Origin of the sequence: Nocardia sp. NPDC050408 (assembly GCF_044458905.1) — a bacterium.
Taxonomy (GTDB): Bacteria; Actinomycetota; Actinomycetes; order Mycobacteriales; family Mycobacteriaceae; genus Nocardia.
The window spans coordinates 1-115,343 of sequence record NZ_JBITIL010000008.1 but is presented as its reverse complement, the minus strand read 5'-3'; the positions used below and the strand labels follow the sequence as shown (position 1 = coordinate 115,343).

Below are 115,343 nucleotides of genomic sequence, written 5' to 3'. Positions count from 1 at the left end.
GGTCAGCGGGGTGACGTCGGGCCAGGTATCGAGGGCTGCCAGGGCGGTCAGTTCGCCGGAGGAGTACCCGATGGTCGCATCGGGGTGTATGCCGAGGACCGTCTGTGTGATCTCGGCGTGCAGCTGGCCCAACACGGCCGCACCCCACACCTGGTCGAGGGCGTGCCGCGGCCGCGGATCATCCGCATCGTGGGCCCAACCCACCAGCTCGGCCAGCGATCCACAGCGCCTGCGCACGCTATCCAGCAGCTCCGGGAAGGCGAACATGAGCTCCCTTCCCATCCCGGGGTAAGCCATCGAACCGCCGGAGAAGACGAACGCCGTCTTCCCCACGACTGGCCGCTCGCGCAGGACTACGCCCTCGGGCCGTCTGCCTCCGACCGTGAGCCAATGCCGGGCGGCCTCGACCCGGGCCAGACGTTCTTCGGCGTCCGCGGCGAGCACAACCAATCGAGTCGGACCATCGGCCGACGTATGCCCTGCGCCGAGGTCGGCGGCCACCCCGGCTCGGTCTTTAGCGGAATACACCGTGAACCTTCGCGCCGGGGCGGTGAGAAATGCGGTCGGATCCCCGGCACGCAACCGCACCCGGACCGGCGACCCGCCCAGTGTGCGGACCGCGGCTTCGACAACCGGTGGATCGGGGAACGGTGCGGCCTGCCGATCTACCCGCGGCACGGCTCGGTTCGCCGCCGCCAACGTCGCGACAGCGAACGCCAGCAGCCCGCTGGCAGCATGGGCGCGGCCGAACAACTCTCCCGGGTCCAGGTGCGCGGCACCGGCGGTGACCGCGTCGGCGTCACCGACCGTGAGATCCGGTAGCGGGCCACCAGCGGGCGGGGCAGCCGTGATTTCCATGGCGTTGTCGAGTAGTGCGAGCACCCGCTCTCCGTCGGCTCGGGCATCGGTCAACCGCTTGAGGACGACTACGACCGCAGCGTCACCGGGGATGCCGGGGATGCCGAGATCGGCGAGTGCGGCACGATGGACCGGCTCCCGGCACAGGTCGACCGCTCCGACGATGGCGGCGTCGCTTTCCCTGGTATGCAGGGCCCTTGCGGCGATGCCCAAAGCCACCAGACCCGAGCTCTCTTCGGCGCTCACGGTGAAGCCCGGGCCGGTGAGTCCCAGCTGGGCATTGATCCGGTTCGCCACAAGATTCGGCATGCTGCCGACCACGCTCGCGGGAGTCTGCGCGCCACCGATTCCGTCTGCGGTGGATTCCGCGGTTTCACCACGCAGGCCGGCGATTCGCCGGCGCAGCACCGGCCGGGCGACTTCGGGGTCGCAGCCCATTCCGACCAGCACGGTGGTTCGGTCGGTCGGCAGTCGGATCCCGGATACCGCGTCACGAGCGGCCTGTAGGACAAGCAGCTGCTGGGCTTGGGCCTGTTCGAGGTCGACCGGAGGAAAACAGAGTCCATCAGATGCCACGTCGACCGTCGATCGGGTCTCGATCCGGCTGGTGCCATTCATCACCGCGTGCCAAAGGTCGTCGTCGGCCAGGCCGTCGGCGGCTGTCACGCGCACCGCGACGACCGCCAGCGGCTCGGGCGGCGCCTCACTCATCGCTTCTCGAAGGTGTGATGGTGGTGCGACGGCCCTCGCGTCGTCGCCCGTCCAGGCGTCGATCACGAGATGTGCGTTGGTTCCGCCGAAACCGAAGGCGCTCACTGCGGCCCTACGCGGCCCCGCCCAGTCCGCGGGCTCGGCGAGGAGCCGTAGCGGCGAAGCGGTCAGCTCCGGCAGCGGGTCGTCTGTGCTGGGTGAGGCCGGCCGTACGCCGGCACGCAGGGCGCCCAGCACTTTCAGTAGCCCAGCCCCACCGGCCGCGGTCAGCAGGTGGCCGATGTTCGCCTTCACCGATCCGACCGCGAGGTCGCGGGCGCCGGCGAAGATCCGGCTGGTACTACGTACCTCCGTCAAGTCGCCGATCCTGGTTCCGGTCGCATGGCACTCGAGCAGACCGACAGTCTGCGGCGACACACCGGCCGCCTCGTATGCTGCTTGCATCGCCCGCGCCTGACCGTCTTCCGATGGCGCCAAGAGGCCGCTGGCCCGGCCGTCATTGGTTAGCCCCACCCCGCGGACCACACCGAGGATCGGCGCGTCGGCGGCGATCGCGTCGGCTAGGCGCATCAAAGCGACGAACGCCGCGCCCTCACCGGGAATCAGCCCGTCGGCCTGCCGATGAAATGGTCGGCTCCGCCCGCTGTGACTCAACGCCGACAGTGCGCCGAAGGCGTCGTGCACGAACAGTCCGTCGGCCCGATTGACCCCACCGGCGAGCATCAGATCGGCACGGCGATCTGAGAGTGCATCACACGCCAGCTTCACCGCGTACAGCGCCGACGCGCAGGCGGCGTCCAAGGCGAATCCGCCCAACCCGAGCCCCAGCGCCCGCGCGGTCAGGTGTGCCGGGAGGCCGGACATGAACCTGTCAGCCGCGCACGGTCTTCGCGAGCCGGACAGGGGGCCGAGCCGGTCATGTACCCCACGCTGGTCGGCCAGCCATACGTGCTCGGCGTATGCGACCAATCCGGTGGAGGGGTACGACAGGTTGCCCAGCACAAGTCCGGTCCGCGACCGTTGCCGTGACTGGCCGGACTCGTGCAAGGCGGCTGCGGCCCCGAAGACCGCCCAGCGGAACAGCGGGTCCAGATCGTCCAGTCCGGCTCCACCGAGACCCGCGTCCTGTATCGCGGCAGAATCGATGATCTCCCGGAACGTCGACTGCGCGAGCGCCGACCGGTATGCGTCCTCGAAACCTTCGACAAACCCACCGATTCCGAGGCCGCTGTCCGGGCCGGAGGCGGGCAGCCCCCATCTGCTGGCTGGAACCCGGGTCAGGCTGGTCCGGCAGGCGAGAACATCGTCCCAGAAACTGGTGGGTTCGAGAGCGCCGGGCAGTACGCAACCGCGCCCGACGATGGCGATCGGCTCAACCCACATGGCCGACTCCTGCGACGATGGCCGCGGACTTCTTCCCACGGTGGGCCGACGGATCGTCAGGTCGTCGAACAAGGCACACCCCGACCAATTCGACAACCGGCGCGCCGTCGGCGTCGACCACGATGACATCGCAGGAGGCCGTCATCGAATTCAGCTCCGCACCACGCACTACACACCGTGTGCCCGGGCCGACCGGTCCCGGCGCGATGAATCGCGCCTCCGCGATAGCCATCGGCAGATAGGCGAGTCCGTCGGCGGGTGCGTCCTCGACCCGCGTGCGGCTGCATTCGGCCGCCCAGAGCAGGGCCAGTTGCAAGCCCGCGTCCACCGCTGCCGGATCGGTGTGCCACGGCTCATCCGTCCAGCCCAGCGCCCGCACCCCGACGATTTCGGCATGAGCTTCCCAGGCCGATAGCGATTCGACCGCCTGGATCGTCCGGAACGCGAGGCCGTGGAACAGCACCGGCTGCCGGTACGCGGCCGCCTGATCGATGCCCCCGCCGACCTGGCCGGACTTCGCGATGGAACTTCCGGCACGCGTGCTCCGGTTCGCAGTTGCGGATGCGGTAGTCGCCCTGACGTACGCGACCCCATCCGTGCCGACAAGATCGAGGCCGAGTTCGTCCCGCCCTGCGATGCGACCGCGGATGTGCAGCTGCCGACCACCGCCGTCGAAGCAGTCGAGTTCCACGCGGCGAACGACCTCCAGATCGCGCAGAACGATCGTGCTTTGTCCCGGTTGCCGCATTCGGGTGGCCCGTAGAAACCACTCCGCAGTCATCGCCAAGGGGAGAACGTATCGGCCTGCTACAACGTGGTCGGCCAAATAGGGATGGGATTCACGGCTCACTCGGACGGTGCCAAACACGCCGCCGTCCACGTCGTCGGCGAACGGGTCCGGCCGCTGCCCAGCGGTCAGTGTGACCCGCACCGGTCCGGTCCCGCCCCGAACCTCGCGCACGAACGCCTCCGCCCCGGCCGTCGGTGAGATCAGGGCGATACCCCTACTGTGGAAATGGTCACGCAGCTCGGGGGATACCATCCCGCCATCCCAGGGGCCCCAGGCAAGCGACCGCACCACACACGAAGGTCGGTCCACTTGAACTGTGGATGCGACCTGGGCGACCACTTCGTTGGCCAGCGCGTAGTCGGCCTGTCCGGCATTACCGAATCGCGCGGCCGCCGACGAGAAGACGCATACCAGCTCCAATGGGTCGTCCGCGGTGGCGTCCAGGAGGGCGCGCAGACCTGCCACCTTGGTGTCGACGACGGCCGCGAACTGCGTGTCCGTCTTATCCACCAGATGGCCGTCGGCCAGCACCCCGGCCGCATGAATCAACCCGGTGACCGGGCCGAACTCGGAACGGAGCCCGTTCAGCGACTCGCGCAGCGCCGTCGAGTCGCGCACGTCGACGGGAAGGTACCGGGCGATGGCACCAGCGCGTTCGAGATCAGCCAGAGTGGACCGGATCTCCCGTACGGCCAGGATCCTGCCGGCCAGCGCCGCGATCCGGATCGGGTCGACATGCTCGCCGCGCTCGTGTGCCAGGGCGGCCAACCGGCCGCGCAACTCCCTTTCTGTCCCGGCATCCGCTAGGCCCTCGGGCTCCGGTTCCAGACGGGTGCGTCCGAGCAACGCGAAGACCGAATCGGTGGCGGATGTCTCGATGAACGCCCGCAGCGCGTGGGGAGTCACGCCACGGGCGCCACCGGTGACGACGATCACTCCACCGGACGGTGTGACCGACTGTACCGAGTCCGCGGCAAGGTCAGTCTGCTCTGTCAGCATGCGACGAGTGCCGTCGGCGGCCAACCCCACATCCGGCTGTGATCCGCCACCCAGCAGTTCGTCGGCCAGAGCTCGAGCCAGTGTTGCGGCATCGCGAGATCCGCGCTCACAGTCCACGGCCTTGGCCTGCACACCGGCCCATTCCTTCCGCAGCGTCCGGGCCAGCCCGGCGAGGCCACCGAGCCACGACCGTCGACCATGTCCACCGTTCAGTCCGAAGTCGCCACCGGTGTCCTGGACGGTGATCAGTGCCCCGTCCGGACCGATCCGGCGGGCGGCCGCACGCACAATGCGGAAAGCCTCCTGGTTGACGGCGATGGCATCGTCGATCGACGCGACGGAACGGAGTCCGGACAGCACCACTACACCGCGCACATCCAGATCGAACGAATCGGCGATCTCTCCACCATCCCACTGATCGGGCGGGGCCCACACCCTGGCGGCGATCCCTCGGTCACGCAACAGCTGGGCCAATTGAGTAGCTGTGCCGGCACCGTCGTCGGTGACGAGAACAGCGCCGGACCGCAGTCCAGGCAGTTCGAGCCCCGGCAGGGGCGCCGGGACCAATATCGGCACCGAGCGTGTGAGCGCCGCTTGGTCACCTGCGCGTACCGAATCCGCACCGTCGGTAGTGGACGCGACCGAATCGCCACTCGAGGCGGGCCGGTCGTCCTGGGCGGTGAGAGCCGCGTGGAATGCCGCCGCGATCTGGTCGACCGTCCGCAGCGATCCGAGTTCTGTTACATCAAGTTCAACGCCGGTCAACTCGGGCACCCGTCCCCGCAACGCGGAGAAGATCTCCACCCGCTTGATCGAATCAATCCCCAGATCCGCTTCCAGTTCCAGGTACGGATCGATCACTTCCACGGGGAACCCAGTCTTCTCCGCAACAACCCCCACCAGGGCGTCGGCGATATCCGCCCGCCCTGCCCCAACAGCCACCGGCAGGGCGGGTTTCACTGCGGAGCTGAGGTTTTCGATGCCCGGACCCGCTGGGCCACCGGTTTCCCGATGGCTGTCGGCCGCAGCGCCGACGCCACCCGCTTTCCGAGGGGCCGGGTGCCGTGCGGGGGTGCCGCCCGTGCGGATACCCTCCCGCACGTCGGCACCGAGCGGCGGTTGATTCTCCAGCAGGGCATGCAGCCCGTCGGACAAGAAGCGGGCAGCGTTGAGTCCTTCAGACGCGGACCGATCCGCCTCCGTTCCAGAGGTCGCCGAAGCGGGCTTGCCTCCGAGCGCAGCAAGTGTTGTTCTCTCCAGGGACGTCAAGAACGCGCGATGGCCCTCGACCAGCGCCCGCTGGAAATCTGCATGCGCCTCGGCGGTCTGTTGCTGTGCCTCCCGGAATGCGGACAGCCACTGCCTGTCCACGGAGGCGCCGCTCGGCGACACCTCACTCGGCGCACTCCCGTTCGAATCGGCCGGTACCGGGGTCGGTCCAGTCATCGCTTCGATCGCGGCAGGCGTTGTGTGGATCTGCCCACGAACGGGGTTGGGCGGCGACAGTGCGGCGCTTCCGCCCGGGGGCGGGTATGGGCTAGCGTAGTTCGCGCCGTTGATCGGCACCGACATCCGGCCTTTCGGCGGTGTTCCCGTCCCCGGTTCTCGGAACGGCTGCCATAGAACGTCGAGATCCGCCGGAATTCCTGCCGTTAGAAGTGTGCCGAGTCCCTCTTGGAACACCGTAGCGCCATGCCGGTCGCGGTGGTCCAGGGGTACTGCGAGGTGTGGGCGAGCACCGAGGATCTGACCGACCAACCCGGTGAGCACTGATCCGGCTCCGAATTCGACAAATGTCCGCACGCCCGCCTCGTACATCGCCTCGATCTGAGCGGCGAACAGCACCGGCGTCACCAGATGCTCGGCGAGTCGATCCCGTACCCGGTCGGGATCGGCGGGGTAGGGCCGGGCGTCGGTGTTGCCGTAGACCGCGAGCTGCGGACTGGAAACATCGAGCTGGCCCAGGAAGCGACGGAACGGGTCAAGGGCCTTCGCCATTAGGGGAGTGTGGAACGCAGCCGCGGTGGGCAACCTACGGGCGGTGATGCCTGCCGCGGCGGCTGCCCCCGCCAAATCCGCGATGGCATCCCGATTGCCGGAGACCACGACCTGGCGGGGACCGTTTTCGTTGGCGACCCACACCGTGCGCTCTCCGTCCGACGACCGCTCGGCCAGCAACGCGTCGATTTCTTCCCGGGTGGCGGCAAGGGCGAGCATGGCTCCTGGATCATCGATGCCTGCCGAGTCGCGCATCAGCTCGCCACGCCGACGGGCGGCCCGGACAAGACCGGCCTCGTCCAGCGCGCCCGCCACGTGCAATGCGGCCAGCTCACCGAAGCTGTGTCCGCCGACGCAGTCCGGTGCCATACCGACACCTTGCAGCACTGCGAGTTGGGCCAATATCTGAGCAGCAAGTGCCGGTTGGGCCCATTCGGTGGCGGTGAGCAGGTCCCGCTGCGCTGCCCTGGCCGCGTCGTCGAACACTGGAACCGGAAAGACGACATCGTGCAGCGGCTGGTCCTCGATCCAGGTCGACCAGGTCTCTGCCACCCGGTCCCATGCCTCCCGGGCCAGGGGCACCGACATCGCCAGGTCGGCACCCATGCCAATGTATTGGCTGCCCTGGCCCGAGAACAGCCACGCCACGCGGCCGGGATCGGCCGGGCCGAATCGGTAGACGGCCCCTGGGAGGGTATGACAGCCCGTCGGGTCGGCCGCCAGGAGACGGGCGAGGTGAACGATCTGGTCGGCAAGGTGGGCGCGGTCCCGCGCGACCACAGCCAAACGGGCTGCGGCGGTCGGATCGAACTCCTGTTGCGACCGCTTCGCGGTTGCTGTGAATTCCTCGCCGTCGCGAGCCCCGAGTGAGCGTGCCTGGGTGAGGAGCTCCTCCGCCGACCGGGCACCAACCAGAATCAGCTCGGTCGGCACGCACCGGGCCCAGGGCGCCGAACGGTCCGGGGCTCGGTCGGCGGGCACGTACTCCTCCAGCGTGAGATGAAAGTTGGTACCGCCGAACCCGAAACTGGACACCGAGGCGCGCCGCGGGTGGCCGGGCTGCGCGATCCACGGGCGAGCGGCCGTGTTCAGATACAGCGGGCTTGTCGACAGGTCCAGCTCGGGATTGGGGTGTTCCACCTTGAGCGTCGGCGGCAGGATCTTGTGCTGCACGGCCAGTACGGCCTTGAGGAGTCCAACCGCCCCGGCGGCCGACTTGGTATGGCCGAATTGTGATTTCGCCGAGCCCAGTGCGCACCACTGTCGGTCCGCCCTGCCGGTGGCGTCGAATACGGCGCGCAGCGCGGTGAATTCGGCGGCGTCACCGGCCCTGGTGCCGGTGCCGTGCGCTTCGACGAGCCCTACGGTGTCCGGGCCGTACCCGGCGGCTTCGTATGCGCGTCGAAGCGCTCGCGCCTGACCCGCCGGCACCGGCGCATAGATGGCGCTGCCCTTGCCGTCGGAGGAACTGCCGATACCACGGATGACCGCATAGACCCGGTCACCATCCCGCTCGGCGTCGGCTAGGCGTTTGAGCGCGAACATCACCACGGCCTCGCCGAGCATGGTCCCATCGGCGCGGTCGGAGAACGGCCGGCAGTCCCCGGTCGGCGACAACGCCGGGGTCTTGCTGAAGCACATGTAGGTCGAGATGTCGTTGAGGGTGTCCACCCCGCCAGTGATAACGGTGTCCGCGGTGCCGAGTGCCAGTTCATTCACCGCACTGGAAATGGCTGCCAGCGAACTTGCGCATGCCGCGTCGATCGTGACGTTGGTCCCGTGCAGGTCGAAGCGGTTGGCGATGCGGCCCGCGACGACATTGCCGAGAACGCCCGGAAAGGTCGCCTCTTGCCAGGGCACATATTGCTCCGCGATGCGGTCGCAAATGGCCTGGGCCTCCGGCTCGGCTACCCCCAGCCCTCGCATGGCCTCTAGCCATACGGGTCGTTGCAGCCGGTTGCTCATAGTGCGAAGCAGGTCCAGCGCACCGGTTCCGAGGATGACGCTGGCCCGCTCCCGATCGATCTCCTGGGCGCTGTTCCGGCCCAGGTCGGCGAGCACGCGCTCGGCGACGACCATGGCCAGGAGTTGCGCGGTGTCGGTAGCGGGCAGCGCATTCGGGGCGATTCCGAAAGTGGTGGGATCGAAGTCGATATCCGAGAGAAACGCCCCACGCCGACAATAGGTTCGGTCCTTGGTAGCCGGGTCCGGATCGAAGTAGTCGTCGATAAGCCAATGGGTGGGCGGCACGTCGCTGAGCAGATCCTGTCCTCGCAGCACGGTCTGCCAGAACGTGTCGGAATCGGACGCGCCCGGAGTCAGCGACGCGATGCCGACGATGGCGACCGGAATTTGCTGTGAAGAATATCCATCGGACATCCTGAATCTCCTGTTCACAATGGACTTCACCGGCGCACCCTTGTACGTCGCGGAGGGACGGAACCGGATACGGCGATCACGCCAGTGGCCGGGGCTGGAACGCGAAGGCCGGTATCGGTACCGGTACGCCGAGACTGCGTAGTTGATGTCGGCGGGTGACAACCGCCGCGCCTTCCATCAGATTGAGCGCGATCTGCACGACGCACCGTTGCTCAGGGTCGGCCAGATAACTGTCTCGGGTCCACCGGTTGAAAGCCCCCATCGCGGGCCCGCACCAGATCTGATAGTCGGTCCGGCGTTCGGATGCGCCGACGACCGCCCATCGGCTCGACAGGCCCAGATAGCTGCGGAAAACCAAAGCCATGCGATGCCGGGGGTTCTGTGCGGCACGGTGCAGTTCGTCCGGATCGCGATCACGCCAATATTCGGTGGTCCGTGCCCACAACGCGTCGAAGGTGTCGTGCAGGACCGTGCGCTCGAGTCGGCTCCGCTCGGCGTCGGGAATCGAGTCGAGCGAGTCGTAGGTCCGGTACGCCTCGTACAGCCGAGCGGCGCGCTGGGCGAACATGGTGCCGCGGCGCAGTACCTGAACCTTCCCGCCGAGTTCGAACATATCGGCCGACGGGGCCATCACCACGTCCGCAACGTCGGCGTCGGCCAGCAGTGCTTTGGCGTCGGTGGAGAGCCCGGACTCGACAGCGACCTGGTTGACCGAACCTGTCACTACGTAGGCGGCCCCGAGTAGGAAAGCGGCGGCGACGGACTCCGGGGTGCCCAGCCCACCGGCCGCCCCGACTCGTACCGGATCCATGTAGCCGAAACGGGTCACCAACCGGTCTCGTAGAGCCAGTACCACCGGCAACACGACAGCCAACGGACGGTTGTCCGTGTGCCCGCCACTGTCACCTTCGACGGTCAGGTCTTCGGCCAGGGGGATCCGCTCGGCCAGGTGCGCCTCATCGGGTGTGACCAGCCGCCGGGCCACGAGATCATCGAGGATCTCGCGAGGCGCCGGGGAAAGGAAACGCTCTGCAACGTCGGGATGAGAAACCTTGGCGATGATGTTGGTCCGGCGGACGATCCGGCCGGTGCGGTCAGCGGTGAGGCCGGCAACAGCGCAGCGGACGACCGCGGGAGTCGGTGCGGTGAACGCCGATACCGACACGATCGGCACACGACGTGCGAGCAGCAGATCCGCCACGCGCTCCTCCAAACGCGGCTGGGTTGGCGAGTGAATCAGGTTGACACCCCAGTTGCGGCGTCGTCCCAGCGTCGCGACCAACTCGGTCACGGAAGCGTCGACCTGCTCCACATCCAACCCAGCCGCCCCGAAGCACGCAAGCATGTCGGCCCGCGCCATAGCGGTGACCATCTGGGGCGTTGCGATGCCACCGGCCATCTCACCGGCTATGTAAGGGAGACGAACAGAGTGCCGATCGCAGAAAGATCGATCGCCCAGCAATTCCGGGTAGATGCCTGGAATCGTGCCGAGCAGTTCGAAGGGACGCACGGTAGGGATCCGAGATGGCTCGACAATTCCGCCGACGGCGAGCCCGACGCGACAAGACGACGCTTCGAGGACGGCTTGGACTGGTGTCCTAGGTTGTTCTGTAATGCGCAACAGAGCATTTCCAGAAAAGACCGGCGGCAACCATGCAAAATTTTCCCCCGCTGCCACGGACACTCCCGGCTCATCCGTTGGTACTCGCTCCGGTAGCATGCCGGCTTCTGGGATAGTATTCATTTCTCAGGGCTCCGCCCGTTATGTCCAGCGGCATAGGAAACGTCACGTGTCGAACGTAGGCCGATCATTGTTATTCCCGTGTATTTGGAAGCTTCGCGTAGTGAGGTTCAAATATCCGATTTATTCTTCGGAATCATCAAAACTCCAAACCGCTCTTCGCGGAACCGCAATTGCATATCCGGGAGGTAAGATCAGTAGTAAGCACCTTGCCGCGAGCATGCCTTGACTCTGACCCAGGTCGTGCGACTACCGTGGGCGCGAATGGCTTGCGGGCGGGTGTGCGGGAAGTTGTTCATGTCGATCCGGTCTTGTTCCCGATGCAGCGGACTCCGCGATGGGGCATCCGCATCCCGTCCGCCGGGCGCGGGCCAAAAGTGGTCGTTCTACTGCGAATGGGTAATGAAGTACAGGCTGGATGGCCTTGTCGGCTGGGTGGTTGGGGCGCTGCGGACGACATTGTCGTATGTCATGAGAACTTCATCACAGAATGCGGCACGATAGGTCGGTTGCGGGGTAGATTAAGTGCTGTCGGGCCGAGTTCCGGTCGGCCCGACAGCACTTTGCTGTCCGGGGTTTAGTGGCCGGCTCCGCGGTTCGACGGGCCGCTGGCGGCCTCTATGACGTGCGTGGGCACGTCAGCCGGGCGCCACCAGGTAGTGATGGGGTGGTCGGTCGTGACCGTGTGGGCATCGGCTGGGGCGGGGGTCGCCTGACCCAATTCCGTCGCCGCGACCGCGCCGACGATCAGCAGGGCACCGGCGAGCGCTCCGGCGATCATCGAAAGCCGTGTTCGACGTGACTTTTCTTGCATGGGTATTCATTTCCTCTCCGATTACCTGGCCTTTTTCTCGTTTCTTCCGGATGGCCCACGACAAGCGCGGCACCCGTGAAGACAGCAGGACCGGGTCGGCCCGACAGCACTTCGCTGTCCGGGGTTTAGTGGCCGGCTCCGCGGTTCGACGGGCCGCTGGCGGCCTCTATGACGTACGTGGGCATGTCAGGCTGGCGCGACGGACCGCCGACGGCGTGTCCGCCGCCCATGTTGGTTGGGGCAGGGGTCGCCTGACCCAATTCCGTCGCCGCGACCACGCCGACGATCAGCAGGGCACCGGCGAGCGCTCCGGCGATCATCGAAAGCCGTGTTCGACGTGACTTTTCTTGCATGGGTATTCATTTCCTTTCCGATTACCTGGCCTTTTTCTCGTTTCTTCCGGATGGCCCACGACAAGCGCGGCACCCGTGAAGACAGCAGGATTGGGTGCACCGGACCCGCGACGGTGGTGATCCTGCGCGTTCCGGCTGCAGCCGGGCTGCCGAAAGCCAGGAATGCATGAAACGGCCTGCGCGATCACGTTGAGCACCTCGTCGGGCACGTCACCCCTCGGTCACGTCATGTCGCAGACCTCCTCATTCGCGTGTGCACCACGCTATTGAGATCAGCATCACATACGGCAACGCTGTGCGCCATGAGCAAATTGTCCCGATCTATTGACTTGAAACTTGTTGGCTTCCTTGGTAATTCTTCCTTGGCAATTGGTGTGGATGAGCGAGTGAGCAGGACCTGCGGCGGGTATCGCCCTGCGGCGCAGGAGTGGTGCGGCTGCATGCCGGACCTGCTGCGATCGAGCCCTTCGTCTCCGGGGCCGATGTCCCAGTTGTGGTGATTCCGATCGGGTGCTGGCCGGGCTGACACCGGAGCCCTGTGAACCGATCTGCGCCGACTGCGCTGGGTTCACCACCGCGAACTATCGGTGCTCGCGTTGCGACTACGAAGGCAAGCTCCACGCCGGACGCCTCTGCACCCGCTGCACCTTCTCCGACAAGCTCAACGAACTGCTGAACGACGGCACCGGCCGGATCAGGCCCAGATCATTCGCCGCTACGCGACCTGGCACCTGCTGCCCCAGCTGCGGGCCAAAGCCGAGCGGAAACCTGTTACTCCACCCGCTCGAGGCCACGCTCACGACCGGGTCAAACAAGCAACACTGTTCCTGGAATGGCTTGCAGGCCAGGGGATCACGGATCACAGCATGCGGTCAATCCAGTATTGACGCTTGGCATGCCGAGAACGGCCCCCATCGCCGCAGTTGTCTACGGACGTTTCTGTTGTGGTGCATGAACAGCAAGATCGCGGGGTCTTTCCGCCTGCCCTCGACAGAGGCGAAGCGAAGGCCACCAATGCCGCCCGAGGAGCGCATCGAACTGTTGGGGCGCATTCTGACCGCCTCCGACCAGCCATTACGCTCCCGCGCAGCGGCCGCGATCGTCTTGCTCTACACACCCAGCCGCTGACCCGCATCGTCCGGCTCACCATCGACGACGTCATCCGCGACGACGACCAAGTGCTCCCGCGCCTGGGCGAACCCGCATCCCCGGTCCCGGAACCGGTCGCCGATATCCTGCTCACCTGGATCGACAGCCGCACCAACATGAACACCGCCACCAACCACGATTCACGCTGGCTGTTCCCCGGACGACGCGCCGGCCAACCAATGCACCCCGAAACCCTGGGCGGTCTGCCGAAAGCACTTGGTCTCCACAACGTTCCGGGCCGGACATCGACAATGCGCCAGCACGTCCAGCAGATGCCAGCCCCGGTGTCGCCGACGCGCTCGGCTATCACCGCGTCACCACGACGAAACTCGCCGCAGAAGCAGCGGTCACCTGGAGCCGCTACGTCACCGCCCCCAGATCCGGTCACCCACCGGTTGGAAACCACCGACAACCCGCGACAGTTGAATACACGATCTCACCAGTCCGGAACCTTGGGAGCCCTAGCAGAGAAGCGTCCCGGGCGGCGTGTGGGGCAAGGTCGCGCGACACGGATTCGTGGATCGTCGAATCCCTTGTAAGGCTTTGCCTGTCACCATCGCTCGTGAGAGGCGACGGCCCCGGGCCAAAACTTTCGGTTCCGTGCCGTTCTGGACCCGGTTCCTACGGCGCAGCTCCGCTTAGCAAAACAAACATCCACCGTTGCGCGTGCGAGGTACATTGTCGGCGTGCGCAGCCTATAGTTTATATAGCTAGCTAGCAGCCATCATTCGATCGACCCGCAGTGAGGTGTCACGATGACTCAGGCTCACGTAGCAAAACGCCCAGTAAAGCAATCCCAACCGTTGTCGGTGGGTGAGCTCGCCGCCCCGCAGATCACTCTCCTCGATTGCCTCGACGACGATCGGGGGACCCACGGAATCGAGCTCGTCGAGAGACCCATCATGAAGATCATCTACAACGGAGTTTGATTTTCGTTGCAGTGCTTCGTAGTTGGTGCCGATCCGGGTCTGCACCAACTACGTCCTACTTATCTTAATGATGTGCGACTGCGAGAGTTGAAATGTCGAGACGTATATGGATCGCTGAAGGTATTGCGAGCGACGGAGCAACATACGGTCGGTCGCTGCGGCTGCCCGATGCGAACATGGGCCATAACATCGCATCTGACGGTTCCGGAATAGGCGTGCAGCGAATGCGTGCCGCAGTCCTCAAAAGTCATCTCGGTGACGTACCGTCGTGCCCCTGCCTCGCCGCGCTGCTGCCTGATTACGAGGCCAGTGAGGGCGCCTGACCCCACCGGTGGTGACTGATGCGTAATAGGTTGATGGATAACCTGAGGTTGATTTTCTCGTCGGCCGAGGATGTGATTTTTCTTACCGACGATCAGAGTCTGGTGGATTGGCTGACAACCTACGCTGTTACAGCCGCAACGTTCGATCAGGTATTAGCCCACGGTGGTACTGCACCGTCACAAGTGATCGCAATGCCGTTGGACTGGGCACGAATCCCGTCTCGCCGCGACCTACTGGCTACCTTATCCAGAAGTAGCGTGCTGTGGATTCCGCTCGCATCGTTTTCCTCCGATCTCGAAGTGGCTAAGTATGCCGTCGAAAGATTCGCGGAAATCGATCTGGCTCGCGCGGTCGCGATGAACCGGAGAATAATTACTCGCCTCCTTCTCGCTCCAGGGGAGGTGACATTCTCGGGCCCGGAAACGGCGTTGCGGGTCGGCCTGCCCGACGTCCTTCAGCTGTCCAGTCGAACTCGTTTGGAACTGCTGCCCGATGAGCAATCCGCCCTCGGGAACTACTTCGAAGTCGGTTGGTCGCCTGCGGACCTGTCTGGCCGTATAGACATCGCCATGTCGATATCGGGGACGCTGCGGGTCGACACAGTGCTCGCGGCGAAACACCGTGACCTCAAGGGTGCAAGAGCGGAGCAGTTCGCTGAAGCGGTTGGCATTGCGGCCGAGATGCGAAAGGCGTGCCCGCTGCACATATCGATTCGCGACAGCAGGATTGTCGATGGCCTCGGCCCATGGACGAAGGGCATCGACGATATGAGCGGGCCCGAGTATCGCGGCGCGATCACGGAAATGGCTTTCGGTACGGGCTCGCTGCCGCCGGACCGCGTGGACTGGAGCCTCAACTGTCAAATCAACGAGAGCGCCGCTGGCGTCCATCTCGGAGTTGGAAACGGCATTACCGGTATTCACTTCGACTTCATATCGGCAGGAGCGTGGCTCAATGGTGCATGACATGTGGGCTACCCGGGCTCATTCCGGCGGGACGATGCAAATCATCAGCTCGCTGCACCTCCATGAGGAGGTGGACGGCGGCGCCCTTGTCATCGATGACCAGACTCTCAGCGTTGCCCATCTCAACAAGGCGGCTCATATTCTTCTCGCAGCTCTTCGTCAGCCCCGCACCCGGGAGGAGCTGGAAGCCATCCTTGCGCAGGCGGCCAACTGTCACACCGATGACGCCGTTGCGCCGGTCGCTCAGTTCGTCAGTGAACTCACGGATCTCGACTGGATCGAGCTCCGGAGCGAGGGTGATCGCACCACCGAGCCCTGATCTGCCCAAACCGGGTCTGCGCACGTTCATGCGGTGGCGGGGACAACGTGCCGGTTGACGGCCAGACTGACCGGGTGCCTCGCGGCGGTGATCTGGTGGCTGGGTGCGTCTGCCGGTGGATTCGGTCGACGCGGCGGCCGGACTCGCGGTGAGCGCGGTGACGCACAACTGGGCCGACCGGCGCACGCCACTGGCGTGGCTGGCCGACCGGCTTGGTATCAGTGCAATCGGAGCGGCATGCCACCGGCATCCACCGCAGAATGCCCTTCGATCACGACATACGGCAGATCGGGGTCCTGATGTGCCGACGCTGGTGATCGACGATCTCGGTGCGATCGTCTCAGCGGCGAGCCTCACGGTTGCTAGGGTTCCGGACTGGTAGGACCGCGTATTCAACTGTCGCGGATTGTCGACGTTTTCCAGCCAGCAGGTGACCGGAACCGGGTTGCGGTGACGCAGCGGCTCCAGTTCGCTGCGGTCTCGGAGGCGAGCTTGGCTGTGGTGATGGGGGACCGAACGGAATCCGACGCTAATGCGGCGGTTCTGCGGGGGTTGATGCCGGAGCCAGACGTAAGCGATTGCGGCCGAGGCTATTTGCTGCGGGATCGGCCGATGGCGAAACCCCGTGACCCCGAAGGACACCCGGCGGCCATGATGACGGCATGAGCTTGATGAAGTACTGGCCCCTGGCCGGATTGCAGTTGCGGACACCACCGCGCCTGGAACTGCGAATGCCTGGTTTCGAGGACCTGGGCGCACTTGCCGGGCTGGCTGCTGAGGGAGTGCATGATCCGGCGGTGCAGCCCCTCACGGCGGAGTGGACGGATGCGGAACCGGACGAACGTGCGCAGAGGGTGCTGCGGTGGCACTGGCGATGCTGGGCCGACACTGGCAAGTCGACGCGTGGAAACTCAATCTCGTCGTGCTCCGGGACTGGGAGTTGGTCGGCACCCAATCGATCAGTGCGAAGGACTTCGCGGTCTGTTCCGAGGTGAACACAGGATCCTGGCTCGGTCGAACCCATCACGGTCAAGGCATCGGAACGGAGATGCGGGCCGCGGTTCTGGAGTTGGCCTTCGCTCATCTCGGGGCCGATTCGGCGGTATCGGGCGCGTTCGAGGACAACCTTGGCTCGCACGGGGTCTCACGCAAACTCGGATACGAGCCGGATCGGCTCGAGGTGCACGCGGTGCGGGGAAAACCGGCGGTGATACGACGGTTGCGGCTGACCCGCACGGGCTGGGAAGCCCATCGGAGCGTTCCTGTGGAAGTGACCGGGCTGACGAAGTGCCTGCCGCTGTTCGGAGTCCGAATCAAACCGTGACGACGCCGAACGTCAGGGCTTCGACCTGACGTTCGGCGGCGTAAGAATGGTGAGATCGCTAGTCAACTGTCGAGGGTTGGCGATGGCTCCTTAGTGAACGCTCTCTTCTTCGGATCGGACTCGTTGTCCTGGACATGTGCGGCGGTGTTCCACTCGTGCACCACCTGGACCGGGTGCGTGCCGAACCGGTCCTCGCAAGTCGCCGGCCACTGATAGAGCGGGTCGGTGACGAAGTGACAGAACGCTGGACCGCCTCGGACCGTGCTTGTCGTATTCGGCGCTGGTACCCATCCCCTTGCCCTCCCTGTCGTGGACGTAATTCGATGGTAGGCCCGAACCCGAAGCATTGATCGTCGTTCCTCTGCGGCCCCGGCGAGGCCGGTTGTGTGTCAAGGAAACGTTTTATCGACACCCGGCCACCGAGACCGGAGCCCCTGGTCGCCCTCGCGCCGCGAGTGTCTGAAAAACGTGTCGAAAACCCTTGGTGTCCAACAATTCTTGTCGGACCTTTCTCGTACAGTCCGGGCATGACCGACATCCTCGACCGGCCGCCCGCGCTCGTCCTCGACGGCGATGCTCTCGATCCGATCGGCGGGGGCGGCGCGCTCGTCGGCTACGGGCGAGTGTCGACCAAGGGCCAGAACCTCGACCGGCAGATGCTCGCCCTGCGCGAGGCCGGATGCCAGAAGATCTTCTCCGACAAGACGGTCCCTGCACGAAGCCCTCGACACCACCACCCCGGCAGGCGGCTGGTGTTCCACGTGTTCCACGTGTTCGTGGCGCTCGCCGAGTTCATCCGTGAGCTGATCGTCGACGGCACCAACGAGGGCCTGGCCGCCGCCCGCGCTCGCGGGCAGCGCCTAGGCCGGCCGCCGGCCATGACCACCGAGCAGATCCGCCAGGCCCGCGCGATGCTCACCCAGCCCGCGGAATCCGTGTTGTCGATCGCCCGCCTCCTAGGCGTCTCACGATCAACGGTCTACAAGTATTTGCCCGAGTTGAGCAGTGCGGCGTCGTCCGATGTGATCGAGCCGCCGAATGGGCAGCAGATCGAGGCTTCATCAAAGTGAGACGTAGATCACGCCCCCCGAGTGCTGTTTTCGGCGCCTCCAGTGCCTGAAGAGGTATGGCACAGAAATATCCAGCAGAGGAGGCAGTGGTGGGCGGTGTGGGAGAAGGCACCAGCGTGATGGCGGACGGTCCGGACCAAGGAGCCCCTGACACAGCGGTGACGTCCGAGCCGGACATGCTCCAGGTTCTCAGATGGGCTCTCATTCCTGAACCGAGCACTCGCTAACGCCAGTTCTCGTTCAACTGGACCCCACACGCCGTGTCGATCAGTCGCGGTAGGGCAGGCTGACGGCAAGGTGCCCGGCTATGTCGAGTTCGGCTTCGACATCTTCGAGGTGGTTGGACTTTCCGGTGTCCACGGGATGTATTCGGATATGAGTAGACAGTCGGGTTCATGGCCGATGTCGTGACCAGTGTCGGTTGCAATGAGGAATTGGAAACCGCATGGTGGCCCGTCGGGGTGGTCGATGGTAATGACGCGGCGGACATGTTCGCGGAGCAGGATGTAGGCGGAGGTCCGGGTGACGACGGCCGGATGGTTCGCGACGGTGTCGAGTATGTCGGCGCAGACGTCGAACAGAGCCTTGTCGTGGCGGCGGTTCGGGAACCACACTGTTTCGCGCCAGATTCGCGGAGCGGCGGCGGGGATGTCGGTCCACGGGGTCGCGGAGCCGGTGGTGTCGAGCAGTCGGTAGAGCACGTGGAAGTCCGAACGTGCCGGCTCAGGTGCGAAGAAGCGCCAGTTCGGGATGAGTAGCGCGGTGGGGTCGGCTTGCCGCAGGCGCTGGAACATGGGATGAGGGTGCTGGCCCAGTGCGGTAGCCAGGAACCAGGCCGCCAGCGCCGCGGCGACGGCGCGTCCGGCGATCCGCGCGTCGGTTCGTTCACCGGCCATAACCGCCTGGCCTTTCGCCGATGCGCGCTGTGCAGCCCACATCTATGAATAGTGTCAGGCGCCGGGCCACCTCGGTTGCGATTGATTCATCGATGAGCAGGCGCAGGTGGTCGGCGCCGCCGATGACGGCCCGCTGCGAGCCGGCCCGGGATGCGGCCAAATCGTCACACAGCCTGCCGTAGGCCGGATCGGCACTCTCGGAGTACTCGGCGGTCAAGACCAGCAGAGGTGGTCCGAGTGCGGGTGTCGCGGTTTCCGCTCGTGCGTCGGCGACGGCCGCGCGAAACTCACGCAGCGCCGCCGACCACGTCCCGGAGTGCCGGTGATGGACGGCAGCGAGTCGGCGCGACCGCGGCGGCAGGAGGTCGATCCAGGGTGGGCGTTGCGCGAGCAGCCCGAGACCGAGCTGGGTGGAGGCGGCGATGAGCCGCAGACCGGCCTCGTCGTCGAGGGCATGCGCGGCGCTGCGCGTGGGGGTGCGTAGTTGAGCCGGGTGGCTCGCGTCCAGCAGGACCGCGCCGGCGATCGAAAGATCCTGAGCTGCCGCGCGCAGCGCGAGGTATCCGCCGAGGGAGTGCCCGACGAGGGTTACGGGGCTGTGCCCGCCCGCGTGGTGGCTGAGTTCGATCAGATCCCTGATAGCCGAGTCGATGCTGCCGTCCCGTCCGGACCATTCGCTGGCGCCATATCCGGCGCGCTGATAGGTCACGATGCGGAACCGGTCGCCGAGGATCTGAACGATCGGATCCCATGTCTCGGCTGTCACGCCGAGCCCGTGGACGAAGACCAGCGTGTGCGCGGATCGTGTCGGTCCGAATTGCCGGTACGCCAACCGATTTCCCGCCGACGTGGTCAACCACTGCTCGTCGCCGTGTCCGGCGGCCGCGATCCGCCGCTGGATGCGAGACGCCACGGCGTGGGTGACCACGGCCGCTATCGTCGCGGTGGCGGTGGCGGGCACGAACGAGTCGTCACGGTCGCGATGGCGAGGGTCTGTCACATAGAGCACGGCCGGATACATCGCGGTGAACGCCCACAGGAACCGGCCGAGCCCCATGATGCGAGTGTTGGCGACGTGGAAGCCGCCCATCGCTGCCAGCAGCGGCGGGGCGAGCCTGCCCTGCAACGCGAACACTGCCGGGAATCCGCATTCCAGCACCACGACACCGTGTGCGGCCAGCCGGGCCAGATGCGGGTGATCGCGAAAGAAGCGCCACACCGCGGCGTCGCCGAAGGTGAGGGTACGGGTGACACCGGTCAGCGCCTCGGCCCGACGCCAGGTCGGGCTGATTGCCTTCGCCCAGCCGGCAGTGGTGTAGGACAGCACCGACTGGGCCGCGACGAACCACAGGCAAGCATCGGTGACCTGCGGGCGCGTCCCCGCGGCGCGGGCGATCGTAGCCGCCGCCTGCACCACGAACGAGGCGTGGTCGGCACCGTCACCGCCGCGGGCATAGCGAGTATTCAACAACGGCGCCGTCACCGTCAGAACGGCGTTCGCAGCCAGGCGCCCCTGCAACGGCGTCGATGCCAGTAGTGCGCCAGCGGCTGCGACGCGGGTGAGATGCACGGCCTCCGTGATACCCGGCCGCGCGACCACATCGACAAGCCGTGCCAGCCACGGGGCCCGAGCTCGCACCGCAGGCCGGATCGGTGTCCAGTCCTGCAGTCCGCCCTGATACTGATCGGATCTCGAGGCCAGGTACTCCAGGCTCGCGATCAAATGACAAACTGCGCTGAGCCGTTCGGCCACCGACAAGGTAGCCTCACGCGAGATCGCGGGAAGGCGCGGTATGGCCATTCCTGTGCCCCTTGTCAGGTCGGAAACGATCACTGCCCAAACCGAACTGCGTAGGAACGGTCCGAGACCGCGCCCGCGGTGAACTCAGCCAACCACCTGGACGGCCTGGCCATGGGCCGCCGCGGCGGCAAAGAACTTGGCACAGGTTATCGGTCGGGTGCCGCCGAGATACCGAAATTCCTTGCCGGTGATCGGAATCCCGGCGAGTTCATGCTGACGGTTGATCTTGTCGGAAAGTGCAGACATGGCGTCCGTCCTCGGATATGTAGGAAAACAAAATACTGCCACTCGGTGTGCGGCTTCAAATATCAAATATCGACTTATCGAGTTCTGTCAGGAAAATGTGCGAATCCGGGAGATATGTCCTGTGCCCCAGCAGGTCGCGGTACGGCTCCCGGGGGACCCCGTCACTGCGAGCATTCCGATGCCCAGGCCAGGTCACGGCGCATGAAGCCGTGACATCGGCGGAGGCGAATCAGCCTCGACGACACTCCTGAATGGGGTTCCGGACTGGTGAGATCGTGTATTCAACTGTCGCGGGTTGTTGGTGTTTCCAACCGGTGGGTGACCGGAATCTGGGGGCGGTGACGTAGCGGCTCAAGGTGCCGGGACTGGGGCGTCGGTGTGGTCACCGCTCTCATTCGCGTCGAAGGCCGTCCCTTCGGTCTCATTGCCAACGACTGCCACTGCCACCACCTCGGCGGTGCGGTCGATGCCCCCGCAGCCGACAAACTCAGCGCATTCCTGCAACTCTGCAACGCCCACCGTCTGCTGATCGTATCCCTTTGCGACACACCGGGTTTCATGGTCGGTCCAAAGGCGGAGAAGGAAGCGACCGTCACCAAGTTCAGCAAGCTGTTCATCGACTCCGCAGCGCTCACCGCCCGATTGGGCACCGTCATCATCCGCAAGGGCTACGGTCTCGGCGCACAGGCCGTGGCCGCGGGCTCCTTCCGTGCCCCGCGCTTCGTAATCGCTTGGCCCACCGGCGAAATCGGCGGTATGGGCCTGGACGGTGCGGTCCGCCTCGGCTTCGCCAAGGAACTCGCCGCCATCGAAGACTCCGACAAGCGCCAGGAAGCCTTCGACAACCTCGTACAGCTCGCCTATGCCAACGGCAAGGCCCTGACCGCCGCCACCGTCCTGGAACTCGACGACGTCATCGACGGGACGAGGTTGACCGCGGCGGCCGCCGTGCCGGCGGCGCATGAGGTGGCCGATCTTGCATTCCACTTTGGGACGGGTGGCGCGGTATTCGACCTTCCAGGCCGGGTCGAGCTGGCGTGACCGTGCTGTGGCCAGGTGTTTCTCGTGGGGCCGATGGTGATCGTGCGCCAGCAGCGGCTGAGGTGCATCGGGCGCGCAGCGGGCAATCGGTGCAAGCGGCACCGAAACGGGCGGTGCCGGTGTGGCGGCCGGTGCGGGTGCCGATCGCCACGACGGCCTCGGCCGGGCAGGGTCACCGTCTGCCGGTCCAGATCGACGGTGAAACGGTCTTTCGGGAAGCGATCCTTCACCGACGGTGACGGCTGCACCTTCACCCTGTTGTGAATACCGTTGTCGTCCAACCGTTTCAGCAACTCACCGCCCCGTAGACGGCATCACCGAACATCGCCGCACCTTCGGCTTCGGAGGGCAGCATGTCGGTGAGAAGGCCGGTGGCGCTTCGGCGTCGCCGCTGTTGCCGGGTGTGACCCTCGTGGCGGTGATGATCTCGCTGTCGGGATCAACCGCGATATGCACCTTGTAGCCGTCGATCCCCGGGCGCTGGTCTTGTGCCCGTGCCGGGTTTTCGACGGTGGAGATCGACCCGGTCCGCGGCAACCTTACGCATGATGCGGAACACGCCATTAGCGTCAGCAAAGTACTACTAGGGCATGCCACTCAGTTTCCTTCTTGACGCATGACATCCTCAGATGTAGCCTATAAAATATAGAAAATACTGTGACCTGGCTCACTGGCGTACGGCCGGTGACATGACCGTGGAGTTGACACCATGAGCGTGAGCAAGAGCAGGATCGAGCTACCGGAAGGCGTCAACGCCTTCGACTATGTGGTGACGCAGATCGGCTCGCCGACGCTTCAGCAGCGCTTGAAGGACAGCTGGAAAGCGCAGATGCTCAACGACTCGACGCTGACGCCGCGCGAACGCGAAGCGGCTCGAATCCGTTCGGCCTACAACATTGGGTGCACGAACTGCGTCGAGCTTCGCATGGCCCATGACCTTCCGGGATTCTCTGATGAGCCGATCGATGAGGGCATCTACGAAAATGTCTTCGCCTACTCGACCTGGCCGGGGTACACCACGCGTGAGCGACTGATCATCGAGTTCGTCGAGCGGCACGCCGAGGACTACCGCGCCCTGGCCGAAGACGACGAGTTCTGGACACGTCTCAAGGACAACTTCACCGATGTCGAGCTCGCCGATCTCTGCCTGCTTTGCGGCACGTGGGACTCTGCCACGAAGATGTACCACCTGCTGGTCGGGGTCGACGCGGCGTGCCAGGTTCCCGTGCAACGCACAGCGTAGATTTCGCGCGGCGGCAAGCGAGAAGGCAGATCGCTCCCTGGTTGCAGAACGTCTCAAGACCATTATCTGAGGCGTTGCGGCGTGTCGGCTCTTCTTCCGCGTAGACGATATCGGTTGCCGGTAGGTCCCTCAAAGAGCGCTAGGTGGCTGGTGTTTTTCATGGGGTGACGGTCTTGCTCGAGCCGAATGGTCCGGTGACGTTGGGGCAGTCGCCGAGGTAGGCGGATTTGTTGCGGTCGACCGCGAACTTAGGTGAGGGTCGGGTGGACTCGATTTACGGTCTGCTGCACCGTGATTGTTTTCTGGTCCTCTTCCGCTTTGGCGGAGGAGGACCAGAAAACTCGGTGGCCGCGAACTGGCCGTCCGGCACCGCGCACGGCTACCACGGGCAGATATCGACGCTGCGATCATCGGGGCCGCTTTCGACCTGCACTCCGGGCTACAGCTGGGTCTATGACCGATCTGCCACGACATGCGCGCCCTGCCTGCAACTTCCGCACTGATTCGTTCTGACGTGAGCCGTCGCCGCCGAATAAGTTGCGAGCCGTAGGCGGGTCGCCGCACCGAACTGAACTCCTCGGTACTCGGCTTCATACTTCAATGATGTGGCACAGTGGTTCTCATCGCTGGTCACGGCCTCTTTCCACCCATGGTGGTCGTCGTATCGAGGGTGGGCCGCGTTGGCGGTCGGATGTCCCGTAGTCGCGGCAGGATTTCGGTGTTGTCGCCGTGGTGCTGGCAGCGCGCAGGCCAGGACCAGGTTGGTGGATGCCAGATCAGTTCGGTGTCGGGACTGTTGGGCGCATCGCCTACGTATGAGGCGCAGCCCATGCCGCCAGCAAACACGCCCTCGCCGCCCTTGCTTTGACACGGCGCCTGGAACTGAACGGCCAACCCGTCCGCGTCACCGAAATCGCGCCCGGCATGATGCGCGCCGACCGAGAAAGGCGAGGAGTTCATGCGAGCCCGCTTCGGCGGCGGCCAAACCGCCATCGACCCGTCTACCAGGACGTCGAACACCCACTCGGCGGAGGCATGGCAGAGGTCGCGATCCCACCTCTCAATGCACGCCATTCCAGGTTCGAATACGAGCGCAGAGGTCTCGGACGGTTCCGAACCCGACGCCGCAGCGCTGTTCCCCTCGGGTGAGGCGCTGTTGTCGGCGATCCGGGGGGCATCACGTAGGAATCCATCCATTGGCGACGCTAGCGCACGAGTTCGGTGTCATGTACCAGCGGCGACTGGGCACGCGCGTGGGCGTACGGCAATGAGACCTCCACAGCGTGTCCGGCACATCCAATCCGATGCGCTCATCGTGGATTTCCAGGGCAGCGTCGAGCAGATCGGTTGTGTCGCTGTCGAACTCACCGCCACCGTCGCCGTCGACCGCTCCGATAGCGAAGGCGGATCACCGCAGAGGCAACGGCTGATGGATATCGCTGCGCGGCTCACCTATCCAAACCCACACCCGTACAACCTCGTATCTGGAAGCACCGACATAACAATGACAGCACAGCAGGGCCAATCGGCCACCGTCCATAACCAACCGCAGACGCCGCCGAAGGCGATCGGGTTCGAAACGTCTCTGATGGATTCGCCGCGTCGCCGGATCGCGATCCAACGCCACGCCGAAAAGCGCGGCTACCGCTACGTGTACATGGTGTGTCCGCCCGAAGGGCACGCCGACCCGGTCGGCTACGCGCTGAACATTGCCATCGGTATTCATGCGGCGGCGATCATCGTCTACGACCTGGAAGTTGTCGGCCACAGTTCGGCGCGGGTGTGCGAGCAGTTCGACCTCGAGACCGTCTGTCCCGAGCAAACGTGGTCGCGTGTGCTTCCTGCGATGGTCGATCCGGAGGCGCACGGGCTCACCGAACGCGAGATGGATCCGGACGAGGCGCACCGGATCTTCCAACAGCACGCCGCATGCCGCGCGTCTAAATGCCCACGGAAACAGAGCGCGATACAGCGCCTCGTGGAGGCCGGAAAGCTCAAGCCGCGGACCATGACACCGCAGGAGCGGGCCATCGCACGCGTCATTGCGATCGAGCCAATCGTGGAAACAGAAGTGGTGGGTGAGCAAGCACGAGCGATGCTCGACTCCCTGGACGAACTCCTGGACACCCTGCGCGGCCGAGCGCACCAGTAGCCAAGGGGCAACCGTGACCGACGACGACATGCCACACCAGCACGTCACCGAATGCGATGGGCTGGAAGCGAGTTGGACACTCGACAAGCACAACATCGAGATCCATGGCATCTATGACACCGCCGAGGACTTGCTGGTGGTATCGATCGACGGGCCTTACCCGGATCTGGTGGAGGCACGGGAACGCTGGCCGAAGCTGACCGACCTGTGGAACGCGGTTCGCCACGACTTCTGGTCGCAGATGACCTCCCACGCCTACGGCCGGTCCACCAAGGGCAGGCAGTGATCGGCAACTGGGCAGCATCGGGTCCGATCCAGCCGGATACGCGAGCGGCGGATGGCGGCTCGAGGGCAACGAACACCGCTGGTGGCTGTCCAAACACCGCGCTGATGTCGTTGCGAAGATCCGGGCCACGACCGCGCGCACGTGCTGCTGAGGGATCTACACATATGACGGCCGGATGATTCGGAAGGCGTCGGCTGGAAACGATGCCGAGGAAGCCACGGCGCAAGCCGACGCCTGGATGCGCGGAGAAAATAAAGACGAATCACGATCTGCCGCAACGCATTCCGGGCATAATGTATCGCGGCGATGAGCGCCCTGTCGAGCTGCGACCGCCCGATCTGATATGGCGGGTCATCGATGGGCTCAAGGAGGTGAGTACCGGTGCCATCGGTGTGGTCTGCCTGAGCATCGAGGGCGATTGGGACGAGGAGATGCTCTGGGAAGCCGCCGACAAATACGGTGTCACGCTCGCCGCGGTCATCCGGTACACGATCGGCGGGTCGATGTCCTGATCCGACATTCTCGAGGCGGTGTCCAAGGCTGGTGCCGCAGCGGTTGTGACGCCAACTCTGCCGCATGTGGACCGACGCATCGCCCAGCTCTGGCGTAGCCCGCTGGTAGGCACTGGGTTTGGTGTCGAAGACGGTGCTCGTCAGAACGGCTGCGCAGCACGTTGAGGACGGAGTCATCGGCCTCGTTGGTGCGCTTCATCTGGTCGACCTGTTGTCCGAGGCGGTCATCGCTTGTGGCGACGATGCCAACCATCTCGGTGATCACGGATTTCGAGATGGCGTCGAATTCCTTGTAGGCGGCGATCTCGCGCTGGTGCGCGGCGACCTTTGCGAGGTCGCCGTCCTTTTGGGCCTTGGTGAGTAGTCCCTTGGCTGCCGACCAGCGCCGCCGTGCGGCCCGTTGCTGTTCAGCGAGATCGGTTTGGCGACAGTGCCTTCGGCGGGTGCTGACCGAAGCGAGGTTCCAACCTGCGGAACGCTCGCGGTCGGCGGCGTCGATCAACGCGTCGATCTCGGGAATCCCGTGCGGGAATCGTGCCCACCCTCGATCCGTCTGCCCGGCGAAATCCGCAATGTCGGACCACGCTGCCAGCGGACTGGATAATATTCACCTGCCGCCGACAACCTGCGGTTCTCCCTGCAGGCGTCGGAATTTCAGACCAGGCCGTGCCATTTGAGGATGGCCTCGGTTTGCCCCCTCACCTGTAGCTTCGCGAAGATTCTTGTCAGATTGTTGCGTACTGTCTTCTGCGCGAGAAACAACTGACCGGCAATCTCCGCGACGTTGTTGCCCGCCGCCAACAGCGCCATGATTTGCTGCTCTCGCCCAGTCAGTGACGATTGATGTGCCATGCGTGCACCCACCCGAATGTTCCAATGTTTGTATGGCAGCGGGGTGCATGCCCGTCGAGCGGTGGGATGGTGTGTCCGATCGGCTTGACCACTGCGAGCCTCTCCTTCTTCATCGGGTTGCGCCGACCGGACCGCATGGCGGCCACTGACCCGGCACTCTTGCAGCATCGTCGGCATCCACCCCAGAACTCGGGTGGAAGTCAGATTTTATAGACTGTAACCTGTAAGCCGCAAGGAAACGGCCACTTGTAGTGGCCGGACCGCGATGGCCGAGGTCTCCGGATTCTCCGCCCGACATTGTATAGTCTATAATAAGTCGGCGGCCTGAGCCGCCTTCTCCACCCATATGAGAAATGGACAAACACGTGAACGACGTCACCCTCTTGTTAGTGCGCTGCATTTTGGGCGCCCTGATGGTGGTCCACGGAGTGAGGAAGCTGGCGCGCCTCGGCGGGGCACCCGGGCTCGCGGGCACGGCAGCGTCTTTCGCGGGGATTGGCATCCCGCTGCCCCGCATTGCCGCGCTGCTGGCCGGCGTCACGCAGCTCGTCGGAGGGGCTGGGCTGGTATTCGGTTCGTTCACGTCGCTGGCAGCGGCCCTTGTCTCCCTGAACATGGGCTTCGCCGCATGGGTTGTTCGCGGTCGCGGACTGTTGGGGGGGATCGAACTGCCCCTCGTATACTTGCTCGCTGCCTTGGCGATCTCGGCGAAGCCAGGACGTTGGTCCGTCGACATGTGGCTTCTGCCCTCGGATCTCGGAGCTACGTCGGGGCCCGTGCTTTCGGCAGCCGCGGCGATCGTCGGTCTGCTCGGTGCGCTCCTGGTCGTGCGTCCTCCCGTGCCGCAGACCGTCGTTGCCTAGGCTTGACACGGCATCTTCGTACTGGGGCGTTGTAGCGCGTGAGTTCGGCGGTCCAGCCAATGACCCGATCGGTCTGACCGGAGGCCGGGCGCGGAGGACTTTACAGTCGCGGATCAGGAGATATTGTCAAGACCTGTGGATCAGCAATTCTCAGGCGACCTCCGTCCCGGTGGTGTCGGCTGGGTCGGTTGATGGGGCGGGTGTGATGTCGCGGGGGCGTTCGAGGAGCTTGCCCTTGTGGAACAGGGCGCCGTTGCGGACGAGGGTGACCAGTTCGGGTGCGTTGACCTTGCGCCAGCGGGCCTGGGCGACTTCGATCAGCTTGTAGGCCATGGCAATTCCGGCCGCGCGTGAGCCCGGTCCCTTGGTGACTTTCGTGCGTAATCTGACGGTGGCGAAGGTGGATTCGATCGGGTTCGTGGTGCGCAGGTGGATCCAGTGCTCGGCGGTTCCACAAATCAGCGAATGTCCTTGCCGCACTACCGAAATCAACGCATCCCGGCGCGATCGCGGCCATGAAGGACATCTATAACGCCGAGGATATCGACAAAGCACAGCTCGCAGTCAAGGCATTCGACGACATAGGCGGCGACCTCGGCCCGCAACGCGGCGGCGAATACGCCGTGACCCTGCAGCCCGACTGCCACCACCGGCCCGCACGGACGGACGGAGTAGGAGAAGTCAATGTCATCAGATATTTTTATGCTCGGAAATCTAGGTGAGACACCACGCGATGAGGCACCGCCGAGCCGAGTCGAGGAGACTTCCCCGGCAGATCAGCTCGGCGATGAGGAACACCATCTGTCCAGTGGGTTCGTGCCGGTAACCTGCCGGTGCGGCACAGAAGTCCTTGTGCGCAAGCGCAATCCGGAGCACACAGATATTCAGTGGCCCACGGACGCGTTGCGTAATTGCCCGGTCTACGCTGAGCATCGCGTTCGAAGCCATTCGTCGGTGTTCCGCACCTGCGATCGGCTCTCCGGCAGCATCGCGCGGGCAATCGAGATGGGACAGCTCACCGTTGGGTGGAATGGCTCCGCCCAGCCACCTGGAGAACCATCACCTCACCCACCGCTGGCCGTCGGCTCCCTCGATGTCGGTGTGAACCAGGCAATCGGAGCCGACCTGCCGGCCGCTCCCTCACTGGCAGGCAAACTTGCGGTGATTACCGGTGGCGGGTCCGGGCTGGGATTCGCGTCGGCTCGTCGGCTCGCCGAAGCCGGCGCTGATGTGATGCTGGTCGGCCGCAGTCTCGAGCGGGTCCGGAAAGCGGCGGACACCATCGGCGAGCACGCGCGCGGCTGGTCATCGGATGTCTCCGATCACCAGCAGCTCGCCGATCTGTTTCTCCAGTGGCCGCGAGTCGACATCCTGGTCACCTGCGCTGGATCGGCAATCGCTGGACCGGTGGAGTCGCTCTCGGTGGCGAAAGTTCGCCGACTGCTCGACACTCGAGTCCTCGGTCAGCTGATCGCCGTGCAATGCGCCCTCCCACGTATGTCCAGCGATGGAACAATCGTATTGACTTCGGGAGTCGCCGACCGTGTCGGACTGCCCGGCTATTCCGTTGGCGCCGTCGTGGACGGTGCGATCAACGCGCTGGTCGCTCAGCTCGCGGTCGAGTTGGGCCCCCGTGGGATTCGAGCCAATGCCATATCTCCGGGCCTGATCGGCGGCACCGATCAGCAAACGGGACTTCCGCCCGGCAAGCTGGATCGCCTCTATGCCGAACTGGCTCGCCGTGTCCCGCAGCGCCGGGTGGGGTGGCCCAGCGAAGTAGCCGACGCTATCCATTTCCTGGTCACAACCACCTACGTCAATGGGCAGGTCTTGCAGGTCGACGGCGGCTGGTCGGCGACATGAGCAACCATCAGCGGGCTCGCGTGCTCGCATCGGTCCCGGGTATCGGCCACACCTTGGCGCTGAGCCTTTCACCCTTGGAATTCTTGCTATCGCTGCCACGCGAACACGATCTGGTCGAAATCCGGCTCGCCGGCCGACCGGCATTCGTGGTCTGCGATCCCCGGCTACTGGCTCAGATGTTGACCGATGACCGTGTTTTCGGCAAAGGCGGCTTTCTCTACGACGGATTTCGCGCCGTTGTCGGCAATCGGGCCGTAGCACTACGCACACACGACCAGCATCGGCCGCTGCGTCGCGCGATGCAGCCCGCCTTCACTCGGCAACGCATCGAAGATTACGCGGCCATCATGGCCGAACAGATCGTAGCCGTCACCGATTCCTGGCAAACCGGACAGGTCATCGACGTTCCAACAGTGATGCACCGGATCGCCACCGCGACCGCCCTACGCACTCTGTTCGTCGACGATATCGACAACGACATGCTCGATGAATGGCTCACCTGCCTGTTTGCACTCACCGAGATTTCTCCCACCCGCCACCTGGTCGTGCCGCCTGCTCTGCAGCGCAGGCTCGCGAGGGGCAGCCACACTTCCGGAAGCACTCGACAACAGCTGTGGCGGTTGGCCGAACGACTTGTCCACGAATACCGGAGGTCCGGCGGTGACCAGCACGGTCTGATGGCGCTGCTCGGCGATCACCGCGACCACACCGGAAATACCCTGACCGACACCGACATACAGGCGCAGGTCGTCAATTTCATGATCGCCGGCACCGAAACGCTGGCAAGTACGATGGCATGGATCTGGTATGTCCTCGGCACCCATCCGCCTATCAGGCAGCGGTTCAGCGCAGAGGTCACCGATGTGCTCGACGGTCGCGTCGCGCGGTACGAAGATCTACCACGCCTCGGTCTAACTGCCGCCGTCCTCACCGAAACCCTGCGGATGTACCCACCGGCATGGGTGCTCACCCGCGTCGCGAACGAACCGGTCGAACTCGCGGGCACGGCCATCGCCCCGGGGACCACCCTCATCGGTAGCCCATACCTCGTCCACCACAGCGACAACCTCTACCCCGAACCGGGCCGCTTCGATCCGGACCGTTGGTACCGGACAGCCGCGAGAACTACGGCAACCGGCGAGTTCGTACCGTTCGGCATCGGCGCGCGCAAATGTATCGGCGACGCCTTCGCCGAAACCCAAGCCATCCTGACCACAGCCACCATCGGTGCGCGATGGCAACTCGATCCGATCCCAGGCCAGACAACACACGCCGTCGCCGGCGCCAGCCTGCTCGCACGACCGTTGAAGATGCGAGTGACCCGACTCCGCGCCGGCTGAAAGGCGGGGCGGTTCGCACTGTCCGGCATGGTTGCTGGCCAGCCGGCGAGGCTTGTCATCAAACCCGGGATCTGGTCGCTGGGGTCGGTGTGGATGTTGTTGTGCTATTCGCCGGACCGGTTGGCCCGCAAGTTCGCCCTCCAAGCACTGTTGATCGAGGAATTCACCAGGGCCGGAACGGAAGTCGAGTTCGTGCGCGGTCCCCGTGGTGATTCGCCGGAGGATCAGTTGCTGGTGTAGTTCCAGGGCATGTTCGTCGAGTACGAGAAAGCCCAGATCATGGAGCGGTATCGGCGCGGCAAGACCGACCGCGCCAAGGGGTCGGTCAACGTGCTCGGTGGTCCTGCGACACTGCTTCCGACATTCCTCTGTCGTGCTGTGCCCTCGGCAGGACACGCATTTCGCGGCGTGACTCGGCGCTAAATCGTAGAAAAGTCGTAAATTTGGGTCGAGCTTGTCATTGACGGGCACGCGCGCCAGACGGTGCGGTTCGGCTGTGTTCGGCGATCCACACCGCGATCTGCGCGCGGGAGGTGAATCCGAGTTTGGTGAGGATGTGCTCGACATGGCCTTCGGCAGTGCGCGGGGAGATGCTCAAGCGGGCGGCGATGGCGCGGTTCGTCAGTCCCTCGGCGATGAGCGCGGCTACTTCCCGCTCTCGCGCGGTCAGTTCCGCTGCGAAGCTCGGGCCGCGCGCTGTGGTCCGTCCTTGCTCCCCGACGGCGTAGTCGATCGCGGCGTCGAAGTCCAGGAGGGCGCCTTCACGGTGGGCTTTCTCGAATGATTGCCGGCCGAGCGCGTGACATGCTGCCCGTTCGCAGTCTTCATGATGGACGGCCAGGTTCGGAAACGGCACGGTAGAAGTACCCGTCGACTGAGACAGTGCCTGCGCGGAGCCCAGCAACACCGCGGCGCGGCGCGCGTTGCCTCGGGCTCCCTCGATCCACGCCAGTGTTTCCAGCGCCATCGCGGCCACCAGCGAGTGTTTCAGTTGCCTGATGAGCAGAAACCCCTGTCTCAGTAGTCGTAGCGCACGGTCGTGATCGCCCCGGCGCCAACTGCTGACCGCGGTCAACCACAGGGCGTAAGACCGATGTACGGAATCGCCACAGGATTCGGTGAGGACGAGGAGCTTTTCTTGATACGAGTTCGCTGTTGCTGAGTCGTCCTGCAATTCGTACGTCCAGAAGAGTCCGAAAAGCGCCCACACCTGCCCGTAGGAACTGCCCTGCGCAGTGAACGATTCGAAGGCGTCTTCCAGGAATGGGCCTGCGTGGGTGAGGTCGCCGTCGAAGAGCCTCTGGATGCCTTGGGCGAGATCTGCGAGTGAGTGCACGATCGGCTGCTCGGTCGTCGTTGCGAGCGTCTGCAACTGCGTGACCAGGGCGGACGCCGCTTGGAAATCGTTTTGAAGATCGGCTACCACCCCGGCGTGCCACAGCGCCTTGGCACGTACTGCTGTGTCGGCCGCGGAACTGTCGGCGAGGGCGCGGTCGAGCCAGTGCCGCGCCTCGCCGGTTTGTCCGTGGGAGAGCCAGAACGGTTGCAGGGCCGCCGCGAACGACAGTGCGGTGTCCGAATCTGCTTCGGTGTCGGCAAGGCAGAAGTTCAACGCCTCGCGCAGGTTGGGTTGTTCGCGGTCGAGGCGGGCGATCCAGTAGAGCTGGCGGGGGCTCATCCAGTCGGCTTCGGCGCAATTGGCCAGGTTGCGGTACCAATCTCGGTGCCTCCGCCGAGTTTCCCGGTATCGACCGGCTTGTTCCAGCTTCTCGCGGCCGTAGTCTCGTACCGTGTCGAGCAGCCGGAACCACACCACACCGTCCGATTCCTCGCGGATCAGGATGGACTTGTCGACCAGGCCGGTGAGCGCGTCGAGCAGATCCCCCGCTGCGCGGTCGCCCCGGCACACTGCTTCGGCGGCGTCGAATTCTATGCTGCCGGCGAATACAGATACTTGTGCCCAGACCTGTTGTTCGGGCGGTGTGCACAGCGAGTAGCTCCAATCGATGCACCAACGCAGGGTCTGCTGGCGGCTCGGCGCGTTCCGGCTGCCGTGCGTCAGTAGCGCATACCGATCGGTGAGCCGCGACAGGATCTGTTCGGGCGACAGTGTGCGTAGCCGGGCCGCTGCCAATTCGATGGCCAACGGTAGCCCGTCGAGGTGACGGCAGATCGCGGTCGCGGCAGCGATGTTGTCCTCGGTGAGTGCGAAATCCGGAACCGCGGTTGTGGCCCGTTCGACGAACAGCGTGATTGCCTCGTAGCGGGGTGCACTCCGCAGCGTGGGTTGCTGGTCCTGATCGGGAACGGTCAGGGGCTGTACTTGTAGTACGGCTTCTCCGCCGATGTTCAGCGCCTCGCGGCTGGTGGCGAGGATCCGCAGCTTCGGGCATGCCTGGAGCAGTGCTTCGGCAACCGTCGCCGCAGCGTCGACGATCTGTTCGCAATTGTCGAGAACCAGCAGCAGTTGTCGGGAGGCCAGGTATTCGATCAGCACCTCGAGTGCCGGCTTCCCTTGCGGGCTGACTCCTATCGAGGTGGCGATCAGTCCCGGCAGTAGGGCGCCGTCGTGGAGCTGCCAGAGTTTGATCAGCCATGCCCCGTCGGGGCAGTTCCGCTGGGCGCCGGCCGCTGCACGCATCGCCAGGCGTGTCTTGCCTACCCCGCCGATGCCGGTCAGTGTCACCAGCCGGGAGTTCGCGAGCAATCTCTTGGCTTCGGCTAATTCGGTGCGCCGACCGACGAAACTCGTCAGGTCGTGGGGGATATACCCCATCCTGCCGACCGACTGCCCGAGCGGACCAGGCCCCAGTGTCGGCGAGTGGTTGGTGGTCGAAGGATCAGGGGCGGTCGCTTGTTGTGCGGCAACTGCTTCTGCTGGGACAGCCATTTCGGCGATAGGTAAGCCGCGCGCGGCCTGCAGTTCCTGCAACTGCCGGCCAAACGCGGCAGCGGAGGGCCGCTGCTCGGGGTTGCGGCTCATGGCAACTTCTATCACCTGCGAGATGTCTTCATCGATGCTGTGCTCGCGCAGGTTCGGCGTCGGGTGTGTGGTGATCCGCAGAAATTGCGCCACTACCTGCTCACCACTGCGCCGCTCGAACGCCGCATGGCCGGTCAACGCGGCGAACAACGTGGCGGCTAGCCCGTAGACATCCGCTGCGGTAGCGGGTGTCTGCCCAGCCAGCACCTCGGGCGCTGTGAACGCCGGCGATCCCGCAATCGTGCCGGTCGCGGTCCGGAACCCGTCGGGTATGCGCGCGATCCCGAAGTCGGTCAAAGCGGGATCGCCGTAGTCGGTGATCAGGATGTTGCTCGGTTTGATGTCGCGGTGCAGGATGCCGAGCCGGTGTGCAGTCTCGAGGGCCCCGGCCAGCTTCACTCCCACCCGCAAAGCCTCCGCCGACGACAGCGGACCGTGACGGCGGATCCGGGCGTCGAGGGAACCTCGCGGGTAGTACGGCATGACCAGATACGGCATTCCAGACGCGGTTTCGCCGACTTGCAACACGGCGAGGATGTTGGGCTGCCCGGTCAGTCGACCCATCGCCCGCTGTTCCCGAACGAACCGCTTCCGATTCCCCTCGTCCAAGTCAGCGGTGAGCGCCTTAACCGCCACAGTCCGGTCCAGGGCGACCTGGTTACACCGGTACACCACACCGAACCCGCCTCGCCCGATCTCCTCGGCGTCGACGAGTCCGGCATCTGCGAGCTCCGCCGTGACCGCCCTGATCACGTCGCGTTGAGTTTCCGACGGGTCGATGTCGCCCATACACGGGTCCTGCTCTGTGACGTACCCCAGTGTATCGCGCACTCGGCTGGAGGGGCCTCGCCGGTTCCCGATGCCTTCCAAGCCGGTTCGGTCGGCTTCACTCCAGACGCACCGATTACGTTGCGTGGCAGCCCCGACTGTGCCCACTGCGAAGCTCCAACCCAGCGGCTGGAGCCTTTTTGTATCTACCCATCCAGGCCTTCGGCGAACTTGCCGAGGCCCTTCTCGTATTTGGAGGTTTCGTGTCACTCGATCTCGTGGCGACATCGGTCGTCGGTGGAAGTTCGTCGACTGGTACTCACCGTGAAGCCGCACGCCGCGTATTCGCGTGCCAATGCCTCGGCCACCGCGACGACGGCACCTTTGGATGCGGTGTAGTGGACCATGGCGTCTAACTTCTGCGACTGTTCGGAGTCGGAAGTGATGCGAAGGCGGCCGCCTCGGCGTGGACGATCAGGTCGCCGAACTGGCGGGAAATGGCTGGGTCGAGGCCCGAATCGGTGATGACGCCGCTGATTTCGTCGAGTCCTGCGACCTTGGCGAGTGCGCGTCTGCCGAATTTCGAGCTGTCCGCTACGACCAGGGTGTTGCCCGCAGCTGCGATCATGGCCCGTTTGAGGGGTACCTCGAGGGTGTTCATGTTGGTGACGCCGGCCACGATGTCGACCGCGTCGGCGCCGAGGAAGGCCCAGTCGGCGGTGTAGTCGGACAGGAACGTTATCGCTCGCTCGCCGACGAGGGTGAAGACCGAACCCAACAGCTCACCTCCAGTGACCAGCAGGCGCATGCCGGGCGTCTCGGCTACGTATTTGGCGATGCGCAGGTCATTGGTGATCACTGTCAATTCCGCGTGGTTTCGCAGGGCGCGCGCGACCTCGTAAGTGGTGGAACCGCTGTCGAGTATCACCGTCTGACCGTCACGCACCCGTGCCGCGGCCGCGACGCCGATCGCGGCCTTCTCGTCCAGGCGTTCGCCTTCTTTCATGGTGTACGGCAGTTTCGCGGTGGCTCCTGGAGTCGGGCGCGCGCCGCCGTGGGTGCGTTGTGCCTGCCCGGCTCGTTCGAGTGCGTCGAGGTCGCGGCGGATCGTCGATGCGTCGACGCCTAGCTCGTCAGCGAGCGCTTTGGCCTCGACGTAGCCGTCGGTGACCAGTCGATGCATGATTTCGCGCCGTCGGGTGCTCGCGAGCAACGTTGCCTCCCGGGACCTGGTCGTGCATCAGCGATGCGTCGTGCGGTTTCTGCATCGTACTCGAGCGGGGAGTTGACTTGTTCGCGCATCGGCGTGCATGATTTCGAGCATTGACTGCGCGATTTCGTGCGCAAAGTATTCGAGGGATCCGATGAATCGCACACTGAAGGGTTTGGCCGATGAGGGGGTGTCGGTCTGGCTGGACGACCTGAGCCGGCACCTGTTGCGGTCGGGAGAATTGGCTCGGCTCGTCCGGTCGGGCACGGTCGTCGGCTTGACGACGAACCCGACGATCTTCCACAACGCGCTCGGCCAGGACGCGGAATACGAAGAGGAAATACAAGTCCTGCGTGAGCGCGGCATTTCCGCGCTCGACGCCGTCCGCATATTGACCACGGCAGATGTTCGTTCGGCCTGCGATGTACTCCGGCCCGTGTACCGAGAGACCGGCGGACGCGACGGGCGGGTGTCGATCGAAGTCGACCCGCGGTGGGCCCACGACACCGGCCGCACGATCGACGAGGCCCGCCAGCTGTGGCGGCTCGTCGACCGACCCAACGCGATGATCAAGATCCCCGCCACCGTCGAGGGACTGCCGGCGATCACCACCTGCCTCGCCGAAGGAATCAGCGTCAACGTGACGTTGATCTTCTCCGTGCAGCGCTACCACCAAGTCATCGACGCATTCTTGGCGGGACTGGAAAAGGCGCACGCCGCCGGGCACCCACTGGCCGAGATCGGTGCTGTCGCATCATTTTTCATCTCTCGCGTCGATACCGAAGTGGATCGGCGTCTCGACGCGCTCGCCACACCGGACGCTGCGGTACTGCGTGGGCGCGCCGCGATCGCGAACGCGCGTCTGGCCTATCTGCGCTACGAGAACATGCTGCGTGACCCACGCTGGCTGGAGCTGCATGCGGCCGGGGCGTCACCGCTGCGGCCGCTGTGGGCGTCGACCGGGGTGAAAGACCCTGCCTACACCGACACCCGGTATGTGACAGAGCTTGTCGCGCCGGGAACGGTGAACACGATGCCTGCGGCGACTCTGGACGCGGTGATCTCGCACGGAACCGTTCTAGGTGACCGCATCAGGCCCAACTATGACGACGCCTGGGAGGTCTTTAGACAACTCGGCGAGACCGGAATCGATTTCGACGACGTGCTCAGGCAGCTCGAACGCGAGGGCATCGCGAAGTTTCAGACCTCATGGCAAGCGATGATCGAGGACGTCGACCGGCTCCTGTCGGGTGTGCGCTCATGAGGTCGTGGTGTCCGGAGACCGCCGGCGTCGGCAGGGAACGTGGCGAGGTGCCGGCGAGCCCGTCCGCCTTGCCCGTGTGGCACGAATTGGCGACCCACCGTGCGGAACTGGCGGCGACCTCGATGAGCGAGCTCTTCGATCGCGATCCTCGGCGCGGAACCGAGCTGTCCGCCGAACACGACGGTGTGGTGCTCGACTATTCGAAAAACGTGATCACCGATCGCACCCTGAGCCTGCTGATGCGCCTGGCCCGCGATCGTGGCGTGGCCGCGGGGATCGACGCGATGTTCGGTGGCGCGCGGATCAACACGACCGAGAACCGCGCGGTGCTGCACACCGTTCTGCGCACTCCCGCAGAAGAATCCGTCATGCTCGACGGTGTCGATGTCGTTCGTTCGGTGCACGAGGTACTGGAGCGGATGAGTGATCTCGCCGACGCGATCCGGTCGGGGCGATGGCGTGGCGCGACCGGCCGTCCCGTTCGCACGGTAGTCAACATCGGTATCGGCGGATCCGATCTGGGCCCTGGCATGGCCTACCACGCTTTGCGCGAATTCGCGCACGACGCGGTCGAAGCACGGTTCGTTTCGAACGTCGACGGTCACGACATCGACCGGGTCTTGGGTGACCTGGACCCCGAGACGACAGTGTTCATCGTCTCGTCGAAGACGTTCACCACGGTCGAGACGTTGACCAACGCGCGCACCGCCCGCCGCTGGCTGGTGGACCGCCTCGGCGACGAAGCGGTGGGTAAGCACTTCGTCGCGGTATCGACAAACGCCGATGAGGTGGCTGCCTTCGGGATAGATCCAGCCAACATGTTCGAATTCTGGAACTGGGTCGGCGGCCGGTATTCGCTGCCGTCGGCGATCGGGCTGTCTCTCATGATCGTCATCGGCCCCGAACAATTCCGCGAACTCCTGGCCGGAGCCCACAGCATCGACCGGCACTTCCGCACGGCACCGCTCGAGCAGAATCTGCCGGTGTTGCTCGGCATGCTGGGTATCTGGCATCGAAACTTCTGCGGCGCACAGGCTTTCGCGGTACTGCCCTACGATCAACGGCTCGCGTTGCTGCCGGCCTATCTGCAGCAGCTCGACATGGAAAGCAACGGCAAATCCGTCGACCGGCACGGGCGACCGATCGGGGTCGATACCGCCCCGATTCTGTGGGGTGCGCCCGGCACGAACGGGCAGCACGCGTTCTTCCAGATGCTGCATCAAGGAACGACTCCCGTGCCGAGTGACTTCATCGGCGTCCTCGAGCCCACTCACACTCATCGGGTGCATCACGACCTGCTGATGGCAAACCTGTTCGCGCAGACCCGAGCTCTGGCCTTCGGCGATCTCGACAGCTCCGGTGAGCGGCCGCCGCATCGTTCGTTCCCAGGCGATCGGCCGAGCAACACGATCCTGCTACCGCGCCTCACTCCGTACACACTGGGGCAATTGCTCGCGTTGTACGAGCACAAGGTGTTCGTTCAGGGCTGGATCTGGGGAGTGAACTCGTTCGACCAGTGGGGCGTCGAACTCGGCAAGAACCTCGCAACCGGCATCTACGACGATCTCGAATCCGATCGAGCGCCGGCCTTGGACAGCTCGACGAATGCCCTGATGATGCGCTACCGACGTCTCCGTCGAGCGGGCACCGCCGACCGTGACACCGCTACTACCGATGAAATGATCTGAAATATGACTTCCTCCACTGCAATCGCTCGGATCGGTGTGACCGGCCTGGCCGTCATGGGCAGCAACATCGCCCGCAACCTCGCCCGCCACGGCTACACCGTGGCCCTGCACAACCGCAGCGTCGCCAAAACCGATGCTCTGCTCGGCGCTCACGGGGACGAGGGCGAGTTCGTCCGCACCGAGACCATCGAAGAATTCGTCGGCGCGCTCGAGAAACCACGGCGAGTGCTGATCATGGTCAAGGCGGGCGAGGCCACTGATTCGGTGATCGAGGAACTGGCGGCCGTCATGGAACCGGGCGACATCATCATCGACGGCGGCAATGCCCTCTACACGGACACCATCCGCCGCGAGGCGGCGATGAAGGCGCGTGGTCTGAACTTCGTGGGAGCGGGCATCTCCGGCGGAGAAGAAGGCGCGCTGAACGGGCCGGCCATCATGCCGGGCGGGCCGAAAGAATCCTACGAGTCGCTGGGGCCATTGCTGGAATCGATCTCCGCGAAGGTCGACGGCGTGCCCTGCTGCACCCACATCGGCCCCGATGGCTCCGGTCATTTCGTGAAAATGGTGCACAACGGCATCGAATACGCCGATATGCAACTCATCGGCGAGGCCTACCACCTGCTGCGCGACGCCCTCGGCTTCGACGCCGTCCGCATCGCCGAAGTGTTCACCGAATGGAACTCCGGCGAGCTGGAGAGCTACCTGGTGGAAATCACCGCGCAGGTACTCGAACAGGTCGACCCCACCACCGGCAAACCGCTCGTCGATGTCATCGTGGACGCCGCCGAGCAGAAGGGCACCGGCCGATGGACGGTCAAGTCCGCGCTCGATCTCGGCGTCCCCGTCACCGGCATCGCCGAGGCCGTCTTCGCCCGCGCACTGTCCGGCTCCCGCGCGCAACGCCAGGCGGCACACCGCCTGGCCTCCGGAACGCTCGCCGAAAAGCCCACCGACGCAGCGCAATTCACCGAGGACATCCGAAGGGCCCTGTACGCCTCCAAGATCGTCGCCTACGCCCAGGGCTTCGACCAGATCGCAGCCGGCAGCACCGAATACGACTGGAACCTGCGCCCGGGTGACCTGGCCACCATCTGGCGCGGCGGCTGCATCATCCGGGCCCGCTTCCTCAACCGCATCAAAGAGGCCTATGAGGACAATCCCGACTTGCCGAGCCTGATCCTGGCCCCCTACTTCCGTGAGGCCATCGAACAGGCCGTCGACAGCTGGCGCCGCGTCGTCTCCACCGCCGTACAGCTGGGGATCCCGGTGCCCGCCTTCGCTTCCTCGCTGTCCTACTACGACGCCCTGCGCGCGCAACGCCTGCCCGCCGCACTCACCCAGGCCCAGCGTGACTTCTTCGGCGCCCACACCTACGAACGCACTGATACGCCGGGCAAATTCCACACACTGTGGAGCGGAGACCGCAGCGAAACACGCACCGAATGACACGGCAGGCGTCGGCGTATTCGCCCGAATGATTTGGGAGATAGACACATTGGATATCAAACTCGGATACAAGGCATCGGCGGAACAATTCGACCCGCGGGAACTGGTATAGCTGGCGGTCGCCGCAGAGCAACACGGGCTCGACAGCGATCACTTCCAGCCCTGGCGGCACAAGGGGGCCATGCTCCGTTCTCGCTGGCGTGGATGACCGCGGTCGGTGAGCGGACCTCCCGCATTCAGCTCGGCATCTCGGTGCTTACGCCGACGTTCCGATACAACCCGGCGGTGATCGCGCAGGCCTTCGCGACCCTCGGTTGCCTGCACCCGGAGCGGATCATGCTCGGTGTGGGCACCGGTGAGGCGCTCGACGAGATCGCGACCGGTTACAAGGGGACTCCGCAACGAGCGACTGGCCGACGCTGTGGCGGCCGAATGCGGCGTCGTCTGCGCGGCCAGCGACCTTTCCGTCATCCGTAAAGCAGCTCCCGACGTCTTGACCGTGGTTCCCGGCATCCGCCCGGCCGGCGGCGCAGTGCACGACCAACAGCGAGTCGCGACACCGGCCGAAGCCATTCGCAGCGGCGCAGGCATTCTCGTCGTCGGCTGGGCAATCACCGCCACAGCAGACCCGGCCGCAGCCGCACAAGCCATCGCCGCGGAAGTCGCACAGACACTCTGATCGAAACCGGCCGATCGATGAACGCTGTAGACGAACAATCGGCCGGGCTTCGATAGCCTCCGGGGCCGTTCAGTCCTGTGCGCCGACGATCGGAAGCCACGGGACGGCGTTGGGGCGGAAACTCTGTCGCTCGGGCGTCAAGGCGCTGTGATCATCGAGGCTCGTCATCGTCACACCGACCAACTCCGCGCTACCGTCGTCCTGTGCCGCGATCGAGCTCCTGCAGACACCGCAGAAGCCTCATTGAGAATCGGGAAAGGTGTTGTACCAGACCGGTTCCCCGCCAGGCCCGGTCCATTCGAAGCCTTCGCGGGTGAAGTCGACCCACGACATCACCGGGCCATCCGACAATTTCTGGCAATGTTCACAGCTACACAAGTGAGGGAACGAACGGTCACCCGATGCCTGATACCGGACGTTTCCACAGACAACCACCTTCATACATCAGACCCTTTCCTTTCGCTCAAACGTCTTTGACACCACGGAAATTCAACGTCTTATGCAGCGAGACACGACCTGGCCGTTGAGTCACGCTACATCCCGCAATCGTCCAACAGGATCGACCATGGGACCGACAACTATGGCGGATCAGCCAGTGTCGCAACCTTTCGACGTCCAAATTTCCGACTCGGCAGGACAGCGAGGGGCCGACGCAGCCGGAAAGCGGTGACTTCGCTGCCGGGACAGCCGGGCAGCTCCGCAAGGAACAGCCGATAGCGCTGGACTGCCCCAGCAACTGGCCCCGGTCCAGGCTTCTACAGCAGCCGACTCATGATGATCGCGTCCCAGAGTTCACCGTTGCGCCGCCGGTAGTGGGCGCGCAGTGTGCCTTCGGTTTCGAAGCCGGCGCTGTGGTAGAGCTTGATCGCGGGTAGGTTGTGCGGCCAGACTTTCAGGGTCGCTTTGTGGCCGTGTTGGTGCTTGCACCAGTCGAGGAGATGGTGGAGCAAGGTGCCGCCGACGCCGACGCCTCGGTGGTCGGCCGCGATCATCATGGTGATCTCGGCGACGCCCGGTGTCGTGAAGTCGGCTGTTGCGATCGCTATTACACCGGCGGTGCGGTGGTCGCCGACGATGACACCAGCGGTGTCCGCGGCGATCTGCTCGGACAGTCGGGCGGCGGCCTTGTCTTCGTTTATCGGAGGTTGCGCGCCGATCCACTTCCGTTCCGCCGCTACTGCGACGCGCAACCGGACCAATGACGGCACGTCCTCGACGCGGGCGGGCCGGATCACCACCTCCGCACTGGGTTTCTTGGTCTTCGTGCGCGTCGGTAACAGGCCGGTGATGACGTTCTTGCCGATCAGGGTGGCTTCGAGACTGCGCAGGATCAGTTCATCGCCGATGTCGGAGAGATGGATTCCGTCGGCAAGCCACGGGCTGGGGGCACCGTCGCGTTCGCACAATAGGGCGGCGGTGGTGACGAACGCGCCCCAGTAGTCCACGAACATCGCGCCGGCCTCGTGGGCTGCCTTCCGTGCGGCGAGGTTGTAGGCGAACAGGTCCTGGTTGATCGATACCGCGTCCAGACCGCATTCACCGCCGACTGGAGGTGCGGCAAGGCAGATCACCCGTCGTGCTCGTGACTGCAGGTGCTCGAGGATCGTTCGATAGTTTCGGGTGAACTCCTCGATATCGACAGCTTCATGATCGCGGCCTTGCGCGCGGCGGAGCACGTCGTTGGTTCCGCACTCCAGCAGGGCCAAGTCTTGGTCGAGGTCTACCCCGACGACGTCGGCCAGCAGGTCCCGGCTGGTGGCACCACCGCGGCCGTGATTGTGGATCGTGAACGCCACGTCGGGAAGTTTCAGTGCCAGAACGGTTTCCAGGCGAGCCACGAACCCGGCGTTGTGTCGACCATCGACGCTCACCGTGTCGCCGGTGTCCGGCAGATCTACGAGGTCGGTCAACCGGGACGAGGTCGCGACCAAGTGCTCGGTGTGGCTTGTGCCCCAACAGCGGAGCACCATAGGTTGGCCGGGTGGTGTGGCCTGCGGCGGCCGCCGATCGGCGCCGGAATCGAAGACCATTGCGGTCGGCGGTGAACTGTTCGCCACGGGCTCGTTTGGGGAGTCCGGGGTGATGTCGGCGTAGATCGTGTCGACGATGTCTTCAAGACTGTGGGCCGCGTCGATGCGTACCTCGTCCACGAACCCGAGGGGGTCCCACCCGTGGTACCAATGGCGCATATCGTCGCGGTCGAACTCGGCTGTCTTGGCGCGCCGTCCGGAGTGACGCTGCACGGTGTCGGCGAAGGTGAGGTCGAAGGCGTAGAAGCATGCCCGTTCCGCCGTAGCGGCGAGCTGTGCCAGCATGGTGCCGTAGCGGCGTGCGGTGAGGATGCCCTCCACGACCACGGTGAGTCCGCGTTCGAGGCCGAGCGTGGCGATGTCGCGCAAGAGGTCGATGTTGTAGCCGCCGGTGACATCGGACTCGCGCAGGAACTCCCGTCGCACGACATCCTGACCGATCACCAGGCACCGCCCGCGGTCGAACCGTCTCTGCAGTTGGCGGGCCACGGTTGTCTTTCCAGAGCCGGAGTTCCCGCGAATGACCACGAGCCGACCGGTTTTTGCGGAATTGCCGCTGATGCACGATTGCGATGGGGTGCCCGCTGGACCGGTTGGTGTCTGCACCATGAGGGCGGTCCGGATGCGGTCGGCCAGTGCTGCGAGCTCCGGTGGTGAGTACGCCAGAATGCCGTTCTCTGCTGCCACAGCGTGGAACTGCTGTTCCCGGTAGGGCACGCCGGGCGGCAACGGCGCGATGTGCCAGTGAATGTGCGCGTTGCCGTCGTTGGACCCCATCGAGAACAGGTACAGGCGTTCAGGATTCATCGCTTCGGCGATACCCCTGGCCACTGTGTGGACAGCTGATTGCAGCCGAAGATATTCCTGTGGCGTCAGGTCGCGCACGACATCTTCGACGTGTCGGCGCGGCACCACCAACACATATCCGGGCAGCGTCGGGTACTTGTTCAGGAAACCCACGTGTTCGCCATCGTCATAGACGGTCTCATGCTCGAAACCAGGTGTCCCGGCAAGGAACTCGCAGATGAAACATCCTCCGGTGCGCACCCGTGCCTCGTAGCCCACGATGTTCATCGGGACGCGTCGCCGCCGCATCTCGGCTGCGGTGTCGGTTGACGCCTCGGGTTTGGTGGCGATCAGATGGAAGAACCGAGCGCAGTCCAGGTACGGGCGGCGGTCGGCCACAGCGTTCTCCAACCGCAGCAGCTTGTCGAAGAACACGGGGTCGTGCTTGGCTTCGTCGTCGGCGATCAGGTCGCACACCGCACGGACCCCGTAACGCAGCGGCGGATTCATCCCCGCGCCAAGGACGTATCCGACGACTTCATCTGCTGTGCGGGAGATGTATTCCAGACCGTAGGTGACGGACTCGCGCTGCGTGGTATTCAACAGGCGCAGCGCCTCGTCGAGATCGCTTCGGCGGACGGCGGCGGCCAACGGGTCGCATGAAGGATTGGGCGCCAGAATCGATATCAGCCCACCGGTGCGCAGCAGCCCCACCAGCTCCCCGATCACCGACGCAGGTTCTTGGAGGTACTGAACCACGTTGTGCAGCAGGACGATGTCGTATTGCCGGTCACGCAGATCCCATGCCGCCTGGCGTATATCGCAGGCATGGCATTCGATTCGGTCTTCGACCCCAGCTTGCGCAGCGCGTCCGCGCGTGGCGTGCAACGACCGGCTCGAGGTGTCCAGGACCGAAACATGGTGACCCGCTCGGGCCAGCCGCACCGCGTCGATGCCGTTGCCGCCGCCCGCGTCCAGGACCCGGACCCGACGATCCGGCAAATGCCGGGCCAGGTTAGCGAACACCTGCTCATACCGCAGCCGACCCCACGGCGTCTCCTGATACGACGTGAAGTCATCCACATGACGGTCGAACTCCGACAATGCCCCTGCCTCCCGCCTACAGTTACCGCCCGTGGACGCGCCCCGGAACCGACACGTCCTGCATCGACTCCCCATTGCCCCGAATCAGATCCAGTAGCGTCGGATCAGCGTCCCGTCACTCCACGGCTCAACCGATTCCAGTGTGCCGCCGCAAGATTCGATGATCCGGCGGCTTGCATCATTGCCGTCGTCGCACGTGATGAACACACGCTCGATACCCATCCGGTGCGCGAGGTCCAGACTCTGCTGCAGGATAGCGCGGCCGTGGCCCCGGCGTCGGTGTTCGGGGAGGACGGCGTAGCCGACGTGTCCGCGCTGCGAGCCAGGTGGTCGTTGAGCGTGTGCCGGATGTCGGCGCGGCCGACGATTTCGTTGTTGACGGTGGCGATCAGAAACGTGGCGGGAACGATGCCGTCGGGCAAGTTGCGGCCCCGACGGTAGTCCTCTAGCACTTCGAGGTACTGCTTCCAGTCCATCGCAGGTTCCAGACCGAGAGCGAAGTCGAAGCCGTCCTCGGCAGCCATCACCTGGTGGGCTGCGCGTACGACCGCTCGTCGCCCATGCGAGGGGAGCGCAGAATCACGTTACCGATGCTGAAACCGTTGACGGACATGGCTGAACGGTTAGGGCCTGCCGATCAATAACACGTAACGTCTCCGCTGTCGCGAATGATGTTGTGGTATGGGTTTTTTCGGGGTGACTGTGGCGGGTCTGGCGGCGAAGTTCGAGGCGTTGCTGCCGCATCTGGACGAGCGGCAGCGTCGGCTCGTGCTGGGGGCGGAGGCGCGGATGCTGGGCCGTGGTGGTGGCCGGGCGGTGGCGCGGGCTGCGGGGGTGCGTGAGGCGACGGTATCCAAGGGCGTCACGGAGCTTGAGGCGGGCGAGCTGCCGCTGGGGCGGGGTGCGGCGTCGCGGTGGGGGCCGCAAAAGGCTGGTCGAGGTGGATCCGGGCCTGCGGTCGGCGTTGCTGGCGCTGGTCGAGTCTGGTGAGCGGGGCGATCCGATGTCGCCGTTGCGGTGGACGACGAAATCGACGCGCACGCTCGCGACCGAACTCACCGCCCAGGGGCATCGGGCGTCGGTGGATGTGGTGGCGGATCTGTTGCGGGAAGAGGGGTTCAGCCTGCAAGCCAACGCGAAGACCATCGAGGGAACCCGCCACCCTGATCGGGACGGCCAGTTCCGCTACATCAACGATCAGGTCAAAGACCATCAGGAGGTCGGGGATCCGGTGGTCAGTGTGGACACCAAGAAGAAGGAATTGATCGTCCGATTCGCCAACGGCGGCAGCGAGTGGCGGCCGTCGGGCTCCCCGGAGCTGGTCAACACTCACGACTTTCCCGACGCCGAGCTGGGCAAGGCGATCCCGTACGGGATCTACGATCTGGCCGCGAATACCGGCTGTGTCAGCGTCGGCTGTGACCACGACACCGCCGCGTTCGCCGTGGAATCACTGCGGCGCTGGTGGAACGGCTGCGGCCGGACCGACTACCCGGACAGCCGACGGCTGCTGATCACCGCCGACGCTGCGCTCCAACAGCTACCGCACCCGCGCCTGAAAAACAGAGCTCGCCGGTTTCGCTGCCGAGACCGGGTTGCAGGTCACGTTCTGTCACTTCCCGCCCGGAACTTCCAAGTGGAACAAGGTCGAACATCGGTTGTTCTCCCACATCACCATGAACTGGCGCGGCAGGCCGCTGACCAGCCACGAGGTTGTGGTGAACACGATCGCGGCGACTACCACCCGCACCGGCCTGCGTGTGCACGCCCAACTCGACACCGGCGAATATCCGACCGGCGTGAAAGTCGACGACGACCAGCTCGCCGCGGTGCCGATCACCCGCCACGACTGGCACGGCGACTGGAACTACACCATCGGACCCGAACCCGTCCCGCCCGCAACCGGAGCCGAGGCCTGCGCCACACCCGCACGCCCGGACACGGCCTGGCTGCGCTCTTCTGAGCTGACCGGGGCTCACCGAGCCGCAATGGGAATCGCTGATCGAGAAGCTGACCGTGACCCGCCACGCACAGCGCGAAGCCCAACTTCACACCCGGCGCGGACGCACCCGCCAGAAAGCACCCGGAACCGGCCGGAAAACACTGCTCACGCTGGAGGACCGCGTCGCGATCACCCTGCTGCACCTGCGGTTCGCCACCCGCCAACGCGCCATCGGCACACTGTTCGGCGTCAACCAGCAGACTGTTCACAACGTCGTCAAGCAGACCAGGCCCCTGCTCACCCTGGCCGGACACCACATCGTCCCGACCGGGATCGTCCTTCGAGATGCCCAAGCCGTCACCGAATACCACACCAACCCAACAACATTCGCATAGATTGCGTGTTATTGATCGGCAGGCCCTAAGCCTCCAGCAACGATGGGGCCTGCGACTCTTGCCGGTTGCGTCCACGTCGGTATGTGCTCGTAAACAAGCCGTGAGTTGGCGAGTCTCCTGCAATGGTCTCTACCTGCCAGGTAGGCGAACGACATGCACGATTCATACCAGGTAAGGATTCCACTCGGCGGTCGGGCCCGTGTAGCGGGCGGTCGGGTCGGCGGCCCACCACACGGGATCAAGCAGCGCGAGGATGGTGTAGACGGCCATCCGGTCCACACACGTGCAGTTCCCGGCGGCTTTGCTCCGGTACCCCGCGTCAAGGTGCGTGGTGCGTTCCTGCCAGCTTGCCTTCTCATAGCCGCGGCAACCGGTACAGTCCACGAAATGCGCTAGACAGCTGTCGAGGAGCCGGTCGTAGGCGGCTTTGTCCTGGCAGGTGTGTCGAATCGAGTAGTTGTCCGGAGATGCGGCACGGGGAGCTGGGTTCATCCTGTTGAGGATGGGGTCGGCGTAGGGGCCGGTGGTGTCGGCCCCTGGTGGAAGGAGATAGTCCAGGAGGGTTGCGGTTTGATATCGCGTCATGTAGACGTTCCACACCAGCATTCGGCCCGACAATAGGATTGGCCACAACGTTTGGTGGTCGATGGCCCAAGCCCACAGGTCAATACAGAATCTGTGCACCGGCATCACACATTCGGCCTGGTTGTGGGCGGCCAGCAAGGTGAAGAAGTTGTAGCTTTCGTTGGCGGCGTTGTCATGGCGCCGGTCGCATGCGTCGTGCATGACCATGGCCGCGAACCCGGTCGCCTCGATCAGTTGGTCGCTGATGACGCCGCCTGGGCGTTCCAGCGCCGTCAGCAGGGCGAGAGGGCGGCCTGCTGAGTTGAGGATCCGGTAACGAAGACTGCGCAGTTCGTTGTTTCCTACTGTGATGTTGACCGCTTTCGGATGAAGAACATCCAGGTATAGCGCTTGCAAGCACGCCAGCCAGCAATCCATCACGGCGCATTCCGGTGACCGCGGACCATGCTGCCGCGCGTGGTCGATATAGGTCACCATAGCGCGGCGACTGTCCTCGGCGATGCCGGAAAGTTCCCTTACGAAGTGGTGATAGTCGAAGGGAGCTCCGAACACACACGAAACACCTGCGCCGTGTACACATTGCGGGCACAGCCGTGTCTGGTCTACCAAGCACCAGCCAAAGCCGTATAGCTGTTCGGCCACGCCCCGCCAGAAGTCTGTGGGTGGAACTTCGAAGAATTGGTTGAACACGGTGAAGACGGGCTCGTGGGTGCTGCCGACCCCCAGCCGCGCCGGGGCGTCGGTGGCGAGCCCGACGGGGTCCGCAACAACGATACGATCCGCGTGGGCCTCCGCGGAGTTTTCCGCCAGGACCAGTCCTCGGATTGGCGTGTCGTAGGTGCCGACCGGGCATTCCGGGTCGTAGAGCCGATGGGCCAAGTCCGGGCCCCATTCTTGGCGCAGTTCCGGAATCCGGTCAACGTCGGCTTGAAGCCGGTCGGGAAGGTCGGAGCTTCCGGCGTACAGCTCGGGCCCGAACAACGCAGTCGATATCTTTCCGGGCCGGCTCCACCCATTGGACAGACCGCATGTACGTGAGTCGTCGGTCATGAGTCGAGTCCCCTGTGCAGCGACTGGTTTGAGGTTTGCTCCTCTGGCTCGGCAGGTCGTGTAGCGCAGATGCCGCCGTGTGTGCTTCGGGCGGTGGCGCGCATGTGAAGGTTGCGGGGGTGCATCACCGGGAGTGATCGGGAGGGACGAACATCTTGACCGGGGATGGTGTGTAGTTGCCAGCGGCTGGTGATGGTGGCAAGGGCTAGTGTCGCCTCGGTGATGGCGTAGGTGTCGCCGATGCATTTGCGGGCACCGTCGCCGAAGGGGATGAGCGCGCGTCGTGATTCGGTGGTGCCCCATCGATCGGGGTCGAAGCGCTGCGGGTCAGGATGCAGGTCTGGACGTTGGTGCAGCAAGTAAGGGCTGTAGGCGACGGTGGTGCCAGCGGGCAGACGATGCCCGCCGAGTTCGGTGTCCTCGGTAACGATGCGGGTGAAGAGGTAGACGGGCGGTCGCAGTCGCAAAGTCTCGATGATAACGCGCTCGGTGTATTCGAGGCGGGGCAGGTCGGCGTGGCGGGCAGGGTGACCGGCCAACACGGTGTCGACCTCGGTGTGCAGCCGCTGGGCGATGTCGGGATGACGATCGAGCAGAGACAGGGCCCACGTCAGCGTGGTGGCGGTGGTTTGCGTACCCGCTGCGAAGAACGTGGTGATCTGATCGTAGATTTCCGTGTCGGTCAGGCCCTGGCCGTCGTTCTCGCCGTCACGGGCGGTGAGCAGTGCCGACAACAGGTCCTCGCGGTCGACGCCTTCGCTGCGACGTTCGGCGGTAATTCTGCCGACGTTGCTGCGCAGACGCGCAATGGCATGGTGGAAGGCTCGGTTGCCTGGAGTGAGCCGCTGTACCGCGGTTGGCGTTACCGTCCGCCGGAAGATAGCGGAGAATATGGCGTTGAGGTCCTCGGGTATTTGGCGCAGAACTGTCTCGGATGCGGTCGAAGAGAATAGTGTTTCGGCGATCGTGCTCGATGTGAGTTTCTGCATTTCGTTGATTACGTTGAGGATCTGCCCATCACTCCAAGAGTCAGTGATAGCGGTGATCCGCTCGGTCATCATATCGGCGTAGGCGGGCAAGCGGTCCCGATGGAATGCGGGTTGAAGTAATCGGCGCTGGCGGCGGTGCGCAGAGTGAGGGCAGGTCACCAAGCCATTGCCCGCGACCTCTCTGCCTCGTTCGAAAATTGGTCCGCCCTTGTCGAAGATGCGGTCGTGGCGCAGCACTTGTCGGGTCAGGTCCAGGTCGCATACAACCACTATGGTGATCGGACCAAGGCCGATTCGGACCAGGTCACCGTGAGCGGGTAGCGAGGACAGGAACGCTAGTGGGTCGCGCAATAGGGGCACGGCGTGGCCCAAGAGCGGCAACCAGTGGGGAGCGTCGGGGATCGATACAGCAGTGGGCATAAAGACTCCTGTGATGGTTGGGAGGGGCATCGTTTCCCGGTTGGTCCGGCATTCAGAAAATTGATCGACTCATTTGCCGCCTTCTCTAACAGGGTCAGTATTGGGCTGCCGCCACGACCGCCGCGATACGGTCGGCCAGACAACTCGATTGCTTCGGCACGGACACTGAGCTTTTCGTGCATTGCTCGACGGCCTGGGTGTTCGGGCGTCAGAGACGCTCGGCAGCTGGATAGCATCTCCACCGGTGGCGGTCGCGGCGGTTTACCGGCCGCGTAGATCCGTTTGTGGTCGGCGATGGCGGCGAGGCGGAAAGGGCCGGTGGTCTCCTGCGGGAGGACGAGATCTCCGGTGGTGGAGCGGGTTTCGGATTGGTGTATGGCCCGGTAGCGCTGGTAGTCGAGGTGTTTGCGGGTGGTGAGGTCTTTGCGGGCGATGGTGGTGTCGAGGTGATCGAAGTAGCCAGGTTGGACGTGTACAGCGAAGAATTCTGCGACGCAACCGGATCCGTAGCTGAGCATGGCGATCGGCCGGCCTGACAGGTCGGGGGCATGGTCGAGCAATGAGATCAGGGCGAGGTAGACGGAGGCGGTGTAGCTGTTGCCAATTTGGCGGTTGTAGTGGGTGGTGCCGGCGATTGCGGTGTCGGGGTCGGTGATTTTAGTGTGGCGGGCGGCCAGGTGACGGTGGGCCTTGTAGGCCATTTTCGTGAACGGCTGGTGGTAGCAGGCAGCGGCGAAGTCGGATAGATCCAGGCCGCCGCGTGCGCGGTAATCGAGGTAGGCGCGCTCGGCCGCGCGAAGGTAGACCTGGATGGACAGTTTGCCGTCGACGACGGCGGTGCTGCGGTAGTTGGGGCGCCAGAAGTCCATGACGTCTTCGGAGTAGACGCCCGAGATCGGGTCCAGGCGCACGATTGCCGGGTCGGCGGTGACGAGCATGGCAACTGCCGCGGCGCCCTGGGTGGTTTCGCCGGGGCTGTCGAGGTCGTAGCGGGCGATGTCGGCGGCGATGATCAGCACGCGCTCAGTGGGGTCCAGCGCGATGAGCCCGGCAGCGAAACGCAATGCGGCCGTAGCCGCATAGCAGGCCTGTTTGAGTTCGACGACGCGGGCGGTGTCGGGCAAGTCCAGCAGCGAATGGAGGTACAGGCCAGCGGCTTTGGATTGGTCGACACCGGATTCGGTGGCCAGCAGCACGGTGCGTAGCCCGGCGGTGCCGTGCCGGTCGAGCAGTTGTGTGGCTGCGGCGGCGGCGAGTGTGACGATGTCCTCGTCGACTGCCGGAATGCTCATTTTCTCCTGACCGAGACCGATGTAATATTTGTCGGGGTCCACCCGCTGTTCGTAGGCCAGGTCGGCGAGGTCGAGTACGTAGTGGGTGGTGGCGAACGAAAGATCATGGATACCTACGGAAATGGTCACGACGGGGTCCCTTCGGTATCGATGATGCGTCGGCTGTCGGTGGTGGATCGTTCGAATCGCAGATGTGCACGCATGAGCTCGCCATGGTTGGTTTGTGCGGCCAGCAGGGACAGTTCACCGCATAGGACGGCGGCGGCGGCGATCACGGCGAGGCGGCGTGCGTTGTCGCCAGGCGGCCGGGGCTCGCGGCAGCCGAGGCGGGTGAGGTTGTCTTCGGCGAACCGGTTGCCTTTGCCGTTGCCGACGGTGCCGACGATCAGGTTGGGGATGGTGCAGGAGAAGTAGAGGTCCCCGTCGCGGTTCTCGGCATAGGTGATGCCTTGGGAGCCTTCGACGATGTTGGCGCCGTCTTGCCCGGTCGCCAGATAGATCGCCAGCAGCATGTTTGCGTAATGAGCGTTTGCGGTCCGGATTCCGCCGGCAAGCAGGCTACCGACGAGGTTCTTGCGGACGTTCAGGGTCGCAACTCGTTCGGCGGTGGTATGCAGAGTATCCGCGACTACCTCCCGGGGGATCAGCAGCTCGGTCACGACATTGCGGCCGCGGCCGAGGATGCCGTTGACCGCGCTGGATTTCTTGTCGGTGCAGTAGTTTCCGGAGATCGACCCGTAGCGCAGGCCGGGGACGGCGGCGATGATGTGGTCCATCAGGTGGTCGGCGGCGAGGGTGGCCATGTTGTGCCCGGCGGCATCGCCGGTGGCCAGTTCGAAACGCAGGAACAGGAGGTTCGCGGTGATCTGATGGTGCAGGCCGACCAGTTCGGCGTAGTTGCTGCTCGCAGAGACGACCGCTGCCAGCTCCGGAAACCGGTCGCGCAGCTGCCGTACCGCGGCGTGGGCGGTTCCGGCGTCGTCGGCTTCCAGGATCACCGAGCGGCTCATGCGGTCGTCCACGAGGGTAGCGACGATGCCACGCTCGACCGCCCGCGATACTCGGGCGCCACGTCCGACCGATGGCCACAGTGGTGATTCGAAGGTCGCCAGTGGAACCTGGACTTCGTCGACAATGGTGTTCCCGGTAATGCGAATGGGGCCAACCCATGCCAATGGCACTGCAGCACAGGGATATTCAGTCATGCCGTATCGCCACCATTCCATCGCTGAAACATGGATTCTCGCTCGGTGTTCGAGGCGCAGTCGGTGAATCTCATTGCAGAAGAGTCGCTTTCGATCGTCATATGCTGGGCGCGGCGGGTGTAGGCGCTGGCATCGATTCCCGAGACCTGGCAGTGCGTCTGCAATGCACCGGTGAGCAGGAGATCGCAGCGGGTCAGCTCGCCCGGTGTGGCCGCGCCCAATACGGTCATGATCTGCCGCAGCTGTTTCAGCCAGGCGTTGATGGTGGTGATCAGTGCATCGGTGCCCTGGTCGACGAGGATATGTAGGAACCGGCCAGCCACCCCGGCCGCCCGGGCACCCAGCGCCAGCGCGCGTGCCACGTCCAGCGGTGACCGGATCCCTCCAGAGGCCAGGATGTCGATGCCTGCGACGCACTCGAGGTCGAGCAGGCAGCAGGCGGTCGACTGACCCCACTCGGTGAGGAACGAATAATCGGCCACGGCGCCGCGGTTGTTTTCGATGTGGGCGAAGTTGGTGCCGCCGCGACCACCGATGTCGGCACCGGCCACTCCGATGCCGCGTAGCCAATCGACAGTCGGCCGGCTGAGCCCGAACCCGACCTCTTTCACGATCACCGGAAGGCTCACGGCGCGCACGATCTCCTCGATGTGCGCGGGCCAGTGGCGGAATGATCGGTCTCCCTCCGGCATCACGATTTCCTGAACCGCGTTCAGATGGATTTGCAGGGCGTCGGCTTCGACCAGTTCGATTGCACGCTGTGCCTGCGTGGCCGTGGCGTTGGCATTGACGTTCGCCATCACGAAGCCGTGCGGGTTTTCGCGGCGCAACACCTGGTAGGTGTCGGCCACCGACTCATCGCGCAGGTAGGCGCTCATCGAGCCGGAGGCGATCGCCAGACCGGTCTCGTGGGCCGCGATCGCCAACTGACGGTTGATGTCGCCTGTCGCGGCGTTGCCACCGGTCATCGCGTTGATGTACAGGGGGGCAGCCCAATGCCGTCCGGCGATCGTGGCGCCCAAACTGATGTCGGCGCAATCGATTCCAGCCAGGGCATGGTGGACGAACGATACGGCGTCGAAGTCGTTGCATCCGGTGCCGTCGCGCTGCTGGTCCACCGCGAAGCGCACATGGTCGTTCTTGCGATCACCAATCATCTCGCCTGTTGTCCAATCGCCTGCACATCTAGCGGAAGTGTGTGGATACCGATGGCTTCCCATCGGTTGCTCAGTTCTGCGGACCGGTCGTCGGCCAGGTCGATGAGCGCGATCCCACAGTCACCGCCGCCGGCTCCTGACGGCTTGGACGCTGCGCCGAGCGCTTCGGCCGCGGCGCACAGCGCATCGAGCCGAGGAGTGAAGATGCCGAGGTGCCCGACGCTGTCGAGATCGCGCAGCAACCGACACGCGTACCTGATCTCGCGTTGCGCCGCAGCGGGCTTGCCGTCGAGCGCGGCGACGAGGCGGTGCACGCAGGCATCGCTGTCGGCGAGAAAGCGGTGGTAGTGCATGCCGTATCGGAGCTTCCCTCGATGCAATGCAGTGAGATGTCCACTGCTGGAGGACTTTTCACCCGTCCAGCCGATACACAGGCGCACCGTCCTGGGAATCGGCAGCGCCCGGATCGACAACCGCGGCCAGGGTTCGCGCAGCGCTGTTGTCACTCCGCCGTAATCGGTGAGAGCTGGTATGCGGTCCCGGTCCGGGCTGCAGTAGACAATCCAGCCGCCCCAGACCGCCGCCGCCACATCGCCACCCGAATTGTGTGGGGCCAGCGGCAACGTCGCCAGCATCGCCAGGCGGTAGCGGTCCATCCGATGGAGCCCAAGCTGGTAGCACGCACCCACTGCGCTGACGGTAGCCACGGTGACTGCGGCGCTGGAACCGAGACCGAGGGACCGGCTGCCGCGGGTAAGGGTGGTGGCGATGGACAGCGTGAACGGCCGGGGGGCTCTCCCACGTTCGGCGGCAAGCCGCTCGACCACGGCAATAGCCGACAGCACATACGAAAACGTCTCGGCCGCAGGCGTATCGGGCTCCTGGGGCACCAGCCGGTCACCGCTCCGGCGGCACACCAGACTACTTCCCCCCTCGATGTCCGACCGCAAGTGCACCCGTCCCGGCGGCGCCGAGATCACCGTAACGGTCGCGCCGCGCCCGACCGTAGTGAGGACTGCGGCATGGCCGGGCTCGGTGACGGCGTATTCGCCTGCGACAAACAGTTTTCCGGGCGCCCAGGCGTTGATCACGGCAGTTCCTCCGACACGATGGTCGCCGCTGGACCTGGGCCGGCGATATATACGGTGATCTGTTCGCCGACCGCGCTCAACGCGGTTGCGACGTCCGCGACGTCCGCGGGCCGGCACAGTGCCATCACGTTCGGACCCGCGTCGATGGTGGCGTAGGCGCCGATGCCCTTGGTGCGCAACGTCTGGATGCGGTCGAGGACCGCGAAGGAAGCGTGAGACAGGTAGCGGATCGCGGGCCGGGCCGCGAGCATCGCCGCATGCATGCTCAGTGCATTGCCCTCGGCGATCTCGCCGATGGCTGCGAAATCGTGTTCGGCGATGGCGGCACGCATCCGACCCAAGTCTGCGGCGCAGGTCTGCACCCATGTTCGGAAGTACGGGGACGTGTCGGCGGTGTGGCGCATGGCTGTTCGGCTCGGCACGGCCTTCGGGCCGTCGTCGACTACCGCGATCACGAGGGCCAGATCCACACCGGCGGAGTCGATCGGCTCGGCGTACGAGCTGTGGTCCCCGGCCGCTCCAGCGTCGATACCTGCGTGCCACACCACGAATCCGCCGAAGACCGATCGGCACGCCGAACCGGATCCCCGGCGCGCCAACCGCGATAATGACCGCGAATCGGAAGCTACTCCGTACGCCGTAGCTGCAGCCACGGCCAGAGCCGCGAAACCACTGGCCGACGACGCCAAGCCCGCTCCGGTCGGCACCGTGTTGACCGAGTCGACGACCGCAAACTCTGTGCGCCCAGCCAGATCGCGAACCAGATTCAGGAACTGCGCGACCCGATCTCGTACCGGTGCCGACGTGGGTGCGCCGTCGAGGATGACCATATCGGCGACCGCGTGCGGGGCGAGCGTGACGCGCGTCGTGGTGGGGAAGATGTCCAATGTCATCGACAGACTGCCGGCGGTGGGGAGAATCAGTCGCTCATCGCGTTTGCCCCAGTACTTCACCAGTGCGATATTCGGATGCGCCCGGGCGGTCGCGGTCTCGCTCCGGGTCGGGCGGTTCGTCATTGCGCGTTCCAATCCGGTGTCCCAGCGTGTTTCGGCTTCTGTCATGCTGCCCACCCCCTGGTCGCCACCGACCAGGTCTGCGTCGCTCCTGCGGCGGTGAGCGCGTCGCGAACCGTCGTTGCCTGGTCAGGCCCGGTCGTCAGGGCGAGCATGCAGCCACCGAGACCGCCGCCGGTGAGTTTGGCGCCCAGTGCTCCGGCCGCGAGCGCGGCGGCCACGAGACGGTCCAGCTGCGGGCAGCTGACGCCCAGCTCGCGCAGCCACTCGTGGAACTGGATCAGTTTGTCACCCAACTCTGCTGCTCGCCCGGTCGCGAGATCTGCTGCCGCGCATCGCGTGAGTTCGGCAGCATGCATCAGTCGTGCTCTACCGGCCGTGCCCTGCAGAAGCGGCGCGGCGGTGGCGACAGCGCGGCGGGTGCTGCCGATGAGGCCGCTGTCGGCGATCACCACCACCGCATCCAGGTCGGCGGTCAGTCCGTGCGATTGCTCAGCTTCGAACCACAAGGGTGAGGTCGAGGCCGCGGCGGCGGCATCGACTCCGCTGGAGCGTCCATGCTCGAGCTGCTCGCCATGCTGTGCGAGCCGATGGATCGCAGCCGTGTCGGCGTTCGCGCCGTACAGGTCCGCGAAGGCGCGTGCAACCGCGACCGCGCCAGCCGCGCTCGAGCCCAGCCCGCGCCCGGCAGGAAACCCGGCGCTGACCGTGACCTCGACCGCATCGTCATGAGTTCCCCAGCAGCACAGTGCTTCTGCTGCCGCGACCTGTATTCCGGACGTCGCTGCTGCGGTGCTGCGAGTGGCGAGAAACCTGTAGCCGGTGCTTGGTCCAGGGGGTCCCGGGCAGTTCTCTGCGATGCCCGGCGCCTCGTCGAGGCGGCGCGCCTGCGCGAGAACCGCCAATTCCGGCAGCGGCACTGCCATCGCCGGCATCCCATACACCACGGCGTGCTCACCGAGCAGCACCACCTTGCCGTGTGCATGGCCGGTGCCCATTGTGAGAGTTCGCATCACGATCACCGGTCCCGGCGGCCGATCATCTGCGCCAGGGCTGTGAGATCACCGGTCGACGGTTGTTCGGGCAGCAGTGCGAGGGCCGCCGCAATCTGTTGCGCGGCACGCTGTTCCGCAGTTTCTTTGCCGCCGGTGAGCTCGATGAGCATGGTGGCCCGCGTGATTGCCGACGGATCCAGCGTGCCGTCCGACCGGTACATCCGGCTCAGCTCGGCCGCCTCATCGGTGTCGGCGGCCAGCGCAGCCACTACCGGCAGTGAGCGTTTGCGGCGGGCGATATCGCCCCCTACCGGTTTGCCGGTGATCGTGGGATCACCCCAGATGCCGAGCACATCATCGACGAATTGGAAGGCCAGCCCGAGTTCCCGGCCGAAGGCGTCCATCGCGTCCACCGTCCGGGCATCCGCTCCGGCGCACAGCGCACCCAACGCACACGCACAGCCCATCAGCGCGGCGGTCTTCCCGGCGGCCATGCGCACATAGTCGTCGATGCCGACCGTCGGGCTCACCTCGAACCGGCAGTCCTCACACTGCCCTCGGCACATCTCGATCACCGCTGCTTCCAACCGGGCCAGGGCTTCGCCGGCAATCTGCGCGGGCAGCCCCGCCGACAACACCTGAATGGCCAAGGCGTGCAGTGCATCACCGAGCAGGATCGCATCGGCGACACCCCAAATGCTCCACACCGTCGCCCTGCCGCGCCGGGTGTGATCGCCATCGAGGACGTCATCGTGGATCAGGGAGAAGTCGTGCACCAACTGTAGTGCCACCGCTGCCGGGACCGCGGGGCCTTCGGCTGCGCCGCAGGCTACTGCGGTTGCGAACACCAACATCGGTCGTAACGATTTGCCGGAACTTCCACGGACCGGGGCACCGGTAGAATCCCACCAGCCGTAGTGATAGCCCGCCATGTGCCGCAACGGATCCGGCAGCCGTTGCACCCATTCGCGCAAGACTGGTGTGCACAGGTTGTGCGTGCGCTCTTGTAGTGCCGCGACCCGTGCAAAATCCGTGCCGGTGGTGGTCGTCATCGTGTCTCCCGGGAGCGGGCGCCAAGGTAATGGGGGTCACCGGCGTCTCGGATACGCTGTTTCGTGCAATTCAGGCTAGGAGCGTTGGCATTGAGAAAAACCAACTCGCGCGGGGTACAACGCAATGCACTGTGTACCACCTCGGAAAAGTTGGAGACCATGAGTATGGAAGGAGGAACCGCATGGCAGCGGCGAATAAGTAATCGGTGGAACCGAAGAAACGAGCAGTCGCGATGGTGCGTGACCTAGAGAAGGAGGTGAGGCCGGGCAATGGCGCGGTCGCTCGGGTCGCTCGGATTCTCGACGTCGCAGCGTGCGGACCCGAGATCGCGACCGTACAAAAGAACCACCGAATCCGAACTCCTGACGTCGGAAACGTAGGAAATTGGGCGCAATGGAAACTTACGTAGCTCGTAAGGATCGCCGTGATTCGTCATGAACGCGAGTCGCGAAATAGTTGGTGATTGCGTCGGCTTCATTCGGTCATCGTTCGAGCTCATGGCGCGTACCTCTCCAGTCAGCCCACCTCGCACGTGACCGGCGGACTGTCCCCGTCATATGTCGAATCGTAGGCTGAGCGCATCGAGCCGGACATGCTCACATTCGGAAGCCGCCGTGGGTTCTTTTGTCAATGACGCCAACATCGGCAAACTCAGCGACGGCCAACAGTCATTGCGTAGGCGGGTTGGAACCGCTGGCCACCGAGATGGACGTGCTGGTGAAGCTTTTGTCGACGGAGTAGCCGGTGACCACGGCGGCGGCGATCGCGACCAGGCCAACGTAGGCCACGGTCCAGCCGATGAAGGTTTCGAACATGATGGTTCTCTCTTTCTGGAGAATCGAACTGGAATCGAATCTCTAGGGCAAATTATGACCGACCACACAGATCCTGTCCGTCAAAACAGGTGCCGTCGGGACATCTGTCCCAGGTCTAGTGCTGCGTTCCTAAATGATCGTGTATCTTGTTGTGGGTCTTGTTGGTTCGTGTCGTGGGGTGGGTTCTGCCGAAGGTGGTGGTTGCGCGTCCTGCCCGGGATGTGTTGGAGGAGCGGAAGATTCGTAAGCTTGCTGGAGCGCGGCATGCTCCGGGTGATTGGATTCGTCGGGCGCGGATGATCACGGCGAGTTGGGACGGTAAGTCCACCGCGGTGATCGCGGATGAGTTGGGTTGTCACCCGCAGACGGTGCGTGAACGCTTGCACCGGTTCAACACTCATGGTTTGGAGGGGTTGGGTGACCGTTCGGGTTCGGGGCGTATCGGCAGCGGTAAGCTGACCGGAAATCGCCGATCCACCGGACGAGAGCCGTCCGACATTGGGAGCTCCCCAGATGAGCGATGCAACAACCGAACTCATCGTGCAAGCCGTCATCGGTTCCGCCGACGGGCTGCTAGTCGCCCGAGAACGCGGTAAGTCGTACGTCTTCTTGCCAGGCGGCCACGTCAAACCCGGGGAACCGATCGAAGACGCCCTCGTGTGGAAACTGAAAGAAGAAATCGGTGCCAGTGCCAGCATCGGTCAACTGATCGGAGTTGTCGAACACGGCTATACCGACGACACCAACACCATCCGCCACGAACTCAACCTGATCTTCACCGCCCAGATCACTGGTGAACCCGTCAGTCAGGAAGACCACCTCGAGTTCCTGTGGCTACCCCTCGACCAACTTCCCGTCGCCGACCTGCGGCCCTGCGCGCTCAAAGACGCACTTGTCGCCAACCACGCCAACACATTCTGGCGACGGTGGAACCGCTGAATTCTTCGGAAAGCGTCCTTCGATATGACGTCTGCGGTACACGAATCGCGTTTTCACATCTGTGATTTCGGATCGATCGTCTCCGTTGAAGATAAACGACAACAGCGGACGTCGAGCGGCTGACCTCGACGTTGGGAGATCGATTCAGTTCAGGGCACGTTCGAACCACCCGCCAGGTGCGAAATCCGGAACTACGCGCGGCAGCTCGCGCGGCTTGGTGTCGCTGTCGGCGGCCCACAGCACTTCCGCGCGCACGGCGGCTTGCCGGAACGCCTCGGTGTCGAGCTCGACTCGTTGTTCGGCGATGCCGGTCGCGGGCCAGGCGACGATCACCGTGAGCGGTCCGGGCGGTGGCAGCGGTGTCAGGTAGTAGGTGGTGGCGCTGAATCCATCGGTCGAGCCACCGCCGCCGCTCATCAGGATCGCGTTGTCCGCGTCGTCGTCGAGGCGCCAGAGATCGATATTGGTTGCTGTTCGGCCGTCGGAGAATTCGACACCGACCAGGAACTGGTCCTTGACGCCACTCGGATAGCCAGGACACAAATCTAAAACGACACAGCATTTGCCGTGACAACGCGTGGTGGGCGGACGACGGTCCAGCGTCAATCGTTGATGGCGTGGTGCACGGCCTCGACGGTCTCGCGGTCCCCGACTTCCATGGCCCCATGGTGCCATCCGGGTCGGCCACGGTTGACAGCTGATCGAACTATCCATCCAGTTTGGCCTTGAGGTGGAACTGAGAGTGCATCCCGCCTGAAACCGGACTGGCTATGGGGTGTCGGCGCGGTGCTCGAGAGCAGCTGTTATGAGGCTGCGTGCGGCCCGGCCGGTCACGGCCTGCTGGGCGAGGATTTCGAATGCCCGCGCGTAGGCGGTGACCTCCCGCGGCTGAGTGATGGTCAGTTCGGCCGTCAGGTTCTCGACCATCACCATTCGGTCGTCGAACATGATGAAGTTCGATATCGGTACCTGGTAGCGGGTTTCGGCTGGCACGATTCCGAATAGGACGCGTGGCATATTCTGAACTGCCAGCAGCCGGTCGATTTGGCCCGCCATGATTCGGTCATCTCCGACCGTCGTTCGGAGCGCTTGCTCACCGATGACGAAGTGGAACCGATGCTTTCGCTGGTACAGGATCTGCTGACGTTGCATGCGCGTCGCCACACCCTCTTCCACGTCATTCGGTATTCCCTGAAACTCGATGACGCTGCGGAGGATCTCGTGTGCGTAGTCGGCAGTCTGCAACAACCCGGGAATCAGGACGGGTTCATACCAGCGCATCAGCTCGGTGTCGGATTCGAACTTGATCTGGGCCTGCTGTCGTCGCTTTGTGCCGGTGCCGAGTACCCGGCGCCATTCCAGGTAGGACGCCTCGATGTTGCGGACTGTCGCTATGAGATCCGCCAGTTGGTCGGCCTGGCCGGTGTGCTCGCACCACGCGCGAATGTCAGCGTCGGTGGGTTTGGTCTTCCCGTACTCGATTTTTGACACCTTCGTCTGGTGCCAGCCAGCCAGATTCGCGAGTTCGGTACCGGAGAGCCCGGAATTGAGACGAAGCTCCCGGAGTCGACCTCCGAGAGCTTCGCGCATTTCATGAAGCGGATTACTCACAGGATGCAGTACTCCGCGAGCGGCGTAGCCAACGACCAGACGTGCTCTTTCACGCTCCGGCAGTAACCGACCAGCCGCGGGTCGGTAGTGACGGCGCCGCCGACCCAGCGGCCCGAGGGCTCGAATACTGTGTAGGCCAACACCGTGTCATCGAAAAGCCACCAGTCGTCCTCGGTCAGGTCCTCGGTGCCGATCTGGTGGCGGGGCAGATAGCGGACATTCTCACCGGCGTCGGCGTTGAAGCGCGCGACCGCCTTTGCGAATCGGGTGTAGTCCGTGTGAGGCTCGGTCACCACGCGTGCCCGGTTGATGGCCACTCCGCGGCCGGTCACCTCTCGCACATGGGTGAGCCAGGGCTGAAACCACGCATAGTCGTCGGGCTCGTCTGCCAGGAACTTCCGAAACGGCTCGGACTCTTCTGGCGTCTCGTAGGTGTCTTGGACTTCGAGATGGAACGCCTCGCGATGGCAGGCGCGAAAGAGGTCCTCGAATTCCTCACCCTGTACGAGCTGCACCGTAGAACGTCCTCTCTCCACACGGAACCTCGACGCACGTTTCGTCGTCGTAGATGTCGAGTCCGGCAAGTACATCCGGGTCGGTGACCGGGGTGCCGTCGAGGACGAAGGTGCCTCGGCCGGTATCGGTCATCGGTGCCCCGACGAACGTGTCTGGAAGGGCGAACCCGAGGAGCAGGTGTGGAATCTCGACGGTTCCCGTCGAGTCGGTCTTCCATCCCTGCACCACGTAGCTGCCGCGATCGGTGGCGTACAGCGACGGGCATCCGCCGCCGGTGGTGCCACCTTTGCCGAGAAACTGTAATCGCATCTATTGATCTCCCCTCAAAATATGCGCTCTTATGCTCGATGTCGCTCGATCATCGCTGATGAATGCCCCACTCGCATAGGAACTCACGGATTCGAGCATTTTGGAGCATGAGGCTAGACGAGCATCCTCGACACTTCTTAGCGTCGAAAGCCCCAACAGGCACACCGATATTGAGGGGTGTACGTGATGCCGCTAGAAGTTCGAGCGACCACTCGCAAGCCGTTGCCCATCCTGACCCCAGATCAGCAGTCCGAGCTCGATCCGGGCTTGCAACGGGTGATCGATTACCGCAAGAGTGGGCTGTCGGCGAACTGGATCATTGGTTGCCCGCTGGATTGCACTTACTGCGTGCGCCACACCTTCGAGAACTTCGAGATGAAGGTGCCTCGGCGGCTGATGGATGAAGAGTCTGCGGCGCGGATGCTGCTGCGCAACAAGCACTTCCGGCCGCATGTGACCCCGATTCAGCTGTTGAACAGGGCGACCGACCCGATGCTGCCCGCGGTGAAGCCACATACCCTCGAAATGCTGCGGCTGCTCGACGAGCAGGGCATCACCAACCACGTCCTGGTGATCACGCGGTGGCGGATCGAACCCGAGGACTGCGCGGTTCTCAATAGCTTCCACAATATCCGGCTGACGATCCTGGTCACACACAGTGGAATTGATGACGAGCGAATTGAACCGGTCGACTCCGATATCGCGGCGGCGTCGCTGCGGACCGCGTTCGAGCAGGCCGAGTCCTATCGGGTGATCCTGTATTGGCGGCCGATCGTGCCGGGCCTCAACGATTCCGACTCCCACCTGGACCGGGCGCGTGAACTCAGCCATTTCGCCCACGCCACCGTGTTCACCGGTCTCTTTTTCAAAGACCAGATCCGCGACTACTACCGGGACAACGGTCTTCCCGAGCTGTACGACGGTGGCCCGTCTCGCAAGATTTTCCCCGAACTGCTGGAGCAGCGGATCCTGGCCAACCGTGCCGGGTTCGGATCGCCGCTGTTCCGCAAGACGAGTTGCGGGGTGACCTTCGCACACAGCGTTGCCGACTACAACGGGCATTACGGCGTGCGGGAGTTGTGCGATATCTGCCCGGTCGCGCAGATCAAACGCTGTGCTGAGGATTGGCGTCGCCCCGGCGAGGAATCGACCGCGGCGTGGGTTCAGCGTCTCGGCGGCAACATGCTCGAGATCACCGAGCGGGCCGTGATCGTGGACGGCCTACCCGAAGGGCGACGCAACTTCCTCCAGCACAATCTCGGGTACCAGGTCAACGACATCCAGCGCCCGCACCATATCGGTCGCCACGGTCGCGCGGACATCGGATGGACTCACACTCAGGAGACAGCACGATGATCGTTCCAAACGCACTGCACGGCAAAGCCTTCGCCGTTGTCGACGTCGAAGGCAACGGGCAAACACCGCCCGAAATCATCGAGATCGCGATCCTGGCGGTATCGGGCGAGACGGTGGAGGCCGACGAGATGCGGTCGTGGCTGATCCGCCCCGCCCGCCCGATCACCCCCATTGTGACCCGAAAGGTCCACGGCATCACCAACACCGACGTCGGCGAATGCCCGACCTGGCCGGAGGTGTCGGACAAGATCGAGGCAACACTGACCGATCGGATCCTCATCGCGCACAACGCCAATCTGGAACGACGGGTTATCTCCGAACACCTGCCGGGCTGGACGCCACCGATGGTGCTCGACACGCTGAAACTCGCCAAGACGGTGTGGCCCGGCATCGGTGGCTACGCGTTGCAGAAGCTGGTCACCCACGCCGAACTGGACACCACCGCGATATCCGACCAAGGCCATCACCGCGCCGGGTGGGACACCTGGGCGGCCTGGCAGCTGCTGGTTCGACTGGTCGACGACAGCGGATTCGGCTGGGACGAACTCGTGCAAGCCGCAGCGCCAGCGGAGTTCATTCAGCCGAGAGAACCGGAAGGGCGACTGTGGTGAGCACCGATTTCGTGCGTCCCGTGACGATCGCGGTTACAGGGACGCACTCGACCGGCAAGAGCACGTTTCTCCAGCGGATCGCCGAACAGCTGCATCGCGACCGCGTCGAGGTGGCAGTCGTCGCCGACCTCGGCGCGCAGGCCGCCGAGCACGGGTTGCCGATCTTGCACGAACACACCTGGGCATCAACACTGTGGATCATCACGCGTGGAATGTCGCTGGAGGCGCATGCGTGGACACAGGCCGACGTGGTCCTGGTCGACCGGCCGGTGTCGGATGCACTCGGGTATTACGAAGCCGCACTGGAATACCGTGGCGCTCAACCACATTCAGCGAATATCGACCAGCTCGAGCAGTTGGTCGCCCGGCACGTCCGCCACTATGACCTGGTTGTGCGTACGGTGCTCGACCCGACGATCCCGTTGGACCTGAGCAAACCGCGGGGTACCGATCTGGAGTTCCGGGCGCTCGCTGACCGGCACGTCGCGAAGGTTCTCGAACGACTCGACATCGGACATGACCTGCTGCCGTCGGATGGGTACGATCGCGCCCTCGTCGAAGTGACGGCGTTCGTCAAGGGCCGCCTCGACCGGGTGGATGAGAACGACGATCACTGATGCCGATATCCCCAATCGCAACGAAAAGGCCAGCGATGTCCATCACCACATTGCCTGCAGCAGCAAGCGGCACCTTCTCGATCGGCGGCGACTTGCCGGTCAACCGAATCGGCTACGGCACAATGCGACTCACCGGCGCCGGCCACTGGGGCAGCCCCGCCGACGCCAACAAAGCCAGGCAACTCCTGCGCCACGCCATCGACCTGGGCTGCAACCACATCGACACCGCCGACGCCTACGGCCCGACCACCGCCGAACACCTGATCCGCCAGGCTCTGCACCCATACCCAGACGAGCTGGTCATCGCCACCAAAGGTGGCATGACCAGGCAAGGACCCAACCAATGGGCACCGGTCGGGCGGCCCGAATACCTGCGCCAATGCGTCGAAATGAGCCTGCGCCGGCTCCAACTCGACCGGATCGACCTCTACTACCTGCACCGCATCGACCCCCGAGTTCCGTTCGAGGACCAGATCGGTGCCCTCGACGACCTGCGCAACCAGGGCAAAGTCCGCCATCTCGGCCTGTCCAAGGTCACCGTATCCCAGATCGAAGCAGCACAGAAGATCACCCCTATCGCCGTTGTGCAGAACCGGTTCAACCTCCTCGACGACGGCGACGACGCGGTGCTCGACTACTGCACCCGAAACCGGATTGCGTTCGTTGCCTACGCACCGCTCGCCGCCGGGGCTCTGGTGAACGGGCGGGGCGATCCAGACGCCGCGACCCACTCGATCCAGTGGCTGCTGGACCAGTCGCCTGTCGTACTGCCGATCCCCGGCACCGCCTCGCTCCCACATCTGACGCAGAACGCCGCCGCAGCCAGCAAGTAAGGCAGCTGGGTCCCGATGACAGAGGCGGGGATTGGCGAAATCGACCAGGAGTGCTATGACCACGCCCGCCGTCCTCATCAGTGAGAGGTGAAGGAGATGCCCAGCGAGTTCCATACCGTCCTAATCGTTGTCGCGGCGGTCGCCGCGACGCTGGGACTGCTCTTCGGAGTCATACCCAAACTCGTCGACCGCGCCAGCCCTGCCGAAACTGAGTCCTGGAGCACCGAGCCCGACAGCCCCAAGCCGTTGCCCAACCCGCACGCCGCACCTTTCCGCCCCTACACAGTGCCAGAGGCACACAAGATCACCCAGAGCCATGCTCGCTGTACCCAAGGAAACTGCGGAGCAAAGGCGTCCGCCATCAGCACCCTCGTCGCCGCTGGCCGCATGCGACCTCCTGAACCCGGACGGCAACGACGGGCGGCGCGCAGATGAAGACGAGACCCATCGACGAGGCTTGGAGTGAATTATCTTGTCTGCCAGAGCAATCGGAGTGACAAATACGAGTCCTGACCGAGTGCGACTACAGCGTCGACACTCAGCTGAATGTGCAGTTGGCCTGGGGTGACGTCGATATCGCCGTGCGGGCCTACGAAGACTCCAATCCTCCGAGTCCTCAAGCCGCCACCCGGTTTCGCCTCCAGGGTTCTGTTGGTCTCACATCGCTCTTGATGTCGCAGGTGCGGGTTCGATGCTGTCATCGACGATGCGGCATCCGCTCCACCGGCAGGTGTGGTCGTCCCAGGCCGCGTGTGCACTGATACACCCGTCGGTCACCTCGACCGACCCGCAGAAGATCGCGGGGCACGCCACGGCAATCAACTGGTCCTGGTCATCGAATTTGGCGCGCCCGCAGTCGGCGTGCAGCCGGACGAACCGGCGACCGATCTCGTGGTGTCCACGCGATATCGGCCGACTACGGGACCGGGTGGAGAGTAGAGGAAGGCGAAGGTGTCGGTGTAGCCAGTGTAGCCAGTTCATGGGCCGACCTCTTCGAGCATTCAGTCCAGGAATCCCGCCTCGGTATCCGTGATCACCACGCGTCTGGCGGGACGCCCACGGCCAGCGTGGGGTGTTCGGGCGGTTGCCTGTCAAGATGGTGCGAGGCATCGAACACATGAGTTGGTGTGCTCCATTTCATGAATCGTCCACTGTGCGGGTGGAAAGGGTTGGGGGACAGGGTTTGTCATCGCCGTATTGCTATTTGCGGTCGTACCTTGGCCTCCACTGCGCACAGCCGTCCGCGCGTTCGCGACGGGACAGCAGTTCGGGGACAACGCTTTGCATCTTCGGCTCGGATCCATCTCTGGCAGGGAAGGGTCGTCGTCGATCTCTGACCAGTCTCGGCAACCATGCGCGACCTGGATTACGTTCTGGCACTGCGTTTTCGACAACACGCATTGGTGCTCATGTCGGCTACTCGGTGTCGTTCCGATCAACCGGCAGAACCGGCGGGAAGGGCGCAGCGATTGTCTCCTGTGCCTAATACAGAAGACTATGGATTGTTGCATTCTTCAGCTAGACGATGAGTTCTCGCGCTCGCGGTGAGCGGCAGGGCTGTTCGAGTTGGGCACACTCGTTGGTCTTCGTTGCTGAGTCCCCCACACACCCATTCGGACGCGGAACCATCACCGCGTTGTCGGAGACCAACGCGCCAGTCCTATGTCCTTCAGCATCAGTAATTTGCGCGTCGGGCCGAAATGACCTGTTACCCAAGACCTTCACTACCTGCCGCGGGGTGTAGTCGCCAATGGCGCCTGCGAGATATGTTATCGCTGCAACTTGTTAGTGCGAAGAATTTCCGGAGTGACACACATGCACCTGGTGCCTCATGTTGTTCGTCTCCTGCGCTCAGCCGATCAGTCGGATATTGGCTGCTTTGACGCGATCCAGGTTGGATGCGGCAATGTCGAATCGGACTCGCTCGTTGGTGCGGAGATACCGGAATCCGTGCCTGTTCTTTCGGTTGGCCGGGATGTCGGAGTAGTGAACGTAGAAATCGGTTCCGTCGTCACGGGCGATGAATCCGAACCCTTTCTCGACGTTGAACCACTTCACGGTTCCCTCGTGGTCTTGGGTTTCCATTCCTGTGCTCCTATTCCTTTCCTGCTGTTCATCGCCGATGACACTGACGTGGGTGTTCACTCGCCCGTTGGGATTGTCGCGCTGCGGCGACCTCGCGTAGCCGGTCGTTGATCCACATGTCGGCGATCGCCTTGACGTCTGCCATATCAAGGTCTTGGGCGGGTGGTCCGGCAGCGGTTAGCTGTCCGTTGTCGTCGCCGTATGCCAGCCGGAGGAGACCGTTTGCGTTGATTACTCGGATCACGGCGTGTCCGCCGGGGAACGTTTTCGTAGCCAATGCTTATTTTCAGGGCCTTTGAGGCACCAGTGGTCTGTCGCGTCGGCTTCAGTGATCCTGTCCCGCTGTGGTTTCGAGATATCAGGCATCGCTTTCAACGTTTTGGTCGAATTCGAGCGGGATGATTGTGCTGACCTAGCTGGATGCTGCCCTGATGATCGCGATAGCCGATGATCGGGAGCGGCATGGTGGCTGCACCAGAGTCCGCCTCGGTTCGAGGCTGTTGGTCGCATGCCGGTCGTGGCGGATCGGGCAGTTCGCGATCGAGCCGACGCTTCAGCATTTCCGTCGCACCAAAGAAACACACCGCGATGTCAACGGACGCGCTGATCAGTAGTAAGACGATCATTGGCTCCCCGGCCTGGTGTGCTGGTCGCGTCGCCGCCACACAGCACGCGCTGAGGTGGGGCGCATGCCTATAGGAACTCGCAATTCATCCGCCTGGCGTCTGATGGATGGTGTTTTGATCCAGGCCACGGTGTGTGCCTGGAACTCGGTGGTGGTGTTGGGTGCGGTCGTGGTCGCGTGTCTGGCGTCGGGCAGCACGTAGGTTTGCAGTCGGGCTGCTGGGCTGAAATGCGCTGCCTCGGAATCGAAGAGGCTTGTGCTGGAAGCACAAACCGACCGCAAACACAGCGCGTCGCGTTCACCGTTGACGAGCAGGACCGGTACATCGATGTGGGTTGTCATGGGCGCGATGGTGCTGGCTATGGCATCCATCTCGGCCGGGGTGAACATATCGACGACGTGCGCTTCATCAGCGGCGACCACGCCGGGGTCGGTGTCGGGTCCAAGGAAGTTCGCGGCCCGAGAACCGGGCGCGGTGGTGAGGTAACCCGGCTCCAGGCCACGACCAGCAAAGCGCGGATCAGATCCAGCCGGTACGAAGGTTGCGGCAGCCTTGAGGGTGCCGACAGGGTCCACGGCGTGGGAGAAGCCAGTGAGCAATACTGCGTCCACATCGTGGTAGGTGGTTGCTTCCAGAACGCTGATACCCGCGCCGAGCGACACCCCGCCCAGCACAATGGTGGCGAACGGGCCGTGGCCATGCGACCCGTTGCGCAATCGGGAAACGATCTTGTAGATGTCGCGGGCCTGGGCGGTCGAGGTCACTGCGATGCTGGGCGGGTGGGTGCTGGTACCGGATCCGAGTCGATCCAGGAGCAGCGTCGCGTAGCCCGCGGCGTTCATCGCGCGGCGGAAACTGTAGGTCTCGGGTTTGTAGGGAAATTCCCAGTAGCCAGCGTTGGTCGCGGCACCGGAGAGCAGCACGACGATCGTGTCGGTCGGCTGAACGGGCGGGCACAGCGTGGCACCCAACGCGCCAAGCGGTACCGGCACAGACATGGTTTCGCAGCGATCCGTTCCAGTCTGCTGGGCCGCTGCGCTCGAGGTCGGCAGCAGCAACGTCGCTACAGCGAGGATGGCTGCCGTCAGCGGACCAAAGGTCCTTCTCGTGTTCACGAGGTGAACCAACCGCTGACGAAGTCCGGACCGCCGAGATGCGGCGGCCGCTACCGCAGCCATGGACAGCGATGCGGTGACGGCATCTATAAGAGCCCGAGTCACGTGGTGTGGCCCGTGCTGCCATCGATGCTGGTATGCGACTGTGGTTTCTGCTCCCATGGGGTGGGCCGAGGCGAGGGTTTGTGGTGCTTGCGTGCTTGGTCTCGGCTGTAGCACAGGGGTTTCGGATCCGTTCGACGACACAACGACAGTGGTTGTGTGGGGCGGTGATCCGTGCCGTGGACGGTCGGGCGGTGTGCGCCTCGGCGTGGTTGTTGGGGACGGGTTAGTTGGGGGCATGGGTTACCTCGGTGGGGTGTTCGGTATCGGCGGTCGGTGTGGATTGGGGTGGGTGTCGCGGGGCTGCAGGGCGACAAGGAATTTCTCGAGGACCGCTGGGTCGGTGATGATCGGCATCGCGACTGCTCGAGGTGGGCCGGCCGCGGTGGGAGGGAGCGAATCGCTGTCACCATCGCCGGGAGGTGTGGGATTCATGGGTGCACCGCAGTGCGCAGGACGAGTTCGATGTGCGGTCGTATCGCCGAAGGGATGGTGAGCCCATGGGCATGTTGTGTGGCTATCCCGATGACGACCGACGCAAGGAATGTCACCGTGGTCTCGACATCTGCGCCTGAAGTGGCGGGTCTTGTTGTGGTGGTGAGTAATTCGGTGACAGCGTCGCGTAGCTGGGTGAGCCGGCGAGTGGTGATGGCGTGGCTGTTGGTGTCGAGGTCGGCGAGGTTGCGTTCAAGCTGTGCCCAACCCGGTCGTGTCACCAGAATCGAGGTCCACGCGGCGAGCGTGGTGATGAGCTGGTCGACGCTGGTGGGCTGGAAGTGATGGATGCGCTGAAGAGCTCGCCGGTACAAGGTGTCGGCGATGGTGTGCCCGAGGACGGCTTTGCGGCTGAAGTGGGAGAAAAACACCTCCCGAGTGCATCCGGCGCGTTCGGTGATCTGTTCGATCGATGTCGCAGCGAACCCCTCGGCCAGAAACAGTTGAGTCGCCGCCTGAATGAGTCGTCGCCGCACCAGTTCCTCACTGGTTCGCAGCCGAGCCAACTTTTCCGGTGCTGGTGCTTCACGCACGGCACGTTGGGGTGTGTTCGTTGGACCGTTGGTGGGCATGGCAGATGAACTGCCCCTTTCTGTCGAATGGGCCGGATGATGTTGTTGGACTGCCGATCTCGGGTCAGGCGCCGTTCGCTGAGCTGAATGTGGTGACAGGACTCGGTGGGCGGACAGCGGCGCCATCGGTGACCTAGCACCTCGCCAACTGCGCAAGCGTTGTGGCAGTGCGTAGTTGGCTGTTCTGATCGGCGAGGTGAGATCCCCGATCGATCCGAACCGCGCGGCCTGGTTCATCGGGTGCTGCCACGCAGCAGCGGCAGTTGCTCGATGTGGGCGTTGTATTCGCATTGCGCTTTGAGGAGACCGAGCTTGCTGGTGTCAGTGTCGGGTGACTCGGCGTAGATCACCCAGCGTTCGGCCATCCGCGAGAGCCGCTCACCGATTCCGGCATCCTGTGCTGGGATATCGAGGATGGATGAGATGGTGTCATCTATCTCGCGGATCAGTTGCGTGAGTTCACAATCGAGGTGATCGCGCGCGGAACCGTCGAGCCCGGCGCGTCGACGATGAGCAGCCAACAATCCAGCCGCGAATCCGGACCAGGCCGGACTATCGCGAACCGGATGAACCTCACACCGCTGAGAGCGGCGTCGCAGCCACCTCAGCGGACGGCGGGCTAGGGCTATCGCGTGGTCGCGCCGACTGGCCGGTCTCGCGATAACCGGGCGCGTCGCGGCGAACTGGTCGACCCAATCCACGGCATGTGGCAATCCGGCCAGGGGCACGGCCTGGCATTGCACAGGGGGCCCGCTCGTCATGACGCCGATGGAGCAGCGTGGGCGACGCCGCGCCACCCCAGCGGCAGCTGGACGCGGCGGGCGTTGATGTCATCGACCAGCTGGGCGTATCCCTCCCACACCTCACCGAGGTGAAACCACGCCTCATGCCGCAGTTCCTCGCCACCGCCATGGGCGGCGGTGTGCAGGACCGTCCACCACGCCTCGGCGTAGGTCTTGGCCACATGGCTGATCACTTCGCCCAGCGAGTGGGTGTGCTTGCGGGCAGCGGGATTTCGCGGCAAATGGAATACCGCCCACGAATTGATCTCGGCCACGATTTCGGCGATACCAGTATGGACAGTGTGCTCGTCGAATCCCTCAGCGCGGCGTTGTGGATCCACGGCCCCGGGGATGAGTGATGCGTGCAGATCCCCGAGTTCGCGTGCCCACCCGGTCACTGCCGGTGTGTCGGTGAGGTGACCTGCGATCGCAGCGAGCAATTCATCGCGTGAGGGCAAGGTCGAGACACCGGCTGGGTATTCGGACTTCAGCGAGGCCGCTATGTCGGATGGGCCGCAGGCGGTGACGACAGTTTCCCTCACGACTCGACCTGGACACGGTCGAACGGTGTCGAGTAGTCGCGTCCGAGCGTGCAGTGGACGAGCTTATGGCCGCAGTCGGTGAACCGACCGTCATGCGCACACAACGCATTCAACCTGCCATTGGGATGCTCGGTACGGCGGCGGTCCTCTTCCAAGTGCACCACCAGCAGACCACCACAGCGATGCATTCGCCGGATCACTCTGCCGTTGTGAGGGGAATTCATCTGCGCAGTGCGTTGAATCGCGGTGTATCTGAACGGCATGTCGGCGATCTCCGGGCTGGGGCGCCGTATTTCTGGTGTCGCCTGTTGGGGCGGTGGTGTGTCCGGATACACAGAGTGTGGACACCTTCGAGAGAGCGCGAAAAATCTTGTGAAGGGTTCGAACACGGGTGTCACTCCTTGTCCGCTCGTCGAAGCCGCCGAGTCCGGCGACAAGTGGTGGACGGATTGTCTGGCTAGCCCGACGACGGTTCGGTGCGCGGCGGGTGGCCCCGTCGCGAGCCAGAAGGCGAGTTATTCGTGAACCGTGATCGGACAATTCCAGCCCAGCCGATACCACCGTCGGCTGCTAGCGGAGTAGGTGTCGCACATCGCCGAAAAGGGCGCGTCGAGTGGAGTATTTTGTCTAATATCCTTTGCAGTAAGGATGTTCAGCACTTTGGGTGGGTGTACGCCACTACGATTCGTGCAATGAGCGAAGATCGCTCCAATAAGGAATTGCGTCGGCTGCTCAACGAGATCGGGTGGTCGCCGTACGAACTTGCGCGCGCGGTAAACCGAGTAGTCACCCCGGAACGTCGCGTGCACGCCAAAACGCCGTTCGCATGGCGAGATCGCGGAACGGTGCCACGCGATCCACTTCCGGCGGTCGTGGCGGGAGTCCTGACCGAGGCCAGAGGTGAAATCGTCACCGTCGATCAACTATGGCCAGGACGGACCCACAAGATTGAGGTCTGGCTGCCCGCAGTATCGGGCATCTCGGACAGCGCTTGGAACCCGGACACCACCCTCGCGCTTCTGAACGAAGTTCGCGCAGGTGCGCAGGCGCGAACGTTCTTTGCGATCTCCGGCCAGTCACTGACTTCCGTGGCAGATACCTGGGCACAGACGAGTCATCGAATGATCTCTGACCGGACAATCGGCGTGAATCCCGTTGGTGTAAACCCCGATTTGATCGCCTACCTTGAGCAGGATCTTGTGCAACTGCGACGGTTGGACGACGGGCACGGTGGGGAACTCGTGCTCAGGACAGTCACTCACCGGTTGGCATTGGCGATGGATCTCCTCGCCGACTCCAGATACACCGCAGCGGTCGGTCAACGATTGCTGTCCATTATCGGACAGATGGCGCAGCTGGCCGGATGGCTCGGATTCGATCTCGGGCAGCACGGATTAGCGCAGCGTATGTATCTGCTCGGATTGCGAGCTGCCACAGCATCGGGCGACCGGCAACTCGGTGCCCTCATTCTCAGCTGCGTCGCGTTCCAGCAGACTTGGCGGAACCGTCCGCACGATGCCGTCACCATTATGAATACGGTGGCACAGAGAGCGCGTGGTGCGGCAACTCCGCGGGTCGCGGCGTTGATCGCGATGCGGGAGGCGCGAGCTTTCGCCACGACGGGAATGGCAGCCGAAACGTCCGCCGCGTTGGATCGTGCTTATCAGGCGCTCGATCGCGGTCCGCATGACAACGATCCGGCGTGGACTTACTGGATGGACTCGACGGTACTGACGAGCGAGGCAGGCCGCTGCTATCTACATCTCGGCGACTCCGGGCGAGCTGAAACCGAACTCACCAAGGGCTTGGCGAAACTCGGCGACACGCCCTCCCGGGACCGAGTCCTCTACGGGCTGTCTCTGTCGTTGGCTCATGCTCGTGGAACCGGAGGTCGACAAGATCTCGAGCTGGCGTGCTACGAGGCCGACCAGGTCCTGCCGATGTTGCCGCAGGTTGGGTCAGCGCGCTGCCGAAATCTCATCGAGATGATCCGATCCGAACTCCGTCCACACCGGTCAACATCGACTGTCCGGGAGTTCCTCGGCCGCTTCGAGACGTCGATAGCCGTGCCGATCTGCTAAACCGGTTGGTATGCAGTACTCATCCGCTCCACCGCACGCAGTGGAGTTGCGCAGAGCGAGCTACGACTCCCCGGACGCTGCCGCGATGATCGCAAAGGCGAACGACTACAACACCGAACTGTATGGACATCCTGACCAAACCCCCGTCTCGCCAGCCGAGTTCGAGCCACAGTCAGGCGGGGAATTTCTCGTGGCCTACGTGGAAGGAATACCCGTGGGTTGTGGAGGATATCGCAGACATCTCGAGGACGAGACCGGCTCCACCGTCGAGATCAAACGGATGTACGTCGAGCCCAACGTGCGACGACTGGGCATCGCACGTCGAGTTCTCGGTCAGCTCGAGATCGACGCACGCGCGGCGGGCTACAGTGCCGCGATCCTTGATAGCGGAAGCAAGCAAGCCGCTTCGCATGCCCTCTACGAAAGCTGCGGCTACACACGGACGGCGAGCTTTTCCATCTACAAAGACAAACCAGGCAATCGCGCATACCTGAAGGTTCTTAGCACGTTGAAATGATGAGATTCCTAGGGCGCGGCACTGTCAACAGCACGCCAATTCGCACCTGCGCTCGGCCAGTGACCATGGTATCTCCTGGTCCACCACCGACAAGCAGGACCGATCGCCCGCCGCAAGGTGGACTGGTCGAGAAGATCAATCGGTGCGAATATCGACGCAGCAGTCATACGCGCAGACCCGACCCGGGTTGCGCGGGGGTGCGGGTGAGGTACTGGTGGTGCGCCGGGAGCTGTTTGCTGGACAGCTCGGGTCGGCATGTTGGCTGCCGAACAAGCTCGCCGCGACAACGGTCATGTCCCCGTGGATGTTTCGACCGTGCCCTCGTGTGGATTGGTGTGCAGCAGGGCTAGATAGGTTGTGGCTTGGTGGGTTTCGGCTGCGCCGATCCGGACGTACACCGAGACCGCGGCCTGCATTTCTGTGGTGGCGTGTGTGGTTTCGCCGAGAAGCGCCAAGGCTCGCGCTATTCCTTCGTGGGCGCGAGCTTCCTCGAGTGGGTTTTGGGTCTCGTGTGCTAGGCGAAGCCCCTGTTCGTGAAAGTGTTGTCCCTTCTGTGGTTCTTGCAGCTGGGTCATGAGCTTTCCCAGATCGTTGAGGGTTTCTGTTTCCCCTTCGCGGCTGCCGATCTGGCGGTAGATGGTCAGTGCCTGGTCGAACATCTCGATGGCGGATCGGTCATTCTCGCTGCCTCGCGCGCGGGCAATGCCGGTCAATGCTTGAGCTTCCCCGGCGCGGTTGCCGATTCGCCGGTAGATGTTGAGTGCTTGGGTGTGGAGTTCAGTGGCGGTGGTGTGGTTGCCGATCTGGTGGTGTGTGCAAGCAAGTCCGTGGAGTGCGTTTGCTTCACCGTGGTGATGGGCGAGGTCGCGGTCGATGTTGAGTGCTTGGGTGTGGAGCTCGGCAGCGGTGGCGTAGTCACCGATCTGGTGGTGTGTGCGGGCGAGATCGTGGAGCGCGCTTGCTTCGCCGAGCCGTTCGCGCAGTGCGCGATACATTTGCAGGGCCTGGGTGTGCAGTTCAATGGCGGTGGGGTATTCACCGAGTCGGTGGCTGGTTCGGCCCAATCCATGGAGCGCGCCCGCATAGCCGACCTGGTTGCCGAGGTCGCGGTATATCTTCAGCGCTTGGGTGTGCAGTTGGTTGGCGATCCGAGAGTTGCCGGTTTGTCCCTGAACGCGACCGAGGTCGTCGAGGGCGTTAGCTTCGCCGAGTCGGTTGCCGATTTGCCGGAAGATCTCGAGGGCTTGCTGGTGCAGATCGGCGGCGCCGGACAGGTCACCGAGTCGCCACTTGGCCCAGCCCAAACTGCGGAGCGCATCGGCTTCGCCCAGGCGATGACCGATCCCGCGAAATATTGTCAGTGCTCGTTGGGACAGCTCCGCATTGGACGAGAAGTCACCGAGCAATTGGCGTAGGTCTGCCAGGGCGAGTAGTGAGCTGGCCTCGCCGATGTGGTCGCTCGTCCGGTGGGCAATGCTGGCTGCTTGCTGATGTAGGGATACAGCGTATGGTCGCGGCATCTGGGAGCGGAGAAAGCTGGAAATCGCAAAGGTCAGGCCGACCGTTTGGGTGTGTCGATCAGTGGTGGCGGCGAAGTCGATGCAGGCGAGAAGGTTGGGTCGCTCGCTTTGCAACCACGTGAGTGCGGCTGTCGAATCCGGAAAGGAGGGTGCCTGTGCTGGCGGGGTTTTGAGGCTCAGCGGTGGGCGATGTGATGACCGAGCCAAGTGTTGGTCGGCGGTATGGGCAGTGAACTGGAAGTAGGCGAGTAGTCGGTCGATCGCTCGAGAGCTGTGGTCTGCCGCGTCTACTCGAGCGAGTGTACGGGCGTATTCCCGAAGCAGGTCGTGCATGCGATATCGGCCGAGGGACGTTTCCTCGATCAGGTTGTCGGTGTAAAGCGAGTCGAGTTCTCGTCGGGCACTGTCGAGCGTGGTGTTGTCGAGCGCGCTGACGGCGTATGCGTCGATATCGTGGCCAGGGTGTAGACCCAGACGGCGAAATAGCCGTTGCCGGTCGACTGGCAGGTTGCGGTAGGACATGTCGAACGCGGCTCGTACTGCTCGTGGCCCGGCCGTGAGTTCGCTGAGGCGGTTCTGGGTTGCGGCAAACTCGGTCGCCAAGCTGCTGATCGACCAACGGGGATGATGTGCGAGTCGACCAGCCAGCAGCACGATCGCCAGTGGGAGATACCCGCACAGGCGCACAATCTGCTCGACCGCGGCATCCTCACCCGCCCCGGGTTCGCGCCGCGACAACATCCAGAACAACTCGGCAGCTCCCGCGGGATCGAGAGTGTCGACCGCGAGAGGCACGGCAGCATCGAGTGCGATCAACCGAGTGCGACTGGTGATCAGAGTCAGACAACCCCACCCAGAGGGGAGTAGTGGCTCCACCTGCGTGTGATCGAACGCATCATCGAGCACCAGCAGAATTCGGCGCGTCGCCGTGTGGTCCCGCCATAACGCACGGCGACTGGAGAGGGTGTCGGGAAGCTGCTGAGGATCGACCCCGACATCGGTCAGCAAGTCGGCGAGAACATCGGCGGGATCAGCAACAGACTTCCCCGGAGTATGAGCATGGAGATCAACGAAGAACTGACCATCGGGAAACCGTTCGGTCAAACGATAGGCCGCATGGATGACCAGCGCGGTCTTACCCACCCCTGCCATCCCGTCGACCGTGTAGATCGACATGACTTGCCCCGCACCGGTCTGTTCAAGCAAGGTACTTAGTTCGTCACCGCGGCCGACCAGATCAGGAACATCCCGAGGCAGACCGGCCACCACCGGAACAAGCGATGGAAGCCGCAGCCCCTGACCTTTTATGGCTGCTGATGGATCTGCAATCGCGAAGCTGCGTGGACCGGTCGTGGGAATGCTGTTAAGCCGGGTCAACGCGTTGAGCCATCTGCCGATCTGGACGTCGGGTACCCCACATACCTGCACGGCCAGGCGTAGGCGCTCTGCGGTGATATAGCGGCCTTTGACCATGTCGCCGATAACGGTGCGCGTCAATTTAACTCGTGGTCGCTCGCCTTGTCCTGGGCCCGCTGTTGCCCGCTCCAAGGCGCGGATAGACAGCCCCGCGTGGTCCATCGCCTGGCGTAGAAGGACACCGAGTTGCTGAAGGTTCTGCGCACGATCCAGGTCGACATCGCCAACCGGGCTCGGGCGCGGTACCCCCATCGGTTGCCCTCCACCAAGTGTCCGCTGCTGTCCGAGGCGTGTCCCGGACATCCGAAAGACATTGATAATAACCGCTTTTCACCAGCAAGGACGCACCGGATCGTCCGTAGACCCTTTTGGACAACCTTGTATCGCTGCTCTGCTCGATCCAGGCGATGCACAGTGCATCGCACTCGGGGAAGGAGACGAAGATGTGGGTCGAGATCGGCAAAACCATCCGCCAGGCAATCTCTGATTGGGGCACGACCGCCCGGCTGGCGGTGTGTGTCACCGTCATTACGGTGGCCGCTGTGGCCATCATCGGGACGAGCACGCTGCATTGATGACTTTGATCGGCGCCGGCGTCGCAGCGCAACAAGCGTCACGATCGTCGCTGGAAGCGCCCGTTGTGAAACTGGTTGGGCGGCGGCATAAGAGAGAACGCTGCGGTCCGGCGATCGTCGGGAGAGAATCTGTGCGTGCGGGATCTGTCGCCGGGAGATGTGTTCGCCGGGTACGTAATTCAACGTGTCCTCGGGCAGGGCGGCATGGGCAGCGTGTATCTGGCGCGGCATCCACGGCTGCCGCGGCTGGTCGCGCTGAAACTGCTCAACCGCGACCTGACCCGTGATGACGCGATCCGTGCCCGCTTCCTGCGCGAGGCCGACAATGTGTCGCGGCTCGAACATCCCAATATCGTCCACGTCTACGACCGCGGTCGCGAGCAGGACCAGCTGTGGATCTCAATGCAGTACGTCGACGGCAGCGACGCCGCCAACGCGGTCCAGAGGCAGGGGCGGCTGGCGGTCGAGCGTGCCGTCCGGGTCGTCGCCGAGGTCGCCAAGGCGCTGGACCACGCGCATGCCGAGGGCATCCTGCACCGCGACGTCAAGCCCGCCAATATCCTGCTCGCCAAGGCGATGCACGGCGCCGACGAGCGGGTGTTGCTGGCTGACTTCGGAATCGCCAAGTCGCTCGAGGACACCCACAGCCTCACCACCACCGGCTCCTTGCTCGCGAGCCTGCCCTACGCCGCGCCCGAACAGTTCTATCCCGCAGCCGAATCGGATGAACGCACCGACGTGTACGCGCTCGGCTGCACCCTCTACCAGTTGGTGACCGGGGAGCTGCCGTATCCCGGGACCACGCCGATGCAGCTGCTGCACGGGCATCTGAATGCGCCTATCCCGAAACCGACGGTGACGCTGAAACAGCAGAATGGACAACAGCTTCCGTCGGGGCTCGACGACGTGATCGCACATGCGCTCGCCAAGGACCGTGCCCAGCGTTATCGCAGCTGCGGCGAGCTGGCCCGCGACGCGCAGGCAGCCGTCGGAGAACAGGCACGCCGACTGGCCGACACCCAACGCGCACACGGTTTTCCGTCTCCCGACGCCCCGGAGCATCCGCGAGAAGCCGACCGCGCCGCTGGATCGGCTTTCACCGCAGCGGCGACCATTATCGACTCGGCTCCGACGCCGTCCGCCGACACCACAGCAGTACCGACGGTTCCCGCTGCGCTCACTCGGCCTGCCGCGCAACAGCCTCCGCCGACGGGGCCATCACCACGCGCGGGCGAGGCGGCGAATCCGCTGCCGCTGCGGCCTGCCGCGTCGAGCCCGACGCCGCCTCGTCGGGGATACCGCGGGCGCGTGGCGTTGATCATGGTTCCGGTGGTGGTCGCCGTGTCGACCTTCATCGGGTATCAGGTGATCCGATCTCACAGCACCGGTACGTCCACGATCACCACCACGGCGCGCCCCACGCCTCCGACGATTCCTCTGGAGGTGCGGCCCGATGCGATCGCGGTCGATCCCAGCACACACGCGGTCTATGTGGCGAGTTCCGACACCAGCAATCGAGTGTCCGTGCTCGATCCGACGACGGGACGGACAACCGCCGTCATTCCGCTGTCGGGGGATCCGCACAAGGTCGCGGTCGACTCGGAGTCGCACGCGGTCTATGCCTCCGGATCCGACGGCACGGACCCGTATGTCGACCTCATCGACCCGGTCACCTCGAAAGTCACCGCGACGCTCAAAACCGGTCCACCCAAATCGGATCGCGTCTTCGACTTTGCCAACGGTCTGCTGGTCGACCCCGGAACCCATCTGGTGTATGCGTTCAACACCGTCGACGGCTGGCTGTCCGTGATCGACCCCGCAACGCGCACGGTGACCACCACCCGTGGCGGTTCGTTCACATACGCTGTCGACCCGGTCGCGCACAAACTGGTGGGAATCAATATCGCCAGTAATACCGCGTTCACGATCGACCCCGCCACCGGCGCGGCCACCGACCAAACCGACGTCAAGGATTGCTGCACCGGCCCCGTCGTGTTCGACCCCTCGACCAGGACCCTCTACGCCAATGACTACTCCGACCAACGGATCGTTGCCATCGACCTGACGAAGCACCAGGTCGCCGCCACAATCTCCGCCAGCGCGCAAACCTCGGATCCGGAAGGCATCGCCCTCGATGTCACCGCTCGGACCCTGTACGCCGCGAACGGCAATGACCGCTCGATCTCGGTCATCGACCTCACCCGGAATACCGTGACCGCCACCCTCGCGGTCGCCGACAACCCAGACTCGATCGCCTTGGACCCGTCGACCCGCACCCTGTACGTGATCAGCGCCGCCGCGAAAACCGTCACCATCCTGCACCTGTAGTAGCCGCCGAGCAGTGTCCCACCCAGCCGGTACGTATGGAAGGTGGCGAACATCGACGCGGGTGGCGCAGCTCGGTAGCTCTCTGGGCTTGCCCATCAGCCTCTACATCGGCGGGATCTCGTGGCGGAAGGAGCATGTCTGTCAGCTCTCCGGCCAGATTTGCGGTTCCCTTGACCGATATCCCCCCGGCAAACCCGCCTCATTGGAGCGGATACGGTGGAGGGCAAGCGAATTGAAGCGGGAGGAGGTACCCCGACCCCGACCACGAGTTGGTCATCGAGCGGATCTGCACGATCGACGACGTGGGCAAGGCTGCGAACCAGCAGGGAACCTGCGGTGACCAGCAGCTTTGAGCGCCCTGGCCACGGTCAAGCCGGGCCGCGGCGACACTGCAACGACACTTGCCGCCAGCTGGCGTATCGGAAGCGGGTATCGGCCGGTGCCGCAGCCATCTGTGTCCAGACGATCGACTGGAACCTCATCGGTGATCGCGTACGTATCCGCCCTGCTGACGGCGACCGCGAGGTGCAGATGGAGAAGCACAACGACTGATGGGGTGCGGGAGACTCTGGGGTACGGGCCCACTCGGCAGTCATGCCTGCGTGATCGGGTCAGAGGAGAATTTCGACAGATTCTGTGGTTCCGAGCAGCCTTCTTCGTCACGTTGATCTGGATCGGGGTGGGCTCGGGAACGTCGGGATTCGCAGACCGGGCCGACGCTGCCGCCGACCGCAACGCGCACAGGCCGGGTGCACTGTCAGTTCCACGACGAGGCCGAGCTTGGCGGGGAGTTCGATCATCCTGTCGACCCAGAACCAGCGGGTGTCCTCCGAGACGTACCAAGTGGAATCCGCTCTGGGAGTCGCCATTCCGACTATGCGCCATCCCGTCGACCCGGACAATCCAGGAGATCTGAATGGTGTGCGCGGTCATACCCTCGCTGCCCGCGTTGGTCGCCGCAAAGTTAGTGGGTTGCGGCGCCTTACAGTCCGAGATCATCCTCTGGCTGCCGATCAGATGGCTCGGCGCGGTAGTCGATGATCTCTTGGGCGATATCGTCGGCCATTTCGGTGTGGCGGAGTTGTTGTTCGTGCGCGAGTTGAGTTGGGCTGAGGGTGCGGCGTCGCTGTTGTTCGGCGCGGTATTGGTCGAGCTGCTGGTGGATGTCGGCGATGCGTGTACGGACCTCGTTGTCGGTGTTTGCCTGTACGTCGGTGCTGGCGTGCTGGTGGTCGGGGATGGTCGCGGCGTCGGTGTCTAGCAGGTGGTCCCAGCCGTCGGGGGTGCCGGCGAGGAGGATGGCGTCGCGGTTGGCTTGGCGGGCGGTGGCGCGTGCGGTGCTGTGGCTTCGGCTGCAGGTGGCTTGTTCGGTGATGAGGGTGTCGATGCGGGCCTGGAGGGCGCGGCGTTGGCTGCGGCGATAACCGGGTGTGGTGTCGAGTGCGGCGCGGGCATCGGCGAGTTCGGTGGCGGTGGCGTGGAAGGCTTTTGCGGCGGTGTGGAGTTGGTGGTCGGCGGTGCGGGCGTCGCGGATCGCCTGTTGTGCTGCGGTGTGGCGGCGGATGTGGTCCTCGGTGTCTGACTCATGATCTGGGGTGTGCTGGGGCGGGTTGAACAGGACGGTGTCGGTGTCGGCGAGGGCGAGGGCTTGGTGCAGTTCGTCGATGTGGTGGTCGAGTTGGGTGTCGGTGAGAGCGAAGAGCGGATTGCCTATCGCTGGGGCGGTGACGGTTGCCGCGGTGGGTGTTTCAGGTGTGGTATCGGGCAGCGGGTGGTCGCGGATCCAGGCTTCGATCGCGGCCCGTTGAGCTGGGGTGCGGGTGGCGCGCCAGTCGCGGCGCAGCATCGCGCGCGCGGCGGCGGGGGGTTTGGTGGCGGTGATGTGGGTGCAGCGTGCGGCGATGTGGTCGGCGGGATCGTGGTCGGGGATGGCGTGCTGGCCGCTGTCGCGGCATTCGCCACATAGCCCGTCGTCGGCGCGGCGCGTCGGTATGGGGGAGGCGTCGGTGCGGGTGCGTTCCAGGCCACAGGCGACACAGCCCAATCCGCGGGTGTCGGGCAGGGCGGCGCGGTCGTAGTCGAGCGGGCGGTACTTCGGGCGCGCATCGGGCAACACTGGACGGTAGTAGTTATTCGGAACCCCGTCCGGAATCACGTTGTCGTAGGGCTGGTCGTCGACGTCGGCGCGGGTGTCGTGGTAACCCTGCTCGGCTCGGCGGGCGTCGATCTGTGCGTCGGTGAGTTGCTCGGGGGGTGCATCGGGGTCGATTCGGTTTTGGTGGTCACGGGCGACTTCGCGGCGTCGGTCGCGCTGGTAGCCGGATTCGGTTGCAATTGTGGGGGTTTGGTAGACGCGCGGGTCGCTGTCCGGTGTGCATGCCTCGATGAGTTCACGATGCTGGGGGAGGCGCTCGGCAGCCCACCGCAGGCGTGCGCGGGCGACGGTAAAGGCATTGCCGTAGAGGGTTTCGGCGATGTCGGCGAGGACGGTGTGTTGTTCGTCGGTGACGACGTCGGCGAGCTCGGCGAACGCATCGACGGCGGCGGCGATCTGGCCGGTGCGGAACAGTTCGGCCACCTCACGAATACGGTCGGGGAATTCAGCGGCGACGCGTTCGGTTCCGACGTGTACCTCGGAGGCCGGTGATGGCGCAGGTTCGGGAGTCATTGTTTGGCGCCCTTCCTGGTTGTATTCGGGTTCCGGTGGTGCAGCCCAGGGTGTGGTGGATTCGGGCGAATCCGCGTGATGAGGCGCGTCGGCGGTGGGAGTGTTGGTGTGTGGGGTGGGTGTGTGGTGCAGGAGTGCATCGATGCGCCAGGCCAAGGCGCTGGCGAGTTGGTCGGGGCGCAAGCCGCGGGTGTCGTCGGGTTGGGCGGCGAGGAGCAGTTCGTGCGCGGTGGTGAGTAGTTGCTGGGGTGTCCACGTGGTGGCGGTCGCGCGGTCGATCGCGGCGACCACACGCGGCCACGCCGGGTCGGCGGCGACGCGGTCGGCGGCCTCGTCACCGAGAACAGCGCGCAGCTCGGTGATCCAGTCCGGGCGCAGGTTGGGTTGGCCGAGACCGGTGTCGAGCGCGGAGGGTTCCAACTCAAGGCGCGACCACAGCGCGGCGGCAGGCATCTGATCGGGAAGCGGCCGGGAAGCGGCGGCGTCGGTGAGCCGGGTTTGGATGTCGATTCCCGCGCGGGAGGCGACCTCGATCTTGTCGGCGAGGACCGGCCAATACGGGTCTGTCACGACGCGGGCCTCCAACCGCTGCACGGTGGCGGCCCACTTGTTCACCGGCAGACCGATGTCACCGAGCGCATCATTGACTCGCTCGTCGAGAAGCTGTTGGTGCTCACGTTCGAGCGCGCCGTAGCGGGCTGGTCCGGTGGGGCGCATGTCGCGGTCGTCGACATGCAGACTGGCGCGCCAGACCGCGAGCTCGCCGAGCAGCCCCGCATCGGTGCCGACAAGCGGTCGCGCCCAGTGCGGCGCTGTGACCGGAGTCCAGGTGTGGCTGTCGCGGCGGATCTGGGCCGCGAGGTCGCCGACGATACGGGCCCGCGCAGTGACTTGTGTGGAGTCGAGGTCTTCGCGCAGACCGCGCGGGATTGCTTGTGCCCACGGCAGCGGTCCGCTGCCGGTGGAGTGCGCGCCGGTGGGGTCCAGACGCCAGTCCAATACCGCGGCAACATCGTCGGCGGTGTCGAGTTCCCGCGCCCCGGCTGCGGCTAGCAGGGCAGCGATGGGGTCGTGCCCGGACAGCGCGATCATCGCCAGGTGCTGACGCAACACGGGGTAGGCGGGGCTGTCGGTGAGGTTGGGACGCAATGCTTCCGCGGCGGCGTCCAGACGCTCCAGACCATCAGCGCCGAGCGCGTGTTCGGCGGCGACACCGAGGGCGTCGAGGTAGATATCGAGTGCCCGACCGATCCGCGTGCGCGGGTCGAGTGCGTCGCGTAGTTGTGTGTGTGCCGATTTTTGTGCGCCGTCGCGGCCCAGGATGCGGAGCAAAACTTCGACGGCGGTGTGCGGAAACACCGCTGGTTCACTCCAGAACGAGCCTTCACTGCCGTCCAACGCGGTCGGGATGTAGGCGTGGTTGGCGTACACACCGCGGGTCATCGCGACATACAGTTGTTGGCGCGACTCGCCTCCGGTGAGGGCGATATGACAGGTATCGGCGGTGATTCCCTGCGCGGAATCGATCGTCGCCGCGTACCCCAGGCGCACATGTTGAGCGACATAGTCGGCGGGAAGATGCACGGCCGCGCCGTGTTTTCCGCCGGAACGCAGGTGCGTGGCGGTGAGACTGCCGTTGTCGTGGACGGCGGTGACGGTCCAGGCGTAACCGTTGCGCACCCAATCGTGTGCGCTCAGACGCAGGCGCCGGTTGTTGCGGCGGCTGCGGATCGTGTCACCGACCGAGGCCGCCAGACCGTCGGCGAGCACACATTCCGCGCCTACGGTGCCACCGCTGCGGGTGATGCGATCGGTGCGGGCGCGCGCGTTGAGCGCTTTGACCACGTCGTGGTTTGCGGCCAGCATGATCGCGTCGCGGCCCGCGAGATGGTCAGCAGCCCAGGCGGTGTAGGTGTCATCGTGTGTCGCGCCCAGGTGGCCCGCGTGCACGCGAGCATTGTCGAGATACCAGCCCAGCGCGGCCGGATCGCCTTCGCGCAACTGCAAACTCGCTGTCGCTTCGGCCGTTGAGGCGAAGCGCACGACATGGGTCAGGGTAAGGGTGTGCTCGGGAGCGGCGGCGTTCATGTCCGCGTCCGCGCCGCCGGCTTCGATCGCGGGCAGCTGCTGATCGTCACCGATACAGCGGACCGTCGCCCCGCGAGACGCCAGAAACCGCAGCAGCCGAAGCCGTTTGAGGTTGCCGAGCTTGACGTGCTCGTCGACGATCACCAACGTGCCGGAGTCGATTTGCAGCACCCATTGCGGCAGCGGCGGCGGGACATCACGGTCCAAAGCCGGGTTGTCCGGGCGCGGGGTGTGACGCGACAACACGTCGAGGACCTTGTCGACGGTCTCGACCCGGGCGCCGATCGATTCCCCGAGCACCGCGGCAGAGGACGCGGTGGGTGCCAGGCCGAGAACTTGCCCGCCGCTGGTGTGCCAGGCGTCGGTGAGCACGGCCATCGCGGTGGTCTTACCAGATCCGGCGGGGGCGTTGGCGGTATGCACCCGTAACCCCGAGGTCGCGAATCCTTCGACGACACCCACCTGTCCGGCATTCAACGGTCTGTCCGGGTGCAACGTGTTGTGGTTGCGCACTGCCGCAGCCACGGTGTCGGGGGTGAGTTGGCGGGCGCCGGACTGCACCGACAGCTCGATCAGCTGCATTTCCACCGACAATGTGTGCGCCGAGGTATACAGCTGCGAGCTTGCGGTGGTGTAGACGCTGGATCCGTCGCGGCGACGCAACAGCGTGGGCACCGTACGCAATTCGGGTGCGTCCGCGATATCTGGGTCGCCGCGTTCGATCGACTGGGTCGGTGAGAGTGCTTGGGTCAGTACCGCTTCGGCGGCCTGTTCCCAATCCTGGCTTCGGATGCGGCCGCGGATCTGCCGCTCGACTTCGGCGCGCACATTGTTGGGCCGCCAGGTCGCTCGATGCTCTGCCACGACCTCTAGCACATGCTCGGCGGTGTGTGCGATCCACTGCGCTGACACCGAAACACGCGGTACACGAATCGGATTCAACGCCGCCGCGACCATCCGCGACAGCGTTTCCCGGCTGCCGAGCAGCGCGACGGCTTCGGTCCGCCAGCTGGTGCGTTGTTCGGCCAGTGACCGCTGTTGGTGTTTGGTGGGGCGGGTTTCCAGGGTGGCGCGCTGGGCGAGGTCATAGATTTCGCCGGGGACGGGTTCGCGGCCGAACTGTTGTTGGAAGTCGGCGGTGAGTTCGCCCAACCGCACTTTGATCGCGGCTTCGCGCCGTGACCACGCCTCGATCAACCGGGACGGGATGCCGACGATTTCGCGGATCGGCCGTTTGGTGGGATCGGTTCCCGCGCGTTCGGTGAACTCCACACCGACGAGATCTTCGAGATGATGCTCCAAACGGGTGTTGTAGATCTCGGACACGGTGACCACCGCCTGGTAGATCGCGCCACCGTAGAGGGTGCGCCAGCGCCCGTCCAGGGCGCGAACCCGGTTGGCGATCAGGACGTGGGTGTGCAGGTCCGGGTCTCCGGCGCGGCTGTCGCGGTGGGTGAATGCAGCCGCGACGATGCCCTCGACATCGACCTGCCGGATCCCGTTGCGCCCCAACCGGGTGAACACCGCATGCTGCTCGAGCCAGGTGAGTGCGTCACCGATCGCGGCCTGGTGTGCGGCCTCGATCTTCTCCGCGACCGCGCGCGGCGCCAGAGCCCACAGCACCGACACCGACTTCACCGGCGAGAACGTGATGTCGAAACCGGCGACCGCGGTCGTGTTCGGGCGAGAGTTCTGGGCCACCCACCCCGACAATTCACGCTCATTCAATGGCGCGCGATCGTAGGTTTCGGTGAACATTTGTGTCGCGACAGTGGTGCGAATCCGCGCCCGTTCAGTGTCGGGAATGGCGTCGTGCGGGTCTGACCCGTGCACGATATTGTGTTGCTCGAATGCCTGCGCGCACCGTTTCCTGAACTCGGAAACCTCGGCATAAACACGAAATGGGTTACCCAGACGAGAGGATTTATCGGCTGCGCGTGCGGCGTCCTTATGCTTCGCGCCGAGGCGGATCTGCTCGTCATAGACCGCGGTTTCGATCACATCGGCGTTGGGATGACGCCCCAAACCAAACAGCGATTTCATCTGCTCTTCGGTTACTTCATCACCTGTGGTGATGCCCAGAGGCCCCAGGCCGGTGCCGTGCCAGCGCCCTGGTGCCTCGCCGTGGGCGGAATAGTAGTCGGCCAGGCTGGAGCGGCCGCGAGCGGGATTATCGTTCGCGGCGACATTACGCAGGTAATACTGATAGCCATTGCCTGCCACGACTTTATGAATTGTCGCGGTCATATATCCATCAGGCACGCATCAGCCGATTACCGCAATGGGTTGGATTTGACTATTTTTTAGTCAAATCAAGCAAATCCCCAGGTTGTTACCAAATCGTTACCCTGAATGGAAGAGGTGTGCTTGTGAGAAAGAGATAAAGAGAGGGGAGGAGGTGAGTAGTAGAGGAAGAAGTGTATTGGAGGTGAGGTATGCGGGTGGGTGGATGAGGGCGATGTGAGGAGAAGTGTTGGCGTGAAGAGTGAGGAGACACGGCGGTCGGAGGGTGCCGGTGAATGGGGATGGAGCGGTTGATCCCGGCCCGCGCTGCGATCGGAGTCGTCGGCTGCCTGCGGGCGGGCCGGTCACACTCACCGTGGCGGTCGGGTCCGTAGTGCCGCGAGCGGGTCGAGGTCGGGGTCGAGGGTCAGGGCGGCGAGGGTGTGGCCGTGGCAGGGTTTGGGTGCGCACCAGCAGCCGAGGACTTTGTGGGCGAGTTCGCGGCTGCGGAGGCGGGCGAGGAGGTCGGGCCGGTCGGCGAGGTGTCGGGCGTGAGCGGTGAGTACGTCGTCGCGGTTGCCGTCGCGTCCGAGGATGTAGGGGTTGCCCCAGCTGCTGGTGCGGTCGACGGCCACGAACAGGCGGTGGCGGCGTGCCCAGTCGATCAGGTGCGCGTGTCCGCTGGCGGCGCGCATCGACACCACGACCGGCCGCCCGGTCGCCAGTATCTGGTGTAGGTCGGTGATGGTGAGATGCGCGGGGTCGGTGGGCTGTGGCAGGTCGGTCATGGCGAGCGGTTCCTTTCGGTCGGGAGTGGTCGGATCGGGGGTGCTGGCGGTCTGGATACCTCCGACTGGGCACCGAGGGTGGGGTGGTGGGAGGTGGGCTCAGCTTGGCGGGGCGGGAACCGGCGTCCAGCCGAGGGACTGGCAGGTGTAGTGGCGGTCGTCGAGCCCGACGAGGTCGCCGACCGAGAGTGAGCGGAGTCGCTTGGCGTACCAGGCGTCGGTGTGGGCGTGGTCGTCGTCGTGTTCGGGGTGATCGTTGAATGCGGCGAAGACACGTTCGAGCAGAACCTCGTCGGTGTCGGAGGCGGGGTCGACGTGCAGCACGAAGTCGTAGGCCAGCGTCACGCGTGCGCCGGGCCGGTATCCGGTCAGCAGGGCGGCGGGGTCGGTGTTGAGGTAGACCCGCACCCTGACCCGGGTCGGGCAGGGTGCGAACACGGCGGCGCGTAGCGCGCGCATGGCGCGGCGGGCTCGGTTCGGGAGTCGATGCACGGTCGTGCTCCTGTCGGATCGGGGGAGGTTGGTGACCGGTCCGCCGCAGGGGTGTCGGCACTGCGGCGGACCGGCGAACAAGGTGACGAGGGGCGAGCAGGGTGGGTCAGGCCACCGACGCGGTGCGGGCGGTGGTGGGGACGAGGCCGAGGTCGATGCGGCAGTCGGTGCAGTAGTTGTCGGCGTGCACGATGGTGTTGCGTGCGCAGGCGTCGCAGCGTCCGATGCGCTGTCCGGCCCCGGGCGCGGCCCCGCCCCGTCGCGGCCGTCGCGCGGCGGGGCGGGGTGCGCGCTGCGGCTGTTCGAGGTTCATCGCCATCCACCGGGTGATCAGCCGCCAGGTCGGTCCGGTGTTCGCGGCGGCGGCCCGCACCCGATCGAGCAACGCCCGCACCTGGGCGGGATGGGCGGCGGCGATGTAGGCGCACCGGGATTCGACGAAGGTCCGCATGCCGAACCCGGCAGGCAGCGCGGGGATGGCGGGGTGGGCGTCGGCGCGGCAGACATCGCAGAGCCCGTCGTCGCTGACCACAACCCCGTCACGGGCGTGGAAGGGTCGGCGATCGCGGGCGGGTCGGTCGATCCAGCAGCCCACGCACGGCCACCCGAGATACGGGGTCATCGCCGCCAGGTCGTAATCGAGGCCCGAGCCCTGCCAGGTGGACTCCCGGATGTCGAGTTCGCTGTAGGGCAGGTATTCGTCGCGGTCGCTGGGGACCGGGATCCCGGTGCGCCGTTCGGCGAAGCGGGACTGGTCGGCGGGGGTGATCCGCGGCGGCAGCTGCGGCCGGGTGCGGCGGGCACGCGCGCGCCGGATCCGCGAGGATGGTTCGGGTTCGGTGTCGTGCTCGCGCAGGAACTCCCGCGCCGCGTCCTCGAGACCGGCGTGACGGCGGTCGTCGGCGACGTGGCGTTCGGGGAGCTCGGGTGCGAGCAGGTGCCGGTCGGCTTCGGTGTAGCACTCGGCGACGTGCAGGAAGTAGCTGCGGTCCCACAATTCGGCCTGCACGTGCGCCCACACCATCCCGGCCTTCTTCCGGGGTTCGGGCACCGGCGGGGTCCGGTCGTCGTCGACTGCGGTGTCGATCGCGTACAGCCGGTGGGCGGCATAGCCCGCGTACTCGCGGTGGCAGCGTTCGGCCACCGTCAGGTCACGCTCGCGATGGCGCAAGCTAACCGCGTCGGAGCTGGGGGCGGGGATGCGGGCACGGCGGGCGGCGATCGCCTCGGGTCGGTAGCGGGCGGCGTCGGTCGCCGCGGTGGGGGTGGCGGTGTAGCGGTCGCGGTATCGACGGTCGCGGATGGAGCGACGCACCCATTCGGCCGCCTCGATCGAGATCTCCGACTGCTGGGGAAGCTCGGGCCGGTACAGCCCGGGATCACCCTCGGCGGTGTGATCGACGATCAGCGTGCGGAGCTCGGGGCGGGACTTGGCCATCCACCCGAACTGACGCGCCGCGGTCTTCCACGGGGACCGGGTCATCAGGTCGGCGGCGCGGTCGAGGAATTCACGCTCGACCGGGGAAGCCAATGCCAGCACGGCGGTGAACCGTTCCCGCGCGGCGTCGGGATCGGTGTCGAGCAGGTACTCGATCTCCCCGAGCGCGGCGGCAAACGGGGAAACAGTCTGCGCGAGTTCGCCGACGGGCGCGGCAGTGGCGGTCACGGTGTCGGGTGCGTTCAACGTTGCGGTCATCACTGGGTTCCTGTTCTGTCGTGGAAAACAGCTCGGCCCCGCACCGGACGCACGCACACGCGCACGTATCCCCGGCACGGGGCTGGGCGGCTGGTCGTCTGACCCGCCTGAGTGCGGCCGACCAGGGTGGGAGCCCGACACGGCGGAGGGAACGCGCCGCAACGGACGGCGCCGAATTCGCTGCGCACACCAGCCCTGGCCGGCGGATGGCCGGACATGCGGCGCGCCGGGCGAATTCGGTGACGGCCGGGCGCGGGCCCGCAGCGGTGGCGGGAGCCCACCCTGGTAGCACTCGGAAAGGCGGGGCAGACGGCCAGACGGTCAGCCCTCACCACCGCCACTCCTGATCACTGACGCGATCAGCAGCAACGCGAAGCCCTCCCGGTCGCAGCCGAGTCGGACCGGGATGGGCTCACGAGCCGGGCTCGGTCACCGCCCGCGGGCGCGGTGGTGCGGGTGCACGGATTCGATGAACCGCAGCGGCACCAACACCTGTGCCCGCCCGCGGTCGGTGCCGTGGTGGTGGAGGACGGCGTGACGGCGACCGACCGCGCCGATGTGCCCCTGGTGGTGATGGCCGCCGACGAGGGCGATCGTTGCCCCGGTTCCGGATCGCCGCAGCCGATGTAGTTCGACGGCGATCGAGCAGGCCCGCCCGTGCGCGATGTCTGTGCCGTGCTCGGGCGCGCCGGTATCGGTGTCGGTGAGTACGGTCAGACGCCTGGTGATGACCGCGCGCAGACGCGCGATGCCCTCCCACGGCGCGGCCTCGCCGTCGAGAGCCTCGAGGCGGTCGAGCAGGTGGCGAAGGAACCGGATCCCGGTCGTGGCCGTCTCGCGCGGGTCGTCTGCGCTCATTGCATCGACCCTCGCCCTCAGGCCACCAACCGGTCGCCGATCCCGGTGCCGGTCACCGCAGCGGTGACGGTCTCGATACCGCGACGGTGGCGATGCCGGAGGGCCCGGTGGCGGGCGCGGCGCGCGATCGCCTCGTCAGTGGTGCGCATCGCGTCGGTGGCCGGGCTCGGTTCGGCGTGCAACCGCAGGTCGTAGCAGTCCTCACGGACCGGGCCGCGCACCCAGTCGCGGACCTCGACCTCCACCGGGACCTCGACGCCGGGGAAAGGTCCAGACCTCTGATCGAGAGGGCGGGTGTCGGCGGTGCCGAGTCTGGCCGCGGCGGTGGCGAGGACTCTGGCCAGGGCGGCGCTCGGTGCATGGGCGTGGCCGCGATACAGCAGTCCCAGCCACGCCCAGTCCTCGGGAGCCAGCTCGGCCAACGCCGCGGCCATCGCGGCGCGCGCCCGCGAGGGCGCACTCTCGGCTAGTGCGATCAACGCCGACGCCGACGCCGACGCCGACGCCGACGCCGCCGAGGCGGTGAGCGCGGTGGGTTCGGTGAGGACTGGCTCGGTCATCTGGGTTCTCCTGGTTGGGTGAGATAGTGGTGGATTCACGTGGCCCCCGGATGGATCCGTCGCTCTCGTCTCGAGATCGTGGGTTCGATTCAGGGCCGTTCTTCGCGCATCTGCGACTCGCGGCACACCCGCTGCCAGGTGCGCATGAGTCGATCACCGGCGCGCATGGCCGCGACGGCGTCGGCGCGGTCGCTGGACTCGCGCCACAGCTGCCCGTCGGAGCCGAGCACGGTATACCAGCGGGTCGGCTCCCAGTCGCCCTGGTCGCGGGTGTAGGTCGAATTCTCGGTATCGCTCACGCGGCTGTTGACCTTTCGACACTGGATCGGCGCACGGAAAGCTCAGGCGCAGTGGTTTGGGGATCGGTCCGCGATCGTCAGTGAGCGTCGCCGCCCCGGGTGCGCGGACGTGGGTGAGACGGTGGTGATACACCCGGCTGGGGGTGTCGGGTGTACCCACCACCTGCGCCCCGCCCGTGCGGGCACCGCGACTGGTGCGGGTGGGCGAGGGCCGCAGTCACGCAGCGCGCGTTTCTAGAACGGGGGCTCCTCGCCCCCGCCGAATCCGCCCCCGAACCCTCCACCGAATCCGCTACCAGTGGTGGCCCAGGGATCATCGCCGCCGTTCCGGTTGCCGGTGGCCGCGCCGACGAGCTCACCGGAGCGGTCACTGCTATCGTTGCTCGTGTTGGTGCGGTTGGCTTTTCGCTTGGTGACCTTGGCGGTGGCATAGCGCAACGAGGCACCGACCTCGTCGACCTCGAGCTCGACGACGCTGCGTTTCTCGCCCTCGCGGGTCTGGTAGCTGCGCTGCTTGAGACGGCCACTGACCAGAACACGCGCTCCACGTGTCAACGACTCCGCGGCATTCTCGGCGGCCTCTCGCCAGAGGCTGCACCGCAGGAACAGCGCCTCGCTGTCCTTCCACTGGTTGGTGGCGCGGTCTAAATGTCTCGGGGTGGAGGCGACGGTGAAGTTCGCGACCGCGACACCGGTGGGCGTGTATTTCAGCTCGACGTCGGCGGTCAGGTTGCCTATCACGGTGATGACGGTGTCTCCGGCCATGGGTGTGCTCCTTCACTATTCGCGGGATGTGGTGTGTGACCACGGCGTGGTGCGGTGGTCAGGGATGTGTGCGGGTCGTGGCGTTGACGGCGGCGATTACTTCGGTGACGGTGGTGACCACGCGGGCACGGATGTCGATCGCGGCGGTGACCGCGCCCGGCAAGGGGAGCGCCTGCCGGGGATGGTGACGGTCTTCGTTGAGTTCGGGCAGGTTGGCCTCGATCCACGCCAGCAGTCCCCCGGCGTGGCTGATCACGTGGTGGGCCGATCGGCGGTGGTGAGGTGATCGTGGCAGGCGTGGATGATCGGAGCTGGCTATCAGGTGGGGGCTGAGCGTGCGCAGCAGGGGGTCGGCGTCCTGGCGGTTCATGGGGGCTGAGCCCTTGGGCCTGTCACTGCCTCGGTTGGTCGTGGGGTGTGATGGCTTCGATGAACCGCAGCGGCAGCAACACCCCCGAACCGTTGCGATGTCCGATGACGGTGTGGTGGCGGTGCACGTCGTAGACACGGACGCGGTCGTGGCGATGCCCGCCAACGGTGGTGATCGTGACCGCGGCGGCGTGGCGGAGCCGGTGCAGCTCGACGGTGAACAACGCGATCACCGGATCGGGGTCGACATTGTCGAGGTGTGCGGTGTCGGTGAGGATGCTCAGCCGCTGGTGCAGCAGATCCCGGACGTGGACGAGCTCGTCGAGGCGGGTGCGGTCACTGAACCAGCCATCGATACCGGAGACAAGGTGGCGCAGAAACGCAACCTCGGTCCCATCGACATCGGGCGGGAGGGTGCCTTCGGCGCTCATCGCCGCACGCTCGGTGTGGGCCGCCGATGGTGCCGGGTCGCGAGCGCGGCGGTCAGGTTGTCAGCGTCCTCGGACCCCAAATCGGAGTAACCCCAACCGATTCCCACGTCGTGCGCCTCACCCAACACCGGAGACATCCCATGGCCGACGGTGCCGATGGTGGCGCGGCGGCTGTCGAGACGCGACAGTTGCGGCAGGACGCATGCCAATTGGGGATAGGGCATGAGCAGAGCCTCCTTTCAGGAGAACGGTCAGCCGAAGTGCCAGTGTGCGGTGGACGCGGTAGCGCAGCGGCACGGTTCGGCGCACGGCGGTTGGGGCATGGTTGCGGCGGTGGCAGCCGCACGACCCGATGGTGGTTGCGGGTCAGCAGGTGGGGCCGGTGGGGCTGAAGGTCATCTCGAACTTGTGGGTCGAGACGGTGAAGACCAGCCAGGCGTCGCGGGCGGCGTAGGTGCGGATCAGATCGATGAGGGCACCGTCGTGGGTGGGGGTGGTGAGGTCGATGTACTCGGCGAAGTCGTCGCCGAGTGGTTCGCCGTCGCTCCAGTGGGTTCCGGATTCGTGGCCGTGGGCGTAGACGATCTGGGCCATGTTCTTTGGGCTGCCGGGTTTGCCGGGCTGGCGGGGGATTGCGTTGCTCATCAAATAGATTCCGTCGTCCTTCACCCAGATCAGCGACGGCACCGCCGGACCGGGATCGGCGTAGGGCGAGCGGGAATGCTCGGTCGCCGCCATCGCGTGCTCGGCGAGGTCGATCACCTTCGACAGCGGGAACCAGAGTTGGACCACGGGCATGGCAGAGCCTCCCTTTTCGTCGGGTAGCGGTGGGCCGAGTCGGGCGACGCAGTCGACGCGGACGAGTTCGGTTGTGGCGGTGGGGTTTGCGACTGGGTCACGTCGGCCGCTGGCGGGCAGAAAAGGCCGCGCACCCACGTGGACGACCAGCACTGCGCCTTCGCCGGCGGCATCCGGGTGAGGCGCCGCGCAATCGGTCACGGAAGTCTGTGACGACCCGGCTGCAACGGTGGGCGCTCAGGCCAGGTTGATCGCAGCCGCGCTCGGGCGGGAAGGGTGGTGCGCCCGAAGGGGACGGGCGCACCACCTTTGGGTGCCACGCGGTGCGCCGGGCAGGCGTTGGCGCTGGCGTGGACGTTGCACCGGGTGAACGCAGAAAGCGACCCCAGGGACCCCCGACGAGTGAGCTTAGCTCCCTTGCCGGGTGCCCCGTGAGGGAAGCCCGAACTCAGCTCGGCGACCGCACCGCCGCGTGGACTTCTCGTGCCGAGCGTAGGGGCTCAGGTCAGTGGCGATCGTGTGCGCTGGCGCAACATCAAGGCGTCGGTGACGTCTTGATCGTTGGGTCGATCCGCCGCCCTCAGATCACACAGGGTCCAGGCCAAGCGAAGCACGCCCTCGGCTCCGCGGGCGGACAGACGCCCGACCTGCAGGGCAGACTCGATGGGGATGGTCGCTGCCGTCGGGTATGAGAAATCGTGACGCAAAACCGAGCCTGGTACTTCGGCATTGCTGGTGTACCCGTGCTCTTGCCACCGCCGCGCTGCCGTTGCACGGGCCGCGCTCACACGCGCACGGACGGTGTCACTGGTTTCTCGGGCGGGGGCAGTGACCCCAGTGGCGTTGTGGGACAGGTCAACCCATATATCGATGTGATCGCTCCACGCACCAGAGAGTCGGTCGAGGTAACGTCGCCGAGCCATGGGAGAACAGCCGCAACCAGTTTCGGTGGCGGCCCCGCACGGGCACACACAACTAGCGACAACGAGTTGGAATCGGGCCGGGTAGCGGGTGATGCCGTCGCGGCGGGCGATGCGAACTTCACCCTCGGTCAACGGTGCCTGCAGTGCTTCTCGTACACGGGTTCCGAGTTCGGTGACGTCATCAAGGAATAACACGCCGTGATGGGCGCGGCTGAGGGCGCCGGGCAACGGCAGCGGAGAAGAGCCGCCGCCGAGCATGGCCGAGACAGAGCTCGAGTGATGCGCGGCGACATACGGCGGCGTCCTGGACATGCCCTGGCCGGGGTCGGTTCCAGCGGCTGAGGCGATGGCGGCGACCTCCAGTGCTTGGGCGTCGGTCAGGGGCGGCAGGATCCCGGGCAGGCACTGCGCCAGAAGGGTTTTCCCGGATCCGGCACCGCCGAGCAGAGCGAGGTGATGCCCGCCAGCGGCGGCGATTTCCAACGCCCGCTTGCCCTGTGAGTGACCGGCGATGTCGCCGATATCGGTTCGCGGCAGCCCATATTCGGGAACAAACTGGTCAGGTGTGGTCAGCGATTGTTGGCGGCGAAGCCATCCCAGAACCGCACGCAGATCCGGGGCGGCGAAGATGTCGATCCCGTCGACGGCGGCGACCTCGGTGAGTGCTTGCTCGGGGACGATGACGGCGCGATGGTTGTTCTGCCGCGCGGCGAGCACGGCGGGCAGCAGCCCGCGGCAGCGGCGCAACCGCCCGTCCAGTGCCAGCTCGCCGAGGAACACCACGCCGGTTCCCCGTTCGGCGGGGACCGCACCGGATGCGGTGAGCACCGCAACAGCCAACGCAAGATCGTGCGCGGCACCCGACAACGGGACCGCCGGCCGAGCCGCGAGGGTGACCCGGCTCTCGGGCCAACGCTCTCCGGAGTTGGTGATGGCAGCGCGAATACGGTCACGCACCTGCGCTGCGATGCCCGGGGTGCTCGCGGTGACCGACGGCAGGCCCGCACCGATGTCGGCGTGGACTTCGACGACCTGCCCGCTCACACCGGCCACGGCCACGGAGTTACTGCGCCCGAGCGTCATCAGAACACCTCGCGCCGATGGCTGGGGGAGCAATCGAATCTGGTTGTGCGCGAACCAGACCGCAACGAGGGCGAACCTGATTGTGGTGGCTGGGGTGGTGGTGAGGACGGATTGTTCATGATCACCTCGAATCTGGATCAGCGGACACGGTGTTGGGTGGGGCGGTGATCAGGAGGGAAGGTCACCGCCGACGGGTGGCGCGGTGAGGACGATGCTGGTGACGCGGTCACGGGTCTCGGGTGTGTGAATGCGCACCTCGATCCGCGCTGTGAGCGCGCCGGGTGCCGGGGGGCCGGTGTGCCAGGGTTCGAACCGGTCCTCGTCGAGCGCGGGCAGGTTCGCTCGGATCCACGCCACGAGCTCGGCGGCGCTACCGATCACGACGGTGCGGTGTGGTCTGGGGCCGCACCGCTCGTCGGATCGGTGCCGAGGTCGGTGCCGAGGTCGGCGGCGATCCCCAGGCCGCTATAGGCCAATCGGCGCAGGGTGTCGGGGCGCATTCCGGTGCGTAGCGCTGTCTGCAGCAGGATCGCCATGGAGTGTGTGGGGTCGGCGTCGAGGGCGGCCTGAAGGGCGATGCCCGCCAGCGGTCCGTCGCCGCGGATGTAGGCGCTGTAGGCGAGAAGTGTTGCGGCATCGGCACGGTCACTGCCCGGCAATGCTCGCGTCAGTGCGGCCCACAGGTTTTCCGCGGCGGCGGCGTGCTCGCCGACGGCTAGGGCGAACAGCGAGTCGCGCACGGTCCGATCGCGCAGCGCCGCGGCCAGTTCTGCGCATGCTGGGGCGGTGAGCGCCGCACCGGTGTCGGTGTCGGCGATGTGCCACAACACGAGTTCGAGTGCGCGCCGGTGATATTCGTCGGGATCACCGCGCCGGACCGCGGTCGCGTAGCGTTCGTGCGCGAGAGCGTGGGCGCTGTCGAGAAGGGCGGTCACCTGCTGGGCCAGTTCGTGGTCGGGGGTGACCAGATCGGTCAGCTCCGAGCGGTCGCTGCGGATCGGGCGCCCGTTGAGCACGTGCGCCACGGTGACCATCGATGCCGCCGGGTCCGACAGCACCCCACGACGATTCGCCTCCAGCAGGCTCCACCACCGCTGGTCTTTCTCGATCGCTTGCACGGCCCACGCGCCCTCGAGGAACACCTCCTGCTGTGCGAGCCGCCGCGCGAACTCGGCGACGAGCGCGGCCGACGGCCCAGTAACCGTCGCGCTGTGTCTGCGCGTGCGACGTGGTTCGCGCGCCCGATCATCGACGATTACCGCGAGCACCTCCGATGCCCCCTCCGCGGCACAGATCTGCGCCACAGCCTGTGCGTACGCCGCGGCCAGACCACGCCGACTCCTGCCGTCGGTTTCGAGATCGAAGCGCAGTACTGCGTCGATGATCGGACTGTGGCCCGGATTCGGTGCATCCCGCAGGACAGCGACTACCAGGGACCGCTGCGGTACGAACCCGACCATGGCGGGCACCGCAACAATCAATTGCCCGGGATCATCGACATGCAACCTGTCCGCGGCCGCGTGCTCCTCGTAAGTCTGGCCGGAGGCGGCGGAGGGCGTCTCGGTGCTGGCCGGCCACTGGGCGTCGTCGGTGTTGTCGGGCATGGGTTTTCGTCTCCTTCGCAATATCGGTGGTAGGTGCGATTCGGCAGAGGGTCGGCCGTGCCGGTCCGGCCTCTCGGCTCGTGGAATGCGATCGGTTGTGTCGATGCCGCGGCAGGAGGCGCAGTGGCCTCCCTGCTGGGCGGATCAGGGGTGCACACGCCCGGTGTGGGGTGTGGCTCGACCGGTGGTGAGGATCAGTGGGTGGCCCTCACCTATCCAGGCGGAATGGACGTTGCTGTGGAGTGAAAGTCGGTCCCGCTCAGGCGATGTCCGGTGGGGCGGTAATCCCAGTCATGGCGAAGGAAGGGGGTTGAACCATGCCGCGCCGACGGTGAGGCGATCACGATCGACGACGACCGCAGAGAAGTCACCGGGAGGGCCTTCGCGTGCCCGCATCGGCAAGGTGCCGCCGCCGACCAACACAACCCCGACCCCGGCACACACCAGAATTCGTCGGCGGACATCATGCCCCCAAATCGCCTGCGACGTAGGCATATTGAGTGCTGTCCAACAAGCGGCAGCCGAGACCGCTGATGACGGCGAGCCACTGCGGCAGGGGCGTGAGAGCGGTCGTATAGGCCCCCCGGCAACGGGTGCCGTGCCCGCTGCGAAGTTCGAAAATTGGGGCGATGGAGCGGGGCAGCGGTGGATATCGACAGCGGCGAGGCGCTCGCCTCCCCCGGAGGGTCCGGTGTCGGTCATCGCCGCAGGTAGCGGGGGCGGCTGCGGGAGTAGCGCAGGCCGTTGGCGATGGTGCGGTCGGCCTCGCCGGTGGTGAAGCCTTCGACGCCGACGTGCACGGCGGCGGCGTCGGACAGGACGGTGCGGGCGTGGTGTTCGGTGATCTCGTCGGCGGCGACCAGTCGCCCCAGCACGAGCGCGGACCGGAACAGGGTGTGGTTGCGCATCCGCACCTGCGCGGTCGCGACGCGGTGGGTTTCCCCGGTCAGGATCGCCGCGAGGTAGGCGTCGGGGTGCGTCGCACCGGCGGAGGGTGGGGCCGGTGTCGGTGGTGGCGGTGTGAGCAGGGCGACGAGTTCGGTGGGTAGGTCGGCGACCGGGTGGTCGCCGGCGAGGGTGTAGTCGCCGTGGCGGGTGCGTGAACCGGCGGCGATGATGTAGCCGCCGTGGCCGCGGGTGTCGATACCGTCCCCGAGACGCCCGACAGTGCACGGCAGCCGCGGTGTTTCGGGAGCTCGGTAGTAGAGGTGCCAGCCGTGCGGGGTCGCCACCGTCCACGTCACCGGCACCGGCGCGGTCGATCTCGCGGTGAGGCGGGTGAGGGCGTCGGCGAATCCGGTGGCGGGCGGGCGCATGTGGCGGGGGTCGAGGTCGATCACGCACAACCCGGCCGGTCCGGTCGCGATCGCGACGTTACGGGCCGGGTCCTGCTCCCACCATTGGTGAATGCGGGTCGGGTCGGTGCTGGCGTGGTCGGGCCAGCGTTTGAACACCGGCGGTTTCTTCGCCCCGGGACGGACCGGGAACACCGGCCACCCGCGCGCGGCGGTCTCGAGGGCCACCGCCCGCAGATCCAGAACCCGCGCGGTGGTGGTCACCAGCGGGATCCGTTGTGGCGGGCGGTGCTCGCGATCCAGACCGCGGTGGCGTGCAACTCCCGCATCCGCTCGCGCACTATTTCGAGGGTGTCGGGGTGCGCGGGATCGGTGGGCAGGGCCGGGTAGTCGAGGTGATCAGCGCGCAGGAGCAGATGCCAGGACAAGCTCATCTGGTCGAACACGCGCACGGTGGAGCGGAAGCGGCCCTCTGCCGCGACGGTGATGATGATGTCGGCGGGCTGGTGGTCGACCACGCACAAGCTGCGGGCCTGATATCCGGTGCCGGTGCGGGCCAGGGCGTCGATGGCGGGTTCGTCGGGGGTGCGCACAACTGACTCCTTCAAGGGAATGCCGCGAAGACCAGCAATGCGGCGAAGATCGTGACGCGGTCCCGGTGCGCCCGAAGGGGTTTCGGGCGCACCGGGAGCCGGGTGTGGCGGATCGGTCAGGCCGCTTCGGGCAGGTCCTGGGCGTCGGTATCGGTCTCGACGGACGCATCGGTGTCGGCGGGTTCGCCGGTGGTGGGGTTGTCGATGTCGATGTCGACGGCTTTGATCTCCCCGAGGGCGGCGAGTTCGACCGGGACGAGGGTGTAGCCCAGTTCGCGCAGGAACCCCAGGTAGCGGCGTGCGCCGGAGTCGGCGTAGCGCCACAGGTCCTTGTCGGCGCGGTGCTCGTAGCCACCCAACACCAACGCCAGCGCGATGACCTGGGCGCGGGCCGGTTTGATGGTGTCGAGGGTGGCGAGCATGTCATGGCGCGACCGGTAGCCCTCGATGCCGAGCAGTTTCAGCGCGGAGTCGAAGGCGTGGTACTCGTTGACCAGCCCCGGGTCGGCCAGCAACGCCCGAGTCAGGAACAACGCCGCCTGCGCGGGCGGGGTACGGCGCGCCAGCAGCCGGGTCACGAATTCGACCCGGGTTGCCTTGGCGGCCAAACCGAGCTTATTGAGCTCGCGCACCCGCCGCCGCGCGGCCCGCTCGATCTCGGCCGCTTGGGCCGCGGCCTCGGCGGCGGCTTCGGCCGCGGCGCGCCGAGCGGCTGCGGCCTGTTCGTCATCGCCGGCCCCGCCGTGGGTGCGGTGCTCGCCGTCGGGGTCGTCGCCGTCACCGGCGTCGGTGAGATCACCCGTATCAGCGGTTTCGGTGTCGTTGTCGGTGTCGACGCGTTCGCGCAGTCCGGCCGCGTCCAGGAGGTCGCGGGGCAGGAAGTACTCGGGCAGCAACTGGTCGCGCTGCTGCACCTCGCGGGCGTGGCGCAACCCCTCGGCGGGTTCGGTGTCGGGCTGGTCGCGGGTGTCCCAGTCCACGGTGTCGGGGTCGACGAGATGGCCGGTATCGACCTCGACCCACACCTGCTCCTCGGCGACGTCGATCCACACCAGCCACGCCCCGGGATTTGCCGCGATGTGGGCGAACTCGATCGCGTTGCCGTCGGCGTCGACGAGTTCGCCCGCGCACGCCAGTCCCATGTCGGTGTTGTCGAGGTCGGGGTAGTCGGTGAGGATCCCGAGCCCGGCCTGGGCGTAGGGGAGGGCGTCGGCGAGGTAGGCGCGTCGTTCGGCGCGGTCGGCGGCGATGCGGTTGGCCTCGTAGTCGAACAGTCCGCTGCGCACGTTGAGCAGCCGGTTGACCGCGTCGAGGTCGCCGACGTTCTCGTATTCGGCGATGACCGCGGCGTGGGCCAGGTCGTACTGGTCGTCGTCGATCAGCCCGCGCGCGGTGGGCGAAGAACCGACCTTGCCGACGAGTTTGACCTCGTCGCGTCGGGTCTGCAACGCCTTGGCCACGCGGGTGACCGAGGCGCCGAGGTCGAGCATCGCCGCGATCCCGGCGGCGCGGTCGCTGTTGGTGAGCGGGATGCGGCGGTCGTTGAGGGTGATCTGTTCGGTGATGCGCTCGATCTCGGCCTCAGTCGTGTCCAGGGTCGGGTCGAAATCGCGGATGTAGACCGGGACCTCGGGCAGTTCGTAGGCCAGGGCGGTCAGGGTGCGGACCTGCCCGTCGCGCACGACCAGGCGCCCCTCGGGCATCCGGATCACCAGGATCGGGTCCCGGACACCGTGTTCGCGGATGGAGTCGGTGACCTCCGGGTGGTCTTCGAGTCGGAAGGTCTTTCGCACGTTCTCATCGATCTCGAGGTCGGCGGGATTCGCGGTCGGCCCCGTGCACAACTCGTCAGGGGAACCGCGGAACTCGGCAGCAACGTCGGTGTCGGTGTCCGGGTCGGTGGTGGGACCGGGCGCGAGGTCGATGGCGGAGGCCACGTCGCCGATTTCGGTGTCGGTGGTGGGAGTGTCGGTGGGCATCGAGACGAGCTCCTATCGTGAAAGAGGCAGGGACCGGCCAGCTTTGGACTGGCCGGTCCCTGCCTCGGGGACGGGACTTCGATGGGATGGGGCGAAAGGGCGGACTAACCGCTCGCGGGCTTGGTGGGTTCCGGGGGGTCGCCGTCGATGACGATGTCCAGATCGGCGCGGGCGATGGCGATCTCGCTGTCGATGCCACCGTGTTTGTGGTGCACGTCGCGATAGCAGGCGCGGCACACGACCCCGGAGATCGAATCGGCGCTGCCCTTGCCGCTGGCGTGACAGCACGGTGTCAGCACCGCCTTGTGCTTGGTGGCGAACCTGATGACGACACAGCCTTCGGCGTCGAGGCCGAGGATCTCATCGACACCCTCGAAGCCCCTGGGCAGTCGCAGTTTTCGTTTCCTGTTCGTCATGCGCGCAGATGTCCTTCCCGGATTCGGAGGGGTCTCCCCGGTGCGAAGCAATACGACATCGCGGTCGCCCGGACCGGGAGCGTGTCGATCACGTCGGTGACTGCGATGTCCTAGCCGCAACGCACGATGTCGGTGACCGCGTGGCCGGTGGCGAGATCGTTGGACACCGACCGACCAGCGGTCCGGGGCTTGCCGGTGTCGCTCCGACCAGGCAGGTGTCACCACGTGGTGGCGGGCGCAGGCGCTCGGGAGCGGGCGCTACTTCTTGGTGCGGGCGGCGACGTTGATCGGGCGCAGGTGCCGGGCACCGTGCGGCTGGTCGGGGTCGGTGTAGCCCCAGTGCTTGGCTTTCCAGTCCGGGAATTCCTCGCGCCAACGGACCACGGTGTCGGCGCCCAGCGCGGTCACCGCACCGGCAGCACCGAAATGCTCGGCGGTGTCGAATTCGGCACGGGTCAGGGTGCTGGTCTCGGCCATGGGCACAACTCCTTCGAGAGAGCGGGGACAGGGAGTGAGGGACTTTTCGAGCGGGGAAGGGGACCTCGGTGCGGTCAGACCAGGGTCATCGCAGTGAGGGCGAGGTCGTCGAGGTCGTCGGCGCGGTCGGGGTCACCGATGGTCTGGGAGTAGCTGGTGACCGCGTTGGCGATCCCGGCGGCGGTGAGCTGCCCGCCGGCGATGAAGTGCGACAAGATCCCGGTGCGTTCGTCTTCGGTGAAGCCGAGTTTCTTGCTCATCACCTCGAGGGTGCGTTCGGGCTGGGTGACCGGGGTGGCGGCGTGGCGTTCGAGTTCGGCCACGCGGGTGTTCAGGAACTCCGGGGACATCCACTCGGTGACCTTGTCGCGGGTCTCGGCGGTGATGACCGCGAGGCGTTTGCGCTGGGTGTCCCGGGACCAGGCGCGAGTGCCGCCGATTTCGAGGCGGTCCCCGACGTGGCGTTTGGTGAACGCGAACAGCGGCAGGGTGAGCCCGTTGCCGCAGATCTGGACCATCAGTTCCGGTTTCAGCGTGACCGCGTGGTGGCCGATCTCGGAGTTGGAGAACCGCAGCCCGGCGAACACGACCGGCTCCGAACCGGGCCGGTAGCCGCGGCCTTCGCGGGCTGCCAGGCGTCGTCCGGTTTCGATCTGCCCGGCGGCGCGGCGGCGTTCGGCTTCCAGTTCCGGGTTGGCGAACGGGGTCCGGTAGTTCTCGAGCAGCGTCGGGGCGAGGGCGCGGATCTTGGGGGAGTACACCTTGCAGTGCATGGAGGATTCCGACAGATCACACGAGCGCACCGTCACGTCGGTGTCGGCGAGGCGGATGCCGTCGAGGACGGCGGTGAGCACGTCGAGGTTGTCGATGATGCCGTAGCGGTCCGAGAGCACCGCCCGCAACACCCCCGGCTGGTCGGGGTGGCTGGAGGTGAACAACCGCAGCAGGAACGAGCGCTCGTCGGGGCCGCCGGGCAGGCGCGGGTCCTGCGGGCCGTGGAGCAAGCCGTTGATGTTGGCGTCGTAGAGATCGGTGCGTTCGATCTCGCGCAACGCTTTCAGGTAGCCGGCGGGGATCTTCAACTTCGACCCCAGATGCGCATCCGCGGCACCAGTCGGCCGATACAGGCCATCGACCGGGGTGACACCGCGCTCGTCGAACACCGGCTCCACCCCCGACAACTGCAACAACCCGTCGCAGGCCCGCAATGCTGATGCGGGGGCCAGGACATCGAGTTTGGCGGCCTGCTGATCGTTGAGCAGACCCACCAGGTCTCCCAACTCGGCGTGACGCACACAGGAGGCGATCGACATATCAGCGCATTCCTTTCTCGGACAGTCGGATACGACGCGACACCCACCGATGCGGCGGGTGTCGCGTGTGGGAGGGGCGCAAGGGGCGCAAGTTCGTTCGGTGCAGGGGTCGCGGGCCTGCTCAGGCGCTGGACAGCCGGGCAGTGCCCGACACCCACAAGGCGAGGGGGCCGACGAAGTGTTCGGGTCCCCAGTAGGGTGCGTGCAGCGCGGCCAGATGCGCGCTCGGCCATTCGGGGTCGTCGGGGGTGATCAACCGGCCCCCGCCCGCGTAGTGCACGACCAACTCGGCAGCGGCGCGGTCGGGATTCGCGCGGGCGAGCACTCTCGGGTCCATCTCGGCCCCGGCCTCACCGGTGGCCAGCGCGGTCGCCGCGTCCTCGACACCGAGGCGTTCGATCAACTGCCACACCGTTTTCGATGGTCCACGCGCGGCCCGTGACAGCAGCGCCCACGCCAGCCGCCGCGGCTCACCTACCGCCCCGAACGGGCAGTGATCAGTGCCGTTCATGAGGAAATCCCCTCTCCTGGTAGTGAATTGGCCCCTCGGATTCAGCGCACCGTTCACACGACGCCCCGACCGGGCCGGGAAGGGGTGTTATTCGCCGAAGGCGGTGATGGGGCGCCCCGAGCGCCAGTTGGTCCAGGCGTCGGCGATGTTGGGGCGTGAGCCGCCCGCGGCCACGAGCACGGCGTAGGCGTGGGCGAAATCGACGGCGTCACCGGAGGCGATACCCGCCGCGTCACACCAGCCGCGCACATAGCCCAGCGCCTCGGCGCACAGCCACCACGCCGTCCGGTTCCGCAACGCCGCGTCGCACTCCTGGAAACCGGGTACCCGCTCGATTGGCGCCGGGGAGGGAGCGAGGTTCGCGGTGAGGTCACCGCTCACCCGCCACGCTACCCACGCACCTGCCAAACCCGGCACGAAAACGCCTTCGCCGGTGAGGGATTCGGTGACACGGTCGGCGTAGGCGGACGCGAACGCCGTAGCGGTGGCGGCTTCGGGGGTGGATGGGTGCTGGATATGCAGCACACCCCACACGAAGCCCTCGGCACGCGCGCGAGCGATATCGATCCGGGCGCGGATTTCGGTGTCGGTGGCGGGCGGGTCAGCGGGTAGGGGTGTGGACATGAGGCGATGACTCCTTCGAACGAACGACAGCGCCGCCCAGTGACGGATGGGGCGCCGTTTTGGCCGGTCTAACAGGGGACTTCGAGACACCCGCGCACCGGCACGGTGACCACGGACTCACCGACCCCGCATTCGGTAGTCGCCCAGGCGTCCGGCGCGGTGCGGGTAATTCGAGGAGCCCTATGGTGTGCCGAAACCGCGCAGATGCAGGGCTTCGACGATGTCGTGGGTGCTGGGACGGTCGGCGCCGCGGCGGGTGATCCGGCCGACCCGAAGCGCCGCCTCGAGCGGAGCGGCCTCGGTTCGCGACAACGGAAAGTGTTGGCGCAGTAGCGGTGCGGGGACGCGGGCGTTGGTGGTGTGGCTGTGTTCGCGCCAGCGGGCCGCTGCCGCCGCGCGGGCGCGGGTGACTCGGTGGCGGACCCTCGGCGCTGGTTTCGCGGGAGTCATCCAGGTCCCGCCCGGACTGGGAACCGTGCCCCCGGGTGTGCGGGCGGGGTCAGGACGCGGGCAGGTAGGCGCGGGCCTCGACCAGGACACGGACCTGGTTGTGTACTTCCTCGGGCCAGCACACCGGGCCGGTGACCGCGAACTCGGTCACCGGGAGCTCGACCGGGTCACCGTGCACGCGCCCGATCGGGCGGCGTTGCGCGCGCAGGCGCACCATGCCCGGTTCGGTGATGGGTTCGGGTGGGGTGGCGAACCAGTGGGGTGGATGCGCCCACGCCGCGTGGTATTCGATGCCGTCGATCCTCCAGGACCAGTGCTCGGCCTGCGGGCCGCGGTGGTGGTCGAGTTTCGTCTTGCCACCTCGGCGTTTCGGGCGCGGTGGAAGGCTGTTCGCGTTGAGGTCGGCGAAGATGTCGGGGAACCGTTCGTGGGCGTGGGCCTGGGTCATGTGCGCGGTGATCTCGTGGAAGCGCACCGGGTGATCGGTGGTGATCTCCCGATGACCGGTCATCTTCGCGGTGGTGGTGTGGAACGCCAGCCGCGACAGCGAAAGATTCACCACCGACACCGATTTCGGATTCACTTTCGTGATCTGACGCCATGTCGTCCCGCCGACACGCACGAAATCCCCGACCGTGAAATCGTCCCGACCCCAGCCCGGGGTCAAGCCTTCGTCGATCTGGGACTGTCGGACCTGCTTCCAGTAGCCGATATCTCGCTCGCGCTGGGTCATCCGGTCCAGCACCCGCTCCCGGTACTCACCGGTCGCCGGCCCAGTGGTGTCGGTGTGATACACCTTGCCGTCGCTGTCGAGGAAGCGGCGGGTGTGACCGCCGAGGATGCGTTGGTCCCCACGCTGTTCGGCTTCGAGCGTGTCGATCCGATTGGCCACCGTCCGCGGGGAATACCGCTGCTCGGTGGTGTGGGCTGCGGTCTCGGCGCGGTGATGGGCGCGGGTGGCGTCGCGGTCGGCTTCGACCGAGTGCCCCCACGCCTTCCACGCGGTGTCGATGGCGCGGCGATGCCTGGGTTCGGAATGGTGTCCGATCTTGATCGGCTCTCCGCCCGGGGGCAAGGCGTTGTGGGCTCGCTGATGCGCGGCTTCTGCGGCGGCGGCTCTCGCGTCCTTGCGGGATGCCTTGTCCCGCAACGCCTCGACCCTATCGGACTGCCGGTTCGCGCGGTCGGCCTCGGCGTCCTCGGTCGCGTGCACGGTGCGGTCGATGTCCACCTCGACGGTGTATCCGGCCTCGCGCAGCTTTTTCGCGGCGTAGTCGATGTGGTACTGCTTGGGCTCGCGATCGCGGGAGGACACCACGATCCAACACCCCAGACTCCGCGCCCACCGCCAATGCCCGACCGCCTCGCGCACCGCGCACATGACCTCGTAGGTGCCGTCATCACGGGCGGTGCCGGTCAACAGGGTGCCTTCCTCGGCGGTATGAGAAATCGTGACCACCGACATCACCACCACCTCCTTCCAAGAGATATCGACATGCGCAGATGTGCATGTAATGGGGTTGTTTCATCCGTCCGGGTTCTGTGGCTGCGCGGGATCAGTCGCGGTGAGGTGAGGGTTCGGGCAGCTGGTAGTCGTGGGGGCCGGTCCGGGTTAGTTCGTCGCGGGTGAAGTCGTCGACGGGGTCGCCGATCCATACCGCGGTCAGGCCCGGGGTGGTGATGTCGCCGCGCAACCACAGCTCGAGGGTGTGGCCGATCTCGAACAACCTGCCCGTCGCACGGTCCTCGACACACAGCCGCGCGGCATCACCGCAGCACACGCGGATCAGCGACAACCTGGTCGCCTCCTCGATCGCGGCGAACAGCGCGCCGATCCGCTCGGAGGCCACCGAGACCAGCGGCGCCGGGCCGAGGCGGGCGGTGAACGCGTCCGGATCGGTGAACGCCCGCAACTCGGCGGTGAGTTCACGGCGGCGTCCGGTGATGACGGCGAACACCACATCCCCGAGCGACTCACCGATACTGGAGCGTCGGATCGCGGTGCACACCGCGGCGAGTTCGGTGCGGGTGAGGCTGCCGCCGACCATCGCCAGCAGATCCGCCACCGAGATCACCGCCGCCCCGCCCGGAGCACACACGTGCGCGGACTCGACAGCCGTGACCGACGGCCGCGGCGCGGCATCGGTGTCGTCCTCGCATCCACCGATCTCCAGGTAGGCGCCGGTGAGGGGGTCGTCGTCGCGGACCTCCACCAGGGTGAGGCCCCCCTCGTCGATACCGACGAAACCGCGGGTGTCCAAACCCGACACCCAGGTACACAGTTCCTGGACAGAGATCATGAGATTCGTTCCTTTGCTGTTGTCGGAGAAGGGTTTTCGTGGATCCCAGCCGTGTTGCTCGGCAGCGCCGACCCAGCCGGGCCATAGCCACCGGCGCGACCAGAGGTTTCTCTGTCACCGATGGTCGGGCAACCTCACGGCGGTGTCCGCCCCTTCAGTGGCGTCGGGAGGTGACCGGTGGTCAGGTGCAGTGACAGGCAACGAACTGGTCGTGGTCCCGGCAACAGAGGTGGCGCTGGAGGATGTGGGCGCGTTGTCAGTTCGATACACCGATGGTGTGCCCGAATTGGTGCTCACCGGTGGGCGCGTCGTCCCGACGCTTCTCCCGGTCACCGATGGGGCCGGGAACCTGCTTGCCACGTACACGGCTGGCGCTGCTGAACCGGCAACGCCGATCCCGATAGTCGCGGCACGTAATGGCCTCTACACGGCCGACATGACAGTCATATTCGACGCTGTCCCACGAGCAACCCTGTAGCGGCGTCTTTTGGGTCGGACTGGCTAGCTGATAGGCGGGGCCTATCAGCTGGCCGGACTCTTGCAACACCAGCTGTGAGCACCCGCCCCTCGACATCCGCCGAGCGTCACGGTGTGGCATGGTCACGCCCGACTGAATTACGCGCGGCCAGGGCCTCGACCAAGGTCCTTGGCGAGGCGGCACGGCGAGCACAGGCTTGCCAGGTTGGCCCAGGCGTACCGGTTGCCACCGGCCGACACGAGCGTGATGTGTCAACCTCGACGGCGAGGCTTCGGCATGATGCGGAAGGCCGCTGTATCGTCGTCGGTTTTTCGAGATTGTGGCTGGGCTCGTGTCACGGGCTGGCGGGGTCCACCTGGTCCCACCACCATGCGATGGAGGGAATAGGGGGCGGTTCGGTGCTGGGGTCTAGAGGGGTGGTGGTGCGGGGGCAGTCTTTGCCGGGCGAGTCGGGGAACAGGTAGCGAATGCATGTGGCGCCGAAGTCGATGTTGCCGACGATCAAGAGGTCGAGGATGTGGAAGTAGGTGCGCAGTTGGGGGCTGGCCTGGCGAAGCAGTTGGTCGCGCAGCCTCAAGTACAGCGTGAGGCAGCGATCTCGGAGGGCGACGCTGCCGTGGAGGGCTTGACGAAAGGTGTAGTGGGGGTTGTCATTGCGGATGACGGTGAAGATGTCGGTGGAGTCCTCCTCCTCCCTGACGGCTTTGAGGTGGGAGTAGCGGTCGTTGTCCAGCACGGCGACGGTCATGGCGGCTTCGGAGGCGGCGATGACGGCGGGATGGTCGCGTTGCTGGGCGGACAGTTCGAGGTCGTGGCACATCTCGCCCATCGCGATGGCTTGGGCCGCCCCGGCAGAGGTCAAGCGCAGCGTCAGGTAGGTGTTGAGATCGATGGGCTGGCGGAGTTCTTGGAGGGAACGCTCCCAGATGAAACCCGCCATCCATTCGCGGAAGCTGGCGGTGAAGCGCTGCCTGTGCACGGGGCTGGCCCAGCGGTGCACGTCGCTGATCATCGAGGCGAATGCGGCGTCCAGAGGATGGTTCCCGAGGAGCCGGGCTGCGGGATTCGCGGTGCTGCGCACGAACGCGGACAGGGCGGGGACCACATCACAGGTCCGTTTTCCCAGACGACCGTTCTCGACCATGTCGTCGAGAATGAACGCCCACGCTGAATAGTTGCAGAGGTCCTGGAGTCGTGATGGTGGCGCGTCGGGATAGAAGCAGAGGGTCATCGCGACGCCGGTAAGCACCGACCTGTGGAGGTAGCCGGGGTCTTCGGCCAGACCAAACCTGGATACCCACGCTGCGGTGGCGGCGATGAACTCACCCGGGTCGGGGTACGGCAGGGGCTGGATCGGACAGAAGATGGGTGGCGCGTCTGGCGCGTAGGCGTCGGCGGTCATCGTTGTCCTCCACAATTCGGCTGTTTTCCGGGTCGATCGTCGCGAGTCGCCGGATCGGAAAGATGCAGACGGCAAGTCGACCGGGATCCGACCCCACCCTTCCATCATCGCCCAACCAAACATCCTGTGGCACAACCAAACTGGATGATATCCTCTAGGAACCTCGAATACCGGCAGAACGACTGCGAAGTCCGCAAGCCCATCGTCCGTGTCATCGCCGATCACCTGCGCTCGGACGCCGAATACAGCTGGTCTGCAAGTAACTTCGATTTCCGCACTGCGGGTCGCGGTGCCGGTGTGGTCGACCGGGTCGTTTCGAAAGTGTTCGCAGGAGTCACGATCAGTGAATGCCGTCCACCGAAACCCCGTGCTGGCCTACACATCCCACCACCAGGCGATGGCGGGCAGCGGCAGCGGGTCCGGGTTAGGGTCACTCGGGGTGTCAGACCATGGGAAGTCCGCGCTGAGGCTGTCGGGGGAGAAGTAGCGGGCAGCGATTGAGCCGAAGACGAGGTTGCCGGCGACTAGCGCATCCAAGACCATGAAATAGCGGCGCAGCTCGGCGCTGCCGTCGCTGAGGAGTCGCGCGCGTAGGGCCAGGTAGCGGGAGAAGCACCGATCGCGGACCGCGACGCCGGCGGCCAGCGTTTCGGGGAAGGGCAGCGCGGGGTTCTCGCGTTGGATCATGGTGAAGATGTCGGGGCTGCCTTCGTCCAGGTGCACGGATTTGGCGAAGGAGAACCGGTCGTTATCCAACGAGGCTGTCAGGATTGCCGCCTCGCAGGAGGCGCGGACTGAGGGCCGGTCGCGCTCCTGGCTCGGAAGTTCCAGGCCGAGTGCGACTTCGCCGAGGGCTGCGCCGTTTTCGCCGCCGACGGCTCCGGCGCGCAGCCGCAGGTAGGCGTCGAGGTCCGCTGGGTATCCGAGGCTGCGCTGCGATACCTCGGTCAGATTGCCGAACATCCATTGCCGGAAAGAGTCGCTCAAGCGCCGCATCAGGGTCGGGCTCGTATGCCGCGCGAGGCAGGTGATGAGGTCGCGTCCAGCGTCGAGAATAGGGTCCTGGCCCCAGGGTTGGCTTGTGGGCACCTCGACTATCCGGGTCAGCCGGGTCAGCAGTTGGGTGAGGTCGGGTAGCCGTTCGGTGTATGGCGGGGTCTCGCAGATGTCGTCGAGGTAGAAGCCCCACGCGCCGTATCGGCAGAGGTACTCGAGCACCTCTGGACGGGCGTAGTGATAGGCGCACACTGTGAAGCCGGTTCCGGCGGTGGCCAGCACCGTGGCGTGCTTGTCGTCGCGGGCGAAGCCAAGTTTCCGGACCCACGTCACGGTGCTGTCGATCAGGTCATCCACTTGGCGCACCGACGGTCTCGCCAGGGGGCAGAAGATGGCGGGCGATCCTGGTGCATAGGCGTTCATCTCGGTTGGCATGTGCGGCGGACCGTCCTCTTCCGTGGTCAGATCGCGCGTGAGGTCGCGGCTGCGGCGAATTGATGCAGTACTGCGACGGCGGCCGGGTGCAGCTGGTCGGTGTGTAATGCCTGCGCCGCCGATTCGCATCGCGTCGCGATCAGCTGTTCGACAGTCGCGACGGCACCGGTGGCGGTCAGGATCGCACGGATCTGATCGCATTGATCTTCGGTCAGGTCCGGTTTGCCGAGTAGTTGGTGCAGGACGCGGCTTTGGGTGGGTGTGGCCCGCTGTAGCGCGGTGGCGATCAGGACGGTGTGTTTGGCCGAGCGGAGATCATCGTCGACGGACTTGCCGGTCTGGTGGGGGTTGCCGAATACGCCCAGCAGGTCGTCGCGGAGCTGGAACGCTTCGCCGAGCGGCACGGCGTAGTCCGACAGCGCTCGAAGTTGTTGTGCAGTGCCGCCAGCGAGGTTGGCTCCCAGGTGCAGAGGGCGTTCGATCGTGTATTTGGCGGTCTTGTAGCGGATGATCCGCCACGCGGTGTCCAGATCAGGGGTGCGGCGACCAGCGGCGCTGAGGTCCAGGTATTGGCCGATGAGCGTTTCGGTACGCAGCGCATCCCACGTTGGTTGCATGCGGGCGAGCTGCTCGGTCGTAGGGCTCGGCGGTCCTACCAGTAGATCGTAGGACCAGCCCAGGGCCAGGTCGCCGAGCAGAATCGCAGCATTGACACCCAGCTCGGCAGGGTTGGAATGGTCGCCGTGACGAGCGGCCAGGGCATGGTGGGCAGTGGGCCTGCCTCGGCGGGTGTCGGAATGATCCATGACATCGTCGTGGATCAGCGCGAAACAGTGGAACAACTCCAGCGAAGCAGCGACCCGGTACACGATGTCGGACGGTGGACCGCCGTCGACGGCGGTCCATCCGGTGACGCACATGAGCGGACGAAAGCGCTTACCGCCAGCCGCAAGTAGGCTGCGCAACTGGTCACTGAAATAGGTCAGCTCGAAGGCGGGTGACTGGTGATCCTTGTCGTCCAGGAATCGGGTGAGCACCGCGTCCACGAGGATGGCCACCTCGGTCGGGTTCACAGCAGGGGGCTGATCATCGACCAATGGGTTCCACCAGGCTTGCCAGCATGTGGAACCCGCCCTTCGCGCGATTGTCAGAGATCAAACGCAGGTTATCAGCCAGTTTGGTTGTGCCGCAGCATATTTGGATAGGCGCTGACAGGAGCAGGCTGCACACCGTCATTGTGGGTGCGGTCGGTCCGGATCGGTCCGTTATCGCCGCCGCTGTCCGCACCGGCCGACGACAGAAATCCGTGCTCGGTTGCGTTCTCTCGCGTTCGCAAACCGATCGGTGCTTGGACACTGCGTCGGGAAGGGGCGGGCACGCCGCACATTGGGGTGCGGTTACGCGGTGGGTTGTGCGGAGTGGGAGGGATCGGGGCGAGGAATCGGGAGGTTCAGGGCAAAACAGTCTTCTGTTCTTGTTCGGGTGATCTTGATGGCTGGTGCTGGCCGCGTCTCTACAGTCATTCATGTCAGCTGTCGGACCAGAGAGGGGCTGCGGAGAGATGGTGGACTGGGATTCGACGCGTGAGGAGCGGATGGATCGGCTACGCGGGCTGGTGGAGGGGTCATCAGCCTCGAAGCGGGTGCAGCACGCTGGGCCGGGCAATTTCTTGATGGGAGTCGCGTTACACGCCGCGGCTCGCGCGGACCGCGCGATGGAGCTGTCGGATATCGAACGCCTGCTGGTGGAGGCGCTGGACCAGCTGCTGCCCGCCGACGAGATCGCCGAGGCGGGCCAGATCTTCACCCAGGCACAGGCGCGCGGTGCGACGTCGCTGTTCCCGTCGAAGGTGGCGGCGATGTCGGTGGACACCTCCTACACCGGCGCGGACCTGCTGGCCGACCTGCCCGCGCTGGGTGCGCAGGTCCTCACCCAACCCAACTGCAGCGTCGTCGACGTCGCCGACCTCGACGCAGGTGGTGAGATCGACAGTCCCGAGTTCCTCGAGGCGATGAAGGAATACGGTGCGGGGTTGACCGTGATCACCGGCGAGTCGAAAGAGCCGTCGGCCAGCGCGACCCCGGTGCGGTTCGGTGTGAAGCTGAAGTGGTTCAAATGTGTGAGCGACACCGGGGATTCGTTCTTCGGGCCTCGCGACGAGATCTACTGGATGACCGGCGCGGGCGCCGACAGCCATCACCAGACCACCTACGCCTCACCCGAGTTCGGCAGCATCGTTTCCGGTAGCGAACGCACATTCCCCGGCAACGCGATGCTGTTCCGCGGCGACGTCACCGGGATCATGACCGCCGATATCGAGTGCTGGGAGAAGGACCGTGGCGACTTCTGGAACTCCATCCGCGACGCCTTGGCCGACGTAGCGAACTACTGCGCCGATGCCTGTGTCAGCATCAAGGACAACGCCGACCCTCAGGAAGGCGACGAAGCTGCCGCGCTGGCCGCGCTGATCGCGGTCATCGCCGGGCTGATGGGAGCGCTGCTGGACTGGCTGCTGGGCAAGGACGACCTCATCCAGCAGCGCAACATCGCGTTCAAGCGCGCCTACCTGGAACGTCTGCGTACCTCCGAGGACTGGTTCAGCTTCATCGGGGAAGGGGCCTACTACAAGCTGTACCTGAAAGTCGGCGCCCCGAAGAAGATCTCCTCCGGGTGGCCCGGCCTGGGGGGCACCAACTTCGTCACCGATATCACCGGAACCAATGTCCCTGGTAACAACGCCGATGTGTTTCTGTTCAAGGGTGACCAAGCCCTGCGATACGACACCCGGGCGGACCGGATCACCTGGGGCCCTAAGAAGATCTCTCACAGCTGGACCGGTCTGGGAAATACCGACTTCGCCGCCGGCGTCGACGCCGGCACACTCAAGCCCGGAAGCAGCTCGGAGGTGTTCCTGTTCAGGGGCGCAAACTACGTCAGGTATTACATCCCTGACGAAAAGATCATGTCCGGTCCCAGAACGATTTCCGGTGGCTGGCCCGGGCTGCAAGGCACCGGTTTCGCCGCCGGTAATTTCGACGCCGCCACCGCCAGGCCGGGCAGCAGCAGCGACGTCTACCTGTTCAAGGGCGACCAGTACGTCAGATACAACGTCTCGACCGAGAAGATCGCCGCCGGACCGAGGAAGATCTCCGACGGCTGGCCCGGCCTGCGCGACACCATCTTCGCCGTCGGCGGTTTCAGCGGCGCCACCGTCGTCCCCGGCAGCAGCAGCGACGTCTACATCTTCAAAGGCGACCAGTACGTCAGATACAACACCTCGGTGGAGTCCATCGTCAGCTGACGATCCAGGACTCTCACGCTCGATCGTTCTTCGACATATACCGCGGTTCTATGCCGCGGTCGCGCCGCGTATTCCAAACTGGACTGTTGGGACCGGGATGGTGAGTGCATCCCGGTCCCAACTCATGCGAAGGTCCTCGGCGGTGACCCACGCCGGAACCTGTCGAGAAACGTTCGGTTCTTGAACACCTGGCCCGGGTGCGCGGGGCTCGTTGAGTGGCCGCGTCAGGCGGCGTCGAGAAACGCGTGGGAAGCCGCGTGTGTCCGACAACTTGCATTGACCGATTTTCGGACGGATACCGCCCGTGGCGACACACGGTAATGCCGGGTAGGCCGGGCGCATTGCTGCGCCCGGCCCCCCTCAGAACCGGACGTGCACGATTTCCATGCATCCGGCTCAAGCAAGCCCATGGCGGG

Annotated in this window: 96 protein-coding genes and 6 pseudogenes (1 of these 102 running past the window's edge); 37 read left to right on the top strand and 65 right to left on the bottom strand. The window is 65.2% G+C overall.

Translation table 11 applies throughout. The features are described 5' to 3' along the window. The 4 genes from ACIBJI_RS24000 to ACIBJI_RS23985 form a co-directional block, all read right to left on the bottom strand. Positions 1-2,952: the 5' portion of a beta-ketoacyl synthase N-terminal-like domain-containing protein gene (locus tag ACIBJI_RS24000; protein ID WP_397085859.1), read on the bottom strand. The gene continues 3,804 nt to the left of window position 1, outside the view; 2,952 of the gene's 6,756 nt are visible here — the first part of the coding sequence; it begins with the start codon at positions 2,950-2,952; the stop codon falls past the left edge of the window. Then, on the bottom strand, positions 2,942-9,118 hold the full coding sequence (locus tag ACIBJI_RS23995; protein ID WP_397085857.1) for an SDR family NAD(P)-dependent oxidoreductase: 6,177 nt from the start codon (positions 9,116-9,118) through the stop codon (positions 2,942-2,944). Before ACIBJI_RS23995 ends, ACIBJI_RS24000 begins: the two co-directional genes overlap by 11 nt. 76 nt (positions 9,119-9,194) lie before the next feature. Further along, positions 9,195-10,628, bottom strand: coding sequence for a PfaD family polyunsaturated fatty acid/polyketide biosynthesis protein (locus ACIBJI_RS23990; protein WP_397085855.1), 1,434 nt, complete (start codon positions 10,626-10,628; stop codon positions 9,195-9,197). Between the two features lie 808 nt (positions 10,629-11,436). Then, complete coding sequence (locus tag ACIBJI_RS23985; protein WP_397085853.1) at positions 11,437-11,673, bottom strand: hypothetical protein; 237 nt, start codon at positions 11,671-11,673, stop codon at positions 11,437-11,439. Between the two features lie 328 nt (positions 11,674-12,001). Between ACIBJI_RS23985 and ACIBJI_RS23980 the strand changes: the two genes are divergently transcribed. Then, positions 12,002-12,196, top strand: a complete 195-nt coding sequence (locus ACIBJI_RS23980) for a hypothetical protein (protein WP_397085851.1) — start codon at positions 12,002-12,004, stop codon at positions 12,194-12,196. A 781-nt stretch (positions 12,197-12,977) separates the two neighbouring features. Beyond that, the gene (locus ACIBJI_RS23975) at positions 12,978-13,154 is read left to right on the top strand and encodes a hypothetical protein (RefSeq protein ID WP_397085849.1); all 177 of its coding nucleotides are present in this window, start codon (positions 12,978-12,980) and stop codon (positions 13,152-13,154) included. Between the two features lie 731 nt (positions 13,155-13,885). On the opposite strand, the gene ACIBJI_RS23970 is transcribed toward ACIBJI_RS23975, so the two are convergent. Further along, the gene (locus tag ACIBJI_RS23970; protein ID WP_397085847.1) at positions 13,886-14,149 is read right to left on the bottom strand and encodes a hypothetical protein; all 264 of its coding nucleotides are present in this window, start codon (positions 14,147-14,149) and stop codon (positions 13,886-13,888) included. Between the two features lie 296 nt (positions 14,150-14,445). Here ACIBJI_RS23970 and ACIBJI_RS23965 point away from each other — a divergent pair, with 296 nt between their 5' ends. The 5 genes from ACIBJI_RS23965 (at position 14,446) to ACIBJI_RS23945 (ending at position 18,106) form a co-directional block, all read left to right on the top strand. Further along, complete coding sequence (locus ACIBJI_RS23965; RefSeq protein ID WP_397085845.1) at positions 14,446-15,393, top strand: hypothetical protein; 948 nt, start codon at positions 14,446-14,448, stop codon at positions 15,391-15,393. Then, the gene (locus tag ACIBJI_RS23960; protein WP_397085843.1) at positions 15,383-15,712 is read left to right on the top strand and encodes a hypothetical protein; all 330 of its coding nucleotides are present in this window, start codon (positions 15,383-15,385) and stop codon (positions 15,710-15,712) included. Before ACIBJI_RS23965 ends, ACIBJI_RS23960 begins: the two co-directional genes overlap by 11 nt. 103 nt (positions 15,713-15,815) lie before the next feature. Beyond that, positions 15,816-16,094 (top strand): hypothetical protein, encoded by a 279-nt coding sequence (locus tag ACIBJI_RS23955; RefSeq protein WP_397085841.1) that lies wholly within the window; start codon positions 15,816-15,818, stop codon positions 16,092-16,094. Between the two features lie 480 nt (positions 16,095-16,574). Beyond that, positions 16,575-17,036: a GNAT family N-acetyltransferase gene (locus tag ACIBJI_RS23950; protein ID WP_397085839.1), complete on the top strand. Its 462-nt coding sequence runs from the start codon at positions 16,575-16,577 to the stop codon at positions 17,034-17,036. A gap of 527 nt (positions 17,037-17,563) precedes the next feature. Then, entirely contained in the window at positions 17,564-18,106 is a 543-nt protein-coding gene (locus ACIBJI_RS23945) for a helix-turn-helix domain-containing protein (protein WP_397085837.1), read from the top strand. A 305-nt stretch (positions 18,107-18,411) separates the two neighbouring features. On the opposite strand, the gene ACIBJI_RS23940 is transcribed toward ACIBJI_RS23945, so the two are convergent. The 3 genes from ACIBJI_RS23940 to ACIBJI_RS23930 form a co-directional block, all read right to left on the bottom strand. Next, on the bottom strand, positions 18,412-19,002 hold the full coding sequence (locus ACIBJI_RS23940) for a hypothetical protein (RefSeq protein WP_397085835.1): 591 nt from the start codon (positions 19,000-19,002) through the stop codon (positions 18,412-18,414). Then, a complete protein-coding gene (locus tag ACIBJI_RS23935) occupies positions 18,992-20,803 on the bottom strand; it encodes an alpha/beta fold hydrolase (protein WP_397085833.1) in 1,812 nt (603 codons plus the stop codon). Before ACIBJI_RS23935 ends, ACIBJI_RS23940 begins: the two co-directional genes overlap by 11 nt. Positions 20,804-20,887: 84 nt before the next feature. After that, positions 20,888-21,049: a hypothetical protein gene (locus ACIBJI_RS23930; protein ID WP_397085831.1), complete on the bottom strand. Its 162-nt coding sequence runs from the start codon at positions 21,047-21,049 to the stop codon at positions 20,888-20,890. Between the two features lie 363 nt (positions 21,050-21,412). Here ACIBJI_RS23930 and ACIBJI_RS23925 point away from each other — a divergent pair. Then, positions 21,413-22,090, top strand: a pseudogene (locus tag ACIBJI_RS23925) (carboxyl transferase domain-containing protein); the annotation flags it as partial. Positions 22,091-22,384: 294 nt separating this feature from the next. Here the strand turns inward: ACIBJI_RS23925 and ACIBJI_RS23920 are convergent. After that, entirely contained in the window at positions 22,385-22,654 is a 270-nt protein-coding gene (locus tag ACIBJI_RS23920; RefSeq protein WP_397085829.1) for a transposase, read from the bottom strand. A 145-nt stretch (positions 22,655-22,799) separates the two neighbouring features. On the opposite strand from ACIBJI_RS23920, the gene ACIBJI_RS23915 reads away from it, so the two are divergent. Next, on the top strand, positions 22,800-23,333 hold the full coding sequence (locus ACIBJI_RS23915; protein ID WP_397085827.1) for a carboxymuconolactone decarboxylase family protein: 534 nt from the start codon (positions 22,800-22,802) through the stop codon (positions 23,331-23,333). 630 nt (positions 23,334-23,963) lie between these two features. Here the strand turns inward: ACIBJI_RS23915 and ACIBJI_RS23910 are convergent. After that, positions 23,964-24,353 carry a hypothetical protein gene (locus ACIBJI_RS23910; RefSeq protein ID WP_397085825.1) on the bottom strand — a complete coding sequence of 130 codons (390 nt, stop codon included), beginning with the start codon at positions 24,351-24,353 and terminating at the stop codon, positions 23,964-23,966. Positions 24,354-24,600: 247 nt separating this feature from the next. Between ACIBJI_RS23910 and ACIBJI_RS23905 the strand changes: the two genes are divergently transcribed. The 4 genes from ACIBJI_RS23905 (at position 24,601) to ACIBJI_RS23890 (ending at position 26,647) form a co-directional block, all read left to right on the top strand. Continuing rightward, on the top strand, positions 24,601-25,485 hold the full coding sequence (locus ACIBJI_RS23905) for a hypothetical protein (protein WP_397085824.1): 885 nt from the start codon (positions 24,601-24,603) through the stop codon (positions 25,483-25,485). 13 nt (positions 25,486-25,498) lie between these two features. After that, on the top strand, positions 25,499-25,771 hold the full coding sequence (locus ACIBJI_RS23900) for a hypothetical protein (protein ID WP_397085823.1): 273 nt from the start codon (positions 25,499-25,501) through the stop codon (positions 25,769-25,771). A 203-nt stretch (positions 25,772-25,974) separates the two neighbouring features. Beyond that, a complete protein-coding gene (locus ACIBJI_RS23895) occupies positions 25,975-26,283 on the top strand; it encodes a hypothetical protein (protein ID WP_397085822.1) in 309 nt (102 codons plus the stop codon). Positions 26,284-26,404: 121 nt separating this feature from the next. Further along, on the top strand, positions 26,405-26,647 hold the full coding sequence (locus ACIBJI_RS23890; protein ID WP_397085820.1) for a hypothetical protein: 243 nt from the start codon (positions 26,405-26,407) through the stop codon (positions 26,645-26,647). 290 nt (positions 26,648-26,937) lie between these two features. On the opposite strand, the gene ACIBJI_RS23885 is transcribed toward ACIBJI_RS23890, so the two are convergent. Then, positions 26,938-27,135 carry a LuxR C-terminal-related transcriptional regulator gene (locus ACIBJI_RS23885; protein WP_397085818.1) on the bottom strand — a complete coding sequence of 66 codons (198 nt, stop codon included), beginning with the start codon at positions 27,133-27,135 and terminating at the stop codon, positions 26,938-26,940. 365 nt (positions 27,136-27,500) lie between these two features. On the opposite strand from ACIBJI_RS23885, the gene ACIBJI_RS23880 reads away from it, so the two are divergent. Continuing rightward, positions 27,501-27,998, top strand: coding sequence for a DoxX family protein (locus ACIBJI_RS23880; RefSeq protein WP_397085816.1), 498 nt, complete (start codon positions 27,501-27,503; stop codon positions 27,996-27,998). Positions 27,999-28,148: 150 nt separating this feature from the next. Here ACIBJI_RS23880 and ACIBJI_RS23875 read toward each other — a convergent pair. Further along, positions 28,149-28,445, bottom strand: a pseudogene (locus tag ACIBJI_RS23875) (IS256 family transposase); the annotation flags it as partial. A 2-nt stretch (positions 28,446-28,447) separates the two neighbouring features. Here ACIBJI_RS23875 and ACIBJI_RS23870 point away from each other — a divergent pair. The 4 genes and pseudogenes from ACIBJI_RS23870 to ACIBJI_RS23855 form a co-directional block, all read left to right on the top strand. Continuing rightward, positions 28,448-28,573: pseudogene (locus ACIBJI_RS23870) on the top strand (IS256 family transposase); the annotation flags it as partial. A 127-nt stretch (positions 28,574-28,700) separates the two neighbouring features. Next, on the top strand, positions 28,701-29,861 hold the full coding sequence (locus ACIBJI_RS23865; RefSeq protein ID WP_397085814.1) for an SDR family NAD(P)-dependent oxidoreductase: 1,161 nt from the start codon (positions 28,701-28,703) through the stop codon (positions 29,859-29,861). Continuing rightward, positions 29,858-31,201, top strand: coding sequence for a cytochrome P450 (locus ACIBJI_RS23860; protein ID WP_397085812.1), 1,344 nt, complete (start codon positions 29,858-29,860; stop codon positions 31,199-31,201). The genes ACIBJI_RS23865 and ACIBJI_RS23860 overlap by 4 nt, the downstream gene beginning before the upstream one ends. A 27-nt stretch (positions 31,202-31,228) precedes the next feature. Further along, positions 31,229-31,441, top strand: coding sequence for a hypothetical protein (locus ACIBJI_RS23855; protein ID WP_397085810.1), 213 nt, complete (start codon positions 31,229-31,231; stop codon positions 31,439-31,441). A gap of 217 nt (positions 31,442-31,658) precedes the next feature. Here ACIBJI_RS23855 and ACIBJI_RS23850 read toward each other — a convergent pair whose 3' ends face one another. Then, positions 31,659-34,973, bottom strand: a complete 3,315-nt coding sequence (locus tag ACIBJI_RS23850) for a protein kinase (protein WP_397085808.1) — start codon at positions 34,971-34,973, stop codon at positions 31,659-31,661. Positions 34,974-35,364: 391 nt separating this feature from the next. Further along, positions 35,365-36,165 carry a DeoR/GlpR family DNA-binding transcription regulator gene (locus tag ACIBJI_RS23845; protein WP_397085806.1) on the bottom strand — a complete coding sequence of 267 codons (801 nt, stop codon included), beginning with the start codon at positions 36,163-36,165 and terminating at the stop codon, positions 35,365-35,367. A gap of 151 nt (positions 36,166-36,316) precedes the next feature. Here ACIBJI_RS23845 and tal point away from each other — a divergent pair, with 151 nt between their 5' ends. The 5 genes and pseudogenes from tal to ACIBJI_RS23820 all read left to right on the top strand — a co-directional run bounded on the left by tal (position 36,317) and on the right by ACIBJI_RS23820 (position 41,242). Beyond that, on the top strand, positions 36,317-37,426 hold the full coding sequence (tal, locus tag ACIBJI_RS23840) for a transaldolase (RefSeq protein WP_397085804.1): 1,110 nt from the start codon (positions 36,317-36,319) through the stop codon (positions 37,424-37,426). Positions 37,427-37,473: 47 nt separating this feature from the next. Beyond that, positions 37,474-39,114: a glucose-6-phosphate isomerase gene (pgi, locus tag ACIBJI_RS23835; protein WP_397085802.1), complete on the top strand. Its 1,641-nt coding sequence runs from the start codon at positions 37,474-37,476 to the stop codon at positions 39,112-39,114. 3 nt (positions 39,115-39,117) lie between these two features. Next, positions 39,118-40,563 (top strand): NADP-dependent phosphogluconate dehydrogenase, encoded by a 1,446-nt coding sequence (gene gndA / locus ACIBJI_RS23830; protein ID WP_397085800.1) that lies wholly within the window; start codon positions 39,118-39,120, stop codon positions 40,561-40,563. A 112-nt stretch (positions 40,564-40,675) separates the two neighbouring features. Next, positions 40,676-40,956 (top strand): annotated as a pseudogene (locus ACIBJI_RS23825) (LLM class flavin-dependent oxidoreductase); the annotation flags it as partial. Continuing rightward, a complete protein-coding gene (locus ACIBJI_RS23820) occupies positions 40,907-41,242 on the top strand; it encodes an orotidine 5'-phosphate decarboxylase / HUMPS family protein (RefSeq protein ID WP_397085798.1) in 336 nt (111 codons plus the stop codon). The pseudogene ACIBJI_RS23825 and the gene ACIBJI_RS23820, both read left to right, overlap by 50 nt. Before the next feature lie 755 nt (positions 41,243-41,997). Here the strand turns inward: ACIBJI_RS23820 and ACIBJI_RS23815 are convergent. Further along, complete coding sequence (locus ACIBJI_RS23815) at positions 41,998-45,162, bottom strand: GNAT family N-acetyltransferase (protein WP_397085796.1); 3,165 nt, start codon at positions 45,160-45,162, stop codon at positions 41,998-42,000. Between the two features lie 84 nt (positions 45,163-45,246). Next, the gene (locus ACIBJI_RS23810; RefSeq protein WP_397086127.1) at positions 45,247-45,633 is read right to left on the bottom strand and encodes a GNAT family N-acetyltransferase; all 387 of its coding nucleotides are present in this window, start codon (positions 45,631-45,633) and stop codon (positions 45,247-45,249) included. A 210-nt stretch (positions 45,634-45,843) separates the two neighbouring features. Here ACIBJI_RS23810 and ACIBJI_RS23805 point away from each other — a divergent pair. After that, positions 45,844-47,499: pseudogene (locus ACIBJI_RS23805) on the top strand (ISAzo13 family transposase). Positions 47,500-47,661: 162 nt separating this feature from the next. On the opposite strand, the gene ACIBJI_RS23800 reads toward ACIBJI_RS23805, so the two are convergent. The 10 genes and pseudogenes from ACIBJI_RS23800 to ACIBJI_RS23755 form a co-directional block, all read right to left on the bottom strand. After that, entirely contained in the window at positions 47,662-49,134 is a 1,473-nt protein-coding gene (locus tag ACIBJI_RS23800) for a hypothetical protein (RefSeq protein WP_397085794.1), read from the bottom strand. Next, on the bottom strand, positions 49,131-50,543 hold the full coding sequence (locus ACIBJI_RS23795; RefSeq protein WP_397085792.1) for a cytochrome P450: 1,413 nt from the start codon (positions 50,541-50,543) through the stop codon (positions 49,131-49,133). The genes ACIBJI_RS23800 and ACIBJI_RS23795 overlap by 4 nt, the downstream gene beginning before the upstream one ends. Positions 50,544-50,809: 266 nt before the next feature. Next, positions 50,810-51,964: pseudogene (locus tag ACIBJI_RS23790) on the bottom strand (hydroxymethylglutaryl-CoA synthase); the annotation flags it as partial. After that, the gene (locus tag ACIBJI_RS23785; protein ID WP_397085790.1) at positions 51,961-53,040 is read right to left on the bottom strand and encodes a hydroxymethylglutaryl-CoA reductase; all 1,080 of its coding nucleotides are present in this window, start codon (positions 53,038-53,040) and stop codon (positions 51,961-51,963) included. The gene ACIBJI_RS23785 and the pseudogene ACIBJI_RS23790, both read right to left, overlap by 4 nt. Beyond that, a complete protein-coding gene (gene fni / locus ACIBJI_RS23780) occupies positions 53,037-54,197 on the bottom strand; it encodes a type 2 isopentenyl-diphosphate Delta-isomerase (protein WP_397085788.1) in 1,161 nt (386 codons plus the stop codon). The genes ACIBJI_RS23785 and fni overlap by 4 nt, the downstream gene beginning before the upstream one ends. Beyond that, complete coding sequence (locus tag ACIBJI_RS23775; RefSeq protein WP_397085786.1) at positions 54,194-55,288, bottom strand: phosphomevalonate kinase; 1,095 nt, start codon at positions 55,286-55,288, stop codon at positions 54,194-54,196. Before ACIBJI_RS23775 ends, fni begins: the two co-directional genes overlap by 4 nt. Continuing rightward, complete coding sequence (mvaD, locus tag ACIBJI_RS23770; RefSeq protein ID WP_397086125.1) at positions 55,285-56,304, bottom strand: diphosphomevalonate decarboxylase; 1,020 nt, start codon at positions 56,302-56,304, stop codon at positions 55,285-55,287. Before mvaD ends, ACIBJI_RS23775 begins: the two co-directional genes overlap by 4 nt. Before the next feature lie 41 nt (positions 56,305-56,345). After that, complete coding sequence (gene mvk, locus ACIBJI_RS23765) at positions 56,346-57,314, bottom strand: mevalonate kinase (RefSeq protein ID WP_397085784.1); 969 nt, start codon at positions 57,312-57,314, stop codon at positions 56,346-56,348. Between the two features lie 5 nt (positions 57,315-57,319). Then, positions 57,320-58,348, bottom strand: a complete 1,029-nt coding sequence (locus ACIBJI_RS23760) for a polyprenyl synthetase family protein (RefSeq protein WP_397085782.1) — start codon at positions 58,346-58,348, stop codon at positions 57,320-57,322. 669 nt (positions 58,349-59,017) lie between these two features. Next, positions 59,018-59,164, bottom strand: coding sequence for a hypothetical protein (locus ACIBJI_RS23755; RefSeq protein ID WP_397085780.1), 147 nt, complete (start codon positions 59,162-59,164; stop codon positions 59,018-59,020). Between the two features lie 173 nt (positions 59,165-59,337). Here ACIBJI_RS23755 and ACIBJI_RS23750 point away from each other — a divergent pair, with 173 nt between their 5' ends. Further along, positions 59,338-59,760 carry a helix-turn-helix domain-containing protein gene (locus tag ACIBJI_RS23750; protein WP_397085778.1) on the top strand — a complete coding sequence of 141 codons (423 nt, stop codon included), beginning with the start codon at positions 59,338-59,340 and terminating at the stop codon, positions 59,758-59,760. Beyond that, positions 59,678-60,103, top strand: coding sequence for an NUDIX domain-containing protein (locus ACIBJI_RS23745; protein ID WP_397085776.1), 426 nt, complete (start codon positions 59,678-59,680; stop codon positions 60,101-60,103). The genes ACIBJI_RS23750 and ACIBJI_RS23745 overlap by 83 nt, the downstream gene beginning before the upstream one ends. Before the next feature lie 144 nt (positions 60,104-60,247). Here the strand turns inward: ACIBJI_RS23745 and ACIBJI_RS23740 are convergent, their stop codons facing one another. The 4 genes from ACIBJI_RS23740 to ACIBJI_RS23725 all read right to left on the bottom strand — a co-directional run bounded on the left by ACIBJI_RS23740 (position 60,248) and on the right by ACIBJI_RS23725 (position 62,539). Continuing rightward, positions 60,248-60,646: a hypothetical protein gene (locus ACIBJI_RS23740; protein ID WP_397085774.1), complete on the bottom strand. Its 399-nt coding sequence runs from the start codon at positions 60,644-60,646 to the stop codon at positions 60,248-60,250. Between the two features lie 225 nt (positions 60,647-60,871). Further along, complete coding sequence (locus ACIBJI_RS23735; RefSeq protein ID WP_397085772.1) at positions 60,872-61,693, bottom strand: helix-turn-helix domain-containing protein; 822 nt, start codon at positions 61,691-61,693, stop codon at positions 60,872-60,874. 17 nt (positions 61,694-61,710) lie between these two features. Further along, a complete protein-coding gene (locus ACIBJI_RS23730) occupies positions 61,711-62,229 on the bottom strand; it encodes a DUF6879 family protein (protein WP_397085770.1) in 519 nt (172 codons plus the stop codon). Beyond that, entirely contained in the window at positions 62,210-62,539 is a 330-nt protein-coding gene (locus tag ACIBJI_RS23725; protein ID WP_397085768.1) for a hypothetical protein, read from the bottom strand. The genes ACIBJI_RS23730 and ACIBJI_RS23725 overlap by 20 nt, the downstream gene beginning before the upstream one ends. A 186-nt stretch (positions 62,540-62,725) precedes the next feature. Here ACIBJI_RS23725 and ACIBJI_RS23720 point away from each other — a divergent pair, with 186 nt between their 5' ends. From ACIBJI_RS23720 to ACIBJI_RS23705, 4 genes are read left to right on the top strand one after another with little or no spacing between them, the layout of a single operon-like run. Continuing rightward, positions 62,726-63,895 carry a radical SAM protein gene (locus tag ACIBJI_RS23720; RefSeq protein WP_397085766.1) on the top strand — a complete coding sequence of 390 codons (1,170 nt, stop codon included), beginning with the start codon at positions 62,726-62,728 and terminating at the stop codon, positions 63,893-63,895. Beyond that, positions 63,892-64,506, top strand: coding sequence for an exonuclease domain-containing protein (locus ACIBJI_RS23715; RefSeq protein WP_397085764.1), 615 nt, complete (start codon positions 63,892-63,894; stop codon positions 64,504-64,506). The genes ACIBJI_RS23720 and ACIBJI_RS23715 overlap by 4 nt, the downstream gene beginning before the upstream one ends. Beyond that, the gene (locus tag ACIBJI_RS23710) at positions 64,503-65,123 is read left to right on the top strand and encodes an AAA family ATPase (protein WP_397085762.1); all 621 of its coding nucleotides are present in this window, start codon (positions 64,503-64,505) and stop codon (positions 65,121-65,123) included. The genes ACIBJI_RS23715 and ACIBJI_RS23710 overlap by 4 nt, the downstream gene beginning before the upstream one ends. 35 nt (positions 65,124-65,158) lie before the next feature. Next, on the top strand, positions 65,159-65,956 hold the full coding sequence (locus tag ACIBJI_RS23705) for an aldo/keto reductase (RefSeq protein WP_397085760.1): 798 nt from the start codon (positions 65,159-65,161) through the stop codon (positions 65,954-65,956). Between the two features lie 1,851 nt (positions 65,957-67,807). Here the strand turns inward: ACIBJI_RS23705 and ACIBJI_RS23700 are convergent. The 5 genes from ACIBJI_RS23700 to ACIBJI_RS23680 all read right to left on the bottom strand — a co-directional run bounded on the left by ACIBJI_RS23700 (position 67,808) and on the right by ACIBJI_RS23680 (position 72,275). After that, on the bottom strand, positions 67,808-68,041 hold the full coding sequence (locus tag ACIBJI_RS23700; protein ID WP_397085758.1) for a cold-shock protein: 234 nt from the start codon (positions 68,039-68,041) through the stop codon (positions 67,808-67,810). Positions 68,042-68,663: 622 nt separating this feature from the next. Further along, positions 68,664-69,665 (bottom strand): alpha/beta hydrolase, encoded by a 1,002-nt coding sequence (locus ACIBJI_RS23695; RefSeq protein ID WP_397085756.1) that lies wholly within the window; start codon positions 69,663-69,665, stop codon positions 68,664-68,666. Positions 69,666-70,315: 650 nt separating this feature from the next. Then, positions 70,316-70,912, bottom strand: coding sequence for a TetR/AcrR family transcriptional regulator (locus tag ACIBJI_RS23690; protein ID WP_397085754.1), 597 nt, complete (start codon positions 70,910-70,912; stop codon positions 70,316-70,318). 272 nt (positions 70,913-71,184) lie between these two features. Further along, complete coding sequence (locus ACIBJI_RS23685; RefSeq protein WP_397085752.1) at positions 71,185-71,472, bottom strand: hypothetical protein; 288 nt, start codon at positions 71,470-71,472, stop codon at positions 71,185-71,187. 236 nt (positions 71,473-71,708) lie between these two features. Next, a complete protein-coding gene (locus ACIBJI_RS23680) occupies positions 71,709-72,275 on the bottom strand; it encodes a hypothetical protein (RefSeq protein ID WP_397085750.1) in 567 nt (188 codons plus the stop codon). A 692-nt stretch (positions 72,276-72,967) separates the two neighbouring features. Between ACIBJI_RS23680 and ACIBJI_RS23675 the strand changes: the two genes are divergently transcribed. Both ACIBJI_RS23675 and ACIBJI_RS23670 read left to right on the top strand, forming a co-directional pair. After that, positions 72,968-74,356, top strand: coding sequence for a hypothetical protein (locus ACIBJI_RS23675; RefSeq protein ID WP_397085748.1), 1,389 nt, complete (start codon positions 72,968-72,970; stop codon positions 74,354-74,356). Between the two features lie 85 nt (positions 74,357-74,441). Then, the gene (locus tag ACIBJI_RS23670) at positions 74,442-74,873 is read left to right on the top strand and encodes a GNAT family N-acetyltransferase (protein WP_397085746.1); all 432 of its coding nucleotides are present in this window, start codon (positions 74,442-74,444) and stop codon (positions 74,871-74,873) included. 290 nt (positions 74,874-75,163) lie between these two features. Here ACIBJI_RS23670 and ACIBJI_RS23665 read toward each other — a convergent pair whose 3' ends face one another. Next, positions 75,164-77,890, bottom strand: coding sequence for a tetratricopeptide repeat protein (locus tag ACIBJI_RS23665; protein WP_397085744.1), 2,727 nt, complete (start codon positions 77,888-77,890; stop codon positions 75,164-75,166). Between the two features lie 362 nt (positions 77,891-78,252). Here ACIBJI_RS23665 and ACIBJI_RS23660 point away from each other — a divergent pair, with 362 nt between their 5' ends. The 3 genes from ACIBJI_RS23660 (at position 78,253) to ACIBJI_RS23650 (ending at position 81,264) form a co-directional block, all read left to right on the top strand. Next, the gene (locus ACIBJI_RS23660) at positions 78,253-78,384 is read left to right on the top strand and encodes a hypothetical protein (protein WP_397085742.1); all 132 of its coding nucleotides are present in this window, start codon (positions 78,253-78,255) and stop codon (positions 78,382-78,384) included. A gap of 135 nt (positions 78,385-78,519) precedes the next feature. After that, a complete protein-coding gene (locus ACIBJI_RS23655; RefSeq protein ID WP_397085740.1) occupies positions 78,520-80,712 on the top strand; it encodes a protein kinase in 2,193 nt (730 codons plus the stop codon). Between the two features lie 336 nt (positions 80,713-81,048). Beyond that, the gene (locus ACIBJI_RS23650; protein ID WP_397085738.1) at positions 81,049-81,264 is read left to right on the top strand and encodes a hypothetical protein; all 216 of its coding nucleotides are present in this window, start codon (positions 81,049-81,051) and stop codon (positions 81,262-81,264) included. Positions 81,265-81,694: 430 nt separating this feature from the next. Here ACIBJI_RS23650 and mobF read toward each other — a convergent pair whose 3' ends face one another. The 26 genes from mobF to ACIBJI_RS23520 form a co-directional block, all read right to left on the bottom strand. Continuing rightward, on the bottom strand, positions 81,695-87,715 hold the full coding sequence (gene mobF, locus ACIBJI_RS23645; RefSeq protein ID WP_397085736.1) for a MobF family relaxase: 6,021 nt from the start codon (positions 87,713-87,715) through the stop codon (positions 81,695-81,697). A gap of 347 nt (positions 87,716-88,062) precedes the next feature. Next, entirely contained in the window at positions 88,063-88,479 is a 417-nt protein-coding gene (locus tag ACIBJI_RS23640; protein ID WP_397085734.1) for a DUF4326 domain-containing protein, read from the bottom strand. A gap of 99 nt (positions 88,480-88,578) precedes the next feature. Next, positions 88,579-88,971 (bottom strand): hypothetical protein, encoded by a 393-nt coding sequence (locus tag ACIBJI_RS23635; RefSeq protein WP_397085732.1) that lies wholly within the window; start codon positions 88,969-88,971, stop codon positions 88,579-88,581. A gap of 106 nt (positions 88,972-89,077) precedes the next feature. Continuing rightward, on the bottom strand, positions 89,078-90,667 hold the full coding sequence (locus ACIBJI_RS23630; RefSeq protein WP_397085730.1) for a hypothetical protein: 1,590 nt from the start codon (positions 90,665-90,667) through the stop codon (positions 89,078-89,080). Between the two features lie 429 nt (positions 90,668-91,096). Further along, entirely contained in the window at positions 91,097-91,525 is a 429-nt protein-coding gene (locus tag ACIBJI_RS23625; RefSeq protein ID WP_397085728.1) for a hypothetical protein, read from the bottom strand. Between the two features lie 17 nt (positions 91,526-91,542). Next, complete coding sequence (locus ACIBJI_RS23620) at positions 91,543-92,085, bottom strand: hypothetical protein (RefSeq protein ID WP_397085726.1); 543 nt, start codon at positions 92,083-92,085, stop codon at positions 91,543-91,545. A gap of 89 nt (positions 92,086-92,174) precedes the next feature. Then, positions 92,175-92,384: a hypothetical protein gene (locus tag ACIBJI_RS23615; RefSeq protein ID WP_397085724.1), complete on the bottom strand. Its 210-nt coding sequence runs from the start codon at positions 92,382-92,384 to the stop codon at positions 92,175-92,177. Positions 92,385-92,618: 234 nt separating this feature from the next. Continuing rightward, positions 92,619-93,149 carry a single-stranded DNA-binding protein gene (locus tag ACIBJI_RS23610; RefSeq protein ID WP_397085722.1) on the bottom strand — a complete coding sequence of 177 codons (531 nt, stop codon included), beginning with the start codon at positions 93,147-93,149 and terminating at the stop codon, positions 92,619-92,621. Between the two features lie 58 nt (positions 93,150-93,207). Continuing rightward, entirely contained in the window at positions 93,208-93,519 is a 312-nt protein-coding gene (locus ACIBJI_RS23605; RefSeq protein ID WP_397085720.1) for a hypothetical protein, read from the bottom strand. 22 nt (positions 93,520-93,541) lie between these two features. Continuing rightward, positions 93,542-93,949 (bottom strand): hypothetical protein, encoded by a 408-nt coding sequence (locus ACIBJI_RS23600; protein WP_397085718.1) that lies wholly within the window; start codon positions 93,947-93,949, stop codon positions 93,542-93,544. Then, positions 93,946-94,173: a hypothetical protein gene (locus ACIBJI_RS23595; protein WP_397085716.1), complete on the bottom strand. Its 228-nt coding sequence runs from the start codon at positions 94,171-94,173 to the stop codon at positions 93,946-93,948. The genes ACIBJI_RS23600 and ACIBJI_RS23595 overlap by 4 nt, the downstream gene beginning before the upstream one ends. A 142-nt stretch (positions 94,174-94,315) precedes the next feature. Continuing rightward, a complete protein-coding gene (locus ACIBJI_RS23590) occupies positions 94,316-94,747 on the bottom strand; it encodes a hypothetical protein (protein WP_397085714.1) in 432 nt (143 codons plus the stop codon). A gap of 500 nt (positions 94,748-95,247) precedes the next feature. Further along, the gene (locus ACIBJI_RS23585) at positions 95,248-96,753 is read right to left on the bottom strand and encodes a YifB family Mg chelatase-like AAA ATPase (RefSeq protein ID WP_397085712.1); all 1,506 of its coding nucleotides are present in this window, start codon (positions 96,751-96,753) and stop codon (positions 95,248-95,250) included. Between the two features lie 168 nt (positions 96,754-96,921). Beyond that, positions 96,922-97,134: a hypothetical protein gene (locus tag ACIBJI_RS23580; protein ID WP_397085710.1), complete on the bottom strand. Its 213-nt coding sequence runs from the start codon at positions 97,132-97,134 to the stop codon at positions 96,922-96,924. Continuing rightward, complete coding sequence (locus ACIBJI_RS23575; protein WP_397085708.1) at positions 97,131-98,357, bottom strand: DUF4192 domain-containing protein; 1,227 nt, start codon at positions 98,355-98,357, stop codon at positions 97,131-97,133. Before ACIBJI_RS23575 ends, ACIBJI_RS23580 begins: the two co-directional genes overlap by 4 nt. A gap of 698 nt (positions 98,358-99,055) precedes the next feature. Further along, positions 99,056-99,916, bottom strand: coding sequence for a bifunctional DNA primase/polymerase (locus ACIBJI_RS23570; protein WP_397085706.1), 861 nt, complete (start codon positions 99,914-99,916; stop codon positions 99,056-99,058). Continuing rightward, positions 99,913-100,245 carry a hypothetical protein gene (locus ACIBJI_RS23565; protein ID WP_397085704.1) on the bottom strand — a complete coding sequence of 111 codons (333 nt, stop codon included), beginning with the start codon at positions 100,243-100,245 and terminating at the stop codon, positions 99,913-99,915. The genes ACIBJI_RS23570 and ACIBJI_RS23565 overlap by 4 nt, the downstream gene beginning before the upstream one ends. A 116-nt stretch (positions 100,246-100,361) precedes the next feature. Then, positions 100,362-102,224, bottom strand: a complete 1,863-nt coding sequence (locus tag ACIBJI_RS23560) for a ParB/RepB/Spo0J family partition protein (protein ID WP_397085702.1) — start codon at positions 102,222-102,224, stop codon at positions 100,362-100,364. A 104-nt stretch (positions 102,225-102,328) separates the two neighbouring features. Next, complete coding sequence (locus ACIBJI_RS23555; RefSeq protein ID WP_397085700.1) at positions 102,329-102,640, bottom strand: hypothetical protein; 312 nt, start codon at positions 102,638-102,640, stop codon at positions 102,329-102,331. A gap of 258 nt (positions 102,641-102,898) precedes the next feature. After that, entirely contained in the window at positions 102,899-103,117 is a 219-nt protein-coding gene (locus tag ACIBJI_RS23550) for a hypothetical protein (protein ID WP_397085698.1), read from the bottom strand. A 74-nt stretch (positions 103,118-103,191) separates the two neighbouring features. Beyond that, a complete protein-coding gene (locus ACIBJI_RS23545) occupies positions 103,192-104,430 on the bottom strand; it encodes a hypothetical protein (RefSeq protein WP_397085696.1) in 1,239 nt (412 codons plus the stop codon). A gap of 121 nt (positions 104,431-104,551) precedes the next feature. Next, on the bottom strand, positions 104,552-104,941 hold the full coding sequence (locus tag ACIBJI_RS23540) for a hypothetical protein (RefSeq protein ID WP_397085694.1): 390 nt from the start codon (positions 104,939-104,941) through the stop codon (positions 104,552-104,554). 87 nt (positions 104,942-105,028) lie between these two features. Next, positions 105,029-105,565 carry a hypothetical protein gene (locus ACIBJI_RS23535; RefSeq protein WP_397085692.1) on the bottom strand — a complete coding sequence of 179 codons (537 nt, stop codon included), beginning with the start codon at positions 105,563-105,565 and terminating at the stop codon, positions 105,029-105,031. Between the two features lie 180 nt (positions 105,566-105,745). Further along, a complete protein-coding gene (locus ACIBJI_RS23530; RefSeq protein ID WP_397085690.1) occupies positions 105,746-106,015 on the bottom strand; it encodes a hypothetical protein in 270 nt (89 codons plus the stop codon). 49 nt (positions 106,016-106,064) lie between these two features. Then, on the bottom strand, positions 106,065-107,480 hold the full coding sequence (locus tag ACIBJI_RS23525) for a DUF3560 domain-containing protein (RefSeq protein ID WP_397085688.1): 1,416 nt from the start codon (positions 107,478-107,480) through the stop codon (positions 106,065-106,067). A gap of 91 nt (positions 107,481-107,571) precedes the next feature. Further along, entirely contained in the window at positions 107,572-108,315 is a 744-nt protein-coding gene (locus ACIBJI_RS23520) for a hypothetical protein (RefSeq protein ID WP_397085686.1), read from the bottom strand. Between the two features lie 190 nt (positions 108,316-108,505). On the opposite strand from ACIBJI_RS23520, the gene ACIBJI_RS23515 reads away from it, so the two are divergent. Further along, complete coding sequence (locus tag ACIBJI_RS23515; RefSeq protein ID WP_397085684.1) at positions 108,506-108,793, top strand: hypothetical protein; 288 nt, start codon at positions 108,506-108,508, stop codon at positions 108,791-108,793. Between the two features lie 334 nt (positions 108,794-109,127). Here ACIBJI_RS23515 and ACIBJI_RS23510 read toward each other — a convergent pair whose 3' ends face one another. From ACIBJI_RS23510 to ACIBJI_RS23500, 3 genes are all read right to left on the bottom strand, one after another. Next, complete coding sequence (locus ACIBJI_RS23510) at positions 109,128-110,195, bottom strand: terpene synthase family protein (RefSeq protein ID WP_397085682.1); 1,068 nt, start codon at positions 110,193-110,195, stop codon at positions 109,128-109,130. A 375-nt stretch (positions 110,196-110,570) separates the two neighbouring features. Next, positions 110,571-111,548, bottom strand: coding sequence for a hypothetical protein (locus ACIBJI_RS23505; RefSeq protein ID WP_397085680.1), 978 nt, complete (start codon positions 111,546-111,548; stop codon positions 110,571-110,573). Positions 111,549-111,652: 104 nt separating this feature from the next. Next, complete coding sequence (locus tag ACIBJI_RS23500; RefSeq protein ID WP_397085678.1) at positions 111,653-112,699, bottom strand: polyprenyl synthetase family protein; 1,047 nt, start codon at positions 112,697-112,699, stop codon at positions 111,653-111,655. A gap of 488 nt (positions 112,700-113,187) precedes the next feature. On the opposite strand from ACIBJI_RS23500, the gene ACIBJI_RS23495 reads away from it, so the two are divergent. Beyond that, the gene (locus ACIBJI_RS23495) at positions 113,188-114,927 is read left to right on the top strand and encodes a hemopexin repeat-containing protein (RefSeq protein ID WP_397085676.1); all 1,740 of its coding nucleotides are present in this window, start codon (positions 113,188-113,190) and stop codon (positions 114,925-114,927) included. Positions 114,928-115,343 lie beyond the last annotated feature (416 nt).

Coding starts and splice junctions, on each gene's coding strand:
- mobF (WP_397085736.1), bottom strand. CDS start 87,715: ATGACCGCGACAATTCATAAAGTCGTGGCAGGCAATGGCTATCAGTAT.
- ACIBJI_RS23700 (WP_397085758.1), bottom strand. CDS start 68,041: ATGGAAACCCAAGACCACGAGGGAACCGTGAAGTGGTTCAACGTCGAG.
- ACIBJI_RS23575 (WP_397085708.1), bottom strand. CDS start 98,357: ATGCCCGACAACACCGACGACGCCCAGTGGCCGGCCAGCACCGAGACG.
- ACIBJI_RS23915 (WP_397085827.1), top strand. CDS start 22,800: ATGAGCGTGAGCAAGAGCAGGATCGAGCTACCGGAAGGCGTCAACGCC.
- ACIBJI_RS23920 (WP_397085829.1), bottom strand. CDS start 22,654: ATGGCGTGTTCCGCATCATGCGTAAGGTTGCCGCGGACCGGGTCGATC.
- gndA (WP_397085800.1), top strand. CDS start 39,118: ATGACTTCCTCCACTGCAATCGCTCGGATCGGTGTGACCGGCCTGGCC.
- ACIBJI_RS23960 (WP_397085843.1), top strand. CDS start 15,383: ATGGTGCATGACATGTGGGCTACCCGGGCTCATTCCGGCGGGACGATG.
- ACIBJI_RS23965 (WP_397085845.1), top strand. CDS start 14,446: ATGCGTAATAGGTTGATGGATAACCTGAGGTTGATTTTCTCGTCGGCC.
- ACIBJI_RS23905 (WP_397085824.1), top strand. CDS start 24,601: ATGAGACCTCCACAGCGTGTCCGGCACATCCAATCCGATGCGCTCATC.
- ACIBJI_RS23975 (WP_397085849.1), top strand. CDS start 12,978: ATGAACAGCAAGATCGCGGGGTCTTTCCGCCTGCCCTCGACAGAGGCG.
- ACIBJI_RS23535 (WP_397085692.1), bottom strand. CDS start 105,565: ATGTCCACACCCCTACCCGCTGACCCGCCCGCCACCGACACCGAAATC.
- ACIBJI_RS23940 (WP_397085835.1), bottom strand. CDS start 19,002: ATGGCCGGTGAACGAACCGACGCGCGGATCGCCGGACGCGCCGTCGCC.
- ACIBJI_RS23705 (WP_397085760.1), top strand. CDS start 65,159: ATGTCCATCACCACATTGCCTGCAGCAGCAAGCGGCACCTTCTCGATC.
- ACIBJI_RS23735 (WP_397085772.1), bottom strand. CDS start 61,693: ATGCGCGAAGCTCTCGGAGGTCGACTCCGGGAGCTTCGTCTCAATTCC.
- ACIBJI_RS23550 (WP_397085698.1), bottom strand. CDS start 103,117: ATGGCCGAGACCAGCACCCTGACCCGTGCCGAATTCGACACCGCCGAG.
- ACIBJI_RS23755 (WP_397085780.1), bottom strand. CDS start 59,164: ATGTTCGAAACCTTCATCGGCTGGACCGTGGCCTACGTTGGCCTGGTC.
- ACIBJI_RS23725 (WP_397085768.1), bottom strand. CDS start 62,539: ATGCGATTACAGTTTCTCGGCAAAGGTGGCACCACCGGCGGCGGATGC.
- ACIBJI_RS23995 (WP_397085857.1), bottom strand. CDS start 9,118: ATGTCCGATGGATATTCTTCACAGCAAATTCCGGTCGCCATCGTCGGC.
- ACIBJI_RS23560 (WP_397085702.1), bottom strand. CDS start 102,224: ATGCCCACCGACACTCCCACCACCGACACCGAAATCGGCGACGTGGCC.
- ACIBJI_RS23530 (WP_397085690.1), bottom strand. CDS start 106,015: ATGACTCCCGCGAAACCAGCGCCGAGGGTCCGCCACCGAGTCACCCGC.
- ACIBJI_RS23945 (WP_397085837.1), top strand. CDS start 17,564: ATGACCGACATCCTCGACCGGCCGCCCGCGCTCGTCCTCGACGGCGAT.
- ACIBJI_RS23630 (WP_397085730.1), bottom strand. CDS start 90,667: ATGACCGCAACGTTGAACGCACCCGACACCGTGACCGCCACTGCCGCG.
- ACIBJI_RS23675 (WP_397085748.1), top strand. CDS start 72,968: ATGAGCGAAGATCGCTCCAATAAGGAATTGCGTCGGCTGCTCAACGAG.
- ACIBJI_RS23625 (WP_397085728.1), bottom strand. CDS start 91,525: ATGAGCGCAGACGACCCGCGCGAGACGGCCACGACCGGGATCCGGTTC.
- ACIBJI_RS23540 (WP_397085694.1), bottom strand. CDS start 104,941: ATGAACGGCACTGATCACTGCCCGTTCGGGGCGGTAGGTGAGCCGCGG.
- ACIBJI_RS23495 (WP_397085676.1), top strand. CDS start 113,188: ATGGTGGACTGGGATTCGACGCGTGAGGAGCGGATGGATCGGCTACGC.
- ACIBJI_RS23660 (WP_397085742.1), top strand. CDS start 78,253: ATGTGGGTCGAGATCGGCAAAACCATCCGCCAGGCAATCTCTGATTGG.
- ACIBJI_RS23935 (WP_397085833.1), bottom strand. CDS start 20,803: ATGGCCATACCGCGCCTTCCCGCGATCTCGCGTGAGGCTACCTTGTCG.
- tal (WP_397085804.1), top strand. CDS start 36,317: ATGAATCGCACACTGAAGGGTTTGGCCGATGAGGGGGTGTCGGTCTGG.
- ACIBJI_RS23590 (WP_397085714.1), bottom strand. CDS start 94,747: ATGCCCGTGGTCCAACTCTGGTTCCCGCTGTCGAAGGTGATCGACCTC.
- ACIBJI_RS23860 (WP_397085812.1), top strand. CDS start 29,858: ATGAGCAACCATCAGCGGGCTCGCGTGCTCGCATCGGTCCCGGGTATC.
- ACIBJI_RS23885 (WP_397085818.1), bottom strand. CDS start 27,135: ATGGCACATCAATCGTCACTGACTGGGCGAGAGCAGCAAATCATGGCG.
- ACIBJI_RS23745 (WP_397085776.1), top strand. CDS start 59,678: ATGAGCGATGCAACAACCGAACTCATCGTGCAAGCCGTCATCGGTTCC.
- fni (WP_397085788.1), bottom strand. CDS start 54,197: ATGATTGGTGATCGCAAGAACGACCATGTGCGCTTCGCGGTGGACCAG.
- ACIBJI_RS23785 (WP_397085790.1), bottom strand. CDS start 53,040: ATGACTGAATATCCCTGTGCTGCAGTGCCATTGGCATGGGTTGGCCCC.
- ACIBJI_RS23800 (WP_397085794.1), bottom strand. CDS start 49,134: ATGACCGACGACTCACGTACATGCGGTCTGTCCAATGGGTGGAGCCGG.
- ACIBJI_RS23855 (WP_397085810.1), top strand. CDS start 31,229: ATGGTTGCTGGCCAGCCGGCGAGGCTTGTCATCAAACCCGGGATCTGG.
- mvk (WP_397085784.1), bottom strand. CDS start 57,314: ATGCGAACTCTCACAATGGGCACCGGCCATGCACACGGCAAGGTGGTG.
- ACIBJI_RS23555 (WP_397085700.1), bottom strand. CDS start 102,640: ATGACGAACAGGAAACGAAAACTGCGACTGCCCAGGGGCTTCGAGGGT.
- ACIBJI_RS23520 (WP_397085686.1), bottom strand. CDS start 108,315: ATGATCTCTGTCCAGGAACTGTGTACCTGGGTGTCGGGTTTGGACACC.
- ACIBJI_RS23595 (WP_397085716.1), bottom strand. CDS start 94,173: ATGCCCTATCCCCAATTGGCATGCGTCCTGCCGCAACTGTCGCGTCTC.
- ACIBJI_RS23510 (WP_397085682.1), bottom strand. CDS start 110,195: ATGACCGCCGACGCCTACGCGCCAGACGCGCCACCCATCTTCTGTCCG.
- ACIBJI_RS23695 (WP_397085756.1), bottom strand. CDS start 69,665: ATGTCTGTGCCGGTACCGCTTGGCGCGTTGGGTGCCACGCTGTGCCCG.
- ACIBJI_RS23865 (WP_397085814.1), top strand. CDS start 28,701: ATGCTCGGAAATCTAGGTGAGACACCACGCGATGAGGCACCGCCGAGC.
- mvaD (WP_397086125.1), bottom strand. CDS start 56,304: ATGACGAACCGCCCGACCCGGAGCGAGACCGCGACCGCCCGGGCGCAT.
- ACIBJI_RS23640 (WP_397085734.1), bottom strand. CDS start 88,479: ATGACCGACCTGCCACAGCCCACCGACCCCGCGCATCTCACCATCACC.
- ACIBJI_RS23610 (WP_397085722.1), bottom strand. CDS start 93,149: ATGGCCGGAGACACCGTCATCACCGTGATAGGCAACCTGACCGCCGAC.
- ACIBJI_RS23850 (WP_397085808.1), bottom strand. CDS start 34,973: ATGGGCGACATCGACCCGTCGGAAACTCAACGCGACGTGATCAGGGCG.
- ACIBJI_RS23985 (WP_397085853.1), bottom strand. CDS start 11,673: ATGCAAGAAAAGTCACGTCGAACACGGCTTTCGATGATCGCCGGAGCG.
- ACIBJI_RS23585 (WP_397085712.1), bottom strand. CDS start 96,753: ATGACGCTCGGGCGCAGTAACTCCGTGGCCGTGGCCGGTGTGAGCGGG.
- ACIBJI_RS23720 (WP_397085766.1), top strand. CDS start 62,726: ATGCCGCTAGAAGTTCGAGCGACCACTCGCAAGCCGTTGCCCATCCTG.
- ACIBJI_RS23605 (WP_397085720.1), bottom strand. CDS start 93,519: ATGAACCGCCAGGACGCCGACCCCCTGCTGCGCACGCTCAGCCCCCAC.
- ACIBJI_RS23715 (WP_397085764.1), top strand. CDS start 63,892: ATGATCGTTCCAAACGCACTGCACGGCAAAGCCTTCGCCGTTGTCGAC.
- ACIBJI_RS23545 (WP_397085696.1), bottom strand. CDS start 104,430: ATGTCGATCGCCTCCTGTGTGCGTCACGCCGAGTTGGGAGACCTGGTG.
- ACIBJI_RS23600 (WP_397085718.1), bottom strand. CDS start 93,949: ATGAGCGCCGAAGGCACCCTCCCGCCCGATGTCGATGGGACCGAGGTT.
- ACIBJI_RS23795 (WP_397085792.1), bottom strand. CDS start 50,543: ATGCCCACTGCTGTATCGATCCCCGACGCTCCCCACTGGTTGCCGCTC.
- ACIBJI_RS23670 (WP_397085746.1), top strand. CDS start 74,442: ATGATCGCAAAGGCGAACGACTACAACACCGAACTGTATGGACATCCT.
- ACIBJI_RS23525 (WP_397085688.1), bottom strand. CDS start 107,480: ATGTCGGTGGTCACGATTTCTCATACCGCCGAGGAAGGCACCCTGTTG.
- ACIBJI_RS23760 (WP_397085782.1), bottom strand. CDS start 58,348: ATGACGACCACCACCGGCACGGATTTTGCACGGGTCGCGGCACTACAA.
- ACIBJI_RS23930 (WP_397085831.1), bottom strand. CDS start 21,049: ATGTCTGCACTTTCCGACAAGATCAACCGTCAGCATGAACTCGCCGGG.
- ACIBJI_RS23620 (WP_397085726.1), bottom strand. CDS start 92,085: ATGACCGAGCCAGTCCTCACCGAACCCACCGCGCTCACCGCCTCGGCG.
- ACIBJI_RS23895 (WP_397085822.1), top strand. CDS start 25,975: ATGCCGAGGAAGCCACGGCGCAAGCCGACGCCTGGATGCGCGGAGAAA.